The sequence below is a fragment of the Pseudoalteromonas sp. NCCP-2140 genome (genome assembly GCF_023708065.1).
GTDB lineage: Bacteria > Pseudomonadota > Gammaproteobacteria > Enterobacterales > Alteromonadaceae > Pseudoalteromonas.
Genome location: NZ_BRCZ01000001.1, coordinates 691774 through 807116, shown reverse-complemented (window position 1 = coordinate 807116; position 115343 = coordinate 691774). Strand labels below are relative to the sequence as shown.

Below are 115343 nucleotides of genomic sequence, written 5' to 3'. Positions count from 1 at the left end.
AAATTATTACTATCGCACGTGACTATTTAGCAACAAATGGCTATCTTTTAATTGAACATGGCTACAAACAAAGTGTGAAGGTACAAGAATTTTTTGCACAAATGTCGTATAGCCATATACTTACAATTAAAGATCTTGGCGGTAATGACCGTGTAACGTTAGCACAATGGCCTAAATAACAATTAAGTGCACTGTGCGTACATAGCCTTTGAGGATCCCATAGAATGGATGATTTTTTGTTTTCGGATGAAGCACTTGATGAAGTAAATGAGGTGGTTCAGGGTAGCTGGAAAGTCATCGTCGTAGATGATGAGCCAGAAGTACATGCCGTAACAAAGCTTGCGTTGAGTGACTTTGAATTTCAAGATAAACGTTTAGAGTTTATTAGCGCCTATTCGGGTGAAGAAGCCAAGCAGGTTATTCAACAGCACCCAGATGCTGCTATCGTACTACTCGATGTGGTTATGGAAACCGACGATGCAGGCCTCAAAGTCGCTAAGTTTATTCGCGAAACCGCAAAAAATAATCACATTCGTATCATTCTTCGTACAGGCCAGCCTGGGCAAGCGCCAGAGCGCCAAGTTATCGTTAATTACGATATCAATGACTACAAATCAAAAACTGAATTAACCGCACAAAAACTATTCACTGTGGTGATGTCGAGCTTACGTTCTTACCGTGACATTTTATCGATTGAGCAATCTCGCCAAGGCCTCGAAAAAATTATTAAAGCATCGCGAGATATTTTTTCGACTCATTCTCTTGAGAGCTTTATTGAAGGGGTGATGCAGCAACTTACCTCATTGCTAGGTACTGTTGATCAAGCTATGTATGCAACAAGTTTAGTTGCCAGTAACCCGCAAGATAACCAAAAGAAGCTAGTGGTGTTTTCAGGGCGAGGTGAGTTTGAACGCAGTGAAGGCAAGGCGATTGAAGAAGTGCTTGATGAGGAGCAGTTACAAGCCTGCCAACAAGCACTGAGCGAAAAAACCATCGTCTACCGTGAAAACTATTTATTTGCTTATTGCTGTAGTGAATGTAATCACAACTCGATGTTATTTATTTCCGGTATCCCGAAGCATTTAACTGACACTCAGCGCCATTTGATTGAAATTTTCTCGCAAAATGTACAGCTGGCGTATGAAAATGTGCAGCTACAATCTGAAATTGAAGCAACACAGCAAGAGTTAGTATTTAGACTTAGTGAAGCATTAGAGCAACGTTCAACAGAAACCGGTAATCATGTAAAACGTGTATCGCACATTTGTTATGAACTTGCCATGGGCTATGGTCTATCAAAACGCGAAGCAGAGCTTATTCGCTTAGCTGCGCCACTGCATGATGTGGGTAAAGTGGGTATTCCTGATGCTATCTTAAATAAGCCTGGGCCACTTACCGACGAAGAGTGGGCCATTATGCAGCAACATGCTGAAAAAGGTCATTTAATTTTAAAAGGTTCAAATCGTGACATTGTTAATACTGGGGCGATTATTGCGTTATCGCACCATGAGCGTTGGGATGGTTCAGGCTATCCGAAAGGTTTAAAAGGTGATGACATTCCAATTGCAGGTCGCATTGTCGCCTTAGCTGATGTGTTTGATGCACTGCGCCATAAGCGCTGTTATAAAGAGCCGTGGTCACTTGACGATGTAGTTAAAGAAATTAATGCGCAACAGGGTAAACAATTTGATCCTAAGCTAATCGAAGTGTTTAATCAGCGTGTTAAAGAAATTGAAGACGTACTTGTACGTTATCCAGATTAATTAAAATAAAATTAGGGGCATATGGATTATTTAGCAGTAAAACATACTCACATGTTATTTGCCGTGTTGAGTATTATCTTATTTTACGTTCGTTCTTTTTCACGCTTAAAGACGGGCGCTCTGGCAAAAAATAAAGTGGTGTTTATTGGCAGCCACAGTATCGACACCTTATTACTTGTTTCTGCCGTGGCATTGATTGTAATTGCAGGTTTTAACCCACTTGAACAATCTTGGTTATTAGAAAAGATAATCTTAGTGGTAGCTTATATTGTACTAGGTATTGTTGCAGCTAAGCAAAGCGCACAAGGCGCGAAGGTTATATTACTTGCTATAACCACGCTTATTTTATTAGCAATTGGTTATTTAGCGTCTGCAAAAACAGCACTTCTTTTATAACAAATCTCTAGGCGGTATTTGATGGCATTGGCTGTTGTACCGCTTTTTTATATCTCATCGCTCAGTATTGGTAACTTAGGGCAAAAGTAGGTAAACTAGCTGTTCGTTTTTGAAAGAGATGTAGCAGTATAAATGACCACCCCTTGGTTTGAAGATCAAAATGAATCCTATCAAGATGAGGCCTTTGACGCATTTTCTTCTAAAGTGCTTTATCGTTGTATCGACGCCGAATTAAAGTGGGACCAACAAGCTGATTTAACAGCCTGTTATGACACCCTTAATGAGCTTGAAAATACGGTAACAGCTCTTTGCGCTGAATTAAAAGAGCCACATGAGCGTCTCGATAAGTTACTTGATACCTTTTATCAGCAATGGCTGTTTAGCTCATCAAGCTTAAAAGTGCCTGAGTACACGTTAAATAGCTTTAGCTACACCATTACCATGCGCAGTGGCACACAAACCACGCTGGCAATTTTACTTTGTCATTTATTACAGCATGCTGAACTTGATGCCACAGTCACGCTTAGTCAGGGAGACGTGCACGTTCACGTTGGGATGAGTGATGAAGAAGGTTATTTAATTGAGCCAAGCACAGGTCAGCAGAGCTGGTATATAACACCAGAGAACGCCTGTGAAGAAAATGGCGATGAGCAAGAACCGCTTGAACTGATTTTTGAAGAAGAGCTGTATAAGCTGTATCTAGCTCAACAAAAATGGTCGTTTATCAGCGAAAGTAAATTTGGCCATGCTTTGCATTGTGTAGAAATGCTGATGGAATTACTTGGTGATGACCCGTATGAGCGTCGTGACCGCGGCTATTTACTTAATCAGCTAGATTGCCCAAAAATGGCACGTGATGATTTGCAGTACTTTGTTAATGAGTGCCCAGATGATCCTGCTATCGAAGTTATTCAGCATCAAATTGCTGAAATAGAAGACAACAATAATACACACCACTAATTTAAAGGAACATTTATGACTGACGCCCACAGTGCGCTAATTACCAATGACGCAGTCGTACTTGGTTTGCTTGCCGTTATTTTGGGGTTTATTTTTAAAACCTCGCACAGTAATAATGCTGCCTGCCAAAAATTTTATAAATATGTACCGGCATTATTGCTTTGCTACTTTTTACCATCATTACTCAATACCTTTGGTATTGTTGATGGCCATTCTTCAAATGTATATTTTGTGGCGTCACGCTATTTACTACCAGCTTGCTTGATATTGCTTACTATTAGTATTGATTTAAAAGCGATCTTAAACCTCGGGCCAAAAGCATTAATCATGTTTTTAACAGGCACCATGGGTATTGTTATCGGTGGTCCACTGGCTATCTTAGTTATGAGTGCTGTTTACCCAGAGGCTGTGGGTGGTCATGGCCCTGATGCTGTTTGGCGTGGTATGACGACCATCGCCGGTAGCTGGATTGGTGGCGGTGCAAACCAAGCTTCAATGAAAGAAATGTTTGAAGTAGGCGGCGATATCTTCTCTGCAATGGTGACTGTTGACGTAATTGTGGCTAACTTATGGATGGCTGTACTGTTATTAATGGCAGCAAACCATAAGGCGATTGATGCTAAAACAGGCGCAGATACGCGTGCAATTGAAGATTTAAAAGAGCGCGTAGAAAAGTATCACGCTGAGCATGCGCGCATGCCTACCTTAAATGATTACATGACAATTATTGCAATTGCCTTTGGTATTACAGGCCTGGCGCATTTTTGTGCTGACTTTTTAGGTCCGTTTTTTGGGGCTAACTTCCCGTGGGCACAAGAGTATAGTTTAAACAGTAAATTCTTTTGGTTGATCGTTATCTCAACCACAATTGGTATTAGTTTATCGTTTACTAAAGTTCGCCATATTGAAGCCTTTGGCGCTTCAAAAGTAGCATCAAGCTTTTTGTATATTCTTGTTGCTTCAATTGGCTTACACATGAATATTACCGCGATTTTTGACTCGCCAATGTACTTTGTACTCGGTGTTATTTGGATGATTACTCACGCAAGCTTAATGCTTATTGTGGCGAAACTAATTAAAGCACCACTTTTTTATATGGCAGTAGGCTCTCAAGCCAATGTAGGCGGCGCGGCATCAGCACCTGTTGTCGCATCAGCATTCCACCCATCACTTGCGCCAGTAGGTGTTTTACTTGCTGTCTTAGGCTATGGTGTAGGTACTTACATGGCTTATATTTGTGGATTAATGCTACAAGCTGTTGCACCTTAAGGAATAGAAATGAACAACCAGTTAATTAAAATTAACGAGATTGAATTAGCCAACGACAAACCATTTGTATTGTTTGGCGGTATGAACGTACTTGAATCACGTGATTTAGCGATGCGTATTGCGGAGCATTATGTAGAAGTTACATCAAAGCTAAACATTCCATACGTGTTTAAAGCCTCTTTTGATAAAGCTAATCGCTCTTCAATTAATTCATACCGAGGCCCTGGTATGGAAGAAGGTTTAAAAATCTTTGAAGAAATTAAATCTACTTTTAATGTGCCACTGATCACTGACGTACATGAGCCGCATCAAGCTGCTCCTGTAGCTGAAGTGGTTGATGTAATTCAATTACCGGCATTTCTTGCTCGTCAAACTGACTTAGTTGTAGCCATGGCAAAAACTGGTGCTATTATCAATGTGAAAAAGCCGCAGTTTTTGGCACCACACGAAATGCGTCATATCATTAAGAAGTTTAATGAAGCGGGCAACAACAATGTTGCACTGTGTGAGCGTGGTACTAGTTTTGGTTATAACAACCTTGTGGTTGATATGCTTGGTATGGATGACATGAAGCCTATGGCGCCGGTAATCTTTGATGCAACACACGCATTACAACGCCCAGGAGGTCGAGCTGACTCTGCGGATGGTCGTCGTGCTCAAGCTGCAGAACTTGCTCGCAGTGGTATGGCATTAGGCATTGCGGGTTTATTTATTGAAGCGCACCCTAATCCGAATGAAGCAAAATGTGATGGTCCATGTGCACTTGCACTAAGCAAGCTAGAAGGTTATTTATCGCAAATGAAAGCGGTTGATGACTTAGTTAAAAGCTTTGCACCACTCGATACCAGCGCAAGCGATTTATAATTTAAGTATATAAGTATTTAAGTATGAAAAAGGCGACCATGGTCGCCTTTTTTTATTTGTATCGCTATAATCGACGCATAAGAAAAACTAATTATAAGTTTGGTGTTTATGTCTCGTCGTTTACCTCCTTTAAATGCACTAAAAGCATTCGAAGCCGCTGCCCGCCATTTGAGCTTTACCAAAGCAGCAGAAGAGCTATATGTAACGCAGGCCGCGGTGAGCCACCAAATTAAAACCCTTGAAGAGCATTTAGGTTTAAAGCTGTTTTTACGTAAAAATCGTTCTTTGCTGTTAACCGAAGAAGGCCAAGGCTACTTTTTAGATATTAAAGAAATTTTTACCCAGTTGATCGATGCCACAGAAAAACTACTTGCCCGAGGTGCGAAAGGGTCATTAACGGTAAGTTTAACGCCAAGCTTTGCGATTCAATGGTTAGTACCCAGACTTAGTTTATTTAATGAATTACATCCAGAAATCGACGTGCGAATTAAGGCGCAAGATCAGGATGAAAATTCACTTTCTGACGATGTAGATATTGCTATTTATTATGGTCGTGGCCACTGGAGCGGGGTGCAGACATATAAACTGCACACTGAATACCTAGTGCCTTTATGTAGCCCATTGTTGTTAACGGGCCCTAAGCCGCTTAATCAACCTAGTGATTTAGCAAATCATACCTTATTGCATGATACCACCCGTAAAAATTGGAAAACCTGGATGAAAACGGCAGGTGTACGTAATGTACAAGTTAACCAAGGGCCGATTTTTAGTCACTCATCGATGGTATTGCAAGCCGCGGTGCATGGGCAGGGGGTTGCAATTGGTAATAGCGTTTTAGCAAAACCCGATATTGATGCGGGTCGACTCGTCATTCCATTTAGTCACTCATTAGAAAGTAAAAATGCTTATTATTTAGTGATCCGCGAATCGCAAACAGAGCTTGGCAAAATAGTCTCTTTCAAAGACTGGATGCTGAGCTTAGTTGAACAAGAACAAGAGTATTAACATGTTACAGTGGTTTAAAAGTGCAACGGGTAAGGCGCGTGCACAGTTTATATTTGCCCATGGTGCAGGGGCAGGCAGTGATTCTGAGTTTATGCAAACAATGGCTAACTTGATTAGTCAGCATGGGATTGATGTAGCCTTGTTTGATTTTCAGTATATGCAAATTGCAAAAGAAACAGGCAAGCGTAGGCCACCCGAGCGTGCTCCTAAATTACTTGGCTACTTTAGTGAAGTTTTAGCCGAGCGCCAGCCAGAATTGCCGCTATTTATTGGGGGTAAATCTATGGGTGGGCGTATGGCTTCTATGCTCTGTACCGAGCAGGACCATGCTCAAATTGCTGGCGTGGTTGCTTTTGGCTATCCGTTTCACCCACCGGGTAAACCCGAAAAACTTCGCATAGACCATTTTGTTGATATGCCATGCCCTTTTTTAGTCCTGCAAGGTGAGCGTGATACGTTTGGGAATCAGCAAGAACTGGCTGAGCTTGAAATGGTTAATCCGCCAGAGATTAAATTTCTCAAAGATGGTGACCACTCATTAAAACCTCGTAAAAAAAGTGGCATTACAGAACAAGAAAACTTACAGCAAGCTGCAGATTATGCAGCGCAGTTTATTATGAATTTAGCGGCTGGAGATGCGCAATGATCAAACTATATTTAATGATTGGTAGCTTACTTTGCATGCTTTCGGTAATGCTTGGCGCATTTGCTGCTCATGGATTAAAAAGCCGCGTTTCTGAGTATGCGATTGGAATTTTTAAAACTGCTGCTGAATACCAAATGGTGCATGGCCTTGCATTGATAGCAATTGCTATATTAATTAAGTGGGGCATGAACTTAAGCTGGGCTGGTGGATTTTTTATCGCAGGTACCGTTTTATTTAGCGGTAGTTTGTATTTACTCGCACTAACGGGCATGAAGTGGCTTGGGCCTATCACCCCAATTGGCGGTGTTTGTTTTATTATTGGTTGGGCTATTTTGTTAGTTCAAGCAGCACGATATAAGTTTTAAGGGTTATCTATGTCGAGTGTAGTTATTTATTGTCGCAGTGGTTTTGAAAATGATGCCGCTGCTGAAATTACTTTTCAGGCTGCTGAACAAGGCTTTGCAGGTTACGTAAAAACAAAACCAAATACGGGCATTGTTGTTTACGAATGTTTTGATGCAAGCCACGGTGAAGAAATCATCAAAAAAGTAGATTTCAAGAATATGGTATTTGCTCGCCAATGGTTTACTGGCACCTTAGTCGATAACATGCCACTTGAAGACCGTGTAAGTGCCATTGTTGAAGCTGCCGCTGAGTTTCCTGAATGTGGTGACCTACGTGTAGAAACGCCAGACACCAATGAAGGTAAAGAGCTTAGTAAGTTCTGCAAGAAGATTTCGACGCCACTGAAAAAGTCACTTGAAAAGCGCTCGAAGGTAACACGCGAGCTTGCCGAGAAAAAACCAGTTATGCATGTGTTATTTTTAGCAAACGACAGTGCTTATGTTGGCTACTCATACACATTTAATAATTCGCCTTTCTTTATGGGCATTCCGCGTTTACGTATGCCTAATGATGCGCCGAGCCGCTCAACATTGAAACTTGATGAAGCCTTTAACGTATTTATTCCACCCCATGAAGCTGAAGAGCGTATGCAACCTGGCATGCGAGGGGTTGATTTAGGCGCTTGCCCAGGTGGTTGGACTTATCAGCTGGTGCGCCGTGGCATGTTTGTAAGCGCAATCGATAATGGCCCTATGAATGATGACTTGATGGAAACTGGTCAGGTAAAGCACTTTAGAGTAGATGGTTTTAAATACCGCCCTGAAAAGCGCAATATTCAATGGTTAGTGTGTGACATGGTAGAAAAGCCGGCTAAAGTGACAAACCTTATGATAGATTGGGCGGTGAACGCTTACGCAAAAGAGCTTATTTTTAATCTTAAACTACCGATGAAAAAACGTTTTGATAGCGTTTACGAGTGTTTAAAAATGATTAAAGAAGAGCTTGAAAAGTATGGTGTAAGTTACGAACTACAAGCCAAACATTTATATCATGACCGTGAAGAAGTCACGGTACATTTAAATGTAACTAAGGTGCCACAAAGCCTTTACAGTTAATATTAATTTGAAATTTAAAAGGCCAATAGTTCACACTATTGGCCTTTTTATTAGGTATCAGAAAACCTAAATTTTAACGGTATTTACTACGATAATTATCGACCCACAAACGGGTGCCACCGCACACAGCAACAGGCATGACAATTAAGTTTACGAATGGAATGGCAGTTAAAATCATTACCGCTAATCCAAAACCATAAGAAAGCGTTTGCTTTTGCTTCAAGTCATTTTTCATTTCGTTAAAGCTAATTTTATGGTTATCGAACGCATAGTCTTCGTATTGCACTGCATACATCCAACAGGTGAATAACACCCATAAAACTTGCCCGATCACAGGTAAAATCCACAATAAAATAAAAAAGCCTATAGCGCGCGGTAGGTAATAGCATAGTTTTGTCCATTCTCGGCCGAGCATACGTGGCACATCTTTCATTGTATCGAAAAGGCTGTCGTCATTAATTTTTTGCCCAGTTAAGTAAAGCTCGACTTTTTCACTGAGTAGGCCGTTGAATGGGGCTGCTATAAAATTAGTGATAACCGTGAAGAGCATGCTGTAACTAAATAAAATCACCAGCACGGCAATCGGCCACATTAGCCATTCAAGCCAGCTAAGCCATTCGGGTAACAACGAGTTCATGTAAGCGAAGCCATCGGTAAGCCAGCCATATAAAAAGAACAGCGAACTACCAAAAAGCAGGATATTGATTAATAAAGGAATAAGTACAAAACGTTTCAACCCCTTTTGGCTAATTAATTTAAAGCCAGAAAAGAAGTATTCCATACCTTGAGTGAACTGCACGAGAAAACCTCATCTTTTTTCTTGTTGTTTGCAGTATATGGATTTAACGATATTTGAACAGCTTTTTTCCGTAACAAAGTGTTTAACCCTTTACATGGACAGTCACTTTAAGTCTAGGCCTCAGCTGTATTCAGAAGGAATAAATTTAAATGGACAGGCACTACATATAAGTGCTCTTGCAGTACAAAAGTTTTTGTCTACACTTTAGTTACAGCTAATGTATTTCAAATTATCAGTTCAAGGAGTGAACGATGGCTTTAGCAAGGAAGCGGCAAATCTGTTTGTCGAACACTAAGTATTATCACTGCGTATCCCGTTGTGTTAGACGCGCTTACCTTTGTGGAGAAGACGCACTCACTGGTAAATCATATGAACACCGCAGAGGATGGGTTGAAGAGCGCCTACTTTTTCTTGCAAAGGTATTTTGTATTGATGTGTGTGCTTACGCAGTGATGAGCAATCATACTCATGTTGTGCTTTATGTTGATGATAAGAAAGCAAATAGGTTAACCGACAAGGCTATCCTTTTACGATGGTTTAAGCTCAGTAAAATGACGCCTTTAGGTCAAAAGTTCCTTCATGGTGAACCGCTAAGTGATGGTCAGCAAGCCTTCTTAAATAAGGAAGTTGCAGAGTATAGGGCACGCCTTTCGAGCATTAGTTGGTTCATGCGAACGCTTAATGAATATATTGCCAGACGTGCAAATAAAGAAGACGAGTGTACGGGTCACTTTTGGGAAGGACGCTTTAAGAGCCAAGCATTGCTTGATGAATCAGCGCTTTTAGCATGTATGGCCTATGTTGACTTAAACCCTGTCCGTGCTAAAGCTGCGAGCACGCCGGAGCAATCGGACTATACCAGTTTTAAAAAGCGATGCCAGAGCACGAAGGAGTCAAAGCAACCTAAGGTACTAGCTCGTTTCATTGGTGGCATGAGTAAGTATAAATCAAAGGGTATACCTTTTGAGTTAAAGTCATACTTGTTACTGGTAGAGCAAACTGGTCGTAGTATCAGCGCGGATAAGCCTGGGTATATAGAGCATAATTTACCTCCTATTCTTGAAAGGCTGAATTTCGAACCGGAAAAATGGTTAACAGTAACAACCCAATTTGAAAACTTATTTCATGGGGCTGTAGGTCGAATGGGGGCTATTGAACGTTATTGCAGTAAAACTGCTCGTAAGCGACGAAGTAACCTAACAAGCTGTAAGTTATTACTTGCTAGTTAATTTCTAAGTAATTTTAGTTTAGAGCTTTCAATCCCTTGTTTTCGGAATGCTTTGAGATAATTAAATTGACCGAATTAAGCTTTAAAAGTCTGGGCTAAGTTTAATACTTCATAAAAAATACATTTTCTAAGATTAAATTCAGCAGAAATTTAGTAATTCTTCTTTCAATTTTAATATTTTCCAATTTATAAGATGCAGTCTTGCAAGATCAGTATTTTTAAAATTAAAAGTGACTGTCTTGTTAAAAGTTGTCAGTAGAAAGCATTAATCCTAAATAGGGTGGTGTAGGTTGAACTTTAATTTTTATCAACTGGGCGTTTTTTCAGTTACATACTGTTGAACTAAGCGATAGTATGGCGGTCTGAATAGTACCTATAAAAATGAATATTGAAAACAACAGTAGAGGATCAGACTAATATCCGATATTATTGTTAACACCATTAACAAAACCGACATATGAAAATGGGAGTTTTATGCAGTTAGTCGATTTAAATCCACATGATCCTGAAGTAGTAAACGTGTTTTCTGATATAGACCGACTCATAAACTCATTATACCCTGTTGCTACCGCCCAATCTTTAAGTGTTGAAGAGTTAGCTGAGCCTAACGTATATGCTATAGGCTTAAAAAATGAAGATGGTATCGTTGCATGTGGCGCAATCGTGATGCAAGAAGGCAACCCTCCATACGGTGAAATCCGCCGTCTATATGTAAAACCAAGTTACCGTGGTAAAGGTTTGTCACGTCGAATTATGCAAATATTATTACATCACGCTGGTGAGCAGCAAATTCCACTAATTCGATTAGAAACAGGTCCTAAGCAAACAGAATCTATTAGCCTATACGAAAACTTAGGTTTCAATCGTTGTGGTCCGTTTGGTAACTACAGTGAAAATCCACAAAGTTTATTTATGGAGTTAGGGCTTAACCAGTAATTTAAGTGTTAGCCATGTTTTAGTGAGGTCACCTTAATTTATAAATACTCCTTAAAAATCATGTGCTTTACTATGGTTTAACTGGTGGCTGCTTGCGGTGAGAAACGAAGCTATCTAATTTTACTCAAAATAAGTTACCAGACCTTACTATTGGTGCCCACAGGTTCTACTTAAACTCATGTCATTCCTTCACTGGTGTCTTCAATCATGATGGCACCATAAAAACAAAAGTAATTCTCACATTTCCCACTCGTCCTTTAAGTGTTTGCAATAATAAGCAATCACAGCTGAATTTTGACGGTACTCATCTTACTGTAAAAATTTGCCGCACTGCTTTTGGCACAGGTTGCTGTGGTGTTGAAAAATATCGCACAACAGACTTCGAAAATTGGCAAGAGTATATTGGTATTACGTGGCATGACAATGAGCAATATGAAGCGTGGAGGCAATTAGGGTCAAACTCTTCAAAAGCTGATGACATTACAAAAGTAGTGCCTGTCCATTGAAATGAAGATGGATTTCACAAACACATATTTTCTAACATATATTTTTGCAGTGACTGTCCTTTTAAAAATTGCTCATTTGCCATATTGAGTGCCTGTCCATCTAACTAAAGACTTCGAGAATTGGCAAGAGTACATAGGTATTACGTGGCATGAAAATGAGCAATATGAAGCGTGGAGGCAACTAGGGTCAAACTCTTCAAAAGCTGATGACATCACAAAAGTAGTGCCTGTCCTCTGAAATGCATTTACAGTGACTGTCCTTTATAATTGCTCACTCATTTGCCATATTGAGTGCCTGTCCATCTAAAGGAATTATTGAGTGCCTGTCCATCTAAAGGAATTTTAAAATCTAACAACCAAATTAAACCCTAATAAAACTGGGGGTTTATCGATTAGTTTTTCACATCAAAAATCACTCGTTACGAGTAAAAATTCTTGTTGGACTTGAATCACTATTTTTCTTTTAATGCGCGGCAACAACCCTTGCCGATTTCGGCACTACTAAAATAAAAGAGAAAGATAGATGAAAGAGACAACATCACTAGAACAAGCTCGCACGAGTTACAATGTTCGTCATTGGAGCCAAGGTTTCTTTGGTATTAATGATCAAGGTGATGTGTATGTTGCGCCAAAGGCCCATGCCCCAGAGCAAACCATTGCACTAATCGATATCGCACAGCAGTTACAGGATAAAGGCTTAAGCTTGCCTGCGTTGGTTCGTTTTCCACAAATTTTACATCATCGTGTACATAGCTTATGTCAGGCATTTAACACGGCGATTGAAAATTATGGTTACCCGAAAGACTATTTGCTTGTTTACCCAATTAAAGTAAACCAACAGCGTGAAGTTGTTGAAGAAATTGTTGCAAGCCAAGCTGATATTGAAAAGAAACAATTGGGCCTAGAAGCGGGCAGTAAACCTGAGCTACTAACTGTATTAGCAATGGCAGAAAAAACTAGTGCTGTCATTGTGTGTAATGGCTACAAAGACCAAGAATACATTCGTTTAGCACTGATTGGTGAAAAGCTAGGTCACAAGGTTTACATTGTTCTTGAAAAACTGTCTGAGCTAGACATGGTGCTTAGCCAAGCTAAAGAGTTAAACGTAAAGCCGCGTATTGGTATTCGTGTACGTTTAGCGTCGCAAGGTAAGGGCAAGTGGCAAGCAAGTGGTGGCGAAAAATCAAAATTTGGTTTGTCGGCATCGCAAGTACTCAGTGTGGTTAATCGCTTAAAAGCGTCTGAACAACTCGATCTGATCCAACTTGTACACTTTCACTTAGGCTCGCAAATGGCAAACATTCGCGATGTTCGCTTAGGTGTGAGTGAAGCTGCGCGTTTTTACTGTGAGTTACGCAAATTAGGTGCACAAATTGATTGCTTAGATGTGGGTGGCGGTTTAGCGGTAGATTACGACGGTACTCGTAGCCAGTCACATAACTCAATGAACTACAGCCTAAGTGAATACGCTAATAACATCGTATACACCATTGGTGATACCTGTAAGTTATATGAGCAGCCAATGCCGCGCATTATTTCTGAATCAGGTCGTGCGTTAACAGCGCACCATGCTGTGTTGATTTCGAATGTTATTGGTACCGAAAGCTATGTACCAGAAGACATTCAAGCCCCAGCCGCTGATGCTCCACTTTTATTAAAAAACATGTGGACATCATGGCAACAGTTAAGTGATGACAATGACGACCGTGCATTAATCGAAATTTATCATGATAGCCAAGGCGATTTAGCCGAAGCACATAATCAATTTGCACTTGGTTTGTTAGATTTAACAGAGCGAGCATGGGCGGAGCAAGTTAACTTACGTGTATGTTATGAACTTAACAAACATATGGATAACAAAAACCGTTTTCATCGCCCGATTATTGATGAATTAAATGCGCGTTTAGCAGATAAGTTTTTTGTGAACTTTTCATTGTTCCAGTCATTACCGGATGCATGGGGTATTGACCAAGTGTTTCCTGTTCTACCATTAAGTGGTTTAACAGAAGCACCACAAAAACGCGCTGTGTTACTTGATATTACCTGCGATTCAGACGGTGCTATGGAGCATTATGTAGACGGTCAAGGTATTGAAAGTACATTGCCTGTGCCAGCATTTAGCGAAGAAAAACCTTACTTAATGGGCTTTTTCTTAGTGGGTGCTTATCAGGAGATTTTAGGTGATATGCACAACTTATTTGGCGACACACACAGTGCAATTATAAAAATGGATGAGCAAGGTCAGGCGCAAATCACTGAAGTTAACGAAGGTGATACCGTTGCAGACATGATGCGTTACGTACATTTAGATGTAGAAAGTTTCCAGCAATCTTACGCCCAGCTGGTGGCAGCTAAATTGCCAGAAACTGAGCAGCAAAGCGTTTTAGATGAGCTGCAAACTGGCTTAAATGGTTACACTTATTTAGAAGAGTTATAAGCAATGTCGACATTGTTTGACCACACAGATCATTCATTGTACTCAAACGGCATGACGTTTTTACGTCAGCCGATGGTGCAAAACATCACAGCAATCGATGCCGATGTAGTGGTGTTAGGTTTACCCTTTGATTTGGCGACCTCAGGTCGCCCAGGTGCACGTTTAGGCCCTGATGCAATTCGTCGTGCCTCAGTGCACCTGGCATGGGAAGAAACCAAGTACCCGTGGACGTTTCCGTTGTTTGAGCGTTTAAAATTAGCTGATGCGGGTGATTTTACTTACCCAGTAGGCGACCCAGAATATTTTACCGCGCAGTTAGAATTAGCGGCTGAGCAAATACTTCGTCAAGGTAAAACATTATTGGGTTTAGGTGGCGACCACTTTGTGACTTTGCCATTACTACGTGCTCACGCTAAGCAGCACGGTAAAATGGCATTAGTGCATTTTGATGCCCACACAGATACTTACAGCAATGGTTCGCGCTATGATCACGGCACCATGTTTTATCATGCGCCGATGGAAGGGCTTATTGATGTTGATCACAGTATTCAAATTGGTATTCGTACTGACTTTGATCAGAGCAAGCATGAGTTTGCGGTGATTGATGCAATGGCAGCCAATGATTTGCCAGCGCAAGATATCGCAGAGCAAATCAAAGCACGTGTTGGTGACTTACCTGTGTATCTAACCTTTGATATTGATTGCCTTGATCCAGCATTTGCTCCAGGGACAGGCACTCCAGTGTGTGGTGGCTTAACCAGCGATAAAGTACTCAAAGTACTTCGTGCATTGAAAGGCATTAATATGGTCGGTATGGATGTGGTTGAAGTGTCGCCATCTTATGACCAAAGTGAATTAACGGCGATTGCCGCAGCGACCATTGCCAATGAGTTATTACACTTATGGGCTTTGAGGCATAAATACTAAATGAGAGAGACAAAGAGCGCCATTAGGCGCTCTTTTTTTGATATTAGATGAAGCAATTAAGCGCTTCTAACATCAACCTTTAATTTAAGCTTTTGCCCAGGTTGAATGTATTTTTGCCCAGCTAATGAGTTCCATTTAATAATATCTTCTACAGACACATTAAACTTAGCAGCAATGCGCGCTAACGAGTCACCACGACGAACTTTATAGGTAATGGTGCGCTCTTTGCTTTGTGTAGCAGCAAGTTGTGACTTTTCCTGTTTATACACAGTTAGCTTTTGACCAACACGCAGTACAGCGTCTTTTTTTAGCTTATTCCATGTTGCAAGTTCAGCTATGGTCACATCGTACTCACGGCTGATATCCCACAATGTATCGCCACTGGCCACTTTATGGCTAAGTTTTTTACGTGTTGCTTTATTCGCTGCCATACGCACTGATTTTGGTAAATGCTGGCTATTAATCTCCCCATCGCTCAGTGGCACAAGTAATTGCTGACCAACACGAATAGTATTCGATGAAAGCTTATTCAGGGTTTTAATCGCGTTTGTGCTTGTTGAAAACTTCTTCGCAATCACAGATAAACTGTCACCTCGTGCAACAACATATTGCTGCCAGCGTAGGCGGTCTTTTTGCTCTGTTTTAGCTAGCTTGTCAGTAAACGCTTCAACTTTATCAGATGGTAATAATAAAAAGTGTGGGCCGTTTGGATCTGTCGCCCAGCGATTGAAGCCAGGGTTCAAACGATACAGCTCTGTTAAGCTAATACCTGCCATGTCAGCGGCAAGTGCTAAGTCAATTTGGCTCCCTACATTAACTGCTTCAACGACTTGAGCATTAATAATTGGTTGCCACTTAACACCAAATTCGTCACTGCGCTTTACTAGATCAGACAGCGCTAACAGCTTAGGTACGTAGGCAGTGGTCTCTCTTGGTAAATCAAGTGACCAAAAATCCGTTGGTAAATGCTTTTTACGGTTCTTTTTAATGGCACGCAGTAAACGACCTTCACCTGAGTTATAGGCTGCAATGGCATTTAGCCAATCGCCTTCTAAGGTTTTGTGTAAATATGATAAGTAATCTAGCGCTGCACGGGTCGATTGTACAATGTCACGGCGACCGTCATACCACCAGTTCTGTTTTAAATCGAAACGCTCACCAGTTTGTGGCATAAATTGCCAGATGCCAGAAGCACTGCGATGTGAATAACCAAATGGGTCAAACGCACTTTCTACAATAGGTAAAAGCGCAATTTCGATTGGCATTTGACGCTTTTCGACTTCTTCTACAATAAAGTATAGGTAAGGCTCAGCGCGCTTAGAGATACGATCTAAATAGGCCTGGTGACGCGCATAATAGTTACGCTCAGCAACAACTGGGCGGTTTTGTGGCACATCAATCGAAAGCTGATAACGAATACGCTCCCATACATCATCAAATACAGGAGGCGGCTCATCAATATCGGTTAATTGTTGATATTGAGCGTTAATCATCAATGCATCATTGATATCGCTCGGACTTGCGCCGTCTAATTGTTGCTCAACATTATTGCTTGCAACATCTGTACTTGCTGAATCAGAAGCTGTTAATTGACAGCCACTTAAAATCAGCGCAAGTGATAAAACTAAAGGAGACTTATACATATATACCCATACATCAGGTAAAAAAACTCGGCGAATATTACCTGCTCTGAGAACATATTGCCACTTTATGACCAGTTTATGTCAGCTTATTATTGCAAGATGCTGATCTAAATATACAAAATTGTAACTACCGGCGTTTACGTTTTTTTAAAAGTTATCTTTCCAGGCTCTGAGACCTGCAAAGCGTTGCCAAGGTTCATTCAGATCCAAATTAATTTTTAGCTCATCAGGCAGCTCATCAGTGATTGTTGCTATATTGCTACGTAAAAATGGATTTATTTGTTTTTCCACGCCTAATTGAGTTGGTAAACTTATTTCGCCTTTGGCGCGCAGCGCATCAACTTCATCACTGTAGTTGAGAAGGTATTCGTTATTTGGCTCTACAGCTTTTGCGAAGGCTAAGTTGGCTTGCGTGTATTCATGGGTGCAGTAGATTTTACACTCATCTGGCAAGGCTCTTAGTTTACATAACGAATGCCACATTTGTTCTGCGCTGCCTTCGAATAATCGTCCGCAGCCAGCACTGAATAAGGTGTCGCCAGTAAAACTTAATTCGTCGTTAATGTAACAAATATGGTCTAGGGTATGGCCAGGTGTTGCAAGCACGGTAAAGGTGTAATCATACACAGTGACTTTATCCGCTTCTGATACTCCATGAGTAATGCCTTTAAAAGGGCTGTGTCTTGGTCCGTAAACGGGAATATCACGAAATGCTTTTACCAGTGCAGCCACGCCATCGGTGTGATCATAGTGGTGATGGGTTATCAAAATCCCCCGAAGTGTTAAGTTATGTTCGCTTAGATAGTTTAAAACAGGTTCAGCTTGACCGGGGTCGACGACCCAGGCTGTTTGCTCAGCTTCATTGCTGATGCACCAAATGTAATTATCAGAAAAGGCTTTAATTGCTTTAACTTGCACCATGTTTAATTGCTCTATAAAGTGACAGTTAACACACAGTATAACGAGCTCAGAAAATGAAACCAGCCCTTAGTTTTCAAGAAGGTCCTAAGCCATACTCTTGGCAGCAGTTCCCTCATGGTGACTATTTACGTGCTGAAATTGAACGTAAGCTAACGCCATGGCTGCCACGTATGTTTGGCTATCACATGCTTAAACTTGGTAATTTAAGTGGCGAGCTGGCCACCAGTGAAAGTCCTATTAAGCATCAAGTTTGTGTCGCAGAGCAGGGGCTTTTTACTGGTGTTATTGCTGATGTCGATGAGCTGCCTTTTTATGAGCACAGTGTTGATGCTTGCATATTATCGCATTGCTTAGAATATCATTCTGATCCGCACCATATCTTACGTGAAGCGCATCGTACTTTAATTCCCGGTGGTTACATCGTGATCACAGGTTTTAACCCGTTTAGCTTGTGTGGCTTGGCGCAGTTATTACCTTTTAGCCGCCAAAAGCTACCGTGGACAGGGCGCTTTTTCACACCATCGCGAGTAAAAGATTGGTTGAATCTATTGGGTTTTGAAATTATTTCCGACGAGCGATTTATCCATTCATCGCTTGCAAGAGGCAATCGTTTGTCGCGTTTTGCTGCGTGGCGAAGTTTTGGTCAACAATATTTAAAGCCAATGGGCAGTGTGTATTTGCTGGTGGCTCGAAAACGTGTGGCCCCGCTTACACCAATTAAACCTAAATGGCATGCAAGGCCGCAATTTTCGCCGGTAAAAGGAGCAGGGCTCAGGCAAACATCAAAGCAGCACTGTGAGCGGGATGGCTAAATAGTGTTGTTGCGTATCTGTTTTGCTTGGGTACTGACCTGCACGAATATTTAATTGAATAGAAGGGTGCAACAGTTTTGGTACTGCTAATGTTGCATCGCGGCCTTCCCGAGTTTCAATAAAATGTTGCTTATCGCCTTTTAAATGAATGTTTTGCTCACGCTGCTCTTTAACCGTGGTTTTGTTCGCCAGCGGGCGCCCATCAGGTTGGTAGTCATGACACATCCAAAGTAGCGTATCGTCAGGAAACGCTAAAATTCGTTGTAGTGAATCATATAGCTCGCTCGCGCTACCGCCGGGGAAATCACAACGGGCTGTGCCACTGTCTGGCATAAAGAAGGTGTCACCAACAAATACATTGCCATCAATGTGAAAACACACGCTGTCAGGGGTATGGCCCGGTGTGGCAATCACATCTACTGTGTAATCACCTAACTGAAATTGTGCTTTATCAGCAAATAAAACATCAAAAGGTTCACCATTACATGGCATATCAAGATTATAAAGTTGGCTAAAGTGTTGTTGCACTTGTGTGATCCCTTCACCCGTGCCGAGTTTACAAGGGTGTGTGTCTTGTAATTGCTGCTTTATGTAACTTGCTGCAGTGATATGGTCAGCATGGGCATGAGTTTCAAGGAGCCATTGTAGTGTCAGCTGCTCAGTCTTTATATAGTTGATGATCTCATTGGCGGTGGTAAAACTTAACTCACCACTTGGCATATCAAAATCAGCTGGCGCATCAATCAGCAAGCACTGTTTAGTGTTTTCGCAACTGACTAAGTAACAGAGGGTGGCACTTTGTTGATGAAAAAAAGAGTGAATGCGCAGAGCCATAATGAATCCTTTATATTTCTTTATAGCCAAATCTTATAACATATAACGAAAATATAAAACGGCCTGCGCCAAGTTTATTTCAAGGGGCTTTTAATTATCGTCGTAACCTGTGTCTTCAAGTAATTGATCGCTGCCAGCTGCTTCGCGGGCTAGATCGTCAACAATCTCATTGTATTTATTGCCGCTATGGCCTTTTACCCAACGCCACTCTACCTCGTGTTGTTGGCAGGCAGCATCGAGTCGTTTCCATAAATCGACATTCTTAACTGGTTTTTTAGCAGCGGTTTTCCAGCCGCGCTTTTTCCAATTTTCAACCCATGACTCAATGCCTTGTTTCACATATTGGCTATCGGTCGTCAGAATGACGTGACAAGAGCGGGTGAGGGTTTCTAGTGCAACGATAGCTGCGAGCATTTCCATCCGATTATTTGTTGTTAGGGTGTAGCCTTGACTTAACTGCTTTTCGTGGCCGTTGTATCGCATCACGATGCCATACCCTCCAGGCCCTGGATTTCCTAAACATGATCCATCGGTGTAAATCTCTACGGTTTTCTGCACTGTTTTACCTTGATATTGTGTACAATAAAGTGAATATAGAAAGATACCAGAGTCAGGCTTAAGACGATATGGCACATAGACAAATAGTTTTAGATACAGAAACCACGGGTATTGACCCAAAGCAAGGCCACCGCATTATTGAAATCGGTTGTGTTGAACTTGTAAATCGCCGTCTTACTGGCAACAATTTTCATGTGTATATCAATCCACAACGTGAAATAGAAGAAGAAGCAATAGACGTTCATGGTATCACCAATGAATTTTTGCGTGATAAACCCCTGTACCACCAAATTGCCCATGAGTTTTTAGAGTATATTCGTGGCGCTGAGCTTGTTATTCATAACGCAGCGTTCGATATCGGCCACATGGATAATGAGTTTGCATTGTTAAATCAAGGTTTTCCGAATACTGCCGATGTATGTACTGTACTTGATACTTTAAAAATGGCGCGTGACTTGCACCCAGGTCAAAAGAATAACCTTGATGCACTTTGCCGTCGTTACGATATTGATAACTCAAAGCGTACGTTACACGGCGCTTTACTGGATTCTGAGATCTTAGCCGATGTTTACCTGTCGATGACGGGTGGGCAAGTAAAGCTGAATCTTAATCAAAATAAAGATGAAGGCTCAACTCAACAAGCTGGTGGTATTCGCCGACTAAGTGCTGATAGAGCACCGCTTGTGGTATTAAGAGCAACAGAACAAGAGCACGCCGCTCACGAAGAGCGTTTAGACTTGGTTGCAAAGGGTGGCCAATGCCTGTGGCGTGCAGAATAAGGTAATAAAATGAGAAAACAACTACTAGCAGGATTAGTGTGTTTAATTCCCTTAGCGGGATTTGCCAACGAGCAAGATAAAATAACCCCATTAGAACGTGATGGGGTGCAAAATGAAATTCCCCTGCTAGAGAACCGTTTTCGTATTGACCATAAAGTCGATAAAGTAACCTTACTCTTCTTTCGTAAACGCGGTGCTCCTGCCGTTGTTTTAGTACGCCCTGACGGCACTAAGTATTACGCTACTGACTCAGTAAACAATGATGACCTCGACTGGCATGATGAACTGAGCTATGACCTGATCACCATTAGCAACCCTATGCCTGGCCCTTGGCAAGTGGTCGGCAGTATCTTGCCAGATAGCCGTATTATGGTGCTAGGTGAAATAGAGCTTAATGTTGATCCACTCCCGCCTATGCTGTTTCGTGGTGAAACAGTAAAGCTGACTGGCCGTGTATTAAATGATGGTGAACCAATAGAAGTTGGTCAGTTTCGCGATGTGATAAGTTTGCACGTTGATTTTGTCAGCACTAATAATAGTGATTACGCAAACTTTGGTGCGGGCACGCAAAGTGTTACTGACTTTAGAGATGATGGCCGCGGCTTTGATGAGCGTCCGCTTGATGGTGTGTTTACCGGTGAGTTTAAGCTGATATTCCCGGCTGGAGAGTGGCAACCAGAGCTATATATAGAAACGCCTATATTAAAGCGTACCGTGGTGCAAAAACCGATAGTCGTGCATGAGCCGCCTTTTGATTATGAAGTAGCACTTGCTGAGCAAGATGAAGATGACCACATTTTAACAATCTCGCTAAATCCTGAAATCGTCAAACCAGAAACTGTACTTATTCAAGGAAAAATATATTACCCCAATAATGAAGAGCAAATGTTCTCTTTAGATGCTGATAAATCGCAAACACGAGAGCTTGCAATTAAAAATTATGATTGGGGACGATACAGTATTGAGCTCTCTGTATTTGGTAGCAACATAAATGACCGTGAATTTATGGCAACGTTACCGACTTATAAATTTGAAATTGAGCGACCAATTGAAGCTGTACCAGAAATTGTTCGCCCAGAAATTGATTTAGAAGCGCAAGCAGAGCAACAACGAATTCTTGAAGAAGAACAAAAAGCGTCCACCATGCTCATGGTGACATTAATTGTTGTTGGAAATTTAACCGTCCTTTTATTAGGTTGGCTGGCAATTAGAATCTTTGTTCAGAAGAAACCGCTGAAATTTAAAATTTCTTTACCGTTTTTAAAGAAAAAAAATCAAACCGAAAATGATGAGCAAGCAACGAATGAAAATGAAGTTGGCAAAAATGGCTCAAAAAATGACAAATCAGGTGAAATTTTAAACCTTTCGATGTCAGATGACTAAAAAACCTGTAAAAATACAAAAAACCCCTTGACGAACCAGAGGGTGATTCGTATTATTCACGCCGCTGTCAGGGGAGACTCAGTCAGCAACGAAAATGTGGAGTGGTAGTTCAGTTGGTTAGAATACCGGCCTGTCACGCCGGGGGTCGCGGGTTCGAGTCCCGTCCACTCCGCCAATTTTCGACAATTTGTAAGTATGCGCTGGAGTGGTAGTTCAGTTGGTTAGAATACCGGCCTGTCACGCCGGGGGTCGCGGGTTCGAGTCCCGTCCACTCCGCCAATTACTTACACAACTTATGGTTGTAAAACATTTTCCTTTGCGGAGTGGTAGTTCAGTTGGTTAGAATACCGGCCTGTCACGCCGGGGGTCGCGGGTTCGAGTCCCGTCCACTCCGCCAATAGGAAAAATAAATAGCATTAAATACTGCGGAGTGGTAGTTCAGTTGGTTAGAATACCGGCCTGTCACGCCGGGGGTCGCGGGTTCGAGTCCCGTCCACTCCGCCACTATTTAAACGCTATTTTATTACAAAATTTGTATCGCGGAGTGGTAGTTCAGTTGGTTAGAATACCGGCCTGTCACGCCGGGGGTCGCGGGTTCGAGTCCCGTCCACTCCGCCAACAAATTAAGTAATAACAATGATATCTCTGCGGAGTGGTAGTTCAGTTGGTTAGAATACCGGCCTGTCACGCCGGGGGTCGCGGGTTCGAGTCCCGTCCACTCCGCCATTTGATATCATAAACAAATTAAGTGCATTACCCCATGCACATACCACTGCGGAGTGGTAGTTCAGTTGGTTAGAATACCGGCCTGTCACGCCGGGGGTCGCGGGTTCGAGTCCCGTCCACTCCGCCATTTGTTTTCCTTAAGCAAATTATTAGATAATTCTTTACTTTACACCTTACTATTTCCTTATACTGACAACGTATCTCGTATCTCGTATCTCGTATCTCGTATCTCGTATCTCGTATCTCGTATCTCGTATCTCGTATCTCGTATCTCGTATCTCGTATCTCGTATCTCGTATCTCGTATCTCGTATCTCGTATCTTTCATCCTACCTTGCTAATATTCTTCATTATTCCTATTTATTCAGCTTTTTATATCTGCATGAATAGCAAAGAATGGCGGCTCCACAACAAAAAGGAAATGCGTTATGAGTACATTCGGAACACAGCTAAAATACTATCGCAGTGAGCTAAAACTAAGCCAACCAGAATTTGCAGAGCAAGTTGGAATAGAGCAAAGTTACCTTTCAAAACTTGAGAACGATAAATCAGTGCCTTCAAATGACACATTTCGTTCAATATTAACGGCGCTCAATCTAACAATTTGCGACTTTATGGAGCCATTAAAATATTCTGTAGATAAAGCTCGGTTGATTAATGTGCCTGACATTGAAGCTTGGTATAAGCAACAAAGTAATAAGCAATTCATTAAACAGCGTTCACTCGTCTATATTGCCATACTGTTAAGTGCGCTAGGCTGTGCCATGTTTTATTTAGGGCATCAAGAAAAGCTATTCAATACAAAGTTCTATGAGTACAAATCATATGGTGTAGTGAAAGATAATGAACCAGATGGCATTTTTCATGATTGGCGTACGCTACTCGTAGAACAAAGCCGCGAGAAAATAGATGCTAAACGTCGAGAAATGATCAGCAGGCATGATTTTAAATTTATTATTTCAGCGGACTATAAAGGTATTTCGTTTGTAGAACCTGGCGAGCAAGGCAGGCGTTTATATAGCCTTACTTCAAAAACACCTATTATCAAGCCCCATAAAGGCCATGTGTGGCTTGAGTTTATAGGTATCTTATTGTTTGTAGTTGGTGCAGGTCTCATCACATTTGAGAGTAAACTGACAAGACAGCATTAATGAGTTGTAGAACCTGACGCGTGTTAGCTGGCGTCAGGATCACGAGGAGTTAAATGTGCAAATTGCTGCTGGTGGATTTGTTCATATAGGGTAGCTGCATAGCTTTGCGCATCATGTAATCTGCGCGTACTGATGTGTTTTCTAAGATCATCAAGTGCAGCCGTTGCAGGTTCATAACCTTGGCTACTTGCCAGACTTAACCACACCGCGCCATGAAAAACACTGTGCGGTACACCTTGCCCTTTGATGAAAAACAGCCCCATATAAAATTGCGCCCTATGGTTACCTGCCATAGCTGCTAAGCGCATCCATTTTGCAGCAAGGGGAGGCTGTTCATTTTTTAAATAATACAAAGCTTTGTTTAGTACGTTTTCAACAGATTGAGTACTTTTATCTGGCGCCGACCCTTTATCGGGTTGGGTAATAAAGGCAAGTACATTATCAAGCTGTTGCTCTAAATCTAAGCCTACTGGCGAATTATCAGACATAGTTTAGTTATTTTCTTGAAATAAAAGACCTTATTAGTTTAGAACATTGCAAGGTAAAATGTCCTCTTATTGAGATAAAATATGATAAAATTAGCCAATTAATCTCAACTTAAAGTTCAACATGTTCGAAAGACTTTTCAAAATCACTGAAAACAACACCTCTGTGCGCCGCGAGACTATTGCTGGCATCACAACATTCATTACCATGGTTTACATTGTATTTGTTAACCCTGCAATGCTTGCAGAAGCGGGAATGGATCAAGGTGCGGCATTCGTAGCAACCTGTATTGCTGCTGCAATTGGCTGTTTTATTATGGGTTTATGGGCAAACTACCCATTAGCACTTGCTCCGGGTATGGGCTTAAACGCCTTCTTCACTTATGGTGTTGTTTTGGGCATGGGCTACACTTGGCAAGCTGCATTAGGTGCAGTTTTTATGTCTGGCTGTATCTTCTTATTCTTAAGCCTATTTAAGGTGAGAGAGTGGATCATTGATGCTATTCCTCTGGTGTTAAAACGTGCCATTGCTACAGGTATCGGTGCTTTCTTAGCCCTTATTGCACTGAAAAACGCCGGTATTATCGTAGCAAGCCCTGCAACCTTAGTGCAGTTAGGCGATATCACAGCCCCAGGCCCACTACTTGCGATTTTTAGCTTCTTTGTTATTGCAGCACTGTTATACCGCGATATGAAAAGCGGCGTACTTATCAGTATTTTATTAGTAACCGCAATTGCCCTTGGTTTAGACCTTGTGGAGTATCAAGGAATTATTTCAATGCCGCCTTCAATTGCACCAACCTTTATGCAATTGGATTTTGCAGCAGCATTCGAAATCTCAATGCTAACAGTGGTTTTTGCGTTCTTATTTGTTGATTTGTTTGATACTTCAGGCACTTTAGTGGCTGTAACGCAAAAAGCAGGTATTGCTGATGAACAAGGTAAAATGCCTCGTTTAGGTCGCGCACTAAGTGCCGACAGTACAGCTACTATTGCAGGCTCAATGCTTGGTACGTCAACAACAACGTCTTATATTGAATCAGTTGCAGGTGTGTCTGTGGGCGGCCGTACAGGTCTTACCGCTGTGGTTGTAGGTATTTGTTTCTTGTTAATGATGTTCTTTGCGCCACTTGCTAGCATGATCCCAGCTTATGCAACGGCAGGTGCAATTTTATATGTTGCTGTGTTAATGATGCAAAATTTAAAGCTTGTAAATTGGGATGATATGACAGATGCCATTCCAGTGAGCGTTGTATTATTGATGACGCCGTTAACTTTCTCGATTGCGCACGGTATCGCCCTTGGTTTTATCTCGTATACTGCCGTGAAGTTGGTATGTGGTAAAAAAGATGAAATCAGTATTAGTGTGTGGGTATTAACAGCGCTGTTTATTGTTAAGTTTGCGTTTTTATCTTAATTTGCACAAAGCAAAGAAAAAGTGGTTTACCACTTTTTCTTTGGTGCGAATAATACGTCTAAATCGTCCTGCTCTTGTTCTGCTTTCTTCTTTAGTGACGTTGCATTTGATGCTTTCAACTCAGAGCTAATCGTTTCTAAATAGCCTTCAACTTCTTGTCTTTTCGAGTTTACATATTCATCGCTATAGCTAACTGAGGTCAGTGTTGCTAGTGCTTTTTCAAAATACTGTCTGGCAGAGCCCACCATATTTGCTGAGCGAGCTGAAATCCCGCGCTTAATTTGACTTTCTACATTGATTCTTAACTGCAATTTTTCAAGGCGTTTATCTTCAGCAACAAATACTTGGCTATCTACTTTGCCTTTACCATGCTCTGAGCGAAGTACTGCTCGTAATTTCTTTATACCTTGAATTAGAGCTATTAATTGTTTGTCGTTATCTGGTAGTGCTAATGCATCGCTATTATTTGATTCGATAGGAGAGGCTAGGCGTTCTTTAGATTCTTTTAGTCTGTTTTTTAATTCTTTTGAGCTTGGAGAAAGCTCGACCATTGAAACAAGTGCATCATAAATACGGCGTTGAATAATACGCAGAATATTTTCAGACATGGGGATATTGGCACTGTTAAGCAGTACATCTTCTGCTTCTTCAATGATTTTTTTCTGTTTTGTAAGCTCTTTACGGCGCTCTGCTTCTTGTTTTTCTTTATGTTGTTGCACAGCACTGACCCATAATGCGATCACGATTAATGCAACAATGAGCATGATGATGATAGAAACAATCATTACTAAATCTCAGTTTTAACTATCTAATTTTTTTATCTTACCTTAAAAAGATTAGATCTGAACAGTTTTGCGGTAGTTATCTCGAATAAACTTATTACGATTACTACTTTATAACGAGTATAGCGCTAAACTAGCACCTTTATTGAATATTTTGCGAGTAAACACGGCTACCGAGCAGTAATTTAATGTGTTAGCCTTAGAAACAATCGATATAAATGTATAGCGCGATGAAATATCGCTTGGCATTGCGCTTTGCAGCCTTTATAAATAAACAATAACAACGTCTACAATGCAGCCATGAAACTACAACAACTCAGATATATAGTCGAAGTCCAAAATCATAAACTGAATGTCTCTGCGACAGCCGAAAGTTTATTTACCTCGCAACCGGGGATCTCAAAACAAGTTCGTATGCTTGAAGACGAACTGGGTGTACAGATCTTTGGCCGTAGTGGCAAACACCTTACCCATGTAACCAGTGCCGGTAACGAAATTATTAATATTTCACGAGAAATACTGTCGAAAGTTGAAGGTATTAAAGCGGTTGCCAATGAGCATACCTTGCCTGATCAAGGTAAACTTAACATTGCGACCACTCATACTCAGGCTCGTTACGCATTACCGAATGTTATTCAAGGCTTTATGAAAAAGTACCCAGCAGTGTCTTTACACATGCATCAGGGTACGCCACAGCAAATTTCTGATGCGGCAGCACGCGGTGATGCTGATTTTGCCATTGCGACTGAGGCGCTGCATTTATATTCTGATTTAGTTATGTTGCCGTGCTATCACTGGAATCGCAGTATTGTTGTGGCAAAAACACACCCGCTTGCGCAAAAGGCCGATAATTTAACGGTTGCCGATGTGGCTAAATACCCACTTATTACTTATGTGTTTGGTTTTACTGGTCGCTCTGAGTTAGATAAGGCCTTCAATGCACATGGACTTGAGCCGCATATTGTTTTTACTGCAACAGATGCTGATGTAATCAAAACTTATGTTCGTTTAGGTCTAGGAGTAGGTGTTGTTGCGTCAATGGCGATTGATCAAATAACCGATACTGATTTAGTCTGTATTGATGCAAGCCACTTATTTGAAGCGAGCACCACTAAAATTGGTTTTAGAAAAGGCAGCTTTTTACGCAGTTACATGTATGATTTTATTGAGCGTTTTGCACCGCACTTAACGAAAGAACTGGTTGAGCGAGCAAGCTTATTACGTAACCAAGAAGATGTTGATAAGCTCTTCGAAAACATTGAGCTACCAGTAAAATAGAGATAAAAAAGCCGCTTTAAAGCGGCTTTTTTATTATGCTGAAAACGTGCTGTAAATTAACACTCGATGATATTAACCGCTAAGCCACCGCGAGCGGTTTCTTTGTATTTCGTTTTCATATCATTACCTGTGTCGAGCATGGTTTTAATTACCTTATCAAGGGTCACTTTTTGCTCGCCAGAACCACGCATTGCAAGGCGTGACGCATTAATTGCTTTAATTGAGCCCATCGCATTACGTTCAATACACGGTACTTGCACAAGACCGCCAACCGGGTCACAGGTTAAGCCTAGGTTGTGCTCCATGCCGATTTCAGCGGCGTTTTCAACCTGTACTACATTACCACCCATGATTTCAGTTAGTGCACCGGCTGCCATTGAGCAAGCAACGCCCACTTCACCTTGGCAACCTACTTCAGCACCCGAAATTGACGCGTTCTTTTTGTATAAAATACCAATTGCTGCCGCTGTTAATAAATAACGAGTCGCAATATCACGGTCTACTTCTTTAATGAAAGTGTGATAATACATTAATACCGCTGGCAAAATACCTGCAGCACCATTGGTTGGTGCGGTAACAACACGGCCGCCGGCAGCGTTCTCTTCGTTTACTGCAAGGGCAAATAAATCAACCCAATCCATAGCACGTAATGGGTCGTTGTTTACCTCAATATTTAATTTAAGGTGTAAACTAGGGGCGCGACGCTTTACCTTTAATCCGCCTGGTAAGATACCTTCTGTACGCATACCACGTTCAATACAGGCCTTCATTACTTGCCAAATATTAAACAGCTCATCTTTGATGTCTTTTTCGCTGCGCAGGGTTTTTTCGTTGTGCATCATAAGCGTTGATACACTGAACCCTGACTCACGGCATAGCTCTAACAACTCTTTTGCCGTGTTAAACGGATAAGGTGCTGGGTTTTCTTCGCGGATTTCGAGTGCTTTTTGTTTTTCGTTCTCGAACTCATCATCACTGACTATAAAGCCGCCACCGATTGAGTAATACACTTTACTGAATAACTTTTCGCCATTTTGGCTGGCAATGATTTCCATTGCATTTGAATGTTTTGGTAATGTTTTACGACGATGAAATACAATCGCACCTTGCTTCGGAAAGTTGGCTTTATGGCTTTGGTTTAAATAAATAACCTGTTCTTTTTCGATTTTTGCGAGGATATCGTCGACTAAATCAGCATCAATGGTTTCTGGATCATAACCGGCAAGGCCTAAGATCACAGCTTTACCAGAGCCATGGCCAATACCTGTTTGACCGAGTGAGCCAAATAGCTCAACTTTAATATCGGTGACGTTTGCAAGTAAGTTTTTTTCTTCTAGTTCGTTTACAAATAAACGCGAAGCGCGCATTGGGCCAACAGTGTGAGATGACGATGGGCCAATACCAATACTAAACATATCGAATGCACTGATCATAATTTGCTACTCATTTTTCTATTAACGGCATACTACCTGCCTTTGAACGGTGCCACATGATAACGTTTAAACGTGCCTGTGTAACCCTAAAAGCAGGATAATTAAACTGGTAGGGCGAGCTGTTTTATAAAGTTATTAATTATGCTCGCTGTTGCTCCCCAAAGCAGTCCGTGGGGGGTCATCAAACCTTGCAAAGTAATGGTTTTGCCATTTCTCTGAAAGGGGAGGGGTTGCCAATTTTGTTGATTACTTAAATAAGATAAGGGCAGTAAAAAGCTGGCAGCAACTTCGTTGGGATCTGCTTGCCACGTTGTGCCTTCACTAAGCACACACACAAAAGGCTCAATAGTGAAACCGGTTAGGGTCGCGTACTGATGTAATTTACCGTGGACAGTCACTTGATGTGTGCCAATATTAAGCTCTTCATTGAGCTCTCGAAGGGCGGTGTGCATTAACGTGTCATCTTGTTCTTCATACTTGCCACCCGGTAAGCAAATCTCCCCCGGGTGATGAAGTAAATAGCTAGGTCGCTTGCACAGCAATAAATGCGCTTCGTCGTTAACATCAAGCAGAGGTAACATTACAGCACTGGCTCGCTTTTCGGCATTAAAGCGAATGGTCGCTGGGCGCTTTGTGGTTTGACTTAAACTAAAACGGGCAATTATTTGCTGACTATTCAAGGTAGTTACTTCAACTTTTACTTTAATAAAGGCAGTATTTTATTTACTTTATCGTAAGTTTCTTGGTACTCCAAGTCGACCTTTGAATCAGCCACAATACCACCGCCAGCCCAGCAATAGATTGCACCTTTGTGGCACACTAAAGTACGAATTGTGATACTGGTATCCATGTTGCCACAGGCACTCAAATAGCCAATTGAGCCGCAGTACACACTACGGCGATGTGGTTCGAGTTCTTCAATAATTTCCATAGCGCGAATTTTCGGTGCTCCGGTAATTGAACCACCCGGGAAAGCGGCATGAATTTGGTCAACGGCATCTTTGCCATCTGCTAACTCTGCGCGCACAGTACTTACTAAATGATGTACAGCTGGAAAGCTTTCAATGGCAAATAACGAGGGGACGGTGACACTACCTGGACGAGCCACTTTGCCTAAATCGTTGCGCAGCAGATCAACAATCATGACATTTTCTGCGCGGTCTTTTTCTGATTGCTGTAAACGAGTTGCTTGCGCTTGGTCTTGTTCAGAGTCAGCCAAACGAGGGAGCGTTCCTTTAATTGGCTTGGTTTCTATTTGGCCCTGATTAATCGAAATAAAACGCTCTGGTGAAATAGATAAAATAGCGCCATCAGGGTGATTTATATAGCTTGAAAATGGTGCTTTATTGGCTTCTCGAAGTTGTTTATATGCTTGCCATGTTGAACCTGAAAATTCAGCTTTAAAACGCTGTGCAAGGTTGATCTGGTAGCAGTCACCACTTTTTAAATAAGCTTGAATTTTCTCGAACTTTTCGCTGTAGCTGGCTTGACTCATGTTTGATTGCCAGTCGCTTTGTAGCGCGAACTCTGCACTTGTTGGTGTTTCGTTTAGCTGCTGCTGATATAGCGCTAAGCGATTATGATTTGGCTGACAGACGTAAAACCAGCTTTGCTGTTGCTTATCATAAATAAGCGCATCTGGATAAAGGCCTACAGCCATTTGCGGCATGTTAATGTCGTTTTCGGCAGTACTTGGCATGCTTTCAATCACACGACCTAAGTCATAACCAAAATAGCCAAGCCAACCACCTGTAAAAGGGAGGTTATTAGGGTTAGCTGTGTGATTAAATTCCTGAAGGCCTTTTTTCATCAAGCTAAAACAATCACTTGATTGCGCCTTGCCGTCGACAAAGCATGTATTTTCACGCACTTCTAATTGCTTTAATGGCGCAATGGCAATGATATCGAAGCGGCTATTTACATGCTCGCTATTGGCTGAATCGAGCAACACAGCATGAGGCAAATGAGCAAAATGACTAAATAGCGCGATGCAATCACCACTTAAATCTAATTTAATGCACAAATTTTCATCGTTTATCATCTACATTGCCCTGAATAACTAGCCCGAAACGGGCGAGGAGGGTATCATAAGTTAAATTTGATTGGCAGCGTTATGATTTCCTTTATAGTGATGCCATGACTAACCCGTAGAGTAAATCTTCGTCACCGGTTTACTCAGGATCACGTACAGCGCTACGCGATAAAAACTTAAGGAACCCGTAATGAGTACAATTCGTCAGCAAGACTTCATTGATAGCATTGAAGATGCATTGCAATACATTTCTTTTTATCACCCTCTCGATTTCGTACAAGCCTTAGAAAAAGCTTACAACAAAGAGCAAAGCAAAGCGGCAAAAGATGCCATTGCGCAAATTTTAATTAACTCTCGTATGTCTGCTGAAGGTAAACGTCCACTGTGCCAAGATACAGGTATCATTACTTGTTTCGTAAAAGTAGGTATGGATGTTAAGTGGGATAAAACAGACATGACTGTTCAGCAAATGGTTGATGAAGGTACACGTCGCGCATACTTAAACCCAGATAACCCATTACGTGCATCAATAGTTGCAGACCCTGCTGGTACGCGTAAAAACACCAAAGACAATACTCCATCAGTTGTTCATATCGACTTAGTGCCAGGCGCTGAAGTAGAAGTAATGGTGGCAGCGAAGGGCGGCGGCTCAGAAAATAAAACGAAAATGGTTATGCTTAACCCATCTGATGATGTGGCTGCATGGGTTGAAAAAACATTACCAACAATGGGTGCGGGCTGGTGTCCACCTGGCATGCTAGGTATAGGTATTGGTGGTACTGCAGAAAAAGCTGCGGTACTTGCTAAAGAATCATTAATGGATCCGGTTGATATTCACGAGCTGATTGAGCGCGGCGCAGAAACAACTGAAGAAAAAATGCGTATCGATATCTTCGAACGTGCTAATAAATTAGGTATTGGTGCACAAGGCCTAGGTGGTTTAACAACCGTGGTTGATGTGAAAGTTAAAACGGCACCGACTCACGCAGCATCAAAACCAGTGGTTATGATCCCGAACTGTGCGGCAACTCGTCACGTTCACTTCACATTAGATGGTTCAGGCCCAGCTGATCTTAAAGCGCCTAAACTTGAAGATTGGCCAGAAGTTACGTTTGAAGTGGGTGAAGGTACACGTCGTGTTGATTTAAACACACTGACTAAAGAAGACACGCAAGAATGGAAGATGGGTGAAACGGTTCTTCTATCTGGTACTATCTTAACGGGCCGTGATGCAGCACATAAACGTTTACAAGATATGATCCAATCAGGTGAAGGTTTACCTGAAGGCGTTGATTTTGATAACAAGTTTATCTACTACGTTGGCCCTGTAGATGCAGTGGGTGATGAAGCGGTAGGTCCTGCTGGCCCTACAACTGCAACGCGTATGGATAAATTCACTGATATGATGTTAGAAAAAACGGGCATCATCGGTATGATTGGTAAAGCAGAGCGTGGTCCTGCAACAGTTGAATCAATCAAAAACAATAAATCTATCTACTTAATGGCAGTAGGTGGTGCAGCTTACCTTGTATCTAAAGCAATCAAGAAAGCACGCGTTGTTGCGTTCGAAGATTTAGGTATGGAAGCAATCTACGAGTTTGAAGTAGAAGATATGCCAGTAACGGTTGCTGTTGATAGTGAAGGCGCCAATGCGCATACGCAAGGCCCTGCTATTTGGAAAGCAAAAATCGAAGAACTTGATGGCAAATTAAAGTAACCATCTTGCAACTCTCTTAAAAAACGGCGCACCTGCGCCGTTTTTTTCAGCTCTGACCAGTCTCAGCTATTTCTCTAACATCTCTTTAAAAAGCCGATTTTACTTGGCTTTATTGGCACATTTTTCTTGTCACTTTTTCTTTACGCTATACTTTACCTTTACGTTCACGTAATAAAGTTAGTAATGTTAATATTTTGTTTTGAATTAATAATGCTTAATGCGTACATTGATTGGTATATTTTTTCCATAAAGTGTTAGTTTTTGAGTTGTTATTTCGGCCTGAGAACTTTGCTTAGTTTTATCATCTCATTTAGTGGCAAGGGAGCAAACGAAGTGATAAAGTCTCGGCACTTTCAGCGCTCACACCCCTTAGGGTAAAAAATTTCGGAGTATTTAACTGTGGCTGTATTTAATAAAGTCGACTTTGATAACCACGAGCAAGTGGTGTTTTGTTCAGATAAAGAATCAGGCCTAAAAGCTATTATCGCGGTACACAATACCAAGTTAGGTCCAGCGGTTGGTGGTTGCAGAATGTGGGACTACACAACTGATGAAGATGCTGTTACTGATGCACTTCGTTTATCAAAAGGTATGACCTACAAAAATGCTGTGGCACGTTTACCATTTGGTGGCGGTAAGTCAGTGATCATCGGTAATGCTAAAGAAATTAAATCAGAGCAACTTTTCCGTGCATTTGGTCGTCAGTTAGAGCGTTTAAGCGGTAGCTACTATTCAGCTGAAGATGTAAACATCACATGTGATGATGTGGCTATCATGAATAAAGAAACTAACTATGTATTAGGCCTTGAAGGTAAAAGTGGTAACCCTTCACCGTTCACAGCATATGGAACATTCTTAGGTATTAAAGCGGCTTTACAACATCAACGAGGTCATCAAGATCTTGCTGGTATCAAAGTAGCCGTGCAAGGTTTAGGTGCAGTAGCATATGGCCTTTGTAAACACCTACATGAAGCGGGCGCAACATTATTTGTAACAGATATCAACGAGCAAGCTGTTGAGCGTGTTGTAAATGACTTCAATGCAACGGCTGTGGGTATTGATGAAATCTACGACTTAGATGTTGATGTGTATGCACCATGTGCACTTGGCGCAACGGTAAATGACACAACTATCCCGCGTTTAAAAGCAACAATTATTGCAGGTTGTGCGAATAACCAATTAGCAGAGTCTCGTCACGGTGAGATCATCCGCGAAAAAGGTATCTTATACGCACCAGATTACGTAATTAACGCAGGTGGTATTATCAACGTTTATTACGAAACTGCACCAGAAGGTTATAGTGCAGAAGCATCAACGAAACACGTTGAAGGCATTTTTGATACGCTAACAGAAATCTTTGCTCGCTCTGAAAAAGAGCAGAAGTCGACGCATTTAATTGCCGATGAACTAGCATTAGAAATCATCGAAAACGGCTTATAATTTAGTAAATCGATAAATTTACAGGTAAAAAGGTGCGCAAGTCGCACCTTTTTTGTCTCTGTTATTTATCGCATCAAGGTGACGAAATCACGCAGGCTAGGTAAACTCGGTTTTTAAATTTCGAGGGCACCTAATGAAAACTCCATCTTGTGAAATTACACCTATCGATCTAGCTACTTGGCCTCGTAAGCAGCATTTCGCTTTTTTCAAAGAATTTTCTCTGCCATATTTTAATGTGTGTGTTTCACTCGACATGGCGGCTCTTTACAACAAGTGCAAATCAGAACCGTATTCGTTCTTTCACAGCTATGTTTACCTAACACTTGAAGCATGTCATGACTATGCACCAATGCGTCAACGTATTATTGATTCATTGCCTGTACAACTGTCATCGGTAAGAGGCAGTGTGGTCGAGCTTGCAGAAGATGAAACATTTCGCTTTAGTTATTTTGAAAAACAAGCGTCGATGGCAGACTTTTCAAAACACGCTATTGCTGTGGGTAAAACAAGTAAAGCAAAACCATTTTTCTCTGATGCATTTGCTGCAACAGAAGGGCAGCCTGACCTTATTCATATCTCAGTACTTCCATGGTTAAACTTTACCGGCTTCTCGCATGCTGTAAGTGAGGGGCATGGCCTTGGTATTCCTAAGTTTGTGTTTGGTCAGTATGACTCACAAACTGGCAAGATGCCGCTTTCAATTGATGTGCATCATGCTTTGATGGATGGCTTGCATGTGGCGCGATTTGTGAAAATACTGCAAGAAAAAATCACGAATTTTTGTAATTGATTGTTGCTAAATGTCATTAAAGTGAGTAAAAATTGCAACTAATGTAGTATTATCTGAAGTTAGGGATGACTTTGGCTTCACAGAGCTACATCACTGAATAGAACGATAATAAATATCAGGGTTTTAGTTTTATGGTGCGGGTAGTTAGTTGTATTTTTCTTTTATTGAGTTTCAGCGCTTTAGCTGATTCTGCACGCCTCTCTTTAAGTGATTACTTTACAGAGACTTGGAGCACTCGCGCCGGCCTTCCTCACAATAGCATTAATGGCGTAACGCAAACCAAAGATGGTTACATTTGGATAGCGACTTGGGAAGGGCTTGCTCGCTTTAATGGTCGTGAGTTTAAACTCTTTACTCGAACAGAAATTCCTGGTTTACCTGACTCAGGCCTACGCAGCCTGATTCCGATGGATAATGGTGATTTATATATCGTGGGTGCCCGTGGCGGTATTGCGCTTCGCTCACAAGGGCAATGGCGAGCATTACCAAGTTCATCAGCCATGGTTAACCATGCACTTGTTACTGAACAAGGTGAGCTATGGCTGGCACTTGAAGGGCAAGGCATTGTTTACCGCGCTTCTGAAACTGCCACTGAGCAAAAACTGCTTGATAAGCTAAGCGCATACCGTCTTTTACAAGACAAAACAGGGACTATTTGGGCTGCCACCAGTGATGGCCTTTATCAAATAAAGAATAAGCAAGTCAGTAAGGTCAGTGAAAACTCTGGGCTCCCTAATGCCTCTGTGTTTACCTTATTACTAACGGAGTCAGGCACATTAATTGTCGGCACCGAAAAAGGCGCATGGCAAAAGAAAAACGATAAGTTTGTTGCTATTAATCCTGTCCTTAACAACGAATCAATTGCCAGCTTACTCGAAGATGCGCAGGGCGATTTGTGGTTTGGCACCATCAATAAAGGGGTGTTCAGACTCAGCAGTTTAGGCCTTGAAAACTTAGCCGCAGATGATGGCTTACCCAACAACCGTATTTTATCTTTACTGCAAGACCGCGAAAAAAGTATATGGGTTGGCACGAATGCCGGATTATTTCGCTTGCGTGAAGCGCCATTTACAAACTGGAGTCAAAGCCGTGGGCTTGCATCTGACTATGTGCGTACCGTGTTATCGCATTCTGATGGCAGCTTATGGGTGGGCAGTAGTAATGGCTTAAATCGTATTGAAAATGGCAAGCTCACCACCCTTATTCAAGCTTATGAAAAAGATCCGCTATCCGTATTAAGTTTAACTGAAGATAAGCAGGGCGGAGTATGGGTTGGTACTTACACTGCCGGTTTAATGAAAGTGGTCAATGGGCAAATTTATCCCGTAAAAAACCGCAGTAATGGCCTGATCAGCAACGAAGTTCGCGCTGTGTTTTTTGATAAAGCGGATAACTTATGGATTGGCACCGCCGGTGGTTTAACCAAAATAGACCCTGCTGGGCAAACTGAATTATTCACCACCGAAGATGGCTTAATTGGTGATTTTATTATGGCCCTTGTTGAGGATGACCATGGCAGGTTATGGGTCGGCACGGGAGTGGGTGTGTCCATTTATGACCCAGCTACTAAGCAATTTAAAACTCTCGAGTTTCCAAAGCAGTTCAGTACTGAGTATGCATTCGGCTTTTACTTAGATGGCGATAAAATGTGGCTTGCAACCGATAGAGGCTTAGTTCGTTACAATCTCAGTACAGATAAAATGAGCTTGTTTGGTCGAGACCAAGGTTTACCGGTCGATAAGTTGTTCCAAGTGATTGAGCAAGGTGACTCATTATGGTTGACCAGTAACCGCGGTGTTATTCAGGTGAACAAAGCTCAGTTAGTTGCACTTTTAGATAACCCTGAAAAAGTTCAACCAATGAGTGTTTCGATGCAGCTTTATGATGAAGGCGATGGCATGCTAAGCGCGCAAGCAAATGGCGGTTCAAACCCTGCTGCTGTGCTTCATTCAGATGGTCAAGTATGGGTTGCAACAGCCAAAGGCGTCGCTATTGCGACACCAGAACGCTTAAAAGAAGCCAGTAAACGCCGTTTATCGACCGTTATTGAAAGCTTTGAAGTCGATGGCAAACCCATGACTTTACCTGTTGGTAATGAGGTTTTGAGTTTACCTGCTGGTGTTTCTCGTGTTTCGTTTAATTACGCTGGGCTAAGTTTTATCATGCCTGGGCGGTTAAATTACCAAACTCAACTAAGTGGTTACAATCAACAATGGGTAGACAGGGGGCGCTTGGTCATTACCGAGTACACCAATTTACCACCAGGTAAATATACCTTTAAAGTGCGTGCAGGTTACCCTAATAGTGACTGGCAAAATAATGAGCAAGTTCTGCGTTTTAAAATTGCCCCTTATTTTTGGCAAAAAACCAGCTTTAAGTTATTTGTCTTAGTTGCTGTGCTTTTTGCTGCTTATGCTATTTATAAATACCGCTTATATCACTATAAGCGCATCGAAATTGAGTTAACTGAAAAAGTTGAACAGCAAATGCATGATTTACAAACGCAAGCTGATGCTTTTGCTCATTTAGCGAATCATGACCAATTAACGCAGTTACCGAATAGACGCGCTTTCGATATGTGGCTGTCTGAAAACTTTAATCAGTTTCAGCGTGACAATAAAACGCTTAGTATTGCCATTATGGATATTGATCACTTCAAACTAATTAATGACAATTTCTCGCACTTAATTGGTGATAAAGTGATTTGTGAAATCGCACGCTTACTGCGTATGAATTTCCCTGATGAAGGTTATGCGGCGCGTTGGGGCGGTGAAGAATTTACCTTGTTGTTCCCATACAAAAATGCTGAAGAAGCCGCAAGATTGTGTGAAATTATCCGTTTAGAGATAGCGGGTTATGATTTCTCAGAATTAGCAGATAGTCTTTCTGTAACGGTAAGTTTTGGTGTAGCAGATAACGCGCAGGTTACTGACTATGACCGCTTGTTAGCACATGCCGACAACGCTTTATACAATGCAAAGAATAACGGTCGAAACCAAATTTTTATTTATAATCAAGGCTGTATTACGCTCGATTAATCAGCTTTAAAAATAAAAATGTGTGTAAACAATTGATCTTTTTTTGTTTGCACACATTAAAGTATCAAGATTGTTTTTTAGGCGATAGTAATGCTTAACCTGGTTTTGATACTTTTTTTAATAATTTTTGTTGTGTGTTACTGGCGCTGGGACGATATCCGTAATCACTTTTGGCAGAAAAAATACCTTAATAATTCCCTCAATGTTCAGCAAAAAAATCTGCTGTTAAAATATATGCCTATCTACCGAAAGATGACGGATGCCGATCGTGAAAAGCTGGAGCGTCACATCGTTTGGTTTTTAAATGAAAAACGCTTTATTGGTTGTGATGGTCTTAAGCTTATTGATGCAATGAAGCTGATTGTAGCGGCAGATGCCTGTGTTTTAGTGCTTAATAAACCGTGGCCATTGTATCGCAATGTAAAAGAGATCCTTTTATACCCAAGCGCGTATTATGCCCCGCAAACTTCTCGTGATAATGCTGGGCTTGTCAGTTATCACAATACCGTGCGTCAAGGTGAATCATGGCCGGGTGGAACCTTGGTATTGAGTTGGCATGATGTCCTTGAGGGGAACCGCTTACCAAGTGATGGTCATAATTTGGTATTTCATGAATTTGCCCATCAGCTCGACCAAGAAACCGGTAAAACCACGGGTACACCACTGCTTTCGAGTAACGAAGACTACCAAAAGTGGGCAAAAGTATTTAGCCGCGCGTTTAATCAACTCAAAACCCATTTAGCTTATGGCATGCCGCATGTTATTCATAGCTATGGCGCGACCAATGAGGCAGAGTTTTTTGCTGTTATCACCGAAACCTTCTTAGAAAAACCCGCTGAACTCAGACAATTTGACCCAGAAATTTATCATTTACTGGTTGGCTTTTATCAGTTTGATCCGATTGCGTGGCATTAGTCGACTATTTACGTCTGTTTAACACGAATCACTGGAATCTTGCTATGCTATTTGGTGCAATCTTAAAAGTGTGCATATAAGCAAAACAATAAAAAGTGAGATTTCAATGAAGAAAATGCTTCATACAGCGCTCGCTGTATCTATTTCACTTGCTCTAACTGGGCAAGTGGCAGCAGCTGAGCAATCAAATGACGACAAGTGGCAGGTGGACGCACCAAAAGGCCAATTCCTAGACGCTAAAATTAGTGTTGAGCAGGGCACGTGGATGAACGTAGATATTAGCCCTGATGGTAAAACAGTGGTGTTTGACCTACTCGGCGATATTTATACCATGCCAATGTCAGGTGGCACAGCAACGCAATTAACCAGTGATATTGCATGGCAAATGCAACCACGCTTTAGCCCTGATGGTAAGCACATTGCGTTTACTTCAGACCAAGGAGGTGGCGACAATATTTGGGTTATGGATTTAAATGGTGAAAACCAAAAAGCCGTAACGAACGAAACATTTCGTTTGTTAAACAGCCCAGCTTGGAGCCCTGATGGTGACTACTTAGTTGCGCGTAAGCACTTTACAGCAAGCCGCTCTCTAGGGGCTGGTGAAGTATGGCTTTACCATAAAGCGGGTGGTAAAGGTGTACAGCTAACAGCACGTGAAAACGACCAAAAAGACTTAGGCGAGCCAATGTTCTCACCGGATGGTCGTTATGTTTATTTTTCTCATGATGCAACGCCGGGTAAAACATTCCATTACTCTAAAGATTCTGTAGCGGGTATTTATAAAATTAAACGCTATGACCGTGAAACCGGCGAGATTGAAACAATTATAGATGGTATGGGTGGGGCTATTCGACCAACACCTTCACCAGATGGTAAAAAGCTTGCGTATATCAAGCGCGATGATTTCCAAACAAGCTTGTACTTATACGATCTTCACACCGGTGAGCATACCAAGCTGTATGGCGAGCTTGAGCGTGATATGCAAGAGACATGGGCTATTCATGGTGTATACCCAACAATTGCTTGGACACCAGATAACGAACAGCTGGTCTTTTGGGCGGGTGGTACCATTCATAAGCTAGACGTGGATGATAAGTCTGTCTCGACTATTCCGTTTAAAGTGGAGACCAATAAGCAAATTCAAAAAGCCGTGCGTTTTACACAAAACATTGATAGCGATAATTTTGATGTGAAAATGCTGCGTAATGTACAAATTTCACCGGATGGTGAAACGGCTATATTTGAAGCGCTAGGTCATATTTATAAACGTGATTTAGAGTCTGGCAAAGTAAAGCGCCTGACTAAGCAAGACGACCACTTTGAATTATTCCCGCAGTTCTCTCGTGATGGTAAGAAGATTGTTTACACCACATGGGATGATAACGAACAGGGCTCAGTACGTATTGTATCTGCGCGCAGTGGCCGTGGCGATACCATTACTAAAGAGCCGGGTAAATATGTAGAGCCAACTTTCAGCCCTGATGGCAAAACAGTTGTTTACCGTAAAGCGTCTGGCGGCAGTATCCTTAACCCAACATGGTCATTAGAGCCAGGCATTTACTCAGTAAGTGCTAAAGGCGGTAAAGCGACGCTAATCACTAAATCAGGATATCAGCCGCAATTTGGTGCAGCGAATGACCGTATTTATGTGATGAGCCCTTGGCCGAAACCAACATTAAGTGTTGTTGAGCTTGAATCAAAGCAAGTTCGTAAACTTTACGAATCAGAACATGCTACAGAGTTTAGAGTATCACCAGATGGCCAATACTTAGCGTTTGCAGAGCGTTTTAAAGTATTTGTAACGCCATTTGTTGAGCGTGGCAAAACCATTAATATTGGCCCGAAAGATAGCCAATTCCCAATTGAGCAGCTTTCTGTTCGCGCGGGTGAAAACATCAGCTGGAGTGGCACAAGCGATAAACTTTATTGGAGCTTAGGCCCAGAGTTATATCATGCAAGCCTAGCGGGTTTATTTGAGATTAACCAAAATGCAGAGACTGACTTTAAAGTTAAAAGCGGCGACAACATCGGTTTTACAAAAACCATGGCTGAGCCTAAATCAGTATTCGCGTTAACTGGTGCGCGTATTATCACCATGAACGGTGAGCAGGTCATTGAAAACGGCGTTATTGTTACTGATGGTAAGCATATTAAAGCGGTTGGCAGTAAAGACAGTGTTGCTATTCCTAAAGGTGCAGAAGTAATTGATGTAACTGGCAAGACGATTATGCCGGGTATTGTTGATGCGCATGCGCACGGCTCGCAAGGCAGCGATGAGATCATTCCACAGCAAAACTGGAAGAACTTAGCTGGCTTAGCGTTAGGTGTGACAACGATTCACGATCCATCAAACGACACCACAGAGATTTTTGCTGCAAGCGAAATGCAAAAAGCAGGCATGATTGTCGGCCCTCGTATTTTCTCAACGGGTACCATTTTATATGGTGCAAATATGCCAGGTTATACATCGCATATTGACTCGTTAGAAGATGCTAAATTCCATCTTGAGCGTTTAAAGAAAGTAGGTGCGTTTAGTGTTAAATCATATAACCAACCTCGTCGTGAACAGCGCCAGCAAGTTATTGAAGCAGGCCGTGAGCTTGAAATGATGGTTGTGCCAGAGGGCGGTTCATTACTGCAGCACAACTTAACTATGGTAGTTGATGGTCATACGGGTATTGAACACTCAATTCCTGTTGCTAATATTTACGATGATATTCGCCAGCTTTGGTCTCAAAGCGATGTGGGTTATACGCCGACACTGGGTGTAGCTTACGGTGGTATTTGGGGTGAAAATTATTGGTACGACAAGACGGATGTGTGGAATCACCCACGCTTAAGTAAGTTTGTACCAAAGAATCAGCTTTTACCTCGCTCAATGCGTCGTGTTAAGGCGCCCGATCATCACTATAACCACTTTAACAATGCCCGTGTTGCTAAAGAGCTGCAAGACTTGGGTGTTTTAGTAAACCTTGGTGCTCACGGTCAACGTGAAGGTTTAGCGGCGCACTGGGAAATTTGGATGTTTGCGCAAGGTGGTATGACACCACTTGAAGCAATTCGTGCAGCAACCTTAGATCCTGCTAAATACATTGGCCTTGATAACAATATCGGTTCTCTTGAGCCGGGTAAACTTGCCGATTTAATTGTTATTGACGGTAACCCGCTAACTAACATTCGTGATACAGATAAAATCGATTACACCATGATCAATGGTCGTCTATTTGATGCTGCAACCATGAACGAAGTGGGTGAGAAAAAACGCGAAAAGTTATATTTTGAAAAAATCTAACTTAGCGGAAATCTAAACTGAAAGCGGCCATTGTGCCGCTTTTTTATTGTTTATTTATTGCTTTAAATGAGGAAACTGTTTAATTCCTACTAGTTTTGCTTGGCAGATCATGCCCTCTACAAGCGTCATCAAATAGTGGCTGTGCGAGTCTAGCTGCGAGCTTTCCATGTTTTCACACGCTGATAGACGCTGTTTAATTAACTGTTGTACTGCCATTTTATGCTCTTTGCAGGCTTGATTTATCGGGCTTGCAGGATCAGCAAACTCAGCAGCGGTGTTAATAAATAAACAGCCATTAAAATCACCTAACTCAGTCACCTCAGAATTAAACCAAGCTTCATGGCAGCTGATCAAAGCTACTTTAAATTCTTCAACAGTAGTGAGCTTGCTGGTGGCATGCGTTAACCAATTTAAAAACCTGTTATGTCGCTCACTAAGGCACGCTAATAATAACTCATCTTTACTTGCGAAATGATGGTACATGGTTTTTTTGGCGACACCCGCCACATTAATAATTTCGTTTATTCCCACACTATGAATGCCTTTTTGATAAAAAAGTGACAGGGCGGTCAAAATAATATGTGTTCGTTTATCCATATTAAGGTCTCATTAGGTGACTAAAGATAGCTTGACAGAAGTAGACCGACTTGTCTACCATTTGCGGGTAGACAAGTCGGTCTACCTTTTGGAGGTTTTATGGAGTATAAAGTAAGCAAGGCGGCCATTGCGGGTATTTTTGCTTGTATGGCAATTTTTGTATTGGCCTATTTACAGCAATTAGGAAGTTATGGTGTGTGGTTAATGGCCCCATTTGGAGCAACTGCGGTGCTGGTATTTGGTGTGCCACACAGTCCTTTAGCTAAAGCGAAGAATGTTATTGGTGGGCACCTTTTAACTGCACTAATCGGCGTTGTATTTGTAAATTATGTCGGTGTAGGGCCTGTTGAAATTGCTATAGCTACAGGGTTGGCAATTAGCCTAATGATGATGACGGACACAGTACATCCAGCGGCAGGCGCAAACCCAATTTTGATAATGCAATCTATGCAAAGCTGGGACTTTTTAGTGATGCCTGTATTGATTGGAACCGTATTTATTGTGTTGTTTGGCTATTTAAGCCAATGGGTTATAACTAGCCAAATGAACAGCCATAAAAAAACCGCTAACGAGTAGCGGTTTTTAAAATTGCTAAGTGTAATTTGATTACACAACACCACGCGGTAAACGACAATCGTGGTCTTTTTCAGCTAGGTTAACAATCCAAAGCTCTTCAGCTTTGTAACCATCATCGTTTGCTGTAACAACAGTGAACGATGCTTTCTTAGCTGTTTTAGCCGGTGCAGCGGTTTTAGTTTTGGTTTTTTTCGCTGGTGCTTTAGGTGCTTCTTCTGCTTTAGGCTCAGCTGTTTTACCAGAAGTGAGCTCTTCAGTCAGCGCTGCAACATCAGCAAGGCGCATATTTTTGCCACCGTCGATGCTATACCAACCAGGTTTTGTTGTGATTTCAGGTTTCTTACCATTCGCTGCTTCGTATGCTGCTTCGAAGGCATTTAACACTTCTGTTTTGTCTAGTTTGCTCATCAGAGACCCTATACGTTGTAAACACAGATTAAGAATATATATTTATACCTATTTTCAGCTTACTTTTCAATTTTTTGCGATTTTCCTTCCATTTTTCACTCATAAACGCCAAAATTTGCACAAAATAGAGGGTTGAAGGACGATTTTTATATGCAACGAAAACAATTTACTCAATTATTAAACGACATTCTTAAACCTGATTCTATCGCTGACTTTTGCCCAAATGGCTTACAAGTTGAAGGTGCGAGCGACGTAAAAAAGATAGTGACGGGTGTCACAGCTAGCCAAGCATTGATTGATGCTGCTATTGCAGAAAATGCAGATACTATTTTGGTACATCACGGCTATTTCTGGAAAGGGGAATCGCAGCCAATCACGGGCATGAAAAAGCGCCGTATTGCAGCGCTTTTAAATAATGATATTAACTTATATGGCTATCATTTACCGCTAGATATACACCCTGAAATTGGTAATAACGCGCAACTGGCTAAGTTACTCGATATTGAGTTCACAGGTGGGCTTGAATCTGGTCCAAATAGTGTGCCGGTAAAAGGCCGTTTAAAAACACCTTTAAGTGGTGAAGAATTTAGCGCCAAAATAACCCAAGTTCTTAATCGTGCACCATTAACTAGTTTGGTAAGAAAAGAGAAAATCGAAACCATCGCTTGGTGCACAGGTGGCGGACAAGGGTATATTGATTTAGCGGCTGCTCAAGGAATTGATGCTTATCTTACAGGTGAAGCCTCTGAGCAAACGATTCATAGTTCACGCGAGCAAGGTATCGACTTTTTTGCAGCTGGTCACCATGCTACTGAGCGTTATGGCATTAAAGCCTTAGGCGAGCTTTTAGCTGAGCAGCACGGTTTTGATGTAACGTTTATCGATATCGACAATCCAGTCTGATTGTTCTACAGCGCTTCTGGATCAATCCAGCGGCGCACACTCACCCAAGCACTGCCAATTTTCTCATGAGCGACTCTGGTCACTGCAACAAGTACTGCAATGTTAGGTATAAACTGTTTGTACGTTGGATACTGACTAAAATCTTGAAAGTCGGTTGCCGCTGGGATCACATCAATGCCTTGTGCATTAAATAAGTCTTTCGCTCGCGGCATGTGGCTCGCTGAGGTGACTAAGGCATTTTTTTTATCGACTAAATAAATGGCAAGTCGTTTCGCTTCTTCTGCGGTATCCATAGCGAGGGAGTTTTGTTTAATTCTCGTTGCAGAAATACCTAACGCTTTTGCCGTTTCAAACATGAGCTGGCTATTGGTAGTATTGGCAAAACCGCCTCCTGATACATAGAGGGTGGCATTTGGGTAGTGGTGGGCAAGCTTAACACCTTCAAGTAATCGAGCAAGCGCGCAATCGCCTAACTGGTGGTTTGCTTGTAGGCGCGAGTTGGGCATTATAGAGCAGCCAAGTACCACAATGTTATCGAGTTTAGGCTGTTTCGCTTGGTTAAATTGCCAGGCTGGGTTATTGCTTGCAGCTATCAGTGATTGACCAATAAATGGCGTGCTTATCAGCATTAAAATTAAAATACTAACAAAGCCAAAATAGAGTGCTTTGCGTTTATGTGTAATGGCTAAAAATACCATCATTAAAGTAAGCAGCCCGAGCAACGGCAGGGGCATTAATAATGAGCCAATGATCTTTTTAATTTCAAACATGTATCAATATTATTGTCTGTAACAGATGCAGCTATGTTAGTTATTTTGCCTTGCTTTAGCGACCGTTATTTTGCTTACATGTATTTAAAAAGTGGCGATAAACTGGGTTATCTTTCATATTCTTTTTCATCGCTAAATACATAGGGCGAGTAAGACCTAGTGCACCTAACGGAATAGACTTAATGAGCCCCTGGCTTTCATAAGGGGTGACTAGCCAGTCTGGTAATGCTGCAACGCCCATACCTGCACTCACTAATTGAAATATCAATAAGCCTTGGTCAACCGTTTTAAGCGTGCCATCAAAGCGTGCATTTTGAATAAAATGTTTAAAGATGTCTTGGCGCTCACGGGGAATAGGGTACGAAATAATTGTTTCGTTTTTTAAATCAAGGGCGGTGACATAGGCTTTTTTTGCCAACTCATGATCCGGTGCAACGATTAGTTTTAATTTAAAATCAAACAGGTGAGCATACTCAAGTTGATCGGGTTCACGAATATCAGAAGTCAGCACTAGATCTAATTCATCATTAATTAAATCTGGAATGGCGTCGTAACTAAAGCCGCGCTCGTAATCAATTTTAATATCAGGCCAAAAATTATTAAATTCTTTTATGGTTGGGAGCAACCAATGAAAGCAGGCATGACACTCAACGCTTAAACGTAAATTTGAGATTGGCTGGTTAAGGCTTTCTTTTAACCGACATTTTGTTGCCTCAACACGAGGTAATACTTCATTAGCAAGTTCAAGAAGTAGCATACCTTGCGGAGTAAAACGCACAGGCTGTGTTTTACGTTCGAACAGCTGGCAATCTAACTTATTCTCGAGATCTTTAATTTGATGCGATAAAGCCGATTGAGTTAAAAACAACTCACGGGCGGTATTGACCAAAGAGCCTGTTTCTTTAAGGGTCGCTATGGTTTTTAGGTGCTTTATATCAATCATCTTTAAAAAATCTCATGGAAAATGTGAGTATAACTCAGATTACGAACATACTACGCCTTAGAATTTAATTTTTCAACGTCTAGACGTCTAAAACCTGAAGTTATTTTAACTGCTTTTTTACAATACGCCTTTTTATAAATAATTGACAGCGTTGTCATAGGATTTTTTTGTAGTTTAACTATGAAATTCCATGAATTTACCTCAAGTTGAAACTTGCAGTTTAAATCGTGATACAGCTTGCGATTAGTAATTTGATATTTAATTAAAATTACTGAGAGTAGGGTTTAGTTGTTTGCTAAGATATTATTTTTTAAGGTGTTATTATCTTCTATTAGGTGTAACGTGATTTTTTAAAGGAATGCTTGTGATACGTACCGTACTTTTACTCTGTGCATGCTGGGTGTTGCCTGTTTGCGCTGGCACTATTTACAGCCAGTTTCCAACAGAGATTGACCCGCATGGTCACTATGTTTTTTATTCACATGGTTTTATCGTCGAAGGGACAAACCCTAAGCCTGTTCACAAAACCTTTGGTGTTTATGACTTTATTGCAGTAAAAGAAGCACTGACAGATGAGAGCTATCATTTAATTGCCTATCACAGGCCAAAAGGTACTGAGCCATTTACGTTTGCGAAAAAACTCGCTGCAGATGTTGAAGCATTGATCAGTGCCGGTGTTGCTGAGTCAAACATTAGTTTGATTGGTTTTTCACGGGGCGGGGCATTATCGATACTGGCAGTCAATGAACTTAAACGCACACATATCAACTTAATTATATTGGCAGGTTGCGCAGGCCTTATAAAAAATCACACATCAGTTAAGGCTTATGGCAAGGTGTATTCTATCTTTGAGCGCTCAGATCAGGTTGGCTCTTGCCAATTTTTAATCGATAGAAGTGACGTAACTAAGTTTGAAGAAATAAGCATTAATACAGGGCTCTCCCATGGCGCATTTTATAAACCAAAAGATGAGTGGCTGTTACCAATTAAGAAGTGGTTAAAGGATTAACTATGCCTTATTTACTGTTAGTTATTGTGATCAGTATTTTGGGCGTGAGCGATGTAAGCCATGCTGAGCCGTTTACTTTGCCACGTACTAATACTGTGTTACTTAAAGATAAACATACCAAAAACGAATACCCCATTACGATTAAGTTGCCACGCAGCTACCAAAAGCAAAACCAGAAGCGCTACCCAGTTGTTTACCTGTTAGATGCAAACTACAGTTTGCCAATTACCTCTGGTGCTAGTCGCTTTATGATGAATTCGGGGACTATAGAAGAGGTAATTATCGTTGCAGTAGGATATCAAAAAGGTGTATCTGGACTTAATAGCCGTATTTATGACTATACGCCATTTGAAGATAAAAATTGGCAGCGTAAAACTGGCGGAGCAAGTCAGTATCTAAACTACCTAAAACATACTGTATTGCCTTATATTGAGGCCGACTTCAGAACAACCCAAAAAAGTACGTTAGTCGGTAACTCACTTGGCGGTTTATTTGCGGCTTATACCTTATTCACTGAGCCTTCGCTTTTTTCAAATTATATTATCGGCAGTCCTTCAGTGTGGTTTAAAGAAAACTCAATATTAGCTATGGCTGTAAAACCAGCTGCCAACACAACAAAAGTTTACATCGCAGTGGGAGAACTTGAAGAAAGCGAAGGCGAAAAAATGGTGTCGGGCGCAAGGCAATTAGCAGCTAAAATTACTAAACAAAGCGGCGCGCTGGTTACGACAAATTTATTTGTTATTCCTCAGGCACGCCATGCAACGGCATTCCCAACAACGATTACCCAAGCCTTAGACTGGATTTACCAGGTTAATGATAACTAAAGAGCGTGACACTTTTTATATTTTTTGCCGCTACCACAAGGGCACTCGTCGTTACGGCCAATTTTAATATCTGCAACTGGCGTTATATCACCATCTAGGTAACGCCATAGGCCATCTTCTTTAATAAAACGCGACTTCTCGTGTAACTCACAATACAAGCTTTGATAAAAGTAATTAGCTTTAAATTCTACAAAACCTTCTTGCTCGTTATGTTCAGTATCTAAAACACTTAGCTTGGTAAAACGGCAGCTATTAGCAAAATCTTTAATTTCGCGAACAGGGTTCGCGGCTTGCTGGCTTTGTGCATAAGTACTAAATACATATTTTGCATCTTTTAGCGCGTATGCACTAAAACGAGAACGCATAAGTTGCTCTGGGGTATCAGCTTGGCTTGCACCGGTATGAAAAGGCTGGCAGCAAAGCTCGTAAGTCGATTCGCTGCCACAAGGACAAAGGGAGTGTGTGAGTGATGTCATAACAACTTACCTAAAACTATAAATTGTTATTTTAACAAGCCTATTGTGGCTGCGGTACTAAATTGTTTAATTGAGCGCTTTTTGTAAAACAATAAAATTTAGCAGATGCATGCTCAAGGTTTAAGTTCATCGAATCAAGTTGATGATTGTTTACAATATCTGTCCATGTGATCACAGCAGCAAAATTACCGTTATGTAATGCTGAACTAAGAACATACTCAAGATTAACTAAATGTTTTTGTCTGATCACAAGTAGTTTGCTGGTATCAATCGAACACGAATCTAGTAAAGCTTTACTAGGAACATGATCAGGAGCAATTAATAGTGTCCATGCATTTTGGCTATTGTAATGATGCAATACTTTTAATAGCTCAAAAGTTGCTGAAATTTCGTCTTCAATCTGAATTAAATTAACAGACGCTTTATCGTTATCTTGTTGGTAGCTTTTAACTGTTCTTAAGGTAATTGGCTGTAACATAACTTTCACTCACTGGTTGTTTATACAGTATGTGTATACAGTAGTTTATACAGTGTTTTTGCGCAAGTACTTTTTTGCTATTTTTTAACCAATGATTCAGTTTTATTTTAGTCAAAATAATTTAATTGTTATTAAACAGTGGTTTATGGTTTTATTTTGAAGGTTGGAAAAGGTGAAAAATTTACCAGTAAAGATATACAGTATTTTATACAGTACTGTGTAAACTGTTAAATTTTGATTCTATACAGGTGTTTTGCATAAAAAAGCCGGCATAATACCGGCTCTTTATCTTTGCAATTTTGCTACTTATCTAAGTAGGTATTTAAGAACTCAAGGTATGCATTTGAGGCTTTTATGCGGTTTTCTTTTTTAGTAAAACCATGGCCTTCATCATCGAATAATACATATTCAACAGGCACACCATTTGCCTTTACAGCGGCAACAAGTTCATCGCTTTCAACTTGTAAAACGCGTGGGTCGTTAGCACCTTGGATCACCATTAATGGCTTGGTGATGTTTTTAGCATGAAATAGTGGCGAAATGGCACGGTGACGTTCACCGTCTGTCGCTGGGTCGCCCATTTCATCATACAGTGCCTTTTTAAAGCTTTCCCACCATGGTGGAATCGAGTTTAAGGTTCTAACCCAGTTTGTTACACCAAATATATTAATGCCTACTTTGAACTCTTCAGGTTCAAAGGCAAGTGCTGCGGCGGTCATAAAGCCACCATAGCTGCCCCCCATGATGCCAATTTTATCAGCATCAACCCAATCTAGGCTTTGCAGGTGTTTTTTACCGTAAACAATATCTTGTAAATCGTCAGTGCCGTGTTTTTTATCATCTAAATGAAAGAAGGTTTTACCATAGCCTGAGCTGCCACGGTTATTAACTGCAAAAATGGCATAACCATGATTGACTAGATGCTGTTGCATTGCACTATATCCTGTGCGACTTTGTCCGCCAGGACCGCCGTGCACCCAAACTAAAGCTGGTACTTTGTTGTTGCTATTAGCTTGCTTAGGCTTATATAAAACCCCAGGGATCTCTAAACCATCAAAACTTTTAAAGCGCACAATTGTGCTTTCAACCAAGTCATTTTGATCAATTGCATCACTTAATGTGTTGGTTAATTGTTTAGCTTTTGATTCACCGAGTTGCCAAACAAATAGGTTACTTGGCGAGGTATCTGAATTTAAATAAAACGCCATGGTCTTTTCATCAGCTGAAAAGTTCACACCACGTAAATTACCAGCTGGCAGCGATGGCATGGCAATACCTTTACCGGTGGTGGTATCAATTATCGACACTTTAGTGCTTGCGTCAGCATTAACACCGCTTACTTGATAACGGCCAGATTTAGAGAAGTAAATAAAGCTCACATCCCACTCATCTTTGAGGGCTGGGCTGTGCTCGCCAGTCGTTAAGTCATAGCGCCACACTTCTGCAAATTCACCTTTGGCATCGGTTGAGTAATACAATGATTTACTGTCTCTTGAGAAGGTTTCGGGGCCATATTTAGCGTCATCGTCATGACGGGTAATGAGCTCTGGTTTCAGTGTTTTTTTACGCGTATCGAGAATAAACACATCACTGTCTTTGTTCGAATTGTTTTTCGATAAAGCAATAAAGCGACCGTCAGGGCTGATCGCACCAACATCTAGCCCCATAGTATTTTGATAAACAGGCGTTACTTCATAGCTGTTAGCATCAACACGATATAGGTCCATAAACTTAGCATCACGCTGATTGCTGGTTATAAAAAAGTGTTTACCGTCTTCTGTGAAGCCTGCAAATCCTGCACGGGTTTCTTCACCTGGCGTAAGATCTTTAACTGTGCCATCTGTTTCGCGAACGTAGATGTGATAACGCTCGTTACCGCCTGAGTCTTTAGTAAATAGTACGCGCTCATCTTTAGGGAAATAAGCCACAGCATAAGTACTGTCTTCAAAGTCTGTTAAGCGGGTTTTTTTGGCGGTTTTTATATCTACTTCATAAAGGCTATAAATGCCGCTTTCGTCACTGCTAACGAGTATTTTGTCGCCTTTCGGTGAAAAGCTGCTGCCCATAATTGAGGTTGTATCAAAAAAGGTTTCAGCATCATACTGTTTAACAGTTTGGCTTTGTTGCACGCTTTCGGTGCTACTTGTTGATGGGGTTGATTGAGAACATCCTGCAAGCGCAAGGCTAAGCGCGCATGCAACGGCAGCTAGTTGAAAACTCGGTTTCATTGTAATTATTCCTTGTTAATTTTTCGTTATCAAGTGTTGCCTGTTCATAATCTAAACGCAAGTTTTACCACTTCGATATTTGTTACAAATCATGTAAATAAATAGGGACATGAGTGTGCTACTATTTTTTCATTATTAAAGGAATAAACATGATTGAAATTAACAACCTCAATAAGCGCTTTGCTTCAGCCCACGTTTTTGAAAACTACAGTAAACTATTACAAAGTAAACGAGTTTGTTTACAGGCAGCGAATGGCAAAGGAAAAACAACATTACTGATGATGCTAGCTGGCCTTGAAAAGCCACAATCAGGGCAGGTTTTATATAATAATGAAACATTAAAGTCGCCGCAAAACGATGTTTCAATTGCTAGCGACCGTATTGCTCTGCCAGATTTTTTAACCGCGCGACAAGTTATTGAACTTAGTTGCAAGGCGTTAAAGAAAGATATGTCTGAGCAACTCATTACTGGATTTAACTTTACAGAGCACCTTAATACTCGTTTTAGTGCTTTGTCGAGTGGTAACCAAAAGAAATGCCAGCTTATCACTGCTTTTTTAAAGCAAGCTCCATTTTTGCTATTAGATGAACCGAGTGCAGCACTTGATCAAACAAGTATTCAATTTTTGCTGACCTTACTTGATGGCTACTTAGATGATAAACCTAATGGGCAAGTCATCATTACAAGCCACGAACCTGAGGTGTTTATACAGCATGGTTTTGAGTGTACAGCATTATGATTGAATCTCTTGCTAGCTACGTGTCATTCCTTTCTTATAGATACCTAGCATATACAACCACTCTCAAAAGCATGCTATCTCAGTTAAAGAGTTTTAGCTTGCTGTTCGCTCTGGTACTAGGCCCTGCATTTCTTGGTATGGTTTTACTTTTGTTTTTAGGTCTTGGGAAAATAGTCGATAGCCATGCAGAACCCGCTTACGGTGCAAAAATAGCTGTGGTTTATCTTTTACTTGAATCGGTGATGTTATGGGCCATGGCATCAGCCATTAAAAATTCGCAAAATAGGGCGTTTCAGCGAAGCCTTTATAAATCCTTTTGGCGAGTATCTGCTGACTGCAAGTTACTACTTTTAAGTAATGCTTGGCTCATTGCCAGTTTATTAATCGCAATAGATCTATCGTTAAAGCAGTGGCTACAAGTACCTCATTTTATGCTGTTTATGTTGTTGCAGTGGCTATGTGGAGTATTTGTTCTTTATAGACCGCGTACACTTTTTTATAGTTTATTGCTCAGTTCTGTCTTGGTATTACTGCCCGTTAGTTTATCACCGCTGCAATATTATCTAGGTTTTGTTGCTATTTTCGGCTGTTCGATTTTACTCCCACCTGTAAGAATAAGTCATAAATTAAAAGTACACTCGCTTGCTTTATTTTGGCTTAGTTACTTTATACAGCACAGCTGGAACTTAATATGGCGTGCGGCAATACTGGTTGCATGTTTGTTTGCTTTATTACAACTAATTGCAGTGCGTAATGACTTTAGTGACTTGATACTGGCTTTGGCTTTTTCTGTATGCGTGTTGCTTACGAGCTCGCTGCAGTTCGATTGCTTGGCTGTTTTTAAAAAATATCGGCTGTTCTTTCAAAGCAATAACCAAGATAAGCCGTTTTATAGAAGCCAGTTTTTACCGAGCTTTATATTTTTTGTTGTGGCTTTAATTGTCGTTATAAGCATGCTTGGCACTAACTTGATTTACATCCCCATAGGGGCAGTATGGTGTGTATTGCAGCAATATTTAGCGCAAAAAAAACCAGCGCAATTTGCGCTGGTTTGGTTTTTCATAACAATTGGAATTGTTTTGCTAGCTTAAGCAGCGTCGGCTTTTTTATCGCTCTCGCCGCGGGCAACATTACCTGCAACTAAGTCTGCTGGGTCAAAGTCGTCAACGTTAATAACGTCAAGACGGGCTTTTTCAACAGCAGCTAGTTTGTCGGCTTCAGCTTGGCTTAAAATGCCTGCTTCTAGGCCCATTTGCGCTACTTTATCAAGTTGGAAGAAAGGCAGTTTTACGCCTTTTTCACGGCATACCTTGTCAAACAGAGGCTCAACTTCAAGAATGTCTTTAAGCGTTTGCTCTTGACGACCAACAAGGTTAAGTGGCTCGTTTTTAAGGTAAATGTAGTTAGCTAAACGGTTACGAGTTTCGCTTGGTACTTGTAATAAGTGTGCAAGTTTGTGCTCAAGCTTATCAGTAGGCTTACGTACTGGACGACCGAATGGGAATAACATGATTTTTAGCATCGCACGTAGTGGTGCAGATGGCATGTTATTGATTAAGTCAGCGAGTGCACGTTGGCAGTGGTAAAGGTGATCTTGGCAGCTCCATTGAACAAGCGCAAAATCTTCTTTTTTACGGCCTTCGTCGTTGTAACGTTTAAGTGTTGCAGATACAAGGTATAAGTAGCTTAGTAAGTCACCTAAACGTGCAGAGATACGCTCTTTACGTTTTAATGAACCACCAAATACCGCCATGCTGATATCTGACATTAATGCTAATGATGCACTGAAACGTGACGCAACACGATAAAACTCAGCTGTTTCGTCTTTGTACGGTGTACTTGTGAAGCGAGCATTTGTTAATGCTAACCACTTAGTACGAACAAGGTTCGAAATAGTAAAGCCAACGTGACCCATTAATGCTTTATCGAATACTGCTAGCGCTTCTTCGCGGTCTTCAATAGCACAAGCACCTAGCTCAGTTAACACGAATGGATGACAACGAATTGCACCTTGACCATAAATGATCATGTTACGCGTTAAGATGTTTGCACCTTCAACGGTAATTGCAATTGGCGCACCTTGGTAACCGCGACCTAAGTAGTTGTTTGGACCAAGCATGATGCCTTTACCACCATGAACATCCATGCCGTGAATAGTCGCTTCACGCATTTGCTCAGTTAAGTGGTATTTGATAATCGCAGAGACAACCGATGGTTTTTCACCAAGGTCAACAGCCCCTGTAGACATGCTAACTGCGGCATCAGAGCTATATGCGTAACCTGCAAGTTTTGCCATTGATTCTTCAACGCCTTCCATTTGACCAATAGGTAAACGGAATTGACGGCGAATACGGCTGTAAGAGCCTGTTGCAAGCGCAATTGTTTTAATGCCACCTGTTGAGTTAGACGGCAATGTGATTGCACGACCAACAGATAAACATTCAACAAGCATACGCCAGCCTTGGCCGGCCATTTTCGGGCCACCAATGATGTAATCAAGTGGTACGAAGATGTCTTTACCGCGAGTAGGACCATTTTGGAATGGAACGTTTAGCGGGAAGTGACGACGGCCAATTTCGACCCCTGGAGTATCTGTAGGGATCAGCGCACAGGTAATACCAGGCTCTTTGTCATCACCTAGTAAACCGTCAGGATCTTGTAGTTTAAATGCAAGACCAAGCACAGTCGCAACTGGAGCAAGAGTAATGTAACGTTTGTTCCACGTTAGGCTAATACCAACAACTTCTTCGCCGTTCCATTGATCTTTACAAACAACACCGTAATCAGGAATTGCACTTGCGTCAGAACCAGCTTCTGGTGATGTTAAAGCAAAACATGGGATCTCTTGACCACTTGCTAAGCGTGGTAAGTAATGATCTTTTTGTTCTTTAGTACCATAGTGCTGAAGCAATTCGCCCGGACCTAATGAGTTAGGTACACCTACGATAGAAGAAAGTAGCGTCGATTTACTGGTTAGCTTTTGCAGTACACATGATTGTGCATAAGCAGAAAACTCTAAACCGCCAAATTCTTTTTTGATGATCATGGCAAAGAATTTATTATCTTTTAGATATTGCCAAACATCTTGCGGTAAATCAGTTAGTTCGTGAGTTGCGTGCCAGTCATCTAGCATGCTACACACTTCTTCAACTGGACCATCAATAAACGCTTGCTCTTCGATAGTCAGTTTAGGTGCTGGGTATTGGTGTAATTTGTTCCAGTCAGGACGACCACAAAATAGATCCGCTTCCCACCACGTAGTACCGGCATCGATTGCTGATTTTTCAGTATCCGACATAGTCGGGGTTACTTTTTTGAAAGCAGCGAAGATAGGTTTAATGATGTATTGTTGACGAACGCCAGTCACAGAAAGTGGCACAGCGATAAGTAAGAATAGTAGCCAACTAATTGCGCCAAACGCGCCAGCAAATGTGCCAACAAGTAAAGTCGCAACGGCAATACCTAAGCAGGTATTCCAGCTTGCTCTGTGGTAACTCGCAATACTAAGCAGCACGAGTAAACCAAGTAAAAATATGAGAGTCATTGATTATTCCTTAATAGAGGTCAGACCACCTCTTTTAGAGTAGCGCTAGAAAAGCGAATTATCAAGAGGGGAACAAGGATTAAAACGGCTTGTTTGGTGAGTTTTATTATTTTAAAAATGGCTATCAGTGCAAAAACATTTACAGCAGATGAAGAATTGTTGAGTAATTACTTATAATCAGCACCGTGACGGCAGCGATTAGTTGTGAATTGCTCAGATAGTTCTGAAAATCTCAGCATAGCAGTTGCCATCCTTTGCGGTATGTTTAACAATGAGCGCAGGCAGGGATCAGCCCATCATGCCTTCCTTCGATTAGTTTTATAGGTTAAGAGTTCTATGTGTGAGTTGCTTGGCATGTCGGCCAACGTACCAACGGATATTTGTTTCAGTTTTTCAGGATTATTAGAACGCGGTGGTAATACTGGTCCGCATAAAGATGGCTGGGGCATCACTTTTTATGAAGGTAAAGGCTGTCGAACATTTAAAGATCCAGAGCCAAGTTGCCAATCAGAAATTGCCAAACTCGTAAAAGCTTACCCAATAAAAAGTATTTCGGTGATAAGCCATATTCGCCAAGGTAATCGTGGTCGAGTGTGCCTTGAAAATACCCACCCATTTACTCGCGAGTTATGGGGACGCGAAATTACGTATGCTCACAACGGGCAATTATCAAATTATCATGATTTAAAACCAGATTACTATCGACCTGTTGGCAATACCGACAGTGAGCTGGCGTTTTGCTGGCTGCTCGATAAAATTCGCGAAAAATACCCAAAGCGTCCATCAAATATGGCGTCTGTATTTCGCTATGCTGCTAAGCTTGCTCACACATTGCGTGAAAAAGGCGTATTTAATATGCTACTTACCGATGGTGTTTTCGTTTTAGCTTATTGCACCAATAATCTACATTGGATCACACGCCGTGCGCCGTTTGGCAAAGCGACATTAATTGATGCTGATATGGTGGTTGATTTTCAAAAAGAAACCACACCGAACGACGTGGTTACTGTGATTGCAACAAGGCCACTCACCAATGATGAACGTTGGCAGAAAATGGAGCCAGGTGAGTTTGCACTTTTTAAAATGGGCGAAAAGATTTAAATAAAAGATGAAGCGCTACTCAGGCGCTTCATTACTCACTTCATTATTTGTTACGGCGACTGGCGTGGTCACGGTAAATGAATTAAGTTGCACTTCAAATTGCTCTACGCCTTTTTCACCTTTCCACATACGAACTAGCATGTAGTCCATTTCTGGGGCAAACCAAGCGAGTGCTTGACGCTTGTCGTTATCGTATAAACGTTTTACTTTAATCGCTTCTACATTGCCGATGGGCAATGAAATCATTTCTGTGCCGACAACTTCAAAGTTGTAGTTACGTAAATTGCCTTTTTTATCAACCAGTGGGTAAGATAATTGCGTTTTACCTTGTTTTAGCTCTTCGCGAACTTGCACTTGATAAGACAGTGAATCTTGAAATTCATCTGACCAATCCAGCTTCAATGGATATTTACTTTGGCTGCTTTGAACTTGTTTTTGCGTGGCATCAAATTTCAAGCTGTATTCTTTATCAGGCCCTGTGCCTGAGCGCTCCATGGTGTAACTCATTGGAGAAATTTTCTGATCGTGATAAGTAAACATGGATGTTTCTTTTCGTGAGTCCGAAAAAATCATCCATTCGATTTCACTGTGATAGGTGATCACGTAGTTACCGTCAGCGGCTTTTTTCAGCTCGCGTACTGCTTTACCATGGGTTTCGCCTTTACGAAGTACATCGTATTTGGCTTGGTATTGAGTGAGGTCGCCAGCTAAAACACTGGTAGGAAGTAATAAAGTGCCCACACAAGCGAGTAGGGCACTTAGATTTTTATTCTGGGTAGTGCGCGCCGTGTGCAGGAAGTTTCTTTTCGTCAAAAACTGCATAATCTGCTTCCATCTTGAGTCGTTGTTCACTGAACCACTTGACCACCAATGGATAGATTATATGTTCTTGCTGATGAACACGTTGTGCGAGTGTCTCTGCGGTATCGTTTTCGAGTACCGGCACTTTGGCTTGAAGAACAACGGGGCCGCCGTCTAGCTCTTCTGTGACAAAGTGAACACTAACACCATGAACGTCATCTTTTGCATCTATCGCTCGTTGGTGGGTATTCAGCCCTTGGTACTTAGGCAACAAAGAAGGGTGAATGTTCAACATTTTTCCCTTAAATTTTTGCACTAAGCTAGGTGTAAGAATACGCATAAAACCAGCTAATACAACTAGATTTGGTTCAAAATTGTCAATAATGTCCATTAACTCAGCATCATAGGCCTCGCGCGAGTCAAAATCTTTATGGCTAAGTACACGTGTTTGTATACCTGCATTTTTTGCTCGCTCAAGGCCATAGGCGTCGGCTTTATTACTAATTACAGCGGCGATTTCGGCCTTAATCTCACCACGCGCACACGCGTCGATGATGGCTTGAAGGTTTGAACCGCTACCAGAAATTAATACAACAAGACGACAAGGGGTCATTAGTCACGACCACCTAAAATTTCTACTTGCTCTTCGCCTGCTTTCGCATCTTGGATCTCACCAATATGCCATGCATTTTCGCCAAGATCTTTAAGGATTGTTAAGCTTTGCTCAAGTTTGTCAGCTGGAACAACTAAAACCATGCCTACACCACAGTTGAATGTACGGTACATTTCGTGTGTTGTGATGTTGCCGTTTTCTTGTAACCAGTTGAAAACAACAGGCCATTCCCAGCTATCACCTTTGATTACTGCTTTTGCAGATTCAGGAAGTACGCGCGGGATGTTTTCCCAGAAACCACCACCCGTGATGTGAGATAACGCGTGAACGTCAACCTGCTTGAATAGCTCAAGTAGTTGTTTAACGTAGATACGAGTTGGCTCTAAAAGGTGATCGCCTAGTGTTTTGCCTTCAAGCTCTGCGCTTGTGTCTGCGCCAGATACTTCAAGAACTTTACGAATTAATGAGAAGCCGTTTGAGTGAGGACCACTTGATGCAAGGGCGATTAATTGGTCGCCTGCAGCAACTTTAGTACCGTCGATAATTTTTGATTTTTCTACAACACCAGTACAGAAACCAGCCATGTCGTAGTCTTCGCCGTCGTACATACCTGGCATTTCAGCAGTTTCACCACCGATTAAAGCGCAGCCAGAAAGCTCACAGCCTTTACCAATACCTGTTACAACATCAGCCGCAGTATCTACGTCTAATTTACCAGTTGCATAGTAATCAAGGAAAAATAGTGGCTCTGCACCTTGTACAATAAGGTCGTTTACACACATAGCAACAAGGTCGATACCCACTGTGTCGTGCTTTTTAAGATCGATTGCTAAACGTAGTTTTGTACCAACACCGTCTGTGCCAGCAACCAGTACAGGCTCTTTATAGCCAGTTGGTAGTTCGCAAAGTGCGCCAAAACCACCGATACCGCCCATTACTTCAGGACGTCTGGTTTTTTTAACTACGCCTTTAATACGCTCAACAAGTGCATTACCGGCATCGATATCTACGCCCGCGTCTTTATAGCTAAGAGACTGTTTTTGTTCGCTCACAGGTTTTCCTCAAAAAAGTTGCATGTGGGTTGCTTAGAAACGCGCGTATTTTACAACAATTGCACTGGCGCGGCTAGTTGAAAAATCACTTTAACCGACTTGACAAGGACAGTTGTCCGGTTTTTTGTTTTCAAGTTCCAAGGCAAAAGTATCAGGCAAATGAACTTTTAGCCTTGAAACTCGAAACTTCTCACTATTTGTTAAGCTTTCGCGGTTAAAATAGCGCGAAGAGGGGCAGGGTAACCTTCAATGGTTTTGCTGGTGTCATTTGGGTCTAAAAAGTCGACCAGTGATTCGTTTTCCATCCACTGGGTTTTACGTTGTTCTTCAAGCGTTGTGATTGCGCAGTCTTTAACTTGTACATCTTTAAAGCCAACGCGCTCCATCCATAGTTTTAATGCCGCGGTGCTTGGGATAAACCATACATTACGCATTTTCGCATAGCGGTCAGTTGGCACTAAAACTGTGTGCTCATCACCTTCAACAACCAGTGTTTCAAGGACTAACTCACCCCCTGGGCGAAGCTGTGCTTTTAATTGCGCTAAAAAGTCGATAGGCGAACGACGATGATATAAAACACCCATTGAAAATACCGTATCGAATGCTTTTAGCTCTGGCAGAGCTTCAACACCTAACGGCAATAAATGCACGTTTTCATCTTGGTGATAATGCTTTATCGCTTGGAATTGGCATAAGAACAAATCGGATGGATCAATGCCCACTACAAAATTAGCGCCTTCACCGCGCATGCGCCACAAGTGATAACCTGAGCCACAGCCAATATCAAGCACAGTGCGGCCTTTTAACGGTTCGATATGAGGCAGTAAACGATCCCATTTCCAATCACTGCGCCACTCAGTATCAATTTCGATACCGTGTAAGCTAAATGGCCCTTTACGCCATGGCATCATGCGCTTTAATAAATGCGTTAACTGTTTTTGCTGACCTTCAGATAGCTCATCACCGGTGCCAATTTGTACTTTATCCTGAAGATTCACATGGTTTGTGCTTACCTCAGGTAAGTTTTTCAGCACTTTTTGCCATTTAGGTAAATCACCGTGGCTGGCTTCTAGTTCCCAGTGCTTTAATTGACCTGGCAAAGTTTCGAGCCAGTGGCTAAGCGGGCTTTGTGCAATCGCAGCGTAAAATTGGTTAAACCATTGAGACATGAAATACTCTTTATATCGTTGTGATGATTACTTGATTGCAATCATCGAGCAGAAGTTAAAACATTGATACCACACTTGCGTTTGGCTAAAACCAATTTCACTTAATCGGTTTAAGTGGGTAGATAAATGATCAGGGCGCATGACATTTTCGATAGCCGTACGCTTTTGGCTGATCTCAAGCTCTGAATAGCCGTTGTGACGTTTAAAATCATGGTGTAAATCAATGAGCAAATTATCGCATTGCTCATTTTCACCTCTAACTTTTTCGCTCAGCAGCAAAACACCGCCTGGTTTTAAATTTGCGTAAATCTTTTCAAGCACCGCTTGGCGCTTTTCAGGTGGAATAAACTGTAGTGTAAAGTTCATTGCGACCACAGAGGCATTCTCGATAGCTAAATCGTTGATATCACCTAGTGTAACCGTGACCGGCACGTCAGAGCGAAAACCTTGTAAATGTAATTTACAGCGCTCAACCATCGCTTCTGAATTATCAACAGCAATGATATTACAGTTATCAGTGCGAATATTGCGGCGCATACTTAAAGTTACAGCACCAAGAGAACAGCCTAAGTCGTATAGGTTTGAATTGCTTTGCGCGTACTCGCCAGCCAACTTACCCATGGTGCTAACAATAGTTGCATAACCAGGCACCGAGCGCTGGATCATATCAGGGAAAACTTCTACTACATGTTGGTCAAAGCTAAAGTCTTTAACCGCTTGCTCAGTGGCATAAATACTGTCTTTTTGCGTCACTTGAACAGTCTCTTTAAAAAATAATACCGCTATTTTAGCATTTTTAACTGGATAGTCAGTGATAAATTCAGTAGCTTGGCTAGAATTATCAATAACAAGTACAAAAAAGAGAAGTTTAATGACAAAAAGCAAAGTGATCAGTACAGAAGATATCTTATCAACTCTGTGTCATTCAGTGACTGGAGTTTTGTCTTCAGCAAGCGGTAACAGTATTAGTTATTCTGCTATGGTTCAAAAAATCACCCGCACCTGTATGCGCCCAGATATTGGCTGTTTTGTATTGTTCGATGGTGGCTTTACCGGTCTTGTGGTAACAAACTTCACAGCGCAAGCAGCCATGGAAATTTACCATGACTATATGCGTAACATGGGTATGCCTGAGGACGAAATTGCACAAAGCCATTTATCAGATGATGTGGCAAACGTACTCGGCGAGCTGATGAACCAAATCGTTGGTGACTTTACGTCAAAAGTACGCGACCAGCTGCATACTTCTATCACGCAAAACCAACCTAAGATGATGGCGATTAACAAGCAGGTGCAAATCTCTGTTGATACCACCATGGATAGGCCACAAGCGCGCCGTGTGACTTTCACTACAGCGAAGCAAAATATCTTCTATCTAGAATTAGCCATGGATAAAACTGAATTTATCAAACTACATGACTTTGATATTTCAGAAGCCGTTGACCCAGATGACATCATCGAAAACGAAGCTAAACAAAAAGCTGAAAAGCAAAAAGCGTCATCACAAGCCGACGATGCAGATGATGATTTTATGGCAGAACTTGGTTTGTAACCCAACGACTTGAGCTGTCAGCCATCAGCTTTCAGCCGTCAGATAAAATAGAGGCGCGGTCTAGACCGCGCTTTTTTGTGTTTAAATTGTCTGTAAAGTCAATGTGGATTTGTGTATAGATTATAAACTACACATCCATATTTAATTTTTTAATTTCGCCAGAGCAACATAGGATCTTCAACTGAGGATAATTTAGTTAGTACTACCCAATCAGTTCCTTTCCCAAACGCATCTTTTACAAACCAATCCATACGGATGAAAATATCTTGGTAACCATCACGATTAAAGTCTGCACGTGCAACTTGAGTATAATGCACCTCTAAACCATCTACCTCTACCGAAATACTGTTTTCACGTGATGCTGCAACGAACGTAAGGCTTTTATCGTAAGAAGATAAACTACCAGTTCGCCCTTCTAAACTTTCGCCTCCTAAATTGGGAATCGCCGAAGCAGGAAGGTGCTTAATTGTTTCGTAGTCAAATAATTCAGGCCAGAAACTATAGGCAGTTTTTGGTGCGTTGAAGTATCTATTTGCCCCCACACAGTTGGCTTTAAGCCATTGCCAGCGGTCATACTCCCAGTCCACAACAATATCATCGCCGTTTTGAAGTACAAAAGAGCACCCTTTAGCAAAAAATAGCTTTTCATCAGTTCCTGTAAACTCAATATTGAATTTGATATCCTCCAAAGAGCCATTAGTCTCGATTTGTTGTTCAAATATCAACGGATTCAGCCAAGCAGTTTCAATGTTTTGCTGTTGTTTTGATGGTTGGTTGCTTGTAGAGCAAGCGCTTAACAAGGTAAAAATAACACTAACGTATATTCCTAAACGTAATAATTGCTGAGACATGCTTTTAACCTCTTAAGGTGTGATTGACTGTTTTTGGGCAGAAAGGAATAAGTTGCTGACATAGTTGTTTCGTGAACTTGAAATGCCAACCCTTTTACTCTCGGCTGCTGCAACAATCCAGTCTTCTTTCTTAATGGCGTTATTCATCTTTACATACTGCGTACGCAGCTTTGTTATTCCCAAATTAAAGACCATATCAAATAATGCTTTCTGTACTGAATAGGGCATTAAATCAAAGTTTTTAGCGAAGCCATTAGACGTGGTGTAATATTTAGTAAGTTCACTATAGAATTTTAAAATGTGTTTTTCTTTTTGCGCCACTATATCATGGTCTTTCATAATTAAAGTTGTATGCAATTTGTAAAAATTTGCATTGCGACTAAAGCCATAGGGTTGCTTTTTTATCAAGTCATACTCAGCTTGCTTCTCAGCTAATGAAGCTAACACAAGCGTGTTGTTTGAATTCTTTTTATACATGACAACTGATGCCATGGCTGCTTTGTTTGAAATTAGATGACCGATTCCCACAGTAACTAATCCTCTGGTATCAAGATACAAATGAGGAACTCGTCCTTCAAACTTCTCAGTATTTTTAATAACCTCTGTTTTTACGTTTGCATTTAATGGCATTAGATATTCCTTTCTTTACCTTTTATTTTATTAGGAGTTAATTTTCGTTATTAACAAGATTTAATATTAACTGGAAACTAACTTTTTAATTGTATATTGGTCCTGCATTGGGTTCAATTATTAATTTTATATTAATGCGAGGTTTGTTGAGTCAATAAATGGGAGGCGTTATGTGTATTGTTATAAAATGCTAAATAGTAAATAAATGCAGGAGTGGAATGCGGTTTAAGTTGCAATTTAAATTTTTTAATGTGTACGTTACAGAACCTTTTGTAACCATGTTTTGTCATCTATTTTTAAATAAATTGCGCTAGTATTCTTTGAAGCCAATAATATCCCATTAGGAAAAGAAGTTACTCTAAAATTAAATTTTTCTGCTTGCATTATTGAAAAAATAGAAACATATAAATCGTTTTTTGTAGCTTGAATATCACCCTTAGATTCTAAAATATTCAACATCATTTCGAATGCTTCACCTAGGCTCATTGATGAGTGTATAGTACTGGATGAAATTGCTTCAGCACCTCGACACTCTGAATACAAAGTAGTTTCACCTAGTTGCATTGACTCTGCACATTGCTCTGCTTTTGCGCAGCCAATAGAAAGTAATAAAGTGAATTTCAATTTAACGTGCATAATCTACCTCTATTCTCCAACCTCTCCACTGTGAAAAAATAATTTCAAGCATTCTAGGTGTTCGACTGAAGTTATCCAAAATTGATTAAATAGTCAAAAGTGTATTTATTTAGCATGAGCTTTCAGCCGTCAGATAAAATAGAGGTGCGGGTCAGACCGCGCTTTTTTGTTTTTAAAAGGCTATAGCACTTAGTGTTTTATGTTGAGTTTATTTCAACGCAGAAATTCAATTGAGGGTACTAAGCCCTAAGTTTGAAATATGGTTTTGCAGCTTTCGTTAAGTTAATGTTTTGGTGTGTAATACATAAATTAATCTACTGAAATAACTCAATAGGCAATTGAATTGAAATTTAATCACATATACCAAGATGTTATAGTCGATGAAGTGAAGTTAAAACGCGCTGGGAGTGAATTTCAAGTGTTAGTGACATTCCAAACTCAATCGGAGACTTTACATGTTGTACTTACATGGAGTCCGAGAGATTGATAATATTTCTGGTTTGTTAGAAGCAAAACAACTTTGGCTCGAATATAGCGAATCACATCAAGCTGAGTATGGCAAATTTACCCTAGGTATATCACATGAGAGTTATACGGAAATTTGCTTTGACTCATTAGGTTAAGGGCCTTGTAAGCTACCTCGGTATAAAAAATAGTGCTTGGTAGCAATTGCTTACATTCTTTTTTGAGGAAAACCGTGCTGGAAGAATTAGAAAATTGGAGAAATTCTAAATCTAAAATTTTGACGATTGAAAATCTCAAGGTGGTTCTTTCTGCTCAATTAGGTGAGCCAATTAAAGCTCAATACATTGAAATTAAAGGCAATGGTCTTATAGCAAGAGCAACACTTTGGGAAAATGGTAACCTTGTATTAAAAGCAGTTAGTTGTCAGTCTGATAAGCAGGTAATTTTAAAACAGCTGAATTCATGTGAGGTATGGCAAATTGACGATGAACTTAACTGGTGGTTGAGTCAAATTGTTATTTACGACCCCTCATAATCGATGCGGTTGAGTAACTAGTCTTGGCTCAAAACTTACAGTTTACAGCTTTGAACTTAAAGCTCCTTTTAAAGCCTACATTCATCCAATTTATGCTTTACTCATAAAGCCTTAAATGGATTTGATGATTGCATGAATTACTTAAAAAACTTTATAACTAAATTTGTTTTCATGATGCAGAAGCGGCCGGGGTTGATGGCGGTGTTGGCTTTTTGTAGTGGTGTAGCAAGTTTTGTCTTTGTTGAGCGAAAAGAATCGTTTTCGCAACTTATCTCTATTTTGTTATTAGTCACTTGGTTGTGGTTGTTAATAGATAACTGGCTAAGAGATAAAGTAGAGGAGCGTTTTGGTGTGGCGGTGTCGCCTAACGTGATGCGCTTTGCGCTGCAAGTTGTGCAGCAAGAAAGTTTGTTTTTTGCCTTACCATTTTTCTTAGCAGTGACAACCTGGGACCATGGGCAGTCTGCGTTTACCGTTTTAATTATACTTTGTGCATTCGTTTCTGTTGTTGACCCCCTCTATTATAAAAAGCTTGCAAGACACAGTGTTTGGTTTAGTGTGTTTCATAGCTTTTCTTTGTTTGTCGTGCTGTCGGTTACCTTACCCATTTTATTAAAGTTAACGACCAGCCAAAGTTTTGAAATAGCGCTGATTACGGCTGTTATTTTAACGATTCCAAGTCTTGGTAATTTGATGCCCAATGCGAAATGGTGGCGTTTCCCGTTATTGGTGTTATTGCTTTGTGCATTAAGTGCAGGGCTTTGGCAATTACGTAGCTTTGTGCCACCTGCGGCACTGCGTTTAACCGATATGAGTATGTCATATCAGTTAGATGCACAAGCACGTAAACCGCTTTCGCCAATAACAGAACTTACTGAGCAGAGCTTACATGAAAAAGGTTTATATAGTTTTAGTGCGGTAAAAGCACCGCGAGGGTTAAATGAAAAAATCTTCCATGTTTGGGTGCATAACCGAAAAGAAGTTGACCGTATAGCCTTGGATATTTCTGGTGGTCGTAAAGAGGGCTATCGAGCGTGGAGCCATAAAACGAATTTCCCTGCTAATGCTGCAGGGAAATGGGTCGTTAAAGTGGTTACCGAATCTGGGCAGCTGATAGGGCAAAGAAGATTTGAGGTTTCGGAAGTTTAGCTGTCAGCTTTCAGCCGTCAGTTTTTAGCTGATCGAGATGGGGGATAGTTATTAGTGTTTTTGAACAACAAGAGCTTAACATTCATTCCCCAGGTTTTATGTTTTTGGTAGCTGATAGCTTTAATACGGATTCTTCCCTTCACCTACCAGCACACTGAATATTCTTAAATCCAGTTCTAGTTGATGATATTGCGGCTCCATGTGGCAGCAAAGTTGATAGAAGGCTTTGTTGTGGTCTTTTTCTTTAAAATGAGCCAGCTCGTGTACGACGAGTGCTTTGAGAAGGGGCTCAGGTGCGCGAAGTAGGTCGCTATTAATGGCAAGATCGTGTTTTCGGGTTTTACCTTGCATACGGAAAGTATGGGTACCTAAGGCATTTGTAACCATATCGCCTTGTTTTTTGAATGCGGCACGGCCAAAAGGCAGGGCATTTTTAAGGTAGCGCTTTTTCAGGTCAGTGGCGTAATTGTATAAAGCTTTATCGCTGGTAATGCAATGGGCATCAGGGTATTTGCCCTTTAGGTAGTTAGCAGCTCTGTCGCCATTAAATAGCTGTAACACTTGCTCAATGATGTGCGGCGGGTAACCTTGAAAATAACGGCTGTAATCTTTCATGTTTTCTCTGATAAATCGGGCGCTAAAATAAACTACTTTGGCTTGCTTCGCGTTCACCCATAAAAGGCGCAAGCACGGGGTGATTGTAACCTAAATCTTGGCAAAACTGTCTTGCTAAAAGTGGTGACTGGCGATTATCAGCGGTATGAAAAAACAAATAGGGTGATTTTCCTTCATCAAGCCATTGCTTTACTTTTTTCAGCCATGGCTGGTAATACGACTTGTATTCATGTTCAAGACTGGCAATCACAAAGCGTAACATTGGCTGATTTCCTGTTGCAATGGCATGCACAGGTAAATAAGGCTTTTTCTTTTGCGCATCAATGAGTGCATCGGTATCGGCGGGTACAGCAAATAAAGCGCGGGTATCCATACTGATACGATCTATATTATTTTCAATTAATAGCTGATTTAAACGAATTTCTGCATCATCTTTTTGAAAGAAACCGGGGTGACGTACTTCTATACCGTAACTAAGTTGTTTGGGGAGTTGTGCAATAAAATTAGCAAGAAGGGGTAGAGCATCTGGGCCAAAGGCACGGGGTAGCTGCAACATAATTTGCCCCGTTTTAGCAAAAATTGGCTCAAATAAGTTTAGCCACGCATTAAGCTCACTAGTTATATTCGTCAGCTGTAATTCGTGACTAAAACGCCGATGAAACTTAAAAGTAAATTTAAAGTCTTCGGGTACCGCATCATGCCAGCGTAATAATGACTCGTGACTCGGATCAGCATAAAAACTGGTGTTGCCTTCGACTGAGTTAAAGCATTGCGCATACTCACTGAGCATGTCGGCGCTTTTACAGTGACTAGAGAGCAAATTTCCTTTCCATGCGGTGCTAGACCACTGTGGACAACCTAAATACAGCATTAAATCAACCAATAAATTTAAACTTTAGCTAGTGTATCAAAAGAAATGTTTGCTCAGAAGTCGAGGTATATATTTAGCCCCCGACAGGCACTGCTGGCACTCGCATTTTGCGATGGTTTGGGTATAATGCTCTGCCTTAAATGATTACTTTGTATAGTGGCTTTTGCTCTCAAAATAGCGAACTCTTAAGAGCAGGCGGCTATAAGTCTTTAACTGACAGGAATACTATGCGCTCTATATATTGCGGACAGCTAAATAAATCTCACGTAGATCAAGAAGTTGAACTATGTGGTTGGATCAACAAACGCCGTGACCTTGGTGGCCTTATCTTCGTCGATTTACGTGACAGAGAAGGTTTAGTACAAGTTGTTTTTGATCCTGAAGTAGAAGGATTAATGGATACTGCGAATAAACTACGTCAAGAGTTTTGTGTGCAGTTAAAAGGTGTTGTTCGCGCACGCCCTGAAAGCCAAGTAAATAAAGACATGGCAACAGGTGAAGTTGAAATTTTAGGCACAAGCTTAACTATCATCAACCGTTCAGAGCCATTACCACTTGATTTTAATCAGCAAAACTCTGAAGAGCGCCGCTTAAAATACCGTTACCTAGATTTACGTCGTCTTGAAATGAGCGACCGTATCAAACTTCGTGCAAAAGCGAGTAGCTTTGTGCGTCGTTTCTTAGATGACAATGGTTTCTTAGATATCGAAACACCGGTACTAACAAAAGCAACACCTGAAGGTGCCCGTGACTACTTAGTACCTAGCCGTGTTCACAAGGGTAGCTTCTACGCTTTACCTCAGTCACCACAGTTATTTAAACAATTATTAATGATGTCGGGCTTTGACCGTTACTATCAAATTGTTAAATGTTTCCGTGACGAAGACTTACGTGCTGACCGTCAGCCAGAATTCACACAAATCGATTTAGAGACGTCATTTATGAGCTCTGATGAAGTGCGTGCAATGACTGAGAAAATGATCCGCGAAATGTGGCAATCATTATTAGACGTTGACTTAGGCGACTTCCCAGTAATGCCATACAGCGAAGCAATGAATTTATATGGTTCTGATAAACCAGACCTACGTAACCCAATGCAACTTGTAGACGTTGCTGATTTAGTAAAAGACGTTGAGTTTAAAGTATTCTCTGGTCCTGCTAATGACGAAAAAGGCCGTGTTGCTGTATTAACTGTACCAGGCGGTGCTGAGCTTTCTCGTAAACAAATCGACGATTACACTAAATTCATCGGTATCTATGGCGCGAAAGGCCTAGCATGGATGAAAGTGAACGACCGTGCTGCGGGCGTTGAAGGTGTACAATCACCAATCGCTAAGTTCTTAAACGAAGAGGTGATCAACCAGTTACTTGAGCGTACTAACGCACAATCTGGCGACATCATTTTATTTGGTGCTGACAAGCGCAACGTTGTAAACGAAGCAATGGGTGCGCTACGTCTTAAGATTGGTGTTGATTTAGGCATTACCGATCTAGATAGCTGGAAACCATTATGGGTTGTTGACTTCCCTATGTTCGAAGAAGACGACGAAGGTACATTGCATGCGGTTCACCACCCATTCACTGCACCGAAAGGTATTTCTCCTGAAGAGCTTGAAGCAAACCCAGCTGGTGCACTATCAGATGCATACGACATGGTATTAAACGGCTACGAAGTTGGTGGTGGTTCGGTACGTATTCACAATGCAGAAATGCAAGAAACAGCATTTAGAATCTTAGGTATCGAAGCGCAAGAGCAGCAAGACAAGTTTGGTTTCTTACTTGACGCACTTAAATACGGTACACCACCGCATGCAGGTCTTGCGTTTGGTCTTGACCGCTTAGTTATGTTGTTATGCGGTACTGATAACATTCGTGACGTTATTGCTTTCCCTAAAACAACTCAAGCATCATGTTTATTAACAGATGCACCAAGCAAAGCAAATGCAGATGCATTAACTGAGCTTGCAATTGATGTTGTAGCGAAAGACGCTGAATAATTCATAATAGCCTGAATTATAAGACTTAATGAATAATAACCCTAAGGTGTATGCCTTAGGGTTTTTTTGTGCTTAAATGAATATTTAGTATGTTCTTCAAGGAGAGAGAATGAATATCAATGCAACTTTAATCGGGCAAATAATTGTTATTTTAATTCCTGTGTTTGCCGCTATCAGCTATTACTTAGGTAAGCGCAAAACCTCAACACCAATCGTGGTGGCCGTTATTGGTGGGTTACTAGCGCTAATTCCATTGTTTGGTCTTATTTTTATTGCAGTACTTGCGCTTAAACAAGATATTGAGACCACCGCGTGATCGCAAGCCATTCGCTTTATTTTGAACACACCTTTGAAGCAAACCTTGCAGGGCAAACATTTTCGCATTGCGAATTTGAGCAATGTGAATTTATCGACTGTGACTTTAGCAATAGTCAGTTTGAAAACTGTCGGTTCATAGAGTGCGAGTTTAAAAACTGTAATTTAGCTGCGCTTGGGCTTAGATACACCTCGCTTGAAGAAGTAAGCTTTAAACAGTGTAAATTAACCAGCGTGCGCTTTACTGATGTTGATTGGCCGCTACTCGCCAGCCGTGCTCCAGTGAGTTTTGTTGGTTGTGAACTTAGCCACAGCAGCTTTTTTGAACTTAGTTTAAAAGCTTTAAAAATGCGTAGCTGTTTTGCCAAAGATGTTGATTTTAGACATGCAGATTTATCTTCAGCTGATTTTACTGATACGGACTTTCGTGACAGCTTGTTTCAACAAACCAACCTCAGTAAAGCTAATTTTATAGGTGCTAGTCACTTTGCCATTGATATAACTACTAACAAAGTCAGTAAAGCCAAATTTGAACGTTATGCCGCTTTGGATTTATTAGCAGGGCTCGATATAGAGCTGGTGGATTAAATATTTTTGCTAATTAAGGTTAAGGAAAGTTATGGATTTAAGTCCCATCACCTTAGAAGGTCAATTTGTTAAATTAGTGCCGTTAACGCTTGAGCACCGTGATGCTTTAGTTAACGCCGCTTCAGATGGAAAGCTTTGGGAGCTTTGGTTTACCTCGGTGCCCAATGAAGAAGGTGTTGACGATTATTTAAGTATGGCGTTTGAACAACAGTCACTTGGTCGCGCATTACCATTTGCTGTCATCGATAAACACACCGATGAGGTGATAGGCTCAACTCGCTTTTGTAATATCGACAGTAAAAACCGCCGTTTAGAAATTGGCTATACCTGGTATGCCAAGCGTTTTCAGCGTACTGGGGTTAATACTGATTGTAAAAAACTGCTGCTGAGTTATGCATTTGAAACACTTAATGTGATTGCCGTTGAGTTTCGTACTCATTGGCATAACCAGGCTTCGTGCAATGCCATTGCTCGCTTAGGAGCGAAACAAGATGGGGTGCTTCGAAATCACCAAATAATGGCCGATGGATGCGTACGCGACACCGTGGTGTTTTCAATTATTGATGGTGAGTGGCCTATGGTTAAACGTAGCTTAAAATTCAAATTAGAGCAGTTATAGTATGTTAAATATTAAAAAGGCGGCGCTAATGCTTGCTTTAACTCTTTGCGGGCAAACAGCCTTTGCAAATCAAACAGAGACACTGTTTGATACTGAGCGGGCACGCCATATTCCGGTGACCATTACAGCAGCCGATAGCAAATGTACGATAAAGAAGAAATGCCCCGTGGCGTTTATTGGGGCAGGCTATGATATGGCACATACAGACTATCAATTTGCCCAGCAGGCCTTTCATCAGCATGGTTATTTAACGGTTGAAGTTGCTCATGAGTTAAAAGGTGATCCGAGTTTAAACCCGGAGCCACCCTACATGACCACACGCATGGAAAACTGGCACCGTGGTGTACAAACCCTTGAGTTTTTAGCCGTAGAACTTGCAAAGCGTTATCCTGAGTATGACTTTAATAAGCTCACTTTATTTGGGCACTCAAATGGGGGAGATATTGCAGCATTATATGCGGCTATTTATCCCGCTAAGGTAGCTAAGCTGATCACCCTTGATCATCGCCGTATGCTGATCCCGCGAAACAAAAATATTGCTGTACTGACACTACGCGGTAGCGATTACCCAGCAGATGACAACGTATTGCTAACGCCGCAAGAGCTCGCTGTATACCCAGTGACGCAAATTAAGCTTAAAGATTCGCGCCATAACGATATGTATGATGGTGGCCCAAAATCGCTTGTTGCACGTATGAGTAAAGAACTTAACGCGTTTTTATCTCGCTATTGATGCTCAGTTAAAACTGAGCATCAATGTCGCTGCGAAAATTAAAATAACCCATCTCGACAAGGTTGTTATACACACCCTCAATATTCAGTGGTAGCCATTGCTGGTACATTTTTAAATGGCTGTATTTAGGTAAGCTTATTTCTTTTTGTAAGGTCGCAAGATTTTTACCTTTTAACATGCCATCGCGCACAGCAGTGTGTAAGTCTTGAATATAGTGTAAATAAGAGACAACATCATCGCGGTTGCCAGTATCTGCATGGCCACCTATAAATGCAGCAAACGCAGGTTCATTTAGTACTGCTTTGGTTGAATGCAGCATGCCGTTAATATCGTAACCAATCAGGTTTTCATATGGCATGCGGCCAAGCACAATCCAATCAACAACATAAAGTACATTGGCAGGCATAAAACGCATACTGACATTGCCGCGGCCATTATTGGGCCCGTAGTAATTAAGAAGCACGTAGCTATCACCTAAATCGACTTTGAGTGTATCGGTAAATGTAAGATCAGGCAGGGCAGTTGGCACTTTATTTAATTTAAGGTCCTCAGCTGCAAATTGATGAGCGACGACCGTGGTGTTGTTATCGATTAGCTCATTACCGCCCATTGCATGGTCAACATGGCTATGGCTGTACAACATGTACTTGATATCGGCATTAAAGGTTTTCTTGATATAGCTTTTTAAGTATTTTGCGGCATCGCTATTAATAGGATCAGTCACCAAGGCAAGGTTATCAACAATCATAAAAGCGCTGTGGTAATGGCCAGCACTAAAGCGATATACGTTGTCTTTAATATTTTCGACTTTATAGTTTGCTTGTTCTGCACAGATGGCCTGGTTGGTAACGAGTATCAGCGCACTGAAAAGTAAGATTTGCAGATTTTTGAACATTAGCGATCCTTTTGCGTTGAAATGTGTCTAATTAACCATATCAAAGTTTAGGTAATAGTACATATTATACTACTTAAAGGCTTAGTTGATCTGTATCAAAGTTAAGGAGCTAAGCAAGGTGGGGCGGACATAAGTCCTTATGTTTTTGCCTGTGTTTCTCTATCCTCGCGAAGCGCTATAATGAAGAAATGCTATGCTTAGCACAGACTTCTAGAACCTTATTCACTGGAAAAGACAAATGCAACATTTACCTACCGTTGATTATAAAGCGAGCGATGCGGCCGCTCAATTTGTTGAGTCACTAAGAAACACAGGTTTCGGTGTATTAAAAAATCACCCAATCCCTCAGTCATTAGTTGAGTCTATTTACAAAAATTGGCAAGAATTCTTTAATTCTGAGCAAAAGCACGAGTTTTTATTTTCAAAAGAAACACAAGATGGTTACTTCCCACCATCAGTGTCAGAAGTTGCAAAAGGCTTTACCGTTAAAGATATTAAAGAGTATTACCACGTTTATCCAAAAGGCCGTGTTCCAGCACAGCTAGAAGAAGAAATCCGTGAGTACTACCGTTTAGCGAATGAGTTTGCAGCAACATTATTAAGCTGGGTTCAAGCTGAAGCTCCAGAAGAAGTGCGTGCTAAGTTCTCTATCGACCTTAAAGATATGATTGCTAACTCTGAGCAAACACTCCTGCGTATTCTTCATTACCCTCCAATGACAGGTGATGAAGAGCCAGGTGCAATCCGTGCGGCAGCGCATGGTGACATCAACTTACTAACTGTATTACCTGCGGCGAATGAGCCAGGTTTACAAGTACAAACAACGGATGGTGGTTGGTTAGACGTACCATGTGATTTTGGTAACCTGATCATCAATATTGGTGACATGTTACAAGAAGCGTCAGGTGGTTACTTCCCATCAACGATTCACCGCGTGATCAACCCAACGGGTAAAGCGTCAACGAAATCACGTATCTCGTTACCACTATTCTTACACCCGCGTCCTGATGTTGTGCTTTCTGAGCGCTACACAGCAGACAGCTACTTACAAGAGCGTTTACGCGAACTTGGTGTTAAGTAAAGATTGGGTATATGAGAACAAAGCGGCATTAAAGCCGCTTTTTTTATGCCTTAAATTAGTCTGCTAAGTTCAGCATTAAGTGTTAGTTTGCAAATAATTCCATGCATTATTGACTATCCTAGGTATAATGCGCGCACTTCGCCGAATCGGCTGAATTTTTTAAAGAGAGATAGTATGAGTTTTGATGGGTTAGGTTTATCACCAGCTTTAGTAAATGCAGTTTTAGAAAAGGGCTATGAAGCACCAACGCCTATTCAATCACAAGCTATCCCTGCGATCATTGAAGGCCGCGATGTTATGGCTGCCGCACAAACGGGTACAGGTAAAACTGCGGGTTTTACGCTGCCGTTAATTGAGCGCTTGTCAAAAGGCCCTAAGGCGGGTGGTAATAAAGTACGAGCATTGGTACTGGCACCAACCCGTGAGCTTGCTTTACAAGTAAGTGAAAATGTTGAGCAATATGCAAAACATTCAAATGTCAGCTCATTTGTTGTTTATGGCGGCGTTAAAATTAATCCGCAAATGATGCGCCTTCGTAAAGGTGTTGATATTTTAGTGGCCACACCTGGTCGTTTATTAGATCTACACAATCAAAATGCTGTTAAGTTTGATGATTTAGAAGTGCTGATCCTTGATGAAGCAGACCGTATGCTTGATATGGGCTTTATTCATGACATCAAACGTATCATTGCTAAATTGCCTGCTAAACGTCAGAACCTGATGTTCTCAGCGACTTTCTCTGATGAAATTCGTGAACTTGCAAAAGGGCTCATTAACGACCCCGTTGAAATTTCAGTCGCTGCAAAAAACACCACAGCTAAAACGGTTGCTCAATCTGTTTATGCGGTAGATAAATCACGCAAAACAGCATTACTTAGCCATTTGATCCGTACCAATGATTGGCAACAAGTATTAGTATTTTGCCGTACCAAGCATGGTGCAAACCGTTTAGTTAAGCAGCTTGAACGCGATGATATTGTCGGCGCTGCCATTCACGGTAATAAATCGCAAGGCGCTCGCGTTAAAGCGCTCGAAGGCTTCAAATCCGGTGAAGTGCGCGTATTAGTGGCAACCGATATCGTTGCTCGTGGCCTAGATATTGTTGAGCTACCTCACGTTGTTAACTACGATTTACCGAATATTTATGAAGATTACGTTCACCGTATTGGCCGTACAGGCCGAGCGGGTGCATCGGGTCATGCTATATCGTTTGTAACAGCTGATGATGCCGATGATTTATATGGCATCGAGCGCTTTATTGGTGAGCTTATTCCACGTGCAACAGAAGCAGGCTTTGAGCCAAGCAAACCAGTTGCTGAAAAGCCACTAGATACGCGTCCAATCAAGCCGAAAAAACCAAAGAAACCGAAAAAGCCAAAAGCACCAGCTCAAGATGGTCAAGGTGCAGCAAAACCTGCACAAAAGCCAAAACCTAAATCGCAAAAGCGACCTTCACAAGGTAAGTGGCAGGGTAAGGGTAAAGAGCAGGGCCAAAACCAAAAAGGCGCTAACAACGGGAATAAATCGAATAACAATAAACCAACAGGTAATAAACCAGCGGGTAATCGCCAGCGTGTATCGGGACCATCTCGCCCAAGACGTAAACCCGCTGCGGATAGTTAATAACAGTTAAAACAAAAACGCGCAATTGCGCGTTTTTGTTTTTCTGAGCGATTAAACGAGTTTAATGCAATACAAGGTAGCGACACCAATAAAGAGTGTCACGGTGACACTTAACAAAGTGCCCAGCATGACATATTCAGTGAGTTGTTTTTCGCTACTTTCTTTTAAATCACCAAATCGGAAGATAGACTTGGCCGCTAGCAGAAAGCCCACGCCGCCGTATTCACCTAGCAAAATAAAGCTCAACATCAACACTCGCTCGAGCAAGCCGATAAAATGCCCCGCAGCAGGAATACTGCCTTCATTGTTTATCTGAATATTGATTTTCTCCAGCATCATGCGAATAAACACAGAGCTTGGATTGAGCACCAACAAATAAGCTGCAATAACAAACAAGGTATCGAGGGCAATCAGCTTCTGCCACGCTAAACTATAAAATTCATTCTTATCACTAAGCCAAACGCTTAGCATTACAATCACAACAAGATGTGCCAACTGGTCGAGTAAAAACGGCACTACGCCTTTATTTGAATACGACTTTGCTAAGTCAATGACATAGTGGCTTAGCATAATCGCACCAGCTGCTAACAATACACGAGAGAACTCTTGCCAGCCGTATGTGTATTCCCACAGAGTGAGTACAGCTAAAGAGGTCACACCGTGTGTTAATACGTGCAAATAGAGCTTACTAGCACGAAAGTGACGGTTGTTTCTATCGTGTACCCAGCTCATTGGCTGCCAATAAAAGTCTGCAAGTAAGTGACCTAGCACTAACCCGGCGAGTAATAGAGCAAAACTGGTCATAACAATCCTTTGAGTGTGGTTTGGCTGTAATTTATAAAGCGCTCGATAAGTTGATAATGGGCTAGGTTGAGTAACTTAGTGACATTCTCTCGGCTAGTATTAAGCTCTTTGGCAAGCTCTGCATGGCTATTGTTCTCGGCGGTTAAATAATAAAACAGGGCATTAGCCTGCTTTTGACTCATTTTTTCAAGCAGGACTTCGACAAGCGCAATATTAAGCGCAAAGCCTTCTTTAAGGGGGTTATTTTCAATATTTAACACTAAGCGTTGCTGGCCGATGTTATCTAAACCACGGCCAGATAATGTATAAGCACTGCCTGTGGCTGTTTTTATATCGGCGCGTGGGTTGTCGAGTGAGCCAATAGCCAAGCTTTGTCGCAGCTCATAATTGGCTGCCTTCATTTGCAAATACAACAAGATGGCAGCATGACATACCAGCTCAGGCTCTGTTAGCTGTACTTGCAATGCATCGCCACGGTAAATGGTAAAGCTTGCGTTAAAGCGCTTAGCAACAAAGCGTAAGCTTTGATCAAGCTGATAAAGCATGGCGTCGTATTCTTGTTGTGGAATTTTTTGTGATTTAATTAAATCACCGCTGATCACCGCAATCATTATGATCCCTTAGATTAAGTAACTTAATTTAGTTACATCGCGATAAGTAACTAAATTTGGTTACTTTGTTTTATGTAACCAATTTAGGTTACTTTTTCGTAAATATCAACCTAGATATGCTACAGTGGACACAAATCACTAAAAACAGAAAAGTTATGTCAGCAGTTGATAAGCCAAAAGTCGGTATTTTTGTAGATGTACAAAACATTTATTACACCTGTAGAGAAAGCTACAAGAAAAATTTTGACTACAATGCCTTTTGGGCACAAATGAGCGAACGCTACCAAATCGATTGCGCCATTGCGTATGCAATTTACCGTGGGGATGAAAAGCAATCGCAGTTTCAAAATATTTTGCGCGCAATAGGCTTTGAGGTAAAACTGAAACCTTTTATTCAGCGCAAAGATGGCAGTGCGAAAGGGGATTGGGATGTTGGCATTACCATTGACATGCTAGAGCATGCTAAGCAGCTCGATAAAATGGTATTACTTTCGGGTGATGGTGATTTTGCGTTATTGCTTGGTCACTTAGCAAATAAGTATCAGCTACCGTGTGATGTCTATGGTGCAGAGTACCTCACCGCTGATATCTTAAAGCAATCTGCTGCTGAATTTCATTGTATTGACGATTCACTGCTACTATCAAGGTAAAAAAATATTCCTATAAAAATAAAATGTTTAACTAAAGTATTATTTCAGCTAAGCTAACATTAGCTACACTTGATGATAAATAAAGGAATAGTCACGCACAACGCATTAAATTATGCAAAAAAGCATAAATAAAGGTGTTATAGGACATTGTTGATGTGGTTTCTAATTTTCTTGTCTGTTAAATAAAGCGTTTTAATTCAATAAATTAAAAATAAATATGAAAGTTATACGAATTTTTATAAAAAATATAATGACAACGCTGTCATTTGTTGTGTAACATTAAATCAACAAAGGTTGAGATGATTTCGCATTCTGATAAGAAAAATAATGCGATTTAGACAAAAACTAAACGAAGGCTAGGGGTCGTTAAATGATGGCGAAGAGTGTGAATGAGGACCAATTGTTTATTGGTATCGATGGTGGCGGAACGAAATGTCGAGCAACTATCTACTCTGTTAAACAAGGTGTATTAGGAACTGGCCTAGGTGGTCCTGCAAATCCATTACATGGTTTGGAACGTACTCTCGAATCAATTATGGTCTCAACACAATTAGCACTTCGTGATGCGAGTTTACCGCTTGAAACCGTTCATCAGCTTTATGCCGGCTTAGGTTTAGCAGGCGTAAACCTACCAAGCTTGTACGACAAGATTATGGAATGGGAGCATCCATTTAAACAAATGTTCCTCACCACTGACTTACACACAGCCTGTATCGGCGCACACGAAGGGAGTGATGGTGCGGTGATCATCACAGGCACTGGCTCATGTGGTTTTTCATGTGTAAATGGTCGCACAACTAACTTTGGCGGTCATGGCTTTGCTCTAGGCGATAAAGGCAGTGGTGCCTGGATGGGTCTTGAAGCAATAAAAGCGACCTTGTTAGACCTTGATGGCCTAGGCGAATCAACAAATCTGACTAACGTGATCACCGAGCATTTTGCAGCTGACAATGCAATGGCGATTGTTGAGAAAATGTCTGGTCAGCCTTCGAGTAGTTTTGCCAAATTAGCCCGCTATGTATTTGAAGCAGCCAATAACAATGACAAAGTTGCGGTTTCGATTGTTAAAGAGGGTGCAGATTACGTTAGTAAATTAGCTCAGCGTTTATTAGAGAATAACCCGCCACGTTTATCTATGATTGGTGGCTTAGCTGAGCCATTAAATAAGTGGCTTGCAGAGGATATTGCGAAACGCGTTGAATCTCCTATTCAACCACCAGAAATGGGCGCGGTGTATTTTGCTCAGCAATCTGTGCTTGAACAAAACCAAGAGGTAAGTTTGTAATGACGATTTATCATGCAAGTTCATTGTTTACCGGTGACGAATTTTTATCTGACGTGTATTTTAGCGTCGATAATGGTGTGTTTAAGCGTGTTGAAGCAGATGCTAATGCCGTTGCATTAACGGGTTTAGTGGCCCCCGGTTTTATTGATGTACAAGTGAATGGCGGTGGCGGGGCGTTTTTTAACGCTGAACAAACGCCAGATTGCTTAGATAGAATAGCCAAAGCACATGGTAAGTTTGGTTCAACTGCTATTATGCCAACCCTGATCACTGACCAAGTCGAAGTCATGGCAAAAGCGGCCGATGCCACTGCACAAGCAATTGCTGAAGGTGTTCCGGGCGTAATGGGTGTGCACTTCGAAGGCCCGCACCTTTCATTAGGGAAAAAAGGCACCCACAGCGAGCAATTCATTCGTCCTATTACAGAACAAGAATTTGCGATTTATGCCCGCCAAGACTTAGGCATTAAAATGGTTACCTTAGCACCTGAGAATGTCAGTGCTGATGATATCGCGCGCTTGGTTGAGTGTGGTGTAAAAGTATGTATTGGCCACACCAATGCAGACTTTGCGACCACCAATGCAGCACTTGCGGCAGGGGCTGATGGTTTTACCCACTTATTTAATGCCATGTCAGCATTTACATCACGAGAGCCGGGTGTTGTGGGTGCTGCACTTTGGGATGATAACAGCTGGTGCGGTTTAATTGTCGATGGTCACCATGTACATCCAACATCAGCAAAATTAGCAATTCGCAGCAAACAGCGCGGAAAAATTATGTTAGTCACAGATGCAATGCCACCTGTAGGGACTGACGATATGGAGTTTGATTTCTTTGATGGTCGTAAAGTTATTCGTACTGGCGATCGATTAAATTCAACGACCGGTGAATTAGCAGGCAGCGTACTTGATATGGCAAGTGCGGTGCGCAACACAGTGAACACATTGGATGTTAGCCTTGCTGAGAGCTTACGTATGGCATCACTTTATCCTGCACAATATTTAGGTTTACATAAAAAAGGTCGCTTACTGAGCGGGTTTGACGCTGACTTTGTGGTGTTAGACGAACAGCAAAATGTACAAGCCACCTTTATTGCTGGAAAAGCGCTATAACAAGCTTCCCTGGTAAAAACCCCGCCGTTGTATCGCGGGGCTTTTTCTATTTAAGGTAATACAATGACAACAACACAACCAACAAGAAAACGTTTGGCATCGCTGGATGCACTGCGCGGCATGGATATGTTTTGGATATTAGGCGGACAGTCACTATTCGCAGCGCTCTTCGTTTTAACAGGCTGGACTGGCTGGAAAGTTTTTGAAGCACACACCGTGCACAGCGTTTGGCATGGCTTCACATTTTACGATCTGATTTTCCCATTATTTATATTTTTATCGGGTGTGGCGATGGGGCTAGCCCCGAAACGCATTGACCATTTACCGTTTGATGAGCGCAAAGTGTATTACCGCAAGGCGGGTAAACGTCTTTTACTATTGTGTTTATTAGGTATTTTGTATAACCACGGCTGGGGCACAGGGATGCCGATGGCGTTAGATGAAATTCGCTATGCCAGTGTGCTTGGCCGCATCGCTATTGCATGGTTCTTCTGTGCAATGTTGGTTTGGCATACTAGTTTACGAACACAAATTATTACCGCTGCGGCTATTTTAGTGGGTTATTGGTTACTACTTTGTTTTGTTCCAGTGCCGGGTGGCAGTGCTGGTGACCTTTCAGCAGCAGGGAGTTGGAATGCATGGTTTGATGCACACTTACTGCCGGGGATTAGTTATCAAAACCGTGTAGTAGATCCAGAAGGTGTGTTGTCGAATATCCCTGCGATAGTCAATGCATTAATGGGTGTGTTTGCAGGTCAACTAGTGGCTCGTGCTCAGCAAATTGGCGAGTGGAAAATGACCGCCTTATTGTTCGCAGCAGGTGTGGTAAGTGTGTGTTTAGGTTGGTTATGGGATTTACAGTTCCCAGTAAATAAAGAACTTTGGACCAGCTCATTTGTGCTTGTAACCGTTGGCTGGAGTGCCATATTGCTCGCCGTTTTTTATGCACTGGTTGATATTTTACCGGGGCAACGCGCTGCGTATCCATTTGTGATCATAGGTGCAAACTCGATTATTATTTATTTAGCGTCAAGTCTTGTGAATTGGGGCTATGTAAGCCAAAGCGTATTTGGTGGGGTGGTTCGAGCTGTGCCAGAGGCGTGGCAACCCCTGATGGCGGTCATTGCGTTATTAGCAGTACAAATGCTGGTATTGCATTGGATGTATCGCCGTAAGATCTTTGTTAGTGTTTGATAATTATTAAACACTAACAGAAAGAGTAATTTTTTATTCACTTTTACTTTACAAAGATAAAACTAGAAGGGATAATGACAGCGTTGTCATAATGGTTATAGCTACTGCATCGTATCCTGGCAGTGGTTTGATCTAAAACCCAGCTCGATTGCACGTGGGGTTGGGTTTTAGGTCCCATTTTTTTCCAACTTATAATTAGAGCTAAACGATATGCAAATAGTGATTCTTGATGATGCAGCCCAAGTTGCAGCGTATGGTGCCAACATCTTTGCGAAACAATTACTAAAAAAACCAGCCTCGGTACTTGGTCTTGCCACAGGTTCAACACCTGTTGCTTTATATCAAGAGCTGATTGCTAAAAATAAAGCTGGCGATATTTCGTTTAGCCAAGCGACAACATTTAACTTAGACGAATACTTAGGTTTAACTGGCGAGCATCCACAAAGTTACCGTTACTTTATGAATGAGCAGCTGTTTAACCATGTTGATATCGACAAACAAAACACCCATGTACCGCCGGGTGATGCAGTAAACCCGCTTGTTGCTTGTAATGAATATGAGCAAAAAATCACTAACGCTGGTGGTGTTGACATACAACTACTTGGTATTGGCCGTAATGGTCATATTGGTTTTAACGAACCTTCATCTGGTTTGACATCACGCACCCGTGTTAAAACACTGACGAAAGCGACAATTGAAGACAATGCGCGATTTTTTGCTGAGGGTGAGTATCAACCGCATTTATCAATCACTATGGGTATTGGCACTATTTTAGAAGCCAAAAAAGTAGTGCTTTTAGCAACCGGTGCAAGTAAAGCGGATGCCGTTCACGCCATGGTAGAAGGCCCGTTAATGGCTAAATGCCCAGCTTCAGCACTGCAACTTCATAAAGATGCGGTGATCATCATTGATAAAGCTGCCGCAAGTAAATTAGAAGATTTAGAGTTCTATCAGCATATTGAAGCTGAGAACCAAAAACTACAAGCGCACCTAGCGACCTTGTAAAATTGTGAGAGAGAATAAAAAAGCCCAGTTTGGGCTTTTTTTATGCCTGTAATAAATTGGGTTTATCATCCGCTTATGGTAGTTTTAGCGAGTAAACTATTTTCAAGGAATGCCATGCTGAATTACTCTCAAATGCCATTGGATCGTGCATCAAATCGCCGTAAAGATCCAAAGTGGTTAAAGGCTCAAATGAATTCTCAGAGTCGCTGGTTATTGGTCAATAACAATCAAAGTTTATTTGTTAAAGACAGTCCTGAAGTGTGTTATTTACGCTTATCTCAAGTGGATCATCTCGATTTATCAAAAGGCATTTTATTGGGTTTAGACGACCATGATGTTGCTCATTTTGCTTTAGATGTCAGCCATGTTCCAGACTCACTCATTGAGCCTATGCTTAATGGCGCTGAATTTGTTGATATTCGCAAGTTAGGCCCACAAGTTGAGCTAAAACAAGGCTCGATTGCTGCACTGGCAAGGGGCTTGTGTTTTTGGCACGCAACGCACCGGTTTTGTGGTCGTTGTGGTCATGAAAATAACATGGTTGAAGCAGGGCACTCGCGTTTATGTGAGAACCAAACTTGCCAGCATCAAACTTTTCCGCGAACCGATCCTGCGGTGATTATGATAGTCACAAAAACCTTTTCAGATGGAGTTGAGCGCTGCTTGCTAGGCCGTCAAGCAAGCTGGCCTGAAGGTGTTTTTTCAACTCTTGCTGGTTTTGTAGACCCAGGTGAAACACTAGAGCAGGCCGTTGCCCGCGAAGTTATGGAAGAAGCAGGTGTTGCGGTGACAGATATTCAATATATCGCTTCACAGCCTTGGCCATTTCCATCATCAATTATGTTTGGCTTTATGGCCACAGCAGTTTCAGAAGATATTCAAGTAGATAAAGATGAGTTAGACGATGCAAGATGGTTTAGCCGTGCTGAACTTAATGAATTCGGCCAATGGCATGAGCAGGGCAGTCATCTTAAACTAACCCGACAAGATTCTATTTCTCGATTTTTGGTTGAGCACTGGCGCAACCTGTAAAGCACAGCTTGGACAAATTATGACAAAGACAAATAAAAATACCCAAATCGTCTCTGCAGGGCGTAAAAAAGCGTACACACAAGGGGTTGTGAACCCTGTGGTGCAACGTGCATCAACGGTAGTATTCGATTCAGTAGCTGATTTAAAAGCAGCGGCGAAGAAACGAGGCGACAAAACTTTATTTTATGGCCGCCGCGGTACGACGACACACTTTGCTCTTCAAGAAGCAATTGCAGAACTAGAAGGCGGCGAAGGCTGTGCGCTATATCCATCAGGTGCGGCTGCAATAAGCAATGCGCTACTCTCGTTTGTGAAAACGGGCGATCATATTTTAATGGTGGATACTGCTTACGAGCCGACCCGTGATTTTTGCGACAAAATACTGGCTGGATTAGGAATTGAAACAACTTATTACCCGCCGGGAATTGGTGCAGGGATTAGTGAGCTTATTAAAGATAACACTCGCGTATTGTTTTTAGAATCACCTGGCTCAATCACCATGGAAGTGCAAGATGTGCCAGCCATGGTTGCTAAGGCAAATGAGCGTGGTGTTATGACCATGCTAGATAACACCTGGGGTAATGGCCTGCATTTTAGACCGCTTGAGCATGGCGTAGATATTAGTATTCAAGCAGCGACAAAATATATCGTTGGTCACTCAGATGTGATGATGGGGGTGGCGGTTGCCAATAAAAAATATTGGCCAACCCTTCGCGAAAATTCATACCTACTTGGACAATGTACCTCTGCTGATGATGCTTATTTAGCGCTACGTGGTCTGCGTACTATGGCTGTGCGTTTAAAACAGCATGAACAAGCAGCCATCGAAGTGGCTAAATGGCTTGAGACACACCCATTGGTTGATCATATTCGCCATCCTGCTTTTGCAACGTGCCCGGGTCATGAGTTCTTTAAACGAGACTTTGATGGCAGTAACGGCTTATTTTCATTTGTAATGAAGCAAGGTAATCAACAAGCGATTGATGCGTTTTTAGACAACCTACACCATTTTAAAATGGGCTTTTCTTGGGGGGGTTATGAGAGCTTAGTCACGGCAAACCTGAGCATGAAAGGGCTTCGCTCTGAAACAGGTTGGTCGCAAGGTCCAGTAATAAGACTTCACATTGGTCTTGAAGATGTGGCTGATTTACTAGCCGACCTTGACCAAGCGCTTGCAGTGTACGAAAGCCACCTCTAGGTTAAAAGTTTATACTTTGTTACATAAGACCCGCTTGTCGGGTCTTTTTTTTCTGGTAATTCAAGCTGTTTCAACTTAGTGTAATTCTAATAATAAAATTCATTAAGGATTATGAGTGACGCAGTTACATCCTAAACGTCTTGCACAAATTGCCCAATTTGAGCTGGTACGACTATTTCTGACCAAACGTGGTTTGTTGGCGGTTGCCGCTTTTGCCATTTGTTGGCTACTTATTTTACGCTATCCCATTGCCCAATCTGTGACCTTGATTAGCTCACCTGATTTTGCCGACTTTGCTAGACAAGCATTTGGCGCCATTGGCATCAGTAAATTGCTTGATTGGCCTGAATCTGAACTGGCTGTGTATTGGCTGATTGCCTTATTTAGTTTCCCAAGTTTTTGTTTGTTTTTATGTAGTGATCAAACAGTGGGCGACAGACAACGAGGTACGTTACGCTTTTTATCACTTAGAGCGACTCGTTCAGAAATTATTATTGGTCGCTTTTTAGGGCAGTTACTCATTTTAGCGGCATTGTTGTTTGTTACCTTGATGGCAACCGTTGCAATGCTCGGTTATCGTGAGCCAAGTTTGCTGCTTTCTGGCTTATCGCGAAGCTTTATGTTGTTATTTTATTTGCTTGTTGCGGTTATGCCATTTATTGCCTTGATGAGCTTTTTGAACACGTTTGCCCGTTCATCGCGTCTTGCATTTGTATTGGCTATTTTGTTCTTTGCTGGCGGTAATATTGTGATTGGCTTACTAACATGGCAATGGCCTGCATTTGAGGTTTTAAATTACATATTTCCGGGCTATCAACTTGATTTAATGGCAGGTCAACGTGCCGGCATCACATTGGCTCTAGGTTTACCACTTTTACAAACGGCAGTGCTACTGCTTGCTGGTGAACGAATTTTTGCAAGGAGCTCATTATGACCGTTTTAATTCAAGCACAAGGCTTGTCAAAAAACTATGGGGCTAAACGAGCGCTCGATAACGTCAGCTTTGAGATAAACAAAGGGGCACCGGTAGCGCTAGTTGGTCCTAATGGAGCGGGTAAAACAACGTTATTCAGTTTGTTATGTGGCTATATTTTACCAAGCTCAGGAAAGCTATCGGTAATGGGGCATACCCCAGGTAATGCGGCATTATTCGGTAAGCTAACTGCGTTACCGCAAGATGCCCAGCTTGATCCTCGTTTTAGTATTGCGCATCAACTTAACTTTTATGGTCAATTACAAGGGCTCAGTGGTGCGGCTCGTAAAAAAGAAACGGCTCGTGTTTTAGAGCTGGTTGGTTTGTCAGAAGTGGCTAAGCAGCGACCGGATGACCTTTCTCATGGTATGCGTAAGCGAGTGACGATTGCACAGGCATTAATTGGTTCACCTGAAATAGTGATGCTTGATGAAGCAACTGCAGGTCTTGACCCAATTCATGCTCGTGAGGTGAGAGAGCTGGTAAGTTCTTTAAGTAACGAAGCAACATTTATTTTAAGCTCCCATGACTTAACTGAGCTTGAGCGTTTATGCTCTGGGGTTTTGCACCTCGATAAAGGGGTGTTAAGTGAGCATCAAGCCCGTTCTAGCACGCAAGATAATAAACACTTTATTACGCTGCAGTTAAATCAAAACTATGATGATGTCGAAGCAAAGCTTGCAAGCCTTGCCCATGTACATCATGTTTATATGAGCCAAGCAAAAGAATATGTGATCGAGTTTGAGAAAACCACTGAGCCTTTTGATATCAATCTTCTACACTTTTGTTATCAACAAGGTTGGCAGTATCGTCAACTAGTGAATGGTCACACACTCGAAAATCAAATTTTTCATAAGGAGAGCTAATTATGGGTTTATTAAGCGGATTAATGGGTAACGCAAGTGAAGTCGATAATGATGATTTAGAAGAACTACTTGCCAATACGCTGATTGATGGTGAAACAGTACAAAAAGCCTATAAAGTCATTCGTGATATGTTCATCTTTACCAATAAAAGATTAATTATTATTGATAAACAAGGTGTTACTGGCTCTAAAGTTGAAATGCTGAGCATTGCTTACTCAAAAATCACAAAGTTTAGTAAAGAAAGTGCCGGGCATTTTGATCTAGATGCTGAACTAAAAATTTGGGTAGGTTCAGATCCGACGCCAATCAGTAAAGACTTTAAAGCAGGAGATAACATTAATGAGGTTTATAGAATTATAAGCGAGTTTGCTTTATAAGGTACTGACAAGCTTTATTTTTTCACTAAAAGTTGGTTTAGAGACGCAAGTTTCGGCCAACTTTTTCTTTACATTTGCCGACACTTTATTACAATTAATCAAGTAAAAACAAATGCTTAGTTAAGTTTCCATTCAGTTTTCTCACGTTAGCATGTGCCCAACTTAGCCATCAGGCTAGTTTTCAACAGCAATGAAACAATGTTAATAGGGAAATCTGTTTATGAAAAAGTTAGCAGTTATTATTTCGAGTATGCTTCTGTCAACTGCCGCGACTGCTGCGGATAGTTACCAATCAATCAGCCATTTAGGGTACATGGACACCGATGGCAACGACACAGTAAGTGTTGATTCAACGTATTACTTCGCGCCAAAGAAAACAATGGGTCCATACGACCAGTTTGAATACATCAACAGAACAACCAACGTGTTTGGTTCGTACGCAGATGATGACTTTGGTGATGTAACTAACATCGGTGGTGAATACTTCGTACAAGATTTTGTATTTGGTGCGGGTTACAGCAACTACGATTACGGTTCAGATACTGATTTATTCAATGTGTCTGCAGGTTACTTCTTTAATCCTAACCTTCTTCTTAAAGCGACATTTATCGACGTAGAAGACGGCGATAACACTGTAATGTTCGACCTTAAGTACAATCACCAGCTTAACAGCACTGATTACTTAGGTTTTACATTCACAGCTGACGATGAGTTTGATTACCGTGCAGTAAATGCAAAATACTTCATGGATCTTCAACAAGGTAACTACCTAACAATTGAAGGTACAATCTCAGATACAGACGATAGCGGTAGCTCTTGGGAACTAGGTTCTAACTACTACTTCTCTAAAGCAACGTCAGCATTTGTAACGTTTAATAAAGAAGATGACTACAGCTTTGGTGCACAGCACTTCTTTAACAAAAACGTTGGTTTAAAAGCAGGTTATGCAAACAACTGGGATGACTCAGACTACGATGCATACTTTGCAAACGTAAGCTTACAGTTTTAATCATTAATTTGATGATATAAAAAAGCCCGCATTATGCGGGCTTTTTCGTTTTTATCATTACCAACCGCACTGGCGGCCTTCATTTTGCTCATCAAGGTATTTTTGTAACGGTGCAAAGTAATCTAAGATTGCTGTTGCATCCATTTCTTCTTTACCAGTGATCGTCGCAAGAGCTTCTTGCCATGGGCGGCTTGAGCCCATTTCTAACATAGCATTTAGTTTTTCACCTGCCTCAGCAGAGTTGTATACAGAACAACGGTGAATAGCTTCTTCGTTACCGGCAATTTCACATAAACTTCTGTGGAAGTCGAATTGTAAAATGTGCGCTAAGAAATAACGTGTGTAAGGCGTGTTGCCTGGTACGTGATACTTAGCACCTGGATCGAAGTCTGCTTCGCTACGTGCGATAGGCGCTTGTACACCTTGGTATTTTTCACGTAATTCCCACCACGCTTTGTTGTAGTTCTCTGGCGTTACTTCACCTGAGAAAACTTTCCAGCGCCATTGGTCTACTAATAAACCAAATGGGATAAATGCTACTTTATCTAATGCCATTTTCATTAACAGGCCGATATCTTTTGATTCATCAGGCACTTCATCTAATAAACCAATTTCTTTTAAATAACCTGGCGTTACAGAAAGAGCAATGGTGTCACCAATCGCTTCGTGGAAACCATCGTTCGCACTTTCTTGATAATAAATAGGCTGCGTGTTGTACGCGCGTTGATAGAAGTTATGGCCTAACTCATGGTGAATAACAGAGAATTCTTCACCTGTGCGTTGAATACACATCTTAATACGTAGGTCGTCTTTGCTATCAATATTCCAAGCTGACGCATGGCACTGTACGTCACGATCTTGTGGTTTAGTGAATAGTGAGCGTTCATAGAAGGTATCTGGCAATGGTGCAAAACCCATTGAGGTGAAGAACTTCTCAGCGCCACGTACCATTTTAAGTTCGTCGTAATCGTGCTCAGCTAATAGTTCTGTTACGTCATAACCAGGATCGGCATTTTCTGGTGCAACAACATCGTAAATGTTACCCCACGTTTGTGCCCACATATTACCCAAAAGGTGTGCAGGGATAGGCTGGTCTTGTGGTACTTTATCTTCGCCATATTTTTCACCTAGCTTGGCACGAACATGACAATGTAATGAATCATAAAGCGGTTTAACTTGGCCCCAAATACGGTCGAGTTCTTTTGCAAAATCATCGGCTGGCATGTCGTATTTACTACGCCACATAGCACCTGTATCTGCATAACCTAGCTCTTTTGCACCTTCATTAGTGAGGGCAACTTGTTGCTCATAAAGCGGGCGCATAGGTTTTGAAACTTGACGCCAACCTTGCCATAAATCAAGCAATTCATTGTAATCACGGCTCGTTGCCATTTTAGCGGTCATGTCGCCAAGGCTTAAACAGCTACCATCTTCTTTACAGTATTTACCTTTACCATAAATACCCCCTAGCTCAGCCACTAATTGTGAGAGCTTAGCTGTTTTTTCAGCATCTTGTGGTGCAGGTAAGGTAAGCGCTAGTTTAAGTTTATCGAGTTTACGACGCGCATCGTAATCTAGCTCTAAACTATCGAATTTTGCAGCTTCATTAGCAAGGCGAACAACGGCTTCGGTCATCTTGCGATTTACTTCAGCAGATAGTTCCGCAGTATCATGGGTGATGAAGTTGGCATAAATCCATTCAGCACGGCTTGCTTCTAAATAAAGCGCGCTTAATTCTTTTTCAGTATCGGCGATAAATTTAGCAGCATTTTGTGCTGTTACTTGGCTTGTTTTGACTTCAGCAGTCGTTGTTTTAGTGCTCGCAGCGTCATCATTACAGCCAGTAAGTGCTAGTGCACTTGCGACCATAAGTGCGCTCATGCTGAGCTTAAATGGAGTCTTTTTCATAACGTTCCCTAGAAGTTTATTGTTATTTATTGCCCATGCATAATAGCAGTGTCTTAGTAAACAACAAACTGCATCGGCAAAAACAACCTAGGTAAGAGCCGCTTACGTTGTATTTATGGCACGATCAGTCATACTTGAACCAGTTAATTAAAATAAAAGGATTGCACAATGACGACCGTAATCATTCTGTTACTGGTTGCTGTGATTGTAATTTTTGCTGTGAAAGACATTCGCATCAATCTTGTCACACGACCTACGTTTAGTATGTTTAAAAAAGTTTTGCCGCCGTTATCGCAAACAGAACGTGAAGCTATGGAAGCGGGTGATGTTTGGTGGGATGGTGAACTATTCAGTGGTAACCCAGATTGGCAAAAACTGCATCGTTTTCCTAAACCTGAATTAAGCGAAAAAGAACGCGCATTTATGGGCGAGCAAGTCGAAACCTTGTTAGCCATGCTTGATGATTATCAAATCGTGCAAAAAGATAAAGACCTACCAAAAGAAGTGTGGGACTACCTAAAAAAAGAAGGGTTCTTTGCGTTAATCATTCCTGAAAAGTTTGGTGGTCGCGAGTTTTCGGCGATTGCAAATTCAACCATCGTATCGAAAATTGCCACTAAGAGCTTAACCGCTGCGGTCACCGTAATGGTGCCCAATAGCTTAGGTCCAGGTGAATTACTTCTTCACTATGGTACTACCGAGCAACAAGAGCGTTGGTTACCAAGCCTAGCTAAGGGTGATGATGTGCCTTGTTTTGCATTAACGGGTCCAGAGGCAGGCTCTGATGCAGGCAGTATTCCTGATACAGGGGTGGTTTGTAAGGGCATGCATAATGGTGAAGAAGTGATTGGTTTAAAACTTAACTGGTCAAAACGTTATATCACCCTTGCGCCAATTGCCACCGTGCTGGGTCTTGCATTTAAAATGTACGATCCTGAGGGCTTATTAGGAGATAAAAAAGAGCTTGGCATTACGTGTGCGCTTATTCCAACTGATCACGAAGGTGTACAAACAGGTGAGCGTCATTATCCGTTAAACATGGCATTTATGAATGGCACAACATACGGTAAAGATGTGTTTATTCCGCTTGATTGGATCATCGGTGGTGAAAAGGGCGCTGGTCGAGGCTGGCGTATGTTAGTTGAATGTTTAAGTGCGGGCCGCGGTATTTCGTTACCGGCACTTAGTACAGCAACTGGCCATTTGGCTTCAAGAATGACATCAGCCTATGCAACCGTACGCCAACAATTTGGTGTGTCGATTGGCCAATTTGAGGGTGTCCAAGAGGCATTGGCACGTATTGGTGGATTAACTTACACCTTAGAATCAGCAAGGTTAATGACCGCAGGGGCGATTGACTTAAAATTGAGTCCGTCTGTGGTTACCGCTATAGCTAAGTACCATATGACTGAAATGGGTCGTACAGTAATGAATGATGCTATGGACATTCATTCTGGTAAAGGTATTCAAGTCGGGCCAAATAACTATTTAGCCCATGGCTATATGGGGATCCCGGTATCGATTACCGTTGAAGGTGCAAATATTCTTACTCGTAATTTGATGATCTTTGGTCAAGGCGCTACTCGCTGTCATCCGTTTGTTTTAAAAGAAATGGAAGCAGCAGCAATGGAAGACCATGATGTTGCCTTAAAAGAATTTGACTCATTACTACTGCAACATATTTTATTTGCTGGCAGTAATGCAGGTATGGCATTTGTGCACGGTTTAACACGCAGTTACTTCGCTAAAGCCCCTGTATGTGGCGCAACCACGGTTTACTACAAACAGTTAAGCCGCATGAGTCGTGGTTTAGCATTTTGTACTGATGTTGCGATGCTAGTATTAGGTGGTGAGTTAAAACGCAAAGAGATGATTTCGGCACGTTTAGGTGATGTGCTTAGCCACTTGTATCTTGCTTCATGTGTACTGAAACGCTACGAAGATGAAGGGCGTCAGCAAGCTGACCTACCATTTGTGCAATATGCCGTTGAGCATTCGTTATTCTGCATTGGTCAGGCATTCGACGGCTTCTTTAAAAACTTCTCTAATCCTGTAATTAATTTCTTACTGAAACGTATTGTGTTCCCACTAGGTAATCATTACCACCGTCCGAGTGATGAGTTAGCCCAAACAATGTGTGAGCACATGAGCAAACCTGGGGTCTTTAGAGACAGATTAACCCACCTTTGTTATGTCGATGAAAATGCAGGGACTGGTGTCATGGAAAATGCCTTTTTAGCCATGATTGATACCCATGAAGACTTTAAGCAACTTCGTAAATGGCAAAAAGAAGGCACTATTGCCAAAAACCTTGAACTTGAGGGCGCAATTGCCGCAGCGGCAGAGAAAAACTTAATTAATGAAACGGTAGCAGAGCGCATGAATCAAGCCAATGAGCTACGTAAACAAGCAATAGCCGTTGATAACTTTGCACCCGGCGAGCTGTAACTTTTTGGAAAGTATAAACAAACTAAGCCTTGCATTTGCAAGGCTTTTTTATATTAGCATTATAGGCCGTGAGTGATGACTTTTTCTGCTTCACTGGCTGGCATGGGTTTCGCTTTTAAGAAGCCTTGACCAAACTTACATTGAGTTTGCTTTAAGATTGCCAATTGTTTTTCTGTTTCAATCCCTTCAGCAACAACATCGAGCTTTAACGATTGGGCTAACGATAAAATGGCATCAACCAAGGGGTTATGCGCTTTATTTAAATGATCGATAAAGCTTTTATCGATTTTTAAAATATGGATAGGTAATTGGTGTAAATAACCAAGCGCAGAGTAGCCAGTACCAAAGTCATCTAAACACAGTTTTACTTCAAGAGGCTCAAGGCCTTTTATGATTTTTGTAGCCAGCTCTAAATTACCAATAAGGCCAGACTCTGTGATTTCTAAGCATAGTGAGCCAAGTGGCAATTTATATTGTTTGTATAAGGAATGTATTTGCGCTACAAAATCTAGGCTCGCAAAATGACGTGATGATACATTCACGGTAATTCTGCCAAATGCTTTACCTTCACTTGTCCACTTTGCTATTTGCTTTGCAGCAAGCTCAAGCAAATGTAAATCTAGATTAATAATTTGGCCTGTGTCTTCTGCAACGGGAATAAAATCATTTGGCGAGACAAAGCCTTTACTTGGGTGGTGCCAGCGCACAAGTGCTTCAAAACCAACAACTTTTGTGTCTTGAATGGTAAAAATGGGCTGGTAGTAAAGCTCAAAATCGTCATGCTCAATACCATGCTGTAAATCATTTTCTATATCAGCATGATTTTTAAGTTTTTTACGCATGGTATTGTTGAAAAACTTAACCTTACCACGGCCAGATGACTTTGCCTCGTACATTGCTGCATCGGCATGTTGTAATAGCTTATAAGCTTGGTCGCGACTGCTTTCACAAAAGGCAACGCCTATACTGGTAGATGCTTGCAATAGGTGGCCGTCAATATTGAGAGGCTCTGATAGTACCTGTTGAATACGCTCTAGAGCATCATTAATTTGTTGTTTATCGGTGATGTTTTCCATAAAGATGGCAAACTCATCGCCCCCTAAACGGGCAAAAGTATCCGTATTGCGAATAGTACCTAAGATCAACTCACAGATTTTGACCAAAAAGTGGTCACCAACCTCATGACCTAATGAATCATTGATACTCTTAAATCGGTCAAAGTCTAGATAGAGCAGGGCGTGTTGATTGCGCTTATCAGCTCTTGCTAGGCGAAGGATCGCATGTTTGATGCGTTCAATTAACAATGAGCGATTGGCAAGGCCGGTTAATTCGTCGTGAAGAGCGCGGTGCTCAAGCTCTTGTCTTGATAATTGACGGTCTATCGCCATGCTAATTTGGCGGCTCACATACGTAAGTAAGGCACGGTCATGCTCGTCATAGTGATAGCTTTTACTGTAACTTTGTACGGCAATGACACCGCTTATACGCTCATTTACTTTAAATGGCACACCTAGCCAAGACTCGGCCTGGCGACCAACCATTTTAAAATGACCTGCATCAATGTGCTGTTGAAATTCTTCTTTAGTAAAAAGTAAAGATTGGTCGATGTTTAATAAGTAATAAGATGCAGTATCTTTTAATTGTTCTTTCGATATTTTCTTGTGTGCGTTAGAACGCACACCTTCTTCGATAATGTACACCAAATCAAGCACATCGAGCTGCTTATCATACAGGCCAATGAAGAAGTTATCAGCCCTCAGTAAAGAGGTAATAATGCCGTGTAAAGATTCAAAGAAACTATCTAGCTCGCTCGATTGATAAGTTAGATTGGCTATTTGCAGCATCGAACGCTCTAGCTTTTGTGCATCGTTTAACTGCATAACGGTTTGCTTTAAGTCTTCTACAGTACGAACTTGATTTATCTTGGCACTTAATAGGTGCGCCACTGTTGATAAAATCTCTAAATGCGCATCGTTGTAGTAATCTTTTTGCGGGTGCTCACAGTCAATGACACCCAGTACTTTTTCTTTGTAAACTAATGGTACGCAAAGCTCAGAAAGAGCAGGGCGAGAATCAGCGATATAACGTGGGTCTTCACTGACATCGCCAATCATTAACGGTTTACCAGTGCTTGCGACATACCCCGTAATACCTTGATCAAAGCTGATTTCTGTTCGGTCGATATGATAAGTATCGTGGCTGCTTGCTGTGCCAATAGACGCCATTTCTTTGAGGGTGCGAGTTTTATCATCGGCTAGATAAATAACACACTCTATAAAACCTAGGCGGCTTACCACTTCTGACGTGACATACTCTAACAATTCTTCAACTGTGTCTAATTGCATCACAGATGATGAGAACTGATTAATAATATGTAGTTGGTCTGTTTTGACCTCAAGTGCAAAAGCAGCGTCTAAACTCTTAGGCATAGAATAAAAGGTAACCGAAATGTTGTATTAATTTATTACGTTAACCTACTATCAAACTATCCACAAAGTTATTTTCAAAAAAAACTGGAACTGGTGTAAACTAGGCACCTGAATATGAACTTGGGTAAATAAGCGAGGTTATTTGCTCAATGTTTACGCTATCCCCCTAACTTTAGCCGTGGAAACAAGCAATGTCAGATTTAAATTCGATGCAAACTCTAACAATTACACGCCCTGATGATTGGCACATTCATTTACGTGATGGCGAGCAACTCGTTGATACCGTTCGTGATGCTAGCCGTTACATGGGGCGCGCGATCATCATGCCGAACCTTGTTCCACCGGCAACCTGCACAGACACTGCTTTATCTTACTACGAGCGAATTAAAGCTGCGGGCCCACAAGGTAACTTTGAACCATTAATGGTGCTTTACCTAACAGATAAAACTACACCAGAAGAAATTAAAAAAGCTAAAGCAACAGGTAAAATTGTTGCTGCTAAGTTGTACCCGGCTGGTGCGACTACCAACTCAGATTCAGGTGTAACCTCAATCAAAAACATTTACCCTGTACTTGAGGCAATGCAAGAAGTAGGGATGTTACTGTTAGTACATGGTGAAGTAACCGATTCATCAATTGATATTTTTGACCGTGAGAAGGTATTTTTAGAAACAATTCTAGCGGACGTGGTAAATGACTTCCCGAGTCTTAAAATTGTGCTTGAGCACATCACCACGAAAGATGCAGTAGAGTTTGTTAATAATGCACCAGAGAATGTTGCTGCAACAATTACTGCTCATCACCTTCTTTATAACCGTAATCATATGCTAGCAGGTGGTATTCGCCCGCATTATTACTGCTTACCTATTCTAAAGCGTAACATTCACCAGCAAGCGTTAATTGGTGCTGCAACAAGTGGTAGCAAAAAGTTCTTCTTAGGTACTGATTCTGCACCACATTACAAAGACAAAAAAGAAGCAGCCTGTGGTTGTGCAGGGGCTTATACTGCTCACGCAGCTATTGAGCTTTATGCTGAAGCGTTTGAAGAAGCAGGTGCTTTAGACAAGCTAGAAGGTTTCGCGAGCCACTTTGGCCCAGACTTCTACGGTATGCCTCGAAACCAAGATACCATTACATTGGTAAAAGAGAGCTGGACAGTACCAGCAAGCTATAAACTAGGTGATTCAGAAGTAGTGCCAATCAAAGCAGAGGCGCAAATGGATTGGCAAGTTAAATAAGTTTTAGCAAGCTACAAATTGAGAATTAAAAGCCCATCTATTTGATGGGCTTTTTTCATTGATAATTAATTGTTTATAAATAGTACTGTCATATATTTTTGTTTAGGCAGTTGACCTTAAAATTATTTTCGATTAATAGAGCTAAAAGCAATTTAATGTGTTAGTCTTAAATTGCTTTGAGTTTTTGCGTATTGAATTTACGGATAATGTGCGGCTGTACGGTTACCGGTTTGGTTATTGGTTCTTCCTGTACTTTACCCCAAGTTTTTTGGGCATTCACTCAGGGAGGATAGAGCCATTATGGCTGAATTTTAATAATTGACTTACAGGAAAATTTGGTATGTCAAACACGGTTACTGGTAAAGTTAAGTTCTTCAACGAAGCTAAAGGCTTCGGTTTTATTGAACAAGAAAATGGCCCTGATGTATTCGTACACTTCAGCGCTATCACAGGTACAGGCTTCCGCACTCTAAGCGAAGGTCAGCAAGTATCTTTCGGCATCAAACAAGGTCAAAAAGGCCCTGAAGCTGAGAACGTAGAAGTAGCATAATTAATTATGCGAACCTAAGCATTTTGGTGAAACAGTTTCTGTTTCACCAAAAATTCATTTTATCTCCTGCTAAACCCCAAGTTTTAACTCTCTATAAATAGTCATAAACTGTACCGAATTTATATTCCTCCAAAGGCATTGTTTAAGACTAAATTAATCAGCCAATAAGCTAGAACTTCGCATTCTATGCCCTAAAAGCTACTCTCCATAACTAAAGTATTATATGCTGTACCGATAGGATTTATTTAACATGACATCACCCGTTATGTTTAGTTTGTAGTTTTGATCGAACTCGAAAGTGAGCAGCTAAAAAAGTTTATAGTTATTTTTCACCAATCTAGAAATAACCCGCTAAACTTAAATTATCCACATGTGGAATAAATGCTGAGTAACTTATACTTGTTTGATGAAATATAATGAAGGTTTGCTAATCGATGAGCATAGGAAACAATATACTTTTGGTAGACGACCACCCGATGGTGGCAACAGCAATTAAAATGGTACTCGCTAAGTCTACATTAGTTAACGAAGTACAAGCTGTTGGAAGTCAAAAGGAAGCATTGCAGTTTTTAAAAAGTAATAATGTAGCGCTGGCAATTTTAGACATTGAGCTAGAAGACTCAGATGGCTTTAGTTTATATAAGCGCGCAGTCAGTAGTGGCTTTACTGGCAAAGTATTGTTTTTATCTGCTAAGCAAGACAAACACATTATTCGCACTGCAGCAAAGCTAGGTGCTCAAGGATTTGTTAACAAGGCCGAAAGCCTTGAAGATATCTCCTCTGCAGTTGAAATGATTTTGCGCGGCTATACTTTCTTTCCACAAGAGCACCTAATAGCGTCTGAAAAAGACATAGACGAGTTACTCACTGAACGTGAACTCGCAGTGATGAATTATCTACTACAAGGCTTATCAAACAAAGATATTGGTGAAAAACTTTTCATCAGTAATAAAACGGTAAGTACATACAAAGCGAAAATATTTGAAAAACTTGAAGTTGATTCAATTATCTCACTCGCTAAGCTAGTTAAAGACCGCGCCGTATTTTAACTCTCTCACCCGTAGCGGTGAGAGATTTCAACTCTCTCATTCTTGTGTTTAGTGTCTGATTTGGCTGCTTTTTGAGCGGTTAGATGTAGTGAGTGCATAAAAATTCTTCAAAACAGATTTTTTAGATGAACAAAGTGAATTTTTTTTTCACTTTTCTTCAGCACTTTCAGATTTCATAAAATGTTACATTTATGTTTAAGGTTGAACCTAATATGAATGCAATGTTCGCCAGTAAAGGGCTATAGAAGTACCACATGAATACCTCTGTTATATTTTTGTTAATTAGTTGTTTTGGTTATTTTCATCTCAACGACGAGTCACCAAATTTTTCCGATGAAAGCCGAACATCAAGTTGACAGACTCTGAAGCATTTAGCATTATTGGAGAGTTGATATCTATTAAAAGATATCAGGGTTGTCCTCTTCGGAGGATAATTAAATTATAAAAGTAACATTACTTAATTGGTTGGGAACTATGTCTGTTAAAATCAGAAAGAGTCTTGTAGCATCAGCGTTGGTTGGCGCTTTTGCATTTGCAAGCAGCAATGTGATTGCAGATCCTTTGAAAGATGTGCAAGATGCAGGTCAACAAATTCAAAAGGCTGCTGTTAAGTCTCAAACTAAAATTGACAATGTATATGGTCAAACTCAAGAGCTAATCGCTGAGTACCGTAGCATTGTTGACGAAACTGAGCTAATGAAGGTTTATAACGATCACGTAGCACGTTTGGTCGCTGACCAAAACGCTTCAATCGAATCGTTTGACCGTCAAATCGCAACTATCGATAACACGAAACAAAACGTTGTGCCTTTGATGTATCGCATGATCGATACGCTTGAGCAATTCATCAAAGCGGACGTTCCGTTCAATCTTGAAAACCGTCTTGCACGTGTTGAAAGACTTCGTGACATCATGGCGTCAGCATCAGTTACTACATCTGAAAAATTCCGCCAAGTTCTTGAAGCTTACACTGTTGAAACTGCATACAGCTCAGCTGTAACTGCTTCTCAAGGTACTCTTGAGATCGATGGTAAGAGCATCAACGTTGACTTCGGTCGTTTAGGTCGTATCACTTACGTAGCTCAGTCTTTTGACCTTAAGCACGCGTGGGTGTGGGATAACAACACTAAACAGTGGAAAGAATTAGGTGAAGAATACCTAAAACCTGTTAAAGAAGTTATCCGTATGGCGCGTAAACAAGCGACATTAGAACTTGTTAAACTACCAATCTTTGGCGCGGAGTAATCAATAATGAAGAAACTATTTAAAGGTTTTGCTGTTGCAGCAGTACTATCTGTTTCTGCAGGTACCGCGCTTAATGCACACGCAAACACTGATGCTTTAGACAAAATTCTTGAGCAAGTTAAGCAAGAACGTATCTCTGAAGGCAAATTAAATAAGCAACGTGAACAAGAGTTCCTTTCAGCTCGTGCTGACAAGCAAGCGTTACTTAACAAAGCTAAAAGCGACCTAGCTGCTGAAAAAGCACGTGGTGACCGTTTAGCTAAAGAATATGCTCAAAACGAAAATACTTTAGCTGAAAAAGAGCAAGCTCTTTTAAACGCTCAAGGTACATTAGGTGAGATGTTCGGTGTTGTACGTCGTGCAGCTGCTGATGCAATCGGTTCAATCGAAGCATCACTTGTTTCTGCTGAAAAACCAGGACGTGCTGAAGTACTTCGCTCACTAGCTGCTGCGAAAGAACTTCCAACTGTTCGTGAACTAGAAGAGCTTTGGATTTCTCTTCAAACTGAAATGACTGAGTCAGCTAAAGTTTCAACTTTCGAAACTGAAGTTGCAGGTCTTGACGGTTCATCTTCTGTGAAGAAAGTAACTCGTATCGGTAACTTCAACTTAGTAACTGACGACGGTTATTTAATCTACTCTCCAGAAACTAAAGCGATTCAACCTCTAGGTAAGCAACCTGATAGCTACATCTTAGCTGGTATCAGCGATTTAGAAGGTACTTCTGCAGATAACTATGCTGGCGTATACATCGACCCGACTCGTGGCGCGATTTTACGTATCAACACGCAGAAGAAATCACTAATGGAATACTACGAGCAAGGTGCTGAAGTAGGTTACATCATCACATTACTATTAATTGTTGGTCTACTTATCTTCATCGTTCGTTTCATTGATCTTGCGCTTACTAGCACTAAGATTAAGAGCCAGCTTAAAAACCTTTCTACTCCGAATACAAACAACCCACTGGGTCGTATTCTTAAGGTTTACGCTGACAACAAGAATCAAGACGTTGAAAACCTTGAGCTTAAACTTGACGAAGCAATCCTACGTGAAACGCCTCGCATCGAAGCTGGTATCAACATCATCAAGATCTTGGCAGCAATCGCTCCATTACTAGGTCTACTAGGTACGGTAATCGGTATGATCCTTACGTTCCAAACAATCACATTGTTCGGTACAGGTGATCCGAAGATCATGGCTGGTAATATCTCTCTAGCACTTGTTACTACAGCGTTAGGTCTAATTGCAGCTCTACCACTTATCCTACTTCACTCAATTGTTGCGGGTCGTAGTAAGTCGGTTCTACATGTCCTTGATGAGCAAAGCGCTGGTATCATCGCTGCTCACGCGGAGAAGGAGAAAGCCTAATGCTAGTCCTGATGGAGATCTGGGAATCTATCAGGGATTTTGTTGGCACAGGCGGCCAGGTATTATACGTGGTCGCGATAGCACTCTTTCTTATGTGGGTTTTAATGATTGAGCGCTATTGGTTCCTACTAGCTGAGTTTCCTCGTATGACGAAGAACATTGTAGCTCAGTGGGATGCCCGCCAAGACACTACGTCTTGGTACGCACACAGAATCCGTGAAGCATGGATTTCTGAAGCGTCTGAAAAATTAGATCAGCGTATGTTGTTGATTAAGACATTAGTAGCTGTTTGTCCTTTAATCGGCTTATTAGGTACTGTAACGGGTATGATCGCGGTTTTCGAAACCATGGCTACTCAAGGTACTGGTAACGCACGTTTAATGGCATCAGGTATTTCAATGGCAACAATCCCAACAATGGCTGGAATGGTTGCGGCACTATCTGGAGTATTCTTTAGCTCACGTCTAGAAGCGAGAGCGAGAATGGCGAAAGCTAAACTTGTAGATAGCATGCCTCATCACTAGAGAGAGAATTAAATATGGCACGTAAACAACGTTTTCGTGAAGAAGAAGAAGCAGCGGTTGACATGACGCCAATGCTTGACATCGTATTTATCATGCTTATTTTCTTTATCGTAACTACATCGTTCGTTAAAGAGGCTGGTATCGAAGTCAATAAACCTAAAGCAGCTGCAGCTACGAAGCAAAAAAATGCAAACATTTTTGTTGCTATCCGCGCTGACGGTGCGATCTGGATTGATAAACAACAAGTAGACGTTGAGCGTGTATCAGCTAAGCTTGAAAGTTTATTAGCAGAACAACCTACTGAAGTTGTAATTTTGCAAGCTGATAAAGAAGCAAAACACGGCGTAGTAGTTAAAGTTATGGACCAGATCAAAGCGACGGGTGATAACCTTAAAATTTCAATAGCTGGAGATCAGTAATGATTCGTTTTCTGTTTTCACTGATTGCAGGTGGGGCAGTTACTTTCGGCTTGTTCTACTTCATGGCGTACCTCATCTCCGGTGGAGCTGACCGTGCGACTGAACAAAAAGAACAGATCGTAGTCGAAATTATGACGAATCCGCCTGAATCTAAGGTGCAGGAGAGGAAGCGTGTTCCGCCTCCGCCTCCGCCACCGCCAAAGCAGCCGCCTAAGCCGCAGCCGCCTCAGCCGGAAAACAGCAACCCGAACACTGGTGGTTTGTCATTTAATATGCCAAGCATCGATGTGGGTAGCACAGCTGGTGGCCTAAGTGGTCCAGGTGCATTTGGACGTGATGGTGACGCGACACCTATCGTTCGTATTGAACCAAAATACCCTACGCAAGCAGCGCGTGATGGTAAAGAAGGTTGGGTACAACTTTCATTTACTATCAATGAAGTGGGTGGTGTAGAAGATGTTGAAGTGATCGACGCAGATCCTAAACGTATCTTCGACCGCGAAGCTAAACGTGCGCTACGTAAGTGGAAGTACCGTCCGAAAATCATCGATGGTAAACCACAGAAGCAATTTGGTCTTCAAGTACAATTAGACTTTAAACTTAACCAAGGCAACTAAGGAGGCGAGTAATGAGAAATTTATCTAAAGTAACTGCACTTGCGCTTCTTATGTCTCTATCAGGTGTAGCTTTCACTGCACCTGCTTTAGCGGCGCCAGATTACGCGAAGATTGAAGCGCGTAAAAAAGCAAAAACTAAAGTTATGGGCGAGCGCGTTGGTAAGAAAGTTATTAAAGCGTTTGACTTGTACAATGAAGATAAGCTTGATGAAGCGATTGCACTACTTAAAGAAATTGATCCTTCAGATGATTTCGATAAGGCAACAGTTGATCGTTACTTAGGTCAAATGTACGCTCAAAAAGAGCAGTACCAATTGGCTATTAAGCACATCTCAGCGGCAGTTAAACCTGACGTTTTAAACTTTGCTGACCAAGAGCAAGGCCTAAAACTTCTAGGTGATATGTACGCGGGTACTGAGCAATATGCAAAAGCAAAAGAAGCTTATGCATCTTGGATGGACTTCACAGGTGAGGAAGACGACAAAGTTTATACACGTATTGCGCAAGCAAACTACGAGTTAAAACTTTACAAAGACGTACTTCCTGCTGCAGACAAAGCAATCGAATTGGCAAAAGAACCTGCTAAAGCTTCTTACCAATTAAAGCTAGCTGCCTATTTTGAACTTAAACAGTACAAAAACATGGTAGAAGTAGCTGAAGAGATTGTTCGTGTTTGGCCTGAAGACAAAAAAGCCTGGGTTGGTTTAGGTAAATACTACCTACAAACCGAAGACTTCAAGAAAGGTCTTGCGACCATGGAAGTTGCCTATAAAAATGGCTATTTTGAAAACGAAGTTGAATACAAAGTACTTTCTAACTTCTATTCGTTAAATGATATTCCTTACAAAGCAGCAGTCGTGCTTGAAAAGGCAATCAACGAAGAAAAAGTTAAGCGTAACAAGCAAAATATCAGTGCAGTGGCATCTAACTACCACCGTTCTAAAGATATTGAAAAAGCAGCTAAATACTATGAAGAAGCGGCTAAATTTGATGACGATGCAGAGCTTTATCGCAAAGCGGGTTCATTACTTTTACAATCGCAAAACTATAGTGCAGCCGTTGTTCGTTTGAACAAGGCATTAGAGTTAGGTTCTGACAAAAAAGGAACTATCTACTCTGATTTAGCTGAAGCTTACTACTACCAAGAGAAGTACAAGCAAGCTTACAACGCTATCACTAAAGCAATGGATGATCCGCGCACGCGTCGTTTCGCGAAGAGCTGGTCAACCTTCATCAAAGATAAAGCCGCTCGTAACGGTGTAAAAATCTAATTGATGTTGTTTTAAACTAAAAAGCCCCTCTGGGGCTTTTTTTATGGAATTTTAAAATGCTAAGACAGATCGTATTATTAGTTGTCGCAAGTGTGATGCTGATAGCTTGCTCTGAGCAAACATCAGGTTTCAAAACATTTAGTGAAGGGCAGCAAGCGCTGCAAACTATTAATAATTTATTATCGACTCAAGAACAGCAAAGTGAAGCTGCTAGCTGGCCTTTCTCAGAAAGTTATTTGCAAGCGCGTCATCAAGCTTATCAAGGACTAAAAGCGACTAAGTTAGATGTGTCACAACAGGCGCAATTAAATTATTTAATTATTGCTGAGCGTTATCCTGAGCGTTACTTTGTATGGCCTGTACAACGTGATGTTATTAGCCAAGCTCGTTCATTAGATGACTACTCAGAAAATGCACTAGCTAACTGGCTAGAGTTAGTTGAAACACAGTTAATTGCAGCTGAGCAAAGCAATCTGAAATTAAATAAAATCGAATTAACGCTTTTACATAATATGGTCAAATCGTACCTTGATAATAGCGATGACAGTGTACAAGCAGCACTAAACAAACTTAATCAATATTTAACTCAGTATAAACCGCGTACAAAACTTGGTTTAGTTGGTTTGGCAAACGGTAAAGATTGGTATCAAAGTAAACTTAATTACTTTAGTGGTGAAACTAAGCCACCTTTAAATTGGTTAAGTGAGATACAGGCTTCGTTAAAGCAATCGCAGAGTGCAGATTTTGTATTACCTGTATCAGACTCTCACGCTAAACCATTAGTAATGAATTATTTTGTAGAAAATCATCAGCACACAGGCCTTGATTGGCAACTTGATTATCTCGACCCGCTCAAAAGTAAGCGTAAATTAACACAAGGCGAGCAATACTTCTGGCAAGTTATGATGGAAACTGACTTAGGTATTCATTATCACACGTGGAGTGAACAGCAAGCACGTGTTAACTTGATGAAGCGTTTAGGTGTAGATCAGCAGCAAGCTGATTGGTTAATTGAGGATATCGTGCTTTATCCTGCGATGAGCTTTATTTTTATAAATTAGTACAGCGCTGCGCTCTATGGAGCGCAACGTCGACAGCGTTGGCTTGCAGGATCTGCAAGTAAACGTTCGTCATCAATTTTTTCTTCACAATCACAGCAATAGCCATACTGCCCAATATCGATTTGGCATAGTGCTGCTTCTAACTTTTCTATTCGAGCAATCAATATTTGATACTCAGAACCGAGATTATTTGCTGTCAGCTCTAACCAGTCTGAAGGGGGATTATCCTTGAGTTGCGATAGCAGTTGCTGATGATAGGCTTGATCAGAATTAGCCAGCATATCGAGTAAACGTTGTCTAACCTGCGCAAGTTCCGCAGATAACTTTGTTTGAATTTCAGTATTGTTCATCGCTTTTCTTCCAAGTGGGCAATACTAGTATTATCAAACAAAATCGATTGGCTAATTATGATTTGTATCAATACTCGGCGCTTTCGCGTACTTTCTTAGTACATCTGCAACTTCATCTTTGGCTTTTAGGCGGCGGATCTCATCAAAAAGTGCGTTAGCTTGTGGGTATTGGCGTTTTAAATAGCCGAGCCACTGCTTAGTACGAGAAGCAAAATACTTTTCACATTTGCTCTCGTCTTGATGCATAGATGAATGAATAATGTGGTATATTACATGCTCCCATAACATCGGAGTGTAATGCTCGTTTTCTGCATGAGATTTTATTTGTTTTGCTAAATCAGGCATCGCTAATGCACCACGACCAAGCATTAGGTCTTGGCAATGACTGCGCTTTTGACAAAGCATGGCATCTTCAACTTGCCAAATTTCGCCGTTAGCAACGACCGAAATATTTTTATCTTTGATCAATGGGGGGATTTTTTCCCAATATGCCGGTGGGTTGTAACCATCTCTTTTAGTTCTGGCATGAATAGCAAGACTTGAAGCACCCGCGCTAACAACAGCATCAACAATTTCTTGGCTGTTACTATCATCATCAAAACCAAGCCTAATTTTGGCACTAACTTCATGGCAAGGATCAACAGCATCACGCACGGCTTTAATAATTTCGTACATGTGCTCAGGGTCTTTTAACAGTACCGCACCACCTTTACTTTTGTTCACTGTTTTAGCAGGGCAACCAAAATTTAAGTCGATGCCATGAGAGCCTAGGCGTATTGCTTTAACAGCATTTGCTGCCAAAGCATCGGCAACTTGACCTAGCAACTGAATACGCACTGGCGTACCTGCACGAGTATAGCCACCTGCTTTTAGCTCAGGACAATAGCGATGAAATACGCGTTCGGGCAGTGTGTCTTCAACGACACGAACAAACTCTGTTACGCATAAATCAAATCCACCTAAATCAGTTAGGAGTTGTCGCATTTTAAAATCCACAACGCCTTCCATCGGTGCTAAAACTAGTCGCATGATACCTGTTAACTCATCAAAAATTAGGACGCGTATTCTAGCTGTTCTGGATTGTTTTATAAATCGTAATTTGCATTCTTGGCACTTTCAGAAAATAATTATAAAAATTTTGAAAGTAATTTTTAGTTCTCGGGTCTTGTTTAATAACCCTTTATAAAAAAGAGAGTCATCGAATGAACACAGTTAAGAAAAATTCAATTGCATTAACATTAGGTGCGGTTGTAGTAGGTGCGTCAAGTTTTGCAGCCACTGATGCCAGTGCAAATCCATTTGAATTTCAGCAAATGCAAGCAGGCTATCAACTAGATGCCGCAGAAGGTAAATGTGGTGAAGGTAAATGCGGCGGCGATAAAAAAGCCGAAAAAGAAGGCAAATGTGGCGAAGGTAAATGCGGCGCAGACAAAAAAGCAGCTAAAGAAGGCAAGTGCGGCGAAGGTAAATGTGGCGCGGACAAAAAAGCAGCTAAAGAAGGCAAGTGCGGCGAAGGTAAATGTGGTGCAGATAAAAAAGCAGCTAAAGAAGGTAAGTGCGGCGAAGGTAAATGCGGCGCAGACAAAAAAGCGGCTAAAGAAGGTAAGTGCGGCGAAGGTAAATGTGGCGGGGACAAAAAAGCAGCTAAAGAAGGAAAGTGCGGCGAAGGTAAATGTGGCGCAGACAAAAAGAAAGCTAAAGAAGGTAAGTGTGGCGAAGGTAAATGTGGTTCTAACCACTAAACGCTCATTTAGCTTTTAAAAGGGCCGTAAAGGCCCTTTTTAGTAGGAGGTAGTATGTTAAAAGAATCAGTAGCTGATTTTGGGCAGGTTGGTTTAGGTTTGCGCCGAGAAATGCTTGATGAAATGCTCATTGATGTTCCAAAACCCATTGAGTTTTTAGAAGTTGCACCAGAAAATTGGCTCAAGCTAGGCGGGCGTTTTGGTAAACAATTTAAACAGCTTACCGAACAACATGCCTTTGTATGCCATGGTTTATCGTTGTCGATTGGCTCACCTGCAGCACTTGATATTGACTTTGTGCAATCGCTAAAAGCTTTCTTTAAAGAGCATAATATTCGTGTATTCAGCGAACACTTAAGCTACTGCTCGGGAGAAGGGCATATGTACGATTTAATGCCTATTCCGTTTACTGAAGATGCAATTAAACATGTGGCCTCTCGTATTAGGCAAGTACAAGATATTCTAGAGCAGCCAATTGCCATCGAAAATGTCTCTTACTATGGCGCGCCCGGCCAGCAAATGACAGAACTTGAATTTACCAATGCCGTTTTAGAAGAAGCGGATTGTAAACTACTGCTCGACGTGAATAACATTTACGTTAATTCGATTAATCATGGTTATGACGCTGAGCAATTCTTAGCGGCGTTACCAACAAAACGTATTGCCTATGGGCATGTTGCGGGCCACTACACTGAGGCAGAGGATTTACTGGTTGATACCCATGGTGCGCCAGTTATCGATCCTGTTTGGCAATTACTTGAAAAAGCTTATGAAGTTCATGGGGTATTTCCCACTTTGTTAGAACGAGATTTTAATATCCCTCCTATGAGTGAGTTATTAGCTGAACTGAAAACCATTGAAGCACTACAGCAAACAGCCAACAAACAAAACCAAGCAAGGGTGAAACACAGTGCCTAATCATTTTATGCAAGTGCAGCAAGCGTTTATGGCACATATCCGCGACCCTCAGCAACATGCTAAGCCTAGTGATGTTGAAGAGCGTCGGATGGCGATTTACCGAGACTTATTTTTTAACAATGTGGATGGCTTTGTTAGCTCTGCGTATCCAGTACTAAAAAGTTTATATTCAGAGCAAGCTTGGCACAGACTCGTTAGGCAGTTTTTTAGCCAGCATGATTGTAAATCACCTTATTTTTTAGATATTGCAGGGGAGTTTTTGGCCTTTCTTGCTAATGACTATGAAATGCAAAGCGATGATCCCGCGTTTATGTTAGAGCTAGCGCACTATGAATGGGTTGAGCTTGATGTATCGTTTGCTCAAGAGGTGGCAGAAGAAGTGAGCTTATCGGCTCATCAAGTGACAAGCTCTGCATTATTCTTAAGTTCACTTGCGCGTAACTTGAGTTACAGTTTTCCTGTTCATACCATCAGTGCAGATAATCAACCAAGTGAACCGGCAGCACAACCAAGTTACTTTGTGGTTTATCGTGATAGCGATGACGAAGTACAATTTTTATCGACAAATGCGATGACCGCATTACTTCTTAATATTATAGAATCTCAGTCGGGTGCAGATTTAAATGATGTATGCCAAGCAGTTGCAGAGCATGCGCCTCAATTTAGCCAAGAGCAGCTGTATCAGGGAGCGCTCAATACCTTAAGCGCCATGGCAGAGCGCGGCATTGTGGTGACTAATACATTGGTTTAAAAATCGGCTAAAGCTCTTTATTGATGAGGGCAGTTCGACTATTATGTGCGCCTTATTTTGTCGTGCTTAAATAAAGGTAGTAACTATGTCGAATGATAAAGACTTTAAAGATCCGTTCAATGCAACTTATTTCATTGCGTTTTTAGCTGTATTCGGTGGCATTGGCTGTCTAAACGCTATTCTTGGTTGGATCACTTCTTTATCTTAATCTGCGTAAGCAAATTTAAGACAATAGGCTGCATAATGCAGCCTTTTTTATAGTTGATATTTCTTGTTAAGTGATTAATTTCGAAACTTGCTACCGACTTTCCACTAAGGTGATGTTATACTCTCGAGCTTTGTTAGATAAACTTTTTGAGCAGTATAATTATGACTCAAGCAACTTCAACGCTCATCAAACAGAGCATTGCAACGATCGCTGATTACCCAAAGCCGGGCATTATGTTCCGCGACGTAACAACTTTAATGGCTAATGCTGACGCATTTAAAGCAACTATCGACAGCTTTATTGCAGCATATAAAGACCAAGGTTTTACAAAAATCATCGGTACTGAATCTCGTGGTTTTATCTTCGGTGCACCACTTTCTTATGCACTAGGTATTCCATTCATTCCAGTTCGTAAACCAGGCAAACTTCCTCGCGAAGTGATTTCACAAAGCTACCAATTAGAGTATGGTGAAGATATTCTTGAGCTTCATACAGACGCAATTGTCCCTGGCGATAAAGTGTTACTGGTAGATGACTTACTAGCGACAGGTGGCACAATCGAAGCAACTGCTAAATTAGTTGCTAAACTAGGCGGTAACGCAACTGATGCCGCATTTGTTGTTTCTTTACCTGAGCTGGGTGGTGAGCAACGAGTTGCTGATATGGGCATCAAAATCTTAAAGTTGGTTGAATTCGAAGGCGAATAATTAATGAGTTATCAGGTTCTAGCAAGGAAATGGCGACCACAAACCTTTCACGAGTTAGTGGGGCAGTCTCATGTTAAACAGGCATTGGTTAATGCATTAACACAAAATAGACTCCATCATGCTTATCTCTTTACTGGAACCCGTGGGGTGGGTAAAACAACCATCGCACGTATATTCGCAAAAAGTCTCAACTGCGATAAGGGTATCTCTGCTGAGCCATGCGGCCAATGTTCAAGTTGTACTGACATTGAAGCAGGCCGTTATATCGATTTGTTAGAGATCGATGCGGCATCACGTACCAAAGTAGAAGATACCCGCGAAATCCTTGATAACGTTCAATACGCACCAACACGTGGTCGTTACAAGGTATACCTAATCGATGAAGTTCACATGCTGTCAAAGCACAGTTTCAATGCATTACTTAAAACATTGGAAGAGCCCCCAGAGCATGTGAAGTTTTTATTAGCGACAACCGATCCGCAAAAACTGCCAGTGACGATTTTATCGCGTTGCTTACAGTTTAATTTAAATGCTTTGTCGCAATCAGAAATTCATGATCAGCTTGCCCATGTTCTTAATCAAGAACAGCTAAGTTTTGATGATAAATCATTGTCTATTTTAGCTAAGGCAGCCGATGGTAGTATGCGTGATGCATTGAGTCTTACAGACCAAGCAATTGCGCAAACCAATGGCAATATTAATCATCAGGCTGTGCAAACCATGCTTGGCTTGATGGATACTCAATATAGCCAAACCATGTTAGCAGCGTTATTGTGCCAAGATGGCGATGCGTTACTTCAAGAAGTAAAAGCGGTCGTTAGCCGAAACCCTAACTTTGTAGCTTTGCTCGACGATTTAATTGCCCTGACGCATCTCATTCAGCTTGTGCAACTAGTGCCTAGTGCAGCGGCCCTTGATGATACTAACCGAGATTTTATTGAGCAGGTGGCACAAACCACTGATGCACAGCAAATGCAGGTTTACTACCAATTGCTATTAAATGGAAAAAAAGATTTGCAATGGGCACCCGATGCTAAACTTGGTTTTGAAATGATCATGTTGCGACTGCTTGCATTCCAGCCTACGCAATTTGCACAAAGCCAAACACCAACGAATACCCAGCAACAGGTTAAGCCAAGTGGTGCCGGTGCACTGCGTGATATATTGAAAAAATCAACGGCGCAACGTGAACAAGCAGCTTCAGAGCAAGCACCAGTTGCACATAGCTCTGCACAGACAACTGCTGTTCCTTCAGAGCCTCAGCCAACACAAGCTGAGCCTATTCAAGCAGAACCTAATCAAGCTGCCAAGACAGAGACGGCATATAGCTATGAGCCTGCCCAGCAAGTTGAAGCAACTGCAGTAGCACAGCCTGATGCTGGTCAACAGCCTCAGCAATCTGTTGAAACTGCAATGGCCGCTGAAGTTCAACCAGCGCCTCAACAGCAAGAGCAAAGCCACTCAGAGCAAGTGCCAGCTGCTGAGTACTCATCATCAGAGTATTCTTCGCAAGATTATATGGAAGATAATGATGCAGAAATGGACTCATCACTTGCTGCGCAATACGATGATGTGATGAATAGCGCCTATGATCAGGGCTTTACTGCCAATGAAGCATCTGCGCCTCAGCAACAGCAAACTGCACCTGCACAATTACAACAGCAGCAAAGTCAGGCGCAGTCGGCCATTGCTCGTATTTTACAAGACCGCAATATTTCAGGTGCTGGGCGTTTAAGTGGTGCAGCAACGCAAACTAATGCTAAAGCAGAACCACAGCCTGAAGCTAAGCCCAAAGCAGAGCCGCCAGCGCAACAAAGCACAGCCGCGTCCAATATTCAGCCTCAGCAGCAAGCAATGGCTGCTGAAGTAAAAAAGCCCATCCCCCAGCAAGCGGGGGAGAGCAGTAGTAAAGTAAAAAAAGTCGACTTTCGAGAAAAGCATCAAACAATCACCGAAAACTTAGCGCCAGAGTTACTTGAGCAGATCAATCCACAAAAAGCGCCAGAGCCAGTAGTTGAAGAAGCCAGTATTCCGATACCTGATGATTTTGAAAGCCCGATCAGCAGTATTAAATTTGCACACGAACAAGACGAATGGGCGTATTTAATTAAACGCATGGGACTGGGTGGTCGCATGCGCCAATTTGCGCTGCATTCAATTTTTACCAAGCAGAATAATCAGCTTCACATTGAAGTTGATTCATCACAGCGCCATTTAGATAGCGCAGTGCTTAGGCAAAAGCTCAATGCTGCATTGAGTGAAATTTACGGCCATAATGTTGAGCTTAGTATCGAGTTTGCTGATGGCGTAATTGATTCACCATATTTGATTCAACAAAAAATTGATGCGGGACGTCATCAACAAGCCATTGATGTAATAAATAGCGATGAAAATATAGTGCAATTTCAGCAGTTATTTAGCGCTATAATCGATGAAAACAGTATTCAGGCATTGTAATTAGTTACAATAGCCCTTATCTTCATGCCAATTAAAGTAGTTTAGAAAGAGAGACAGTTATGTTTAAAGGTGGAATGGGTAACATGATGAAGCAAGCGCAGCAAATGCAAGAGCGCATGCAAAAAGCCCAAGAAGAAATCGCAAACCTTGAAGTTGTAGGTGAAGCAGGTGCAGGCCTAGTTAAAGTAACTATGCTTGGTAACCACAATGTTCGTCGTGTTGAATTAGATGACAGCCTAATGGAAGACGACAAAGACATGATTGAAGATTTATTAGCGGCAGCGTGTAACGATGCTGTACGTCGTGTTGCTGAAGAAACTCAAGAGCGCATGAGCAAAGTAACTGGCGGTATGCAATTACCACCAGGTATGAAAATGCCATTCTAAGTGATTTTGTATGCAACTATCTCCTAGTTTAACACAGCTAATTGAAGCGCTACGATGCCAGCCGGGCATAGGTCCTAAGTCGGCACAGCGCATTGCTTTTCATTTGCTTGAGCGTGACCGTCAGGGTGGTAAACAGCTTGGTCATGCATTAACCAAGGCAATGGATGAAGTAGGGCACTGTCAATCTTGTCGTACTTTTACAGAGCAAGCTGTATGCGATATTTGTTCAAGTGTTAAACGCCAGGATAGTGGTTTATTGTGTGTGGTTGAATCACCAACCGATGTACTCGCTATTGAGCAAACTGGTCAATACCAAGGTCTTTACTTTGTTTTAATGGGTCACTTGTCGCCAATTGATGGCATAGGACCAAAAGAAATTGGCCTTGATATTCTTGAAAGCAAGTTGCAACAAGGCGGCATTAATGAGGTGATCCTCGCAACCAATCCAAGTGTTGAAGGTGAAACCACTGCCCACTACATTGCTGAGCTTTGTCATAAGTATCAGGTTGGTGCATCTCGTATTGCTCACGGTGTCCCTGTTGGTGGTGAGCTCGACTTGCTCGATGGTATGACATTGATGCACGCATTTAGCGGACGACGCGCCGTAAACCAAAACTAATACCGAAAATGGTATCAAAAGCCTGCTTTAAGCAGGCTTTTTTGTGTATAGCTCCCCAATTTAGCCGTAAATTTAATTTTTTGCCTTGAAGTTCAAAAAGCCTGCCCCATATAAAGAGTCATAGTGCAGATTAGACACTTTGTTAATTGGAGATTTACACAATGACTGCAGCACAAAAAGAAACATTAGGCTTTCAAACAGAAGTCAAACAACTATTAAACCTGATGATTCACTCTCTTTACTCTAATAAAGAGATTTTCCTACGTGAGCTTGTATCAAACGCGTCAGATGCGGCAGATAAATTACGTTTCCTTGCGCTTTCTAATGGCGATTTATACGAAAACGATGCGGAACTAAAAGTACGTATCAGTGCCGATAAAGACGCAAACACGGTCACCATTACTGATAACGGTATTGGTATGAGTCGTGAAGATGTGATCAATTCACTAGGTACAATTGCAAAATCAGGCACCGCAGAATTTTTCCAAAACCTAACTGGTGACCAAAGCAAAGATTCACAATTGATTGGTCAATTTGGTGTTGGTTTTTACTCAGCGTTTATCGTTGCTGACAAAGTAACAGTGCGTACGCGTAAAGCAGGTGAAAGCCAAGGTATTGAATGGCAATCTGCAGGCGAAGGTGAGTACACATTACAAGAGATTGATAAACCATCACGTGGTACTGAAATCATTCTTCACCTTCGTGAAGACGAAACAGAGTTTGCTGATGAGTTCCGTTTACGTAGCATCGTAACTAAGTATTCAGACCATATTTCTATTCCAGTAGAAATGTATAAAGCAGAAGTACCTGAATCAGAAGGTCCTGACGGCGAGAAAATTCCAGCGCAGCCAGGCGAGTGGGAAGGTATTAACCGCGCAACAGCACTATGGACTCGTGATAAGTCAGAAGTAACAGACGAAGAGTACAAAGAGTTTTATAAGCATATTGGTCATGATTGGGAAGAGCCACTAAGCTGGGCACATAACAAGGTTGAAGGTAAAACAGAATACACCAGCTTGTTATACATCCCGAAAAAAGCACCTTTCGATTTATGGAACCGCGAACGTCAATCAGGTTTGAAACTGTATGTGCAACGCGTTTTCATTATGGATGATGCTGAGCAGTTCATGCCAAGCTATTTACGCTTTGTAAAAGGTTTACTTGATTCAAACGACTTACCACTAAATGTGTCGCGTGAAATCTTGCAAGACAACAAAGTAACGCAAGCAATCCGTAAAGGGTGTACATCGCGCGTACTTAAGATGCTTGAGCGTATGGCGAAAAACCGCGAAGAAGATTACCAAACGTTCTGGAACGAATTTGGTCAGGTGTTAAAAGAAGGCCCAGCTGAAGATGCGGCTAACAAAGAAGCCATTGCTAAGCTATTGCGTTTTGCTTCTACACATACTGATGAAAGCACACAAAATGTATCGCTTGAGCAATATATTGAGCGTATGAAGCCAGAGCAAGACAAAATCTACTATGTAGTTGCTGATTCATTCGCTGCAGCGAAGAACTCACCACATTTAGAGATCTTCCGTAAGAAGGGCATCGAAGTATTGCTTCTAAGCGACCGTGTTGATGAGTGGATGATGAGCTACTTAACAGAGTTTAACGAAAAATCATTCCAGTCAATTACCCGTGGTGACTTAGATTTAGGCAACATGGATGACGAAGAAACGAAAAAAGCGCAAGAAGAGTCAGAAAAAGAAGTTGCTGGTCTAGTCGAGCGCATTAAAACAGCACTAGGTGATAAGGTTAAAGACGTACGCTTTACGCACCGTCTAACTGACTCGCCTGCATGTGTTGTTGCAGATGAGCACGATATGAGCTCGCAAATGCAAAAGTTAATGGAATCAGTTGGTCAAACAGTGCCTGAGCAAAAGCCAATTTTTGAGCTTAACCCAGAGCATCAGCTTGTTAAACACTTAAATGTTGAACAAGATGAAGACAAATTTGCCCAGTGGTCAGAAGTACTTCTAGATCAAGCATTATTGGCTGAGCGCGGTACTTTAAAAGACCCCGCAGGCTTTGTAACTCGATTGAACAAACTTATGCTAGATTTAAGCAAATAAGCGTTTTAGCGCAATGAGTTGGAAAAGGGAGCAAGGCTCCCTTTTTTATTGCCGCTAATATAGGCAATTGGTATAAGTTACTTGAGGTATAGCTTCAGTTGTGGAAGAATTCAGGCTCTAAAAACAAAACTCCACTGATCGACCATTTTTTAAGATTAGTATCACACAGAGGACAATGATATGCGCATTATTCTTTTGGGCGCGCCGGGTGCAGGTAAAGGTACTCAAGCTCAGTTTTTGATGGACAAATACGGTATTCCACAAATTTCTACGGGCGATATGCTGCGTGCAGCAATCAAAGAAGGTACACCACTTGGTCTTGAAGCTAAAAAAGTAATGGATGCAGGTCAATTAGTATCTGACGAAATTATTATCGGTCTAGTTAAAGAGCGCATTGCTAAGCCAGATTGCGAAAAAGGTTTCTTACTAGACGGTTTCCCTCGTACTATTCCTCAAGCAGATGCAATGAAAGAGAATGGCGTGGTAGTTGATCACGTTATCGAATTTGACGTTGCTGATGAAATCATCGTTGAGCGTATGGGCGGCCGTCGTGTACACCCTGGCTCTGGTCGTGTTTATCACGTTGTTTATAACCCACCTAAAGTTGATGGCAAAGATGACATCACAGGTGAAGACCTAATCATTCGTGATGACGACACTGAAGAAACAGTTCGTAAGCGTTTAGGTATTTACCACGACCAAACTAAACCATTAGTTGATTACTACCAAGCTGAAGCGAAAGCAGGCAACACTCAGTACCACAAATTAGACGGTACTCAAGCTGTTGAAGCTGTTAGCCAACAACTTGGTGAGCTTTTAGGTTAATAGCCTAATTGTTGACATAAAAAAACCGCCTCTGGGCGGTTTTTTTAT

General features: G+C 41.4%; 110 protein-coding genes and 7 tRNA genes (1 of these 117 running past the window's edge). 82 read left to right on the top strand and 35 right to left on the bottom strand.

Translation table 11 applies throughout. The features are described from left to right. The 10 genes from prmC to rlmM form a co-directional block, all read left to right on the top strand. On the top strand, nucleotides 1–179 hold the 3' portion of the coding sequence (gene prmC / locus NFU46_RS03795) for a peptide chain release factor N(5)-glutamine methyltransferase (RefSeq protein ID WP_251599858.1). 664 nt of this gene lie to the left of the window's left edge; 179 of the gene's 843 nt are visible here — the last part of the coding sequence; its start codon lies off the left edge, out of view; it ends in the stop codon at nucleotides 177–179. 45 nt (nucleotides 180–224) lie between these two features. Then, a complete protein-coding gene (locus NFU46_RS03790) occupies nucleotides 225–1763 on the top strand; it encodes a response regulator (protein WP_175082132.1) in 1539 nt (512 codons plus the stop codon). A gap of 21 nt (nucleotides 1764–1784) precedes the next feature. Then, a complete protein-coding gene (locus NFU46_RS03785; protein WP_251599855.1) occupies nucleotides 1785–2159 on the top strand; it encodes a SirB2 family protein in 375 nt (124 codons plus the stop codon). A gap of 132 nt (nucleotides 2160–2291) precedes the next feature. Beyond that, nucleotides 2292–3119, top strand: a complete 828-nt coding sequence (locus tag NFU46_RS03780) for a tetratricopeptide repeat protein (RefSeq protein ID WP_054561811.1) — start codon at nucleotides 2292–2294, stop codon at nucleotides 3117–3119. Nucleotides 3120–3134: 15 nt separating this feature from the next. Beyond that, nucleotides 3135–4388 (top strand): DUF819 domain-containing protein, encoded by a 1254-nt coding sequence (locus NFU46_RS03775; RefSeq protein WP_063528688.1) that lies wholly within the window; start codon nucleotides 3135–3137, stop codon nucleotides 4386–4388. 9 nt (nucleotides 4389–4397) lie between these two features. Then, entirely contained in the window at nucleotides 4398–5252 is an 855-nt protein-coding gene (gene kdsA, locus NFU46_RS03770) for a 3-deoxy-8-phosphooctulonate synthase (RefSeq protein WP_054561809.1), read from the top strand. 108 nt (nucleotides 5253–5360) lie between these two features. Further along, the gene (locus NFU46_RS03765) at nucleotides 5361–6257 is read left to right on the top strand and encodes a transcriptional regulator GcvA (RefSeq protein ID WP_054561808.1); all 897 of its coding nucleotides are present in this window, start codon (nucleotides 5361–5363) and stop codon (nucleotides 6255–6257) included. Between the two features lies 1 nt (nucleotide 6258). Then, the gene (locus tag NFU46_RS03760) at nucleotides 6259–6903 is read left to right on the top strand and encodes an alpha/beta family hydrolase (protein WP_251599852.1); all 645 of its coding nucleotides are present in this window, start codon (nucleotides 6259–6261) and stop codon (nucleotides 6901–6903) included. Then, nucleotides 6900–7268: a DUF423 domain-containing protein gene (locus tag NFU46_RS03755; RefSeq protein ID WP_251599849.1), complete on the top strand. Its 369-nt coding sequence runs from the start codon at nucleotides 6900–6902 to the stop codon at nucleotides 7266–7268. Before NFU46_RS03760 ends, NFU46_RS03755 begins: the two co-directional genes overlap by 4 nt. A 9-nt stretch (nucleotides 7269–7277) precedes the next feature. Further along, on the top strand, nucleotides 7278–8363 hold the full coding sequence (gene rlmM, locus NFU46_RS03750; RefSeq protein WP_055022133.1) for a 23S rRNA (cytidine(2498)-2'-O)-methyltransferase RlmM: 1086 nt from the start codon (nucleotides 7278–7280) through the stop codon (nucleotides 8361–8363). 73 nt (nucleotides 8364–8436) lie between these two features. On the opposite strand, the gene cysZ is transcribed toward rlmM, so the two are convergent. Further along, nucleotides 8437–9144, bottom strand: a complete 708-nt coding sequence (gene cysZ / locus NFU46_RS03745) for a sulfate transporter CysZ (RefSeq protein WP_181447721.1) — start codon at nucleotides 9142–9144, stop codon at nucleotides 8437–8439. Between the two features lie 269 nt (nucleotides 9145–9413). Between cysZ and NFU46_RS03740 the strand changes: the two genes are divergently transcribed. From NFU46_RS03740 to speB, 4 genes are all read left to right on the top strand, one after another. Next, a complete protein-coding gene (locus NFU46_RS03740; RefSeq protein ID WP_251599846.1) occupies nucleotides 9414–10391 on the top strand; it encodes a transposase in 978 nt (325 codons plus the stop codon). Between the two features lie 473 nt (nucleotides 10392–10864). Further along, nucleotides 10865–11326, top strand: coding sequence for a GNAT family N-acetyltransferase (locus tag NFU46_RS03735; protein ID WP_175082138.1), 462 nt, complete (start codon nucleotides 10865–10867; stop codon nucleotides 11324–11326). Nucleotides 11327–12355: 1029 nt separating this feature from the next. After that, nucleotides 12356–14269, top strand: a complete 1914-nt coding sequence (gene speA / locus NFU46_RS03730; RefSeq protein ID WP_251599842.1) for a biosynthetic arginine decarboxylase — start codon at nucleotides 12356–12358, stop codon at nucleotides 14267–14269. A 3-nt stretch (nucleotides 14270–14272) separates the two neighbouring features. Continuing rightward, entirely contained in the window at nucleotides 14273–15196 is a 924-nt protein-coding gene (speB, locus tag NFU46_RS03725; RefSeq protein WP_175082141.1) for an agmatinase, read from the top strand. A gap of 56 nt (nucleotides 15197–15252) precedes the next feature. On the opposite strand, the gene NFU46_RS03720 is transcribed toward speB, so the two are convergent. Both NFU46_RS03720 and gloB read right to left on the bottom strand, forming a co-directional pair. Next, nucleotides 15253–16839, bottom strand: a complete 1587-nt coding sequence (locus tag NFU46_RS03720) for a LysM peptidoglycan-binding domain-containing protein (RefSeq protein WP_251599838.1) — start codon at nucleotides 16837–16839, stop codon at nucleotides 15253–15255. Between the two features lie 147 nt (nucleotides 16840–16986). Next, complete coding sequence (gene gloB, locus NFU46_RS03715; protein WP_251599834.1) at nucleotides 16987–17760, bottom strand: hydroxyacylglutathione hydrolase; 774 nt, start codon at nucleotides 17758–17760, stop codon at nucleotides 16987–16989. 53 nt (nucleotides 17761–17813) lie between these two features. Here gloB and NFU46_RS03710 point away from each other — a divergent pair, with 53 nt between their 5' ends. Next, a complete protein-coding gene (locus NFU46_RS03710) occupies nucleotides 17814–18572 on the top strand; it encodes a class I SAM-dependent methyltransferase (protein ID WP_119852048.1) in 759 nt (252 codons plus the stop codon). Here the strand turns inward: NFU46_RS03710 and NFU46_RS03705 are convergent. Both NFU46_RS03705 and rnhA read right to left on the bottom strand, forming a co-directional pair. Continuing rightward, nucleotides 18543–19406, bottom strand: a complete 864-nt coding sequence (locus tag NFU46_RS03705; protein WP_251599831.1) for an MBL fold metallo-hydrolase — start codon at nucleotides 19404–19406, stop codon at nucleotides 18543–18545. The two genes, NFU46_RS03710 and NFU46_RS03705, sit on opposite strands and share 30 nt — an antisense overlap. A 90-nt stretch (nucleotides 19407–19496) precedes the next feature. Then, nucleotides 19497–19964, bottom strand: coding sequence for a ribonuclease HI (gene rnhA, locus NFU46_RS03700; protein WP_175079026.1), 468 nt, complete (start codon nucleotides 19962–19964; stop codon nucleotides 19497–19499). Between the two features lie 68 nt (nucleotides 19965–20032). Between rnhA and dnaQ the strand changes: the two genes are divergently transcribed. The 10 genes from dnaQ (at nucleotide 20033) to NFU46_RS03650 (ending at nucleotide 24002) form a co-directional block, all read left to right on the top strand. Further along, nucleotides 20033–20743 (top strand): DNA polymerase III subunit epsilon, encoded by a 711-nt coding sequence (dnaQ, locus tag NFU46_RS03695; RefSeq protein WP_054561795.1) that lies wholly within the window; start codon nucleotides 20033–20035, stop codon nucleotides 20741–20743. Nucleotides 20744–20752: 9 nt separating this feature from the next. Then, nucleotides 20753–22126 carry a TIGR03503 family protein gene (locus NFU46_RS03690; protein WP_251599828.1) on the top strand — a complete coding sequence of 458 codons (1374 nt, stop codon included), beginning with the start codon at nucleotides 20753–20755 and terminating at the stop codon, nucleotides 22124–22126. A gap of 98 nt (nucleotides 22127–22224) precedes the next feature. Next, nucleotides 22225–22301: transfer RNA gene (locus NFU46_RS03685), tRNA-Asp, on the top strand. A gap of 27 nt (nucleotides 22302–22328) precedes the next feature. Further along, nucleotides 22329–22405, top strand: a tRNA-Asp gene (locus NFU46_RS03680). Between the two features lie 41 nt (nucleotides 22406–22446). After that, nucleotides 22447–22523: transfer RNA gene (locus NFU46_RS03675), tRNA-Asp, on the top strand. Nucleotides 22524–22553: 30 nt separating this feature from the next. Then, a tRNA-Asp gene (locus NFU46_RS03670) sits at nucleotides 22554–22630 on the top strand. 37 nt (nucleotides 22631–22667) lie between these two features. Then, nucleotides 22668–22744, top strand: a tRNA-Asp gene (locus NFU46_RS03665). A 31-nt stretch (nucleotides 22745–22775) separates the two neighbouring features. Then, nucleotides 22776–22852 (top strand) — tRNA-Asp (locus NFU46_RS03660). A 50-nt stretch (nucleotides 22853–22902) separates the two neighbouring features. Then, nucleotides 22903–22979: transfer RNA gene (locus tag NFU46_RS03655), tRNA-Asp, on the top strand. 300 nt (nucleotides 22980–23279) lie between these two features. Then, on the top strand, nucleotides 23280–24002 hold the full coding sequence (locus NFU46_RS03650; protein ID WP_251599825.1) for a helix-turn-helix domain-containing protein: 723 nt from the start codon (nucleotides 23280–23282) through the stop codon (nucleotides 24000–24002). A gap of 23 nt (nucleotides 24003–24025) precedes the next feature. Here NFU46_RS03650 and NFU46_RS03645 read toward each other — a convergent pair whose 3' ends face one another. After that, complete coding sequence (locus NFU46_RS03645) at nucleotides 24026–24490, bottom strand: sel1 repeat family protein (RefSeq protein ID WP_251599823.1); 465 nt, start codon at nucleotides 24488–24490, stop codon at nucleotides 24026–24028. A 121-nt stretch (nucleotides 24491–24611) separates the two neighbouring features. Between NFU46_RS03645 and NFU46_RS03640 the strand changes: the two genes are divergently transcribed. After that, on the top strand, nucleotides 24612–25904 hold the full coding sequence (locus NFU46_RS03640; RefSeq protein ID WP_175079030.1) for an NCS2 family permease: 1293 nt from the start codon (nucleotides 24612–24614) through the stop codon (nucleotides 25902–25904). Nucleotides 25905–25930: 26 nt separating this feature from the next. On the opposite strand, the gene NFU46_RS03635 is transcribed toward NFU46_RS03640, so the two are convergent. Then, on the bottom strand, nucleotides 25931–26689 hold the full coding sequence (locus NFU46_RS03635) for a hypothetical protein (RefSeq protein ID WP_251599821.1): 759 nt from the start codon (nucleotides 26687–26689) through the stop codon (nucleotides 25931–25933). Between the two features lie 297 nt (nucleotides 26690–26986). Here NFU46_RS03635 and cysB point away from each other — a divergent pair, with 297 nt between their 5' ends. Further along, a complete protein-coding gene (cysB, locus tag NFU46_RS03630; protein WP_054551618.1) occupies nucleotides 26987–27964 on the top strand; it encodes an HTH-type transcriptional regulator CysB in 978 nt (325 codons plus the stop codon). A gap of 56 nt (nucleotides 27965–28020) precedes the next feature. On the opposite strand, the gene NFU46_RS03625 is transcribed toward cysB, so the two are convergent. The 3 genes from NFU46_RS03625 to pabB all read right to left on the bottom strand — a co-directional run bounded on the left by NFU46_RS03625 (nucleotide 28021) and on the right by pabB (nucleotide 31438). Then, the gene (locus tag NFU46_RS03625) at nucleotides 28021–29397 is read right to left on the bottom strand and encodes an L-serine ammonia-lyase (protein WP_062566218.1); all 1377 of its coding nucleotides are present in this window, start codon (nucleotides 29395–29397) and stop codon (nucleotides 28021–28023) included. Between the two features lie 101 nt (nucleotides 29398–29498). Next, nucleotides 29499–30077: a CoA pyrophosphatase gene (locus tag NFU46_RS03620; RefSeq protein ID WP_251599818.1), complete on the bottom strand. Its 579-nt coding sequence runs from the start codon at nucleotides 30075–30077 to the stop codon at nucleotides 29499–29501. Nucleotides 30078–30094: 17 nt separating this feature from the next. Further along, nucleotides 30095–31438, bottom strand: coding sequence for an aminodeoxychorismate synthase component I (gene pabB / locus NFU46_RS03615; RefSeq protein WP_251599815.1), 1344 nt, complete (start codon nucleotides 31436–31438; stop codon nucleotides 30095–30097). 181 nt (nucleotides 31439–31619) lie between these two features. Here pabB and NFU46_RS03610 point away from each other — a divergent pair, with 181 nt between their 5' ends. The 6 genes from NFU46_RS03610 to NFU46_RS03585 all read left to right on the top strand — a co-directional run bounded on the left by NFU46_RS03610 (nucleotide 31620) and on the right by NFU46_RS03585 (nucleotide 42621). Next, nucleotides 31620–33146, top strand: a complete 1527-nt coding sequence (locus tag NFU46_RS03610; protein ID WP_054551614.1) for a fumarate hydratase — start codon at nucleotides 31620–31622, stop codon at nucleotides 33144–33146. 399 nt (nucleotides 33147–33545) lie between these two features. Further along, nucleotides 33546–34586 (top strand): Glu/Leu/Phe/Val dehydrogenase, encoded by a 1041-nt coding sequence (locus NFU46_RS03605; RefSeq protein ID WP_055021514.1) that lies wholly within the window; start codon nucleotides 33546–33548, stop codon nucleotides 34584–34586. Nucleotides 34587–34719: 133 nt separating this feature from the next. Beyond that, the gene (locus NFU46_RS03600) at nucleotides 34720–35376 is read left to right on the top strand and encodes a CatA-like O-acetyltransferase (RefSeq protein WP_220094985.1); all 657 of its coding nucleotides are present in this window, start codon (nucleotides 34720–34722) and stop codon (nucleotides 35374–35376) included. A 131-nt stretch (nucleotides 35377–35507) separates the two neighbouring features. Further along, nucleotides 35508–38414 carry a ligand-binding sensor domain-containing diguanylate cyclase gene (locus tag NFU46_RS03595; protein WP_251599811.1) on the top strand — a complete coding sequence of 969 codons (2907 nt, stop codon included), beginning with the start codon at nucleotides 35508–35510 and terminating at the stop codon, nucleotides 38412–38414. A 90-nt stretch (nucleotides 38415–38504) separates the two neighbouring features. After that, complete coding sequence (locus NFU46_RS03590) at nucleotides 38505–39329, top strand: M90 family metallopeptidase (protein WP_251599807.1); 825 nt, start codon at nucleotides 38505–38507, stop codon at nucleotides 39327–39329. Nucleotides 39330–39435: 106 nt separating this feature from the next. After that, a complete protein-coding gene (locus NFU46_RS03585) occupies nucleotides 39436–42621 on the top strand; it encodes an amidohydrolase family protein (RefSeq protein ID WP_251599804.1) in 3186 nt (1061 codons plus the stop codon). A 54-nt stretch (nucleotides 42622–42675) separates the two neighbouring features. Here the strand turns inward: NFU46_RS03585 and NFU46_RS03580 are convergent, their stop codons facing one another. After that, a complete protein-coding gene (locus NFU46_RS03580; protein WP_251599778.1) occupies nucleotides 42676–43218 on the bottom strand; it encodes a TetR/AcrR family transcriptional regulator in 543 nt (180 codons plus the stop codon). 99 nt (nucleotides 43219–43317) lie between these two features. Between NFU46_RS03580 and NFU46_RS03575 the strand changes: the two genes are divergently transcribed. Next, nucleotides 43318–43794: an HPP family protein gene (locus NFU46_RS03575; RefSeq protein ID WP_251599776.1), complete on the top strand. Its 477-nt coding sequence runs from the start codon at nucleotides 43318–43320 to the stop codon at nucleotides 43792–43794. A gap of 30 nt (nucleotides 43795–43824) precedes the next feature. Here NFU46_RS03575 and NFU46_RS03570 read toward each other — a convergent pair whose 3' ends face one another. Then, nucleotides 43825–44202 carry a hypothetical protein gene (locus tag NFU46_RS03570; protein ID WP_054561783.1) on the bottom strand — a complete coding sequence of 126 codons (378 nt, stop codon included), beginning with the start codon at nucleotides 44200–44202 and terminating at the stop codon, nucleotides 43825–43827. Between the two features lie 150 nt (nucleotides 44203–44352). Between NFU46_RS03570 and NFU46_RS03565 the strand changes: the two genes are divergently transcribed. After that, nucleotides 44353–45105 (top strand): Nif3-like dinuclear metal center hexameric protein, encoded by a 753-nt coding sequence (locus tag NFU46_RS03565; RefSeq protein ID WP_251599774.1) that lies wholly within the window; start codon nucleotides 44353–44355, stop codon nucleotides 45103–45105. Nucleotides 45106–45110: 5 nt separating this feature from the next. On the opposite strand, the gene NFU46_RS03560 is transcribed toward NFU46_RS03565, so the two are convergent. After that, entirely contained in the window at nucleotides 45111–45875 is a 765-nt protein-coding gene (locus NFU46_RS03560) for a YdcF family protein (protein WP_251599771.1), read from the bottom strand. 55 nt (nucleotides 45876–45930) lie between these two features. Continuing rightward, the gene (locus NFU46_RS03555) at nucleotides 45931–46818 is read right to left on the bottom strand and encodes a LysR substrate-binding domain-containing protein (RefSeq protein ID WP_054551603.1); all 888 of its coding nucleotides are present in this window, start codon (nucleotides 46816–46818) and stop codon (nucleotides 45931–45933) included. A gap of 364 nt (nucleotides 46819–47182) precedes the next feature. Between NFU46_RS03555 and NFU46_RS03550 the strand changes: the two genes are divergently transcribed. Then, nucleotides 47183–47827 (top strand): alpha/beta hydrolase, encoded by a 645-nt coding sequence (locus NFU46_RS03550; protein ID WP_251599768.1) that lies wholly within the window; start codon nucleotides 47183–47185, stop codon nucleotides 47825–47827. 2 nt (nucleotides 47828–47829) lie between these two features. After that, a complete protein-coding gene (locus tag NFU46_RS03545; RefSeq protein ID WP_251599765.1) occupies nucleotides 47830–48654 on the top strand; it encodes an alpha/beta hydrolase in 825 nt (274 codons plus the stop codon). On the opposite strand, the gene NFU46_RS03540 is transcribed toward NFU46_RS03545, so the two are convergent. The 3 genes from NFU46_RS03540 to NFU46_RS03530 form a co-directional block, all read right to left on the bottom strand. After that, a complete protein-coding gene (locus NFU46_RS03540; RefSeq protein WP_175082156.1) occupies nucleotides 48651–49130 on the bottom strand; it encodes a YchJ family protein in 480 nt (159 codons plus the stop codon). The genes NFU46_RS03545 and NFU46_RS03540 overlap by 4 nt on opposite strands. A 40-nt stretch (nucleotides 49131–49170) precedes the next feature. Continuing rightward, nucleotides 49171–49608, bottom strand: a complete 438-nt coding sequence (locus tag NFU46_RS03535; RefSeq protein WP_251599762.1) for a SulA-like leucine-rich domain-containing protein — start codon at nucleotides 49606–49608, stop codon at nucleotides 49171–49173. Between the two features lie 302 nt (nucleotides 49609–49910). Next, the gene (locus NFU46_RS03530; RefSeq protein WP_175079039.1) at nucleotides 49911–51836 is read right to left on the bottom strand and encodes a S9 family peptidase; all 1926 of its coding nucleotides are present in this window, start codon (nucleotides 51834–51836) and stop codon (nucleotides 49911–49913) included. Between the two features lie 149 nt (nucleotides 51837–51985). Between NFU46_RS03530 and NFU46_RS03525 the strand changes: the two genes are divergently transcribed. Both NFU46_RS03525 and NFU46_RS03520 read left to right on the top strand, forming a co-directional pair. After that, nucleotides 51986–52576, top strand: coding sequence for an ATP-binding cassette domain-containing protein (locus NFU46_RS03525; RefSeq protein ID WP_251599759.1), 591 nt, complete (start codon nucleotides 51986–51988; stop codon nucleotides 52574–52576). After that, nucleotides 52573–53667 carry a DUF6136 family protein gene (locus tag NFU46_RS03520; RefSeq protein WP_251599756.1) on the top strand — a complete coding sequence of 365 codons (1095 nt, stop codon included), beginning with the start codon at nucleotides 52573–52575 and terminating at the stop codon, nucleotides 53665–53667. The genes NFU46_RS03525 and NFU46_RS03520 overlap by 4 nt, the downstream gene beginning before the upstream one ends. Here NFU46_RS03520 and fadE read toward each other — a convergent pair. Beyond that, complete coding sequence (gene fadE / locus NFU46_RS03515; RefSeq protein ID WP_251599753.1) at nucleotides 53664–56120, bottom strand: acyl-CoA dehydrogenase FadE; 2457 nt, start codon at nucleotides 56118–56120, stop codon at nucleotides 53664–53666. The genes NFU46_RS03520 and fadE overlap by 4 nt on opposite strands. A 336-nt stretch (nucleotides 56121–56456) precedes the next feature. Here fadE and NFU46_RS03510 point away from each other — a divergent pair, with 336 nt between their 5' ends. Continuing rightward, nucleotides 56457–57221 carry a class II glutamine amidotransferase gene (locus tag NFU46_RS03510; RefSeq protein WP_054561775.1) on the top strand — a complete coding sequence of 255 codons (765 nt, stop codon included), beginning with the start codon at nucleotides 56457–56459 and terminating at the stop codon, nucleotides 57219–57221. A 15-nt stretch (nucleotides 57222–57236) separates the two neighbouring features. Here the strand turns inward: NFU46_RS03510 and NFU46_RS03505 are convergent, their stop codons facing one another. The 5 genes from NFU46_RS03505 to cmoA all read right to left on the bottom strand — a co-directional run bounded on the left by NFU46_RS03505 (nucleotide 57237) and on the right by cmoA (nucleotide 61609). Continuing rightward, the gene (locus NFU46_RS03505) at nucleotides 57237–58043 is read right to left on the bottom strand and encodes a DUF3108 domain-containing protein (RefSeq protein ID WP_405030587.1); all 807 of its coding nucleotides are present in this window, start codon (nucleotides 58041–58043) and stop codon (nucleotides 57237–57239) included. Further along, nucleotides 57988–58635: a phosphoribosylglycinamide formyltransferase gene (purN, locus tag NFU46_RS03500; RefSeq protein ID WP_054551594.1), complete on the bottom strand. Its 648-nt coding sequence runs from the start codon at nucleotides 58633–58635 to the stop codon at nucleotides 57988–57990. Before purN ends, NFU46_RS03505 begins: the two co-directional genes overlap by 56 nt. Beyond that, a complete protein-coding gene (gene purM, locus NFU46_RS03495) occupies nucleotides 58635–59687 on the bottom strand; it encodes a phosphoribosylformylglycinamidine cyclo-ligase (protein ID WP_054551593.1) in 1053 nt (350 codons plus the stop codon). Before purM ends, purN begins: the two co-directional genes overlap by 1 nt. A 200-nt stretch (nucleotides 59688–59887) precedes the next feature. Next, a complete protein-coding gene (gene cmoB / locus NFU46_RS03490; protein WP_054551592.1) occupies nucleotides 59888–60856 on the bottom strand; it encodes a tRNA 5-methoxyuridine(34)/uridine 5-oxyacetic acid(34) synthase CmoB in 969 nt (322 codons plus the stop codon). Between the two features lie 27 nt (nucleotides 60857–60883). Continuing rightward, complete coding sequence (gene cmoA / locus NFU46_RS03485) at nucleotides 60884–61609, bottom strand: carboxy-S-adenosyl-L-methionine synthase CmoA (RefSeq protein ID WP_130167068.1); 726 nt, start codon at nucleotides 61607–61609, stop codon at nucleotides 60884–60886. Between the two features lie 118 nt (nucleotides 61610–61727). Here cmoA and NFU46_RS03480 point away from each other — a divergent pair, with 118 nt between their 5' ends. Further along, a complete protein-coding gene (locus NFU46_RS03480; protein ID WP_054561772.1) occupies nucleotides 61728–62408 on the top strand; it encodes a DUF3334 family protein in 681 nt (226 codons plus the stop codon). A 149-nt stretch (nucleotides 62409–62557) separates the two neighbouring features. Here the strand turns inward: NFU46_RS03480 and NFU46_RS03475 are convergent, their stop codons facing one another. The 3 genes from NFU46_RS03475 to NFU46_RS03465 form a co-directional block, all read right to left on the bottom strand. Then, nucleotides 62558–63259: a hypothetical protein gene (locus tag NFU46_RS03475; RefSeq protein ID WP_251599749.1), complete on the bottom strand. Its 702-nt coding sequence runs from the start codon at nucleotides 63257–63259 to the stop codon at nucleotides 62558–62560. 12 nt (nucleotides 63260–63271) lie between these two features. Then, the gene (locus tag NFU46_RS03470) at nucleotides 63272–63889 is read right to left on the bottom strand and encodes a hypothetical protein (RefSeq protein WP_251599746.1); all 618 of its coding nucleotides are present in this window, start codon (nucleotides 63887–63889) and stop codon (nucleotides 63272–63274) included. 258 nt (nucleotides 63890–64147) lie between these two features. Then, on the bottom strand, nucleotides 64148–64525 hold the full coding sequence (locus NFU46_RS03465; RefSeq protein ID WP_251599743.1) for a hypothetical protein: 378 nt from the start codon (nucleotides 64523–64525) through the stop codon (nucleotides 64148–64150). A 697-nt stretch (nucleotides 64526–65222) separates the two neighbouring features. On the opposite strand from NFU46_RS03465, the gene NFU46_RS03460 reads away from it, so the two are divergent. Both NFU46_RS03460 and NFU46_RS03455 read left to right on the top strand, forming a co-directional pair. Next, the gene (locus tag NFU46_RS03460) at nucleotides 65223–65525 is read left to right on the top strand and encodes a hypothetical protein (protein WP_251599741.1); all 303 of its coding nucleotides are present in this window, start codon (nucleotides 65223–65225) and stop codon (nucleotides 65523–65525) included. A 132-nt stretch (nucleotides 65526–65657) separates the two neighbouring features. Next, a complete protein-coding gene (locus NFU46_RS03455) occupies nucleotides 65658–66674 on the top strand; it encodes a DUF5924 family protein (RefSeq protein WP_251599738.1) in 1017 nt (338 codons plus the stop codon). 120 nt (nucleotides 66675–66794) lie between these two features. Here the strand turns inward: NFU46_RS03455 and NFU46_RS03450 are convergent, their stop codons facing one another. Both NFU46_RS03450 and NFU46_RS03445 read right to left on the bottom strand, forming a co-directional pair. Beyond that, nucleotides 66795–67289 (bottom strand): M48 family metallopeptidase, encoded by a 495-nt coding sequence (locus tag NFU46_RS03450; protein ID WP_251599735.1) that lies wholly within the window; start codon nucleotides 67287–67289, stop codon nucleotides 66795–66797. 22 nt (nucleotides 67290–67311) lie between these two features. Continuing rightward, the gene (locus tag NFU46_RS03445; protein WP_054561767.1) at nucleotides 67312–68160 is read right to left on the bottom strand and encodes a DUF72 domain-containing protein; all 849 of its coding nucleotides are present in this window, start codon (nucleotides 68158–68160) and stop codon (nucleotides 67312–67314) included. Nucleotides 68161–68387: 227 nt separating this feature from the next. On the opposite strand from NFU46_RS03445, the gene aspS reads away from it, so the two are divergent. From aspS to NFU46_RS03420, 5 genes are all read left to right on the top strand, one after another. Then, the gene (gene aspS, locus NFU46_RS03440) at nucleotides 68388–70157 is read left to right on the top strand and encodes an aspartate--tRNA ligase (RefSeq protein ID WP_251599731.1); all 1770 of its coding nucleotides are present in this window, start codon (nucleotides 68388–68390) and stop codon (nucleotides 70155–70157) included. 109 nt (nucleotides 70158–70266) lie between these two features. Beyond that, a complete protein-coding gene (locus NFU46_RS03435; RefSeq protein ID WP_058585269.1) occupies nucleotides 70267–70473 on the top strand; it encodes a hypothetical protein in 207 nt (68 codons plus the stop codon). After that, nucleotides 70470–71060, top strand: a complete 591-nt coding sequence (locus tag NFU46_RS03430; protein WP_251599728.1) for a pentapeptide repeat-containing protein — start codon at nucleotides 70470–70472, stop codon at nucleotides 71058–71060. Before NFU46_RS03435 ends, NFU46_RS03430 begins: the two co-directional genes overlap by 4 nt. Before the next feature lie 31 nt (nucleotides 71061–71091). Then, nucleotides 71092–71679 (top strand): GNAT family N-acetyltransferase, encoded by a 588-nt coding sequence (locus NFU46_RS03425; RefSeq protein ID WP_251599725.1) that lies wholly within the window; start codon nucleotides 71092–71094, stop codon nucleotides 71677–71679. A gap of 28 nt (nucleotides 71680–71707) precedes the next feature. After that, a complete protein-coding gene (locus NFU46_RS03420; protein WP_405030584.1) occupies nucleotides 71708–72412 on the top strand; it encodes an alpha/beta hydrolase in 705 nt (234 codons plus the stop codon). A 7-nt stretch (nucleotides 72413–72419) separates the two neighbouring features. Here NFU46_RS03420 and NFU46_RS03415 read toward each other — a convergent pair whose 3' ends face one another. Next, a complete protein-coding gene (locus tag NFU46_RS03415) occupies nucleotides 72420–73307 on the bottom strand; it encodes an MBL fold metallo-hydrolase (protein WP_251599718.1) in 888 nt (295 codons plus the stop codon). 238 nt (nucleotides 73308–73545) lie between these two features. Between NFU46_RS03415 and NFU46_RS03410 the strand changes: the two genes are divergently transcribed. Together NFU46_RS03410 and NFU46_RS03405 are read left to right on the top strand one after the other, a co-directional pair. After that, nucleotides 73546–74388, top strand: coding sequence for an isopenicillin N synthase family oxygenase (locus tag NFU46_RS03410; RefSeq protein ID WP_135924192.1), 843 nt, complete (start codon nucleotides 73546–73548; stop codon nucleotides 74386–74388). A gap of 174 nt (nucleotides 74389–74562) precedes the next feature. After that, a complete protein-coding gene (locus NFU46_RS03405; protein ID WP_251599715.1) occupies nucleotides 74563–76011 on the top strand; it encodes a DEAD/DEAH box helicase in 1449 nt (482 codons plus the stop codon). 51 nt (nucleotides 76012–76062) lie between these two features. Here the strand turns inward: NFU46_RS03405 and NFU46_RS03400 are convergent, their stop codons facing one another. Together NFU46_RS03400 and NFU46_RS03395 are read right to left on the bottom strand one after the other, a co-directional pair. After that, complete coding sequence (locus NFU46_RS03400; protein WP_251599712.1) at nucleotides 76063–76815, bottom strand: DUF3307 domain-containing protein; 753 nt, start codon at nucleotides 76813–76815, stop codon at nucleotides 76063–76065. Continuing rightward, nucleotides 76812–77426 (bottom strand): hypothetical protein, encoded by a 615-nt coding sequence (locus tag NFU46_RS03395; protein WP_251599709.1) that lies wholly within the window; start codon nucleotides 77424–77426, stop codon nucleotides 76812–76814. The genes NFU46_RS03400 and NFU46_RS03395 overlap by 4 nt, the downstream gene beginning before the upstream one ends. 155 nt (nucleotides 77427–77581) lie before the next feature. Here NFU46_RS03395 and NFU46_RS03390 point away from each other — a divergent pair, with 155 nt between their 5' ends. From NFU46_RS03390 to NFU46_RS03340, 11 genes are all read left to right on the top strand, one after another. Further along, entirely contained in the window at nucleotides 77582–78076 is a 495-nt protein-coding gene (locus NFU46_RS03390) for an NYN domain-containing protein (RefSeq protein ID WP_175082166.1), read from the top strand. Nucleotides 78077–78446: 370 nt separating this feature from the next. Then, on the top strand, nucleotides 78447–79361 hold the full coding sequence (nagK, locus tag NFU46_RS03385) for an N-acetylglucosamine kinase (RefSeq protein ID WP_251599707.1): 915 nt from the start codon (nucleotides 78447–78449) through the stop codon (nucleotides 79359–79361). Then, nucleotides 79361–80473, top strand: coding sequence for an N-acetylglucosamine-6-phosphate deacetylase (gene nagA / locus NFU46_RS03380; RefSeq protein ID WP_251599706.1), 1113 nt, complete (start codon nucleotides 79361–79363; stop codon nucleotides 80471–80473). The genes nagK and nagA overlap by 1 nt, the downstream gene beginning before the upstream one ends. Before the next feature lie 63 nt (nucleotides 80474–80536). After that, on the top strand, nucleotides 80537–81667 hold the full coding sequence (gene nagX, locus NFU46_RS03375) for a transmembrane glucosamine N-acetyltransferase NagX (protein ID WP_054561756.1): 1131 nt from the start codon (nucleotides 80537–80539) through the stop codon (nucleotides 81665–81667). A 210-nt stretch (nucleotides 81668–81877) separates the two neighbouring features. Further along, entirely contained in the window at nucleotides 81878–82672 is a 795-nt protein-coding gene (gene nagB, locus NFU46_RS03370; protein ID WP_251599704.1) for a glucosamine-6-phosphate deaminase, read from the top strand. Between the two features lie 114 nt (nucleotides 82673–82786). Further along, the gene (nudC, locus tag NFU46_RS03365) at nucleotides 82787–83704 is read left to right on the top strand and encodes an NAD(+) diphosphatase (RefSeq protein ID WP_058585259.1); all 918 of its coding nucleotides are present in this window, start codon (nucleotides 82787–82789) and stop codon (nucleotides 83702–83704) included. 19 nt (nucleotides 83705–83723) lie between these two features. Next, nucleotides 83724–84902 (top strand): cystathionine beta-lyase, encoded by a 1179-nt coding sequence (locus NFU46_RS03360; protein WP_251599701.1) that lies wholly within the window; start codon nucleotides 83724–83726, stop codon nucleotides 84900–84902. A gap of 115 nt (nucleotides 84903–85017) precedes the next feature. Then, nucleotides 85018–85836 (top strand): ABC transporter permease, encoded by an 819-nt coding sequence (locus tag NFU46_RS03355; protein WP_105173964.1) that lies wholly within the window; start codon nucleotides 85018–85020, stop codon nucleotides 85834–85836. Next, nucleotides 85833–86741 carry an ABC transporter ATP-binding protein gene (locus NFU46_RS03350; protein ID WP_251599698.1) on the top strand — a complete coding sequence of 303 codons (909 nt, stop codon included), beginning with the start codon at nucleotides 85833–85835 and terminating at the stop codon, nucleotides 86739–86741. The genes NFU46_RS03355 and NFU46_RS03350 overlap by 4 nt, the downstream gene beginning before the upstream one ends. 2 nt (nucleotides 86742–86743) lie before the next feature. After that, nucleotides 86744–87118, top strand: a complete 375-nt coding sequence (locus NFU46_RS03345; protein WP_054561750.1) for a PH domain-containing protein — start codon at nucleotides 86744–86746, stop codon at nucleotides 87116–87118. A 220-nt stretch (nucleotides 87119–87338) separates the two neighbouring features. Further along, on the top strand, nucleotides 87339–88127 hold the full coding sequence (locus tag NFU46_RS03340) for a putative porin (protein ID WP_062564210.1): 789 nt from the start codon (nucleotides 87339–87341) through the stop codon (nucleotides 88125–88127). A 57-nt stretch (nucleotides 88128–88184) separates the two neighbouring features. Here the strand turns inward: NFU46_RS03340 and NFU46_RS03335 are convergent, their stop codons facing one another. Beyond that, on the bottom strand, nucleotides 88185–90035 hold the full coding sequence (locus tag NFU46_RS03335; RefSeq protein ID WP_251599682.1) for a M2 family metallopeptidase: 1851 nt from the start codon (nucleotides 90033–90035) through the stop codon (nucleotides 88185–88187). 168 nt (nucleotides 90036–90203) lie between these two features. On the opposite strand from NFU46_RS03335, the gene NFU46_RS03330 reads away from it, so the two are divergent. Then, nucleotides 90204–92483, top strand: coding sequence for an acyl-CoA dehydrogenase (locus NFU46_RS03330; protein WP_130167080.1), 2280 nt, complete (start codon nucleotides 90204–90206; stop codon nucleotides 92481–92483). Between the two features lie 59 nt (nucleotides 92484–92542). Here NFU46_RS03330 and NFU46_RS03325 read toward each other — a convergent pair whose 3' ends face one another. Then, nucleotides 92543–94912 (bottom strand): EAL domain-containing protein, encoded by a 2370-nt coding sequence (locus NFU46_RS03325; RefSeq protein ID WP_251599680.1) that lies wholly within the window; start codon nucleotides 94910–94912, stop codon nucleotides 92543–92545. Nucleotides 94913–95103: 191 nt separating this feature from the next. Here NFU46_RS03325 and pyrC point away from each other — a divergent pair, with 191 nt between their 5' ends. The 10 genes from pyrC to NFU46_RS03275 all read left to right on the top strand — a co-directional run bounded on the left by pyrC (nucleotide 95104) and on the right by NFU46_RS03275 (nucleotide 104257). Beyond that, on the top strand, nucleotides 95104–96150 hold the full coding sequence (pyrC, locus tag NFU46_RS03320; protein ID WP_055196831.1) for a dihydroorotase: 1047 nt from the start codon (nucleotides 95104–95106) through the stop codon (nucleotides 96148–96150). Nucleotides 96151–96490: 340 nt separating this feature from the next. Then, entirely contained in the window at nucleotides 96491–96700 is a 210-nt protein-coding gene (locus NFU46_RS03315; RefSeq protein ID WP_036967526.1) for a cold-shock protein, read from the top strand. Between the two features lie 434 nt (nucleotides 96701–97134). Then, on the top strand, nucleotides 97135–97749 hold the full coding sequence (locus tag NFU46_RS03310; protein ID WP_063705929.1) for a response regulator transcription factor: 615 nt from the start codon (nucleotides 97135–97137) through the stop codon (nucleotides 97747–97749). Between the two features lie 474 nt (nucleotides 97750–98223). Then, nucleotides 98224–98994, top strand: coding sequence for a DUF3450 domain-containing protein (locus NFU46_RS03305; RefSeq protein ID WP_062564205.1), 771 nt, complete (start codon nucleotides 98224–98226; stop codon nucleotides 98992–98994). A 6-nt stretch (nucleotides 98995–99000) separates the two neighbouring features. Beyond that, nucleotides 99001–100365 (top strand): MotA/TolQ/ExbB proton channel family protein, encoded by a 1365-nt coding sequence (locus NFU46_RS03300; RefSeq protein ID WP_054561743.1) that lies wholly within the window; start codon nucleotides 99001–99003, stop codon nucleotides 100363–100365. Beyond that, nucleotides 100365–100889, top strand: coding sequence for a MotA/TolQ/ExbB proton channel family protein (locus NFU46_RS03295; RefSeq protein ID WP_054551558.1), 525 nt, complete (start codon nucleotides 100365–100367; stop codon nucleotides 100887–100889). The genes NFU46_RS03300 and NFU46_RS03295 overlap by 1 nt, the downstream gene beginning before the upstream one ends. Before the next feature lie 14 nt (nucleotides 100890–100903). Then, nucleotides 100904–101308 (top strand): biopolymer transporter ExbD, encoded by a 405-nt coding sequence (locus NFU46_RS03290; RefSeq protein ID WP_054551557.1) that lies wholly within the window; start codon nucleotides 100904–100906, stop codon nucleotides 101306–101308. Further along, complete coding sequence (locus NFU46_RS03285) at nucleotides 101308–101925, top strand: energy transducer TonB (RefSeq protein ID WP_054551556.1); 618 nt, start codon at nucleotides 101308–101310, stop codon at nucleotides 101923–101925. Before NFU46_RS03290 ends, NFU46_RS03285 begins: the two co-directional genes overlap by 1 nt. An 11-nt stretch (nucleotides 101926–101936) precedes the next feature. Continuing rightward, nucleotides 101937–103196 (top strand): tetratricopeptide repeat protein, encoded by a 1260-nt coding sequence (locus tag NFU46_RS03280; RefSeq protein WP_175079071.1) that lies wholly within the window; start codon nucleotides 101937–101939, stop codon nucleotides 103194–103196. A 56-nt stretch (nucleotides 103197–103252) separates the two neighbouring features. After that, entirely contained in the window at nucleotides 103253–104257 is a 1005-nt protein-coding gene (locus NFU46_RS03275; protein WP_175082175.1) for a hypothetical protein, read from the top strand. A gap of 14 nt (nucleotides 104258–104271) precedes the next feature. Here NFU46_RS03275 and NFU46_RS03270 read toward each other — a convergent pair whose 3' ends face one another. Then, entirely contained in the window at nucleotides 104272–104607 is a 336-nt protein-coding gene (locus tag NFU46_RS03270) for a TraR/DksA C4-type zinc finger protein (RefSeq protein ID WP_054561739.1), read from the bottom strand. A gap of 51 nt (nucleotides 104608–104658) precedes the next feature. Beyond that, nucleotides 104659–105636: a tRNA-dihydrouridine synthase gene (locus NFU46_RS03265; RefSeq protein ID WP_251599677.1), complete on the bottom strand. Its 978-nt coding sequence runs from the start codon at nucleotides 105634–105636 to the stop codon at nucleotides 104659–104661. 173 nt (nucleotides 105637–105809) lie between these two features. On the opposite strand from NFU46_RS03265, the gene NFU46_RS03260 reads away from it, so the two are divergent. From NFU46_RS03260 to adk, 10 genes are all read left to right on the top strand, one after another. Continuing rightward, entirely contained in the window at nucleotides 105810–106349 is a 540-nt protein-coding gene (locus NFU46_RS03260; RefSeq protein ID WP_251599673.1) for a hypothetical protein, read from the top strand. 54 nt (nucleotides 106350–106403) lie between these two features. Then, the gene (locus NFU46_RS03255) at nucleotides 106404–107267 is read left to right on the top strand and encodes a DUF692 domain-containing protein (RefSeq protein ID WP_251599670.1); all 864 of its coding nucleotides are present in this window, start codon (nucleotides 106404–106406) and stop codon (nucleotides 107265–107267) included. Between the two features lie 7 nt (nucleotides 107268–107274). Next, nucleotides 107275–108018, top strand: a complete 744-nt coding sequence (locus NFU46_RS03250; RefSeq protein ID WP_251599891.1) for a DUF2063 domain-containing protein — start codon at nucleotides 107275–107277, stop codon at nucleotides 108016–108018. An 85-nt stretch (nucleotides 108019–108103) separates the two neighbouring features. Beyond that, the gene (locus NFU46_RS20440; protein ID WP_254907726.1) at nucleotides 108104–108226 is read left to right on the top strand and encodes a hypothetical protein; all 123 of its coding nucleotides are present in this window, start codon (nucleotides 108104–108106) and stop codon (nucleotides 108224–108226) included. A gap of 161 nt (nucleotides 108227–108387) precedes the next feature. After that, nucleotides 108388–108933, top strand: a complete 546-nt coding sequence (gene apt, locus NFU46_RS03245) for an adenine phosphoribosyltransferase (protein WP_054551549.1) — start codon at nucleotides 108388–108390, stop codon at nucleotides 108931–108933. A 3-nt stretch (nucleotides 108934–108936) separates the two neighbouring features. After that, nucleotides 108937–111390 carry a DNA polymerase III subunit gamma/tau gene (gene dnaX / locus NFU46_RS03240; RefSeq protein WP_251599667.1) on the top strand — a complete coding sequence of 818 codons (2454 nt, stop codon included), beginning with the start codon at nucleotides 108937–108939 and terminating at the stop codon, nucleotides 111388–111390. 59 nt (nucleotides 111391–111449) lie between these two features. Beyond that, nucleotides 111450–111776, top strand: a complete 327-nt coding sequence (locus tag NFU46_RS03235) for a YbaB/EbfC family nucleoid-associated protein (RefSeq protein WP_054551547.1) — start codon at nucleotides 111450–111452, stop codon at nucleotides 111774–111776. Between the two features lie 10 nt (nucleotides 111777–111786). Next, nucleotides 111787–112395 (top strand): recombination mediator RecR, encoded by a 609-nt coding sequence (gene recR, locus NFU46_RS03230; protein ID WP_054551546.1) that lies wholly within the window; start codon nucleotides 111787–111789, stop codon nucleotides 112393–112395. 161 nt (nucleotides 112396–112556) lie between these two features. Next, nucleotides 112557–114470, top strand: a complete 1914-nt coding sequence (htpG, locus tag NFU46_RS03225) for a molecular chaperone HtpG (protein WP_251599663.1) — start codon at nucleotides 112557–112559, stop codon at nucleotides 114468–114470. Nucleotides 114471–114650: 180 nt separating this feature from the next. Next, nucleotides 114651–115295, top strand: a complete 645-nt coding sequence (gene adk, locus NFU46_RS03220; protein ID WP_036967590.1) for an adenylate kinase — start codon at nucleotides 114651–114653, stop codon at nucleotides 115293–115295. The last annotated feature ends 48 nt before the right edge of the window (nucleotides 115296–115343 follow it).

Coding starts and splice junctions, on each gene's coding strand:
- NFU46_RS03790 (WP_175082132.1), top strand. CDS start 225: ATGGATGATTTTTTGTTTTCGGATGAAGCACTTGATGAAGTAAATGAG.
- NFU46_RS03785 (WP_251599855.1), top strand. CDS start 1,785: ATGGATTATTTAGCAGTAAAACATACTCACATGTTATTTGCCGTGTTG.
- NFU46_RS03780 (WP_054561811.1), top strand. CDS start 2,292: ATGACCACCCCTTGGTTTGAAGATCAAAATGAATCCTATCAAGATGAG.
- NFU46_RS03775 (WP_063528688.1), top strand. CDS start 3,135: ATGACTGACGCCCACAGTGCGCTAATTACCAATGACGCAGTCGTACTT.
- kdsA (WP_054561809.1), top strand. CDS start 4,398: ATGAACAACCAGTTAATTAAAATTAACGAGATTGAATTAGCCAACGAC.
- NFU46_RS03765 (WP_054561808.1), top strand. CDS start 5,361: ATGTCTCGTCGTTTACCTCCTTTAAATGCACTAAAAGCATTCGAAGCC.
- NFU46_RS03760 (WP_251599852.1), top strand. CDS start 6,259: ATGTTACAGTGGTTTAAAAGTGCAACGGGTAAGGCGCGTGCACAGTTT.
- NFU46_RS03755 (WP_251599849.1), top strand. CDS start 6,900: ATGATCAAACTATATTTAATGATTGGTAGCTTACTTTGCATGCTTTCG.
- rlmM (WP_055022133.1), top strand. CDS start 7,278: ATGTCGAGTGTAGTTATTTATTGTCGCAGTGGTTTTGAAAATGATGCC.
- cysZ (WP_181447721.1), bottom strand. CDS start 9,144: ATGGAATACTTCTTTTCTGGCTTTAAATTAATTAGCCAAAAGGGGTTG.
- NFU46_RS03740 (WP_251599846.1), top strand. CDS start 9,414: ATGGCTTTAGCAAGGAAGCGGCAAATCTGTTTGTCGAACACTAAGTAT.
- NFU46_RS03735 (WP_175082138.1), top strand. CDS start 10,865: ATGCAGTTAGTCGATTTAAATCCACATGATCCTGAAGTAGTAAACGTG.
- speA (WP_251599842.1), top strand. CDS start 12,356: ATGAAAGAGACAACATCACTAGAACAAGCTCGCACGAGTTACAATGTT.
- speB (WP_175082141.1), top strand. CDS start 14,273: ATGTCGACATTGTTTGACCACACAGATCATTCATTGTACTCAAACGGC.
- NFU46_RS03720 (WP_251599838.1), bottom strand. CDS start 16,839: ATGTATAAGTCTCCTTTAGTTTTATCACTTGCGCTGATTTTAAGTGGC.
- gloB (WP_251599834.1), bottom strand. CDS start 17,760: ATGGTGCAAGTTAAAGCAATTAAAGCCTTTTCTGATAATTACATTTGG.
- NFU46_RS03710 (WP_119852048.1), top strand. CDS start 17,814: ATGAAACCAGCCCTTAGTTTTCAAGAAGGTCCTAAGCCATACTCTTGG.
- NFU46_RS03705 (WP_251599831.1), bottom strand. CDS start 19,406: ATGGCTCTGCGCATTCACTCTTTTTTTCATCAACAAAGTGCCACCCTC.
- dnaQ (WP_054561795.1), top strand. CDS start 20,033: ATGGCACATAGACAAATAGTTTTAGATACAGAAACCACGGGTATTGAC.
- NFU46_RS03690 (WP_251599828.1), top strand. CDS start 20,753: ATGAGAAAACAACTACTAGCAGGATTAGTGTGTTTAATTCCCTTAGCG.
- NFU46_RS03650 (WP_251599825.1), top strand. CDS start 23,280: ATGAGTACATTCGGAACACAGCTAAAATACTATCGCAGTGAGCTAAAA.
- NFU46_RS03645 (WP_251599823.1), bottom strand. CDS start 24,490: ATGTCTGATAATTCGCCAGTAGGCTTAGATTTAGAGCAACAGCTTGAT.
- NFU46_RS03640 (WP_175079030.1), top strand. CDS start 24,612: ATGTTCGAAAGACTTTTCAAAATCACTGAAAACAACACCTCTGTGCGC.
- NFU46_RS03635 (WP_251599821.1), bottom strand. CDS start 26,689: ATGATTGTTTCTATCATCATCATGCTCATTGTTGCATTAATCGTGATC.
- cysB (WP_054551618.1), top strand. CDS start 26,987: ATGAAACTACAACAACTCAGATATATAGTCGAAGTCCAAAATCATAAA.
- NFU46_RS03625 (WP_062566218.1), bottom strand. CDS start 29,397: ATGATCAGTGCATTCGATATGTTTAGTATTGGTATTGGCCCATCGTCA.
- pabB (WP_251599815.1), bottom strand. CDS start 31,438: ATGATAAACGATGAAAATTTGTGCATTAAATTAGATTTAAGTGGTGAT.
- NFU46_RS03610 (WP_054551614.1), top strand. CDS start 31,620: ATGAGTACAATTCGTCAGCAAGACTTCATTGATAGCATTGAAGATGCA.
- NFU46_RS03600 (WP_220094985.1), top strand. CDS start 34,720: ATGAAAACTCCATCTTGTGAAATTACACCTATCGATCTAGCTACTTGG.
- NFU46_RS03595 (WP_251599811.1), top strand. CDS start 35,508: ATGGTGCGGGTAGTTAGTTGTATTTTTCTTTTATTGAGTTTCAGCGCT.
- NFU46_RS03590 (WP_251599807.1), top strand. CDS start 38,505: ATGCTTAACCTGGTTTTGATACTTTTTTTAATAATTTTTGTTGTGTGT.
- NFU46_RS03585 (WP_251599804.1), top strand. CDS start 39,436: ATGAAGAAAATGCTTCATACAGCGCTCGCTGTATCTATTTCACTTGCT.
- NFU46_RS03580 (WP_251599778.1), bottom strand. CDS start 43,218: ATGGATAAACGAACACATATTATTTTGACCGCCCTGTCACTTTTTTAT.
- NFU46_RS03575 (WP_251599776.1), top strand. CDS start 43,318: ATGGAGTATAAAGTAAGCAAGGCGGCCATTGCGGGTATTTTTGCTTGT.
- NFU46_RS03570 (WP_054561783.1), bottom strand. CDS start 44,202: ATGAGCAAACTAGACAAAACAGAAGTGTTAAATGCCTTCGAAGCAGCA.
- NFU46_RS03565 (WP_251599774.1), top strand. CDS start 44,353: ATGCAACGAAAACAATTTACTCAATTATTAAACGACATTCTTAAACCT.
- NFU46_RS03560 (WP_251599771.1), bottom strand. CDS start 45,875: ATGTTTGAAATTAAAAAGATCATTGGCTCATTATTAATGCCCCTGCCG.
- NFU46_RS03555 (WP_054551603.1), bottom strand. CDS start 46,818: ATGATTGATATAAAGCACCTAAAAACCATAGCGACCCTTAAAGAAACA.
- NFU46_RS03545 (WP_251599765.1), top strand. CDS start 47,830: ATGCCTTATTTACTGTTAGTTATTGTGATCAGTATTTTGGGCGTGAGC.
- NFU46_RS03540 (WP_175082156.1), bottom strand. CDS start 49,130: ATGACATCACTCACACACTCCCTTTGTCCTTGTGGCAGCGAATCGACT.
- NFU46_RS03535 (WP_251599762.1), bottom strand. CDS start 49,608: ATGTTACAGCCAATTACCTTAAGAACAGTTAAAAGCTACCAACAAGAT.
- NFU46_RS03530 (WP_175079039.1), bottom strand. CDS start 51,836: ATGAAACCGAGTTTTCAACTAGCTGCCGTTGCATGCGCGCTTAGCCTT.
- NFU46_RS03525 (WP_251599759.1), top strand. CDS start 51,986: ATGATTGAAATTAACAACCTCAATAAGCGCTTTGCTTCAGCCCACGTT.
- NFU46_RS03520 (WP_251599756.1), top strand. CDS start 52,573: ATGATTGAATCTCTTGCTAGCTACGTGTCATTCCTTTCTTATAGATAC.
- fadE (WP_251599753.1), bottom strand. CDS start 56,120: ATGACTCTCATATTTTTACTTGGTTTACTCGTGCTGCTTAGTATTGCG.
- NFU46_RS03510 (WP_054561775.1), top strand. CDS start 56,457: ATGTGTGAGTTGCTTGGCATGTCGGCCAACGTACCAACGGATATTTGT.
- NFU46_RS03505 (WP_405030587.1), bottom strand. CDS start 58,043: ATGCAGTTTTTGACGAAAAGAAACTTCCTGCACACGGCGCGCACTACC.
- purN (WP_054551594.1), bottom strand. CDS start 58,635: ATGACCCCTTGTCGTCTTGTTGTATTAATTTCTGGTAGCGGTTCAAAC.
- cmoB (WP_054551592.1), bottom strand. CDS start 60,856: ATGTCTCAATGGTTTAACCAATTTTACGCTGCGATTGCACAAAGCCCG.
- NFU46_RS03480 (WP_054561772.1), top strand. CDS start 61,728: ATGACAAAAAGCAAAGTGATCAGTACAGAAGATATCTTATCAACTCTG.
- NFU46_RS03475 (WP_251599749.1), bottom strand. CDS start 63,259: ATGTCTCAGCAATTATTACGTTTAGGAATATACGTTAGTGTTATTTTT.
- NFU46_RS03470 (WP_251599746.1), bottom strand. CDS start 63,889: ATGCCATTAAATGCAAACGTAAAAACAGAGGTTATTAAAAATACTGAG.
- NFU46_RS03465 (WP_251599743.1), bottom strand. CDS start 64,525: ATGCACGTTAAATTGAAATTCACTTTATTACTTTCTATTGGCTGCGCA.
- NFU46_RS03455 (WP_251599738.1), top strand. CDS start 65,658: ATGAATTACTTAAAAAACTTTATAACTAAATTTGTTTTCATGATGCAG.
- NFU46_RS03450 (WP_251599735.1), bottom strand. CDS start 67,289: ATGAAAGATTACAGCCGTTATTTTCAAGGTTACCCGCCGCACATCATT.
- NFU46_RS03445 (WP_054561767.1), bottom strand. CDS start 68,160: ATGCTGTATTTAGGTTGTCCACAGTGGTCTAGCACCGCATGGAAAGGA.
- aspS (WP_251599731.1), top strand. CDS start 68,388: ATGCGCTCTATATATTGCGGACAGCTAAATAAATCTCACGTAGATCAA.
- NFU46_RS03435 (WP_058585269.1), top strand. CDS start 70,267: ATGAATATCAATGCAACTTTAATCGGGCAAATAATTGTTATTTTAATT.
- NFU46_RS03425 (WP_251599725.1), top strand. CDS start 71,092: ATGGATTTAAGTCCCATCACCTTAGAAGGTCAATTTGTTAAATTAGTG.
- NFU46_RS03420 (WP_405030584.1), top strand. CDS start 71,708: ATGCTTGCTTTAACTCTTTGCGGGCAAACAGCCTTTGCAAATCAAACA.
- NFU46_RS03415 (WP_251599718.1), bottom strand. CDS start 73,307: ATGTTCAAAAATCTGCAAATCTTACTTTTCAGTGCGCTGATACTCGTT.
- NFU46_RS03410 (WP_135924192.1), top strand. CDS start 73,546: ATGCAACATTTACCTACCGTTGATTATAAAGCGAGCGATGCGGCCGCT.
- NFU46_RS03405 (WP_251599715.1), top strand. CDS start 74,563: ATGAGTTTTGATGGGTTAGGTTTATCACCAGCTTTAGTAAATGCAGTT.
- NFU46_RS03400 (WP_251599712.1), bottom strand. CDS start 76,815: ATGACCAGTTTTGCTCTATTACTCGCCGGGTTAGTGCTAGGTCACTTA.
- NFU46_RS03395 (WP_251599709.1), bottom strand. CDS start 77,426: ATGATTGCGGTGATCAGCGGTGATTTAATTAAATCACAAAAAATTCCA.
- NFU46_RS03390 (WP_175082166.1), top strand. CDS start 77,582: ATGTCAGCAGTTGATAAGCCAAAAGTCGGTATTTTTGTAGATGTACAA.
- nagK (WP_251599707.1), top strand. CDS start 78,447: ATGATGGCGAAGAGTGTGAATGAGGACCAATTGTTTATTGGTATCGAT.
- nagA (WP_251599706.1), top strand. CDS start 79,361: ATGACGATTTATCATGCAAGTTCATTGTTTACCGGTGACGAATTTTTA.
- nagX (WP_054561756.1), top strand. CDS start 80,537: ATGACAACAACACAACCAACAAGAAAACGTTTGGCATCGCTGGATGCA.
- nagB (WP_251599704.1), top strand. CDS start 81,878: ATGCAAATAGTGATTCTTGATGATGCAGCCCAAGTTGCAGCGTATGGT.
- nudC (WP_058585259.1), top strand. CDS start 82,787: ATGCTGAATTACTCTCAAATGCCATTGGATCGTGCATCAAATCGCCGT.
- NFU46_RS03360 (WP_251599701.1), top strand. CDS start 83,724: ATGACAAAGACAAATAAAAATACCCAAATCGTCTCTGCAGGGCGTAAA.
- NFU46_RS03350 (WP_251599698.1), top strand. CDS start 85,833: ATGACCGTTTTAATTCAAGCACAAGGCTTGTCAAAAAACTATGGGGCT.
- NFU46_RS03345 (WP_054561750.1), top strand. CDS start 86,744: ATGGGTTTATTAAGCGGATTAATGGGTAACGCAAGTGAAGTCGATAAT.
- NFU46_RS03340 (WP_062564210.1), top strand. CDS start 87,339: ATGAAAAAGTTAGCAGTTATTATTTCGAGTATGCTTCTGTCAACTGCC.
- NFU46_RS03335 (WP_251599682.1), bottom strand. CDS start 90,035: ATGAAAAAGACTCCATTTAAGCTCAGCATGAGCGCACTTATGGTCGCA.
- NFU46_RS03330 (WP_130167080.1), top strand. CDS start 90,204: ATGACGACCGTAATCATTCTGTTACTGGTTGCTGTGATTGTAATTTTT.
- NFU46_RS03325 (WP_251599680.1), bottom strand. CDS start 94,912: ATGCCTAAGAGTTTAGACGCTGCTTTTGCACTTGAGGTCAAAACAGAC.
- pyrC (WP_055196831.1), top strand. CDS start 95,104: ATGTCAGATTTAAATTCGATGCAAACTCTAACAATTACACGCCCTGAT.
- NFU46_RS03315 (WP_036967526.1), top strand. CDS start 96,491: ATGTCAAACACGGTTACTGGTAAAGTTAAGTTCTTCAACGAAGCTAAA.
- NFU46_RS03310 (WP_063705929.1), top strand. CDS start 97,135: ATGAGCATAGGAAACAATATACTTTTGGTAGACGACCACCCGATGGTG.
- NFU46_RS03305 (WP_062564205.1), top strand. CDS start 98,224: ATGTCTGTTAAAATCAGAAAGAGTCTTGTAGCATCAGCGTTGGTTGGC.
- NFU46_RS03300 (WP_054561743.1), top strand. CDS start 99,001: ATGAAGAAACTATTTAAAGGTTTTGCTGTTGCAGCAGTACTATCTGTT.
- NFU46_RS03295 (WP_054551558.1), top strand. CDS start 100,365: ATGCTAGTCCTGATGGAGATCTGGGAATCTATCAGGGATTTTGTTGGC.
- NFU46_RS03290 (WP_054551557.1), top strand. CDS start 100,904: ATGGCACGTAAACAACGTTTTCGTGAAGAAGAAGAAGCAGCGGTTGAC.
- NFU46_RS03285 (WP_054551556.1), top strand. CDS start 101,308: ATGATTCGTTTTCTGTTTTCACTGATTGCAGGTGGGGCAGTTACTTTC.
- NFU46_RS03280 (WP_175079071.1), top strand. CDS start 101,937: ATGAGAAATTTATCTAAAGTAACTGCACTTGCGCTTCTTATGTCTCTA.
- NFU46_RS03275 (WP_175082175.1), top strand. CDS start 103,253: ATGCTAAGACAGATCGTATTATTAGTTGTCGCAAGTGTGATGCTGATA.
- NFU46_RS03270 (WP_054561739.1), bottom strand. CDS start 104,607: ATGAACAATACTGAAATTCAAACAAAGTTATCTGCGGAACTTGCGCAG.
- NFU46_RS03265 (WP_251599677.1), bottom strand. CDS start 105,636: ATGCGACTAGTTTTAGCACCGATGGAAGGCGTTGTGGATTTTAAAATG.
- NFU46_RS03260 (WP_251599673.1), top strand. CDS start 105,810: ATGAACACAGTTAAGAAAAATTCAATTGCATTAACATTAGGTGCGGTT.
- NFU46_RS03255 (WP_251599670.1), top strand. CDS start 106,404: ATGTTAAAAGAATCAGTAGCTGATTTTGGGCAGGTTGGTTTAGGTTTG.
- NFU46_RS03250 (WP_251599891.1), top strand. CDS start 107,275: ATGCAAGTGCAGCAAGCGTTTATGGCACATATCCGCGACCCTCAGCAA.
- NFU46_RS20440 (WP_254907726.1), top strand. CDS start 108,104: ATGTCGAATGATAAAGACTTTAAAGATCCGTTCAATGCAACTTATTTC.
- apt (WP_054551549.1), top strand. CDS start 108,388: ATGACTCAAGCAACTTCAACGCTCATCAAACAGAGCATTGCAACGATC.
- dnaX (WP_251599667.1), top strand. CDS start 108,937: ATGAGTTATCAGGTTCTAGCAAGGAAATGGCGACCACAAACCTTTCAC.
- NFU46_RS03235 (WP_054551547.1), top strand. CDS start 111,450: ATGTTTAAAGGTGGAATGGGTAACATGATGAAGCAAGCGCAGCAAATG.
- recR (WP_054551546.1), top strand. CDS start 111,787: ATGCAACTATCTCCTAGTTTAACACAGCTAATTGAAGCGCTACGATGC.
- htpG (WP_251599663.1), top strand. CDS start 112,557: ATGACTGCAGCACAAAAAGAAACATTAGGCTTTCAAACAGAAGTCAAA.
- adk (WP_036967590.1), top strand. CDS start 114,651: ATGCGCATTATTCTTTTGGGCGCGCCGGGTGCAGGTAAAGGTACTCAA.